Source organism: Vibrio sp. 070316B (assembly GCF_013114115.1).
Taxonomy (GTDB): Bacteria; Pseudomonadota; Gammaproteobacteria; order Enterobacterales; family Vibrionaceae; genus Vibrio; species Vibrio chagasii_B.
In genome coordinates this window covers 1-95,848 of sequence record NZ_VTYC01000018.1, presented here as the reverse complement: position 1 = coordinate 95,848, position 95,848 = coordinate 1, and the positions used below count along the sequence as shown (strand labels likewise).

The window sequence follows — 95,848 nt, the reverse complement described above, 5'->3', positions numbered from 1 at the left end:
CCTTTCTCAAGCTTCAAGCTCGATTCTTGCTCAAGCGAAGCAAGCGCCGAACTCGGCACTTAGCCTACTAGGTTAATCGATTAAAAAGCCACGTTGACTATAAGTGTTGTTGAGACAAAGTGTTAACGTAAGGCCTCCACAAATTAGCTCGTGGTGAGAGATGAGCGCTAAACAAACCCAGCTTCGGCTGGGTTTTTTATTGCCTGCTATTTATCAAAGACACATTGGGGAAAGATAAGTGTGTAAACAGAAGGAAAAGCGAGATTCCCTATCACGTTCGTGCCTCACTGTAGGGAATGACGGGGATTGGACGATAATGATCTTATTGCTTTGTCAAATGAGTACGATTTGTTTGAGCAAGTAATGGCTCAGTTAGAACAGAGTAGCTAATCGTCATTCCACAACCGAGTAGCTATTTGTAAGAAGAGCGAGCTCCGTCGTCATCCCAGAATCGAGTAGAACGAGATATCAGGGATCTATATTCGTGAAAGGATGCTGCAAAAGAGGGGGGGGGATTTCGCTGTTGGAGAGGGATAGAGTAATTAGTCGCCTGACATGTAAATATAACAGGCACAAAAAACGCCACCCTTAGGTAGCGTTTTAATTAAAGCAGATAAGTAATCGAGATTACTTAGTTACTTTAAGAACTGGAGTTTCACCAACAGTTACAGAACCAGAAAGCTTGTTCAGCTCTTTGATTTCGTCCATGTTAGAGATAACAACTGGAGTAAGCGTAGATTTCGCTTTCTCTTCTAGAAGCGCTAGGTCGAAAGTGATGATAGTGTCACCAGCTTTAACAGATTGACCTTCTTCAGCTACACGAGTGAAGCCTTCGCCTTTAAGTTCAACAGTATCGATACCGAAGTGAACGAAAAGCTCAACACCGTCGTCAGACTCGATAGAGAATGCGTGGTTAGTTTCGAAGATCTTACCGATAGTACCGTTAACTGGAGCTACCATTTTGTCGCCAGCTGGTTTGATCGCGATGCCGTCACCAACGATTTTCTCAGCGAAAACTACATCTGGCACATCTTCGATGTTTACGATTTCACCAGAAAGAGGTGCGATGATTTCGATTGCACCAGCATCAGCGCTGTCATCAGATACAAGCTTTTTCAGTTTGTCAAACAGACCCATTGTGTCATGCTCCTAACGTTTAGTTTTATTCTGTAGAATATACTATACCAATCTAACAAATTAGACGACTATTTTTAGCCGTCTAACTTTATTAAGAATTTGGCGATTACTGAGATTTCTCAGCGATGAATTTTTCTACGCAAGCTTCAATTTCAGCAGCTGTAGGTAGAGATAGCGCTTCGTCAGCCATAGCTTTAACTTCAGCGAAGTTAGAGTTACGGATTACTTTCTTAACTTTAGGGATAGAGATGCCGCTCATAGAGAACTCATCTAGGCCCATACCAAGAAGAAGAAGTGTTGCACGCTCATCACCAGCAAGCTCACCACACATACCAGTCCACTTACCTTCAGCGTGTGATGCGTCGATCACTTGCTTGATTACTGTAAGAACAGCAGGAGATAGTGGGTTGTATAGGTGAGAAATCATTTCGTTACCACGGTCTACCGCAAGAGTGTATTGCGTTAGGTCGTTAGTACCGATAGAGAAGAAAGATACTTCTTTCGCTAGGTGGTGTGCGATTGCAGCAGCTGCTGGAGTCTCAACCATTACGCCGATTTCGATATCTTCATCGAAAGCTAGGCCTTCAGCGCGAAGTTCAGCTTTGTACTCTTCGATTGCTTTCTTCAGTTCACGGATCTCTTCGACAGAAATGATCATTGGGAACATGATGCGTAGTTTACCGTGTGCAGATGCACGTAGGATACCACGTAGTTGGTCACGTAGGATTTCACGACGATCCAAGCTGATACGTACTGCACGCCAGCCTAGGAACGGGTTCATCTCTTGTGGAAGATCCATGTATGGTAGATCTTTATCGCCACCGATATCCATAGTACGGATGATCACTGACTCACCGTTCATTGCTTCAGCTACTTCTTTGTAAGCAACGTATTGCTCTTCTTCAGTAGGAAGCGCGTCACGGTCCATAAATAGGAATTCAGTACGGTACAGACCAACGCCTTCACCGCCATTACGCAGGATACCGTCACAGTCTTTTACTGTACCGATGTTGCCGCAAACTTCTACACGGTGACCGTCTAGAGTTTCAGCATGCAAATCTTTTAGTTTTGCTAGTTCAGCCGCTTCTGCTTCGAAATCTTCTTTGATTTTCTTAGCTTCTGCTAGTTCAGCTTCAGAAGGGTTGATGATGATCTTGTTGTTCATCGCGTCTAGCACAAGCATGTCGCCGTTCTTAACTTGCTTAGTGATATCGTTAGTACCAACGATAGCTGGAAGCTCAAGAGAACGTGCCATGATTGAAGTATGAGATGTACGACCGCCGATGTCACAAGCGAAACCAAGAACGTAGTCTAGGTTGATTTGTGCAGTTTCAGATGGCGTTAGGTCGTAAGCTACTAGGATAACTTCTTCACTGATGTCTGATAGAGACACAATGTTGATGCCTAGAGCATTTTTAACGAAACGAGTACCGATATCGCGGATATCAGTTGCACGTTCTTTTAGGTACTCATCATCAAGAGATTCAAGCGCACAAGCTTGCTCTTCGATCACAGTGTGGATCGCGTTGTCTGCGTGCATTTTTTCTTTCTTGATGAGTGCTAAAATCTCTTCTTCTAGCTCTTCATCTTCAAGCAGCATGATGTGGCCTTCAAAGATTGCTTCTTTTTCTTCGCCAAAAGTTTCAAGTGCTTTTTGCTTAACAACTTCAAGTTGTTGAGAAGATTTGTTACGAGCGTCAAAGAAACGCTGTACTTCTGCTTCAACTTGGTCGTCAGAGATAGATTGAGTGTTTAGGACAATTTCATCTTCTTGAAGTAGTAGTGCTTTACCGAAAGCAATACCAGGAGATGCTAGGATGCCTGAAATCATAGCCTTACCTTAGTTGTTCAACTGTAAACGGGAGAGTGTGTGACTTTAAGTCGTCGACTAATGTCGCGCTTATTCCTATCTATTTCGAACAAAGCCACTTTGCTATGCAAAATGGCTTTGAAAGAAGGAGACCGTATTAGTGTAGTTGATCCATAAGAGCAACTAGGTGGTCAACTGCTTGCTGAGCTTGAGGACCTTCAGCTGAAATAGTTACGTTAGTACCTTTTACTAGGCCTAAAGTTTGTAGTTTGAACAGGCTTTTCGCGCTAGCGCTTTTGCCGTTAGAAGTCACTGTGATGTCAGCGTCGAAAGATTTTGCTTCTTTAACGAACTGTGCAGCTGGACGAGTGTGAAGACCGTTTTCTGCTGTGATTTCTACTTGCTTCTCGTACATTTTATATACCCCAATTAATTTATTTTTTGTAAGTTTGTAACCAGTTTAGCTTAACTGCTTTAGCTCAAATGCGCTAGAGGCTAGTACGCCATGTTCGTGTTAGAACTTAGACTGGTTATAAATTTTTATCCAGCCATGGTCATCTTTTGTTGAGGACTCACGACCTTCAGAATCTGTTTATTGCTTCTTTTATTTTGAAGCGAAAAATAAAACAGACCCGATATTACCAAAGGTGGGGCAGGGATCAACAAAAAAGCCCCTAAACGGGGCTTTTTTGGACGAAAAATTGATTTGACCACATATTATTGTTGGTTCTCTTTTTCCGTAAAGATACCTGCAAATAGCGCTGTACTTAGGTAACGCTCACCAGAGCTTGGAAGTACAGTGACAATGGTTTTTCCTGCAAATTCAGGTAGTTCAGCGATTCTGTTTGCCGCTACTACTGCTGCACCTGAAGAGATACCTGCAAGGATACCTTCTTCTTTCATTAGTCGTTGAGCCATTTCAATTGCTTCTTCAGAAGTTACTGACTCTACGCGGTCGATAAGTTCTAAATCTAAGTTTCCAGGGATGAAACCGGCACCGATACCTTGGATTTTGTGCGGAGCTGGTTTGATTTCTTCACCTGCAAGTGCCTGTGCGATTACTGGAGATTCTGCTGGCTCTACCGCGACAGAAGTGATGGCTTTGCCTTTTTCACCTTTAATGTAACGACTTGTACCAGTGATAGTACCGCCTGTACCTACGCCAGCTACAAACACGTCAATCTCGCCGTCTGTTGCTTCCCAGATCTCAGGACCTGTTGTTTGTTCGTGAATCTGTGGGTTAGCTGGGTTGTTGAACTGTTGTAGTAGTAGGTATTTGTCTGGATCTGAAGCAACAATCTCTTCTGCTTTAGCAATCGCGCCATTCATGCCTTTTGGTGCTTCAGTCAGTACTAGGTTTGCGCCAAGCGCTTTAAGCAGCTTACGACGCTCTAAGCTCATTGACTCAGGCATAGTTAGTGTAAGTTTGTAACCACGCGCTGCAGCTACGAATGCGAGTGCAACACCTGTATTACCACTGGTTGGTTCAACAAGCTCGATGCCTGGCTTAAGGGTACCTGCTTTCTCTGCTTCCCAGATCATGTTCGAACCGATACGACACTTAACACTGAAGCTTGGGTTACGAGCTTCGATCTTAGCTAGGACGTTACCTTTGCTTACTTTGTTTAGGCGGACTAGAGGTGTATTACCAATCGTTAGGGTGTTGTCTTCGTAGATCTTGCTCATGCGATATTCCTTCATTTAATGACAGAACTAAACGTAGTATATCAATCACTTTACCGTCTAGTGTCTTTCGATGTTTGTTCAGCTTGAATTTAGATTAAACAAGTTGAAAAAAAGGTAAAAGGATTAAAAAGTTATATCATATAGATATGTAGCAGAATTGACGCCTATCTTTATTGAAATCAGAACTTCAAAAAGATAGGCGAAACTAGGAAGTGCAGGCAGAGAGTTAGATACGAGAACTATAGACGAGAGCGTAGAGCTTGGTCTTTAAACTCAGCAACCCACATCGCGGTTGCACCACATACGGCTACGGGCATTACAATCAGGTTCAAAATTGGAATAGTAGTGAACACGGAAACAAGCGCGCCGAAGCTATAGCTCTTACCTTGTTTTTGTTTCAAACTATTTCTCATGTCATCAAATTTGATTTTATGGTTATCGAATGGGTAGTCGGCGTATTGAATCGCTAATATCCACGCGGTGAAGATGAACCATAAAAACGGTGCAACGGTTTGTCCTAGTGCTGGAATTAACAAAAGTAGGAATAAACCGATCGCTTTTGGCAGAACGTAGACAAGCTTGCGCCATTCTCTTGCTAAAATACGCGGTGTGTCTTTAAGAACATCAAGCAGGCCATCATCATTGACTTTCTTGCCGCTAAGTAGCTCTTCGACTTTTTCAGAGAGCAAACCGTTAAAAGGAGCTGCAATGAAATTGGCAAGGGTGCTAAAGAAATATGAAAACGTTGCTAAGACAGTTAACACCAATAGTGGCCATAAGATATAGGACAACCATGACAAGAAGCTTGGTAAACCTTCCATCCAGCCTTCAATCCAAGTGTTTAAGTTAGAGAAGATATAAAACAACGCACCACCAACCAGCAGGACGTTAGCGATAAGAGGAAGTAGCACAAATTTACGAATGCTCGGTGACAACGCGATTTTTATTCCGAAAACAAAATAGCCAAAGCCGGAGCGGGGAACAGATTCAATAGTCATATTTAATTAAGGTCACATGTGAATTTGGTTAAATAGCAAACACGTCTAGTGTACTCGACCGAAATTAAGAAAAAAAGCGTGGTGAAAATCACACCATCTAAGGAACTAATTGTATTAAGTTGTTCTAAAACAGTGGCTACTTTTGATAGAGTAGTGAGATTGGTCAAATTAACCCAACTTAGTGACAGCGTTTTGCCGCTAGTTGACTAAGAAAGCTGAGAGCGAAAAATGCAGGAATTGCGATTTGTACTCATTATTGTTGGCGCACTAGCTATCGCCGCATTATTGTTCCACGGTTTGTGGACGAGTAAAAAAGAAGGGAAAGCAAAGTTTGGAGATAAGCCACTTGGCAAGCTAGATAATGATAGCTTAGACGATGCTGAAACCATCCCAAACCGTCCATTCGCCCCAGAAGATGATTTTGAAATAATCCGAAAAGAGCGTAAAGAGCCGGATTTTGCGGTATCGCCATCTGCGGCTGATCCGCTGATCGATTCAGATCCGCTTACAGCACCACAATCAAAAGAAGAGCAACAAGACGATATCGAGTTGAATGATTTGCCTTCTTTCAGTGTTGAAGACCCTATCAAGGTTGATAGCGAACCGGAAGGTGCTGAACAAGCGGTAGAACCAGAGGTTCCTAGCTTCGAACTCACCGACGAGCAAAAAGAGAGCCATGCAGGTTTTAAAGAGCAGTACGGTTCTTTTGAAGAAGTTGCAGCTGAACAAGTTGAAGAGCCTGTAGTCGCAAGTGAGCCAATGGCTTCACAACAAACTTTTACTGCAAGTGAACCATTCGCAGCAAAAGAGAGTGCTGCTCCACAAGCAGCAGCTCCTGTTGAAGAAACAAAGCAAGATGAAGAGTTAGGCTTAGAGGTGATTGTCCTTAATGTTCACTGTGCTGGAGAGATCCCATTTGTTGGTACTGAACTTTTCCGCAGCATGGAGAACAATGGCTTAACCTACGGTGAGATGTCTATTTACCACTGTTTTGCACAATCAGCTGATGAGCCTAAAGTTATCTTCAGTGTCGCGAACATGATGCAGCCAGGAACTTTAGAGCATGATGATCCAGCTGACTTTACGACTAAGGGTATTTCGTTCTTCATGACGTTGCCATGCTATGGTCAAGCTGATCAAAACTTCAATGTGATGTTGAGTGCAGCACAGAAGATTGCTGATGATATGGGTGGAAACGTCTTGGATGAATCGCGTAACTTGATGACACCAAACCGTTTATCAGACTATCGCAAACAGATTAGAGACTTCATGTCGGCAGCGAATGCTTAGCCATATTGTTTAGCCTAGTAAATAATCTATATTTATAGAAAAGGGCTCCTAAGGGAGCCCTTTTTGATATTTCAATCACGACAGAGAATGATATGAAAGAATCGATTCAAGTGACCTTAGAGCAGTTAAGAGAAACTCTGCACTATCATGCCGTTCGTTATTACGTAGAAGATAGCCCAGAGATCCCTGATGTTGAGTACGATCGATTAATGCAACAGTTGCTAAAGATCGAAGAAGAGAACCCAGAGCTCGTAACGGTTGACTCACCGAGCCAACGTGTTGGTGGTCAGCCACTAGATGGCTTCACACAAGTGACTCACGAGATCCCAATGCTTTCTCTGGATAATGCATTCTCTGATGAAGACTTAGATGCGTTCAATAAGCGTATGTCCGATAGGGCGCCAACCGCTAACCTTAAGACTTTCTGTTGCGAGCCTAAACTCGATGGCCTCGCTGTGAGTTTGCTTTACGTGAACGGGACATTAGTTCAAGCGGCGACTCGTGGTGATGGCGCAACGGGTGAAAACATCACTGAAAACGTACGTACGATTAGCTCGATTCCACTTAAGCTACAAGGCGAAGGTTGGCCTGAACGTATCGAAGTGCGTGGTGAAGTGTTCATGCCAAAAGCCGGCTTCGATAAACTGAACGAAATGGCGTTGAAGAAAGGCGAGAAAGTCTTTGTTAACCCACGTAATGCAGCAGCAGGTAGTTTGCGTCAACTGGATTCTCGTATTACCGCAAAACGCCCATTAGCTTTCTATGCTTACAGCGTGGGTGTGGTTGAAGGTGCAGAGCTCTCAACTAGCCACTACCAACGCTTTTTGCAGCTGAAAGGTTGGGGTTTACCTATGTGTCCTGAGACGAAGCAGCTTAGCTCTCTTGAGGATGTAAAAGCGTATTACCAAGATATCATGACGCGTCGCGATGCTCTGGCTTATGAGATCGATGGCGTGGTGATCAAAGTCGATGATATCGCGGCACAAGAAGTGCTTGGCTTTGTTGCTAGAGCCCCTCGTTGGGCGATTGCTTACAAGTTCCCGGCTCAAGAAGAGATTACCCTGCTTAACGATGTTGAGTTTCAGGTAGGCCGTACCGGCGCTATTACGCCTGTAGCTAAACTGGAGCCTATCTTTGTGGGTGGTGTGACGGTGAGTAATGCAACGCTACACAACGCTGATGAGATTGCTCGTCTAGGTGTGAAGGTAGGTGATAGCGTTATTATCCGCCGTGCTGGTGATGTGATTCCACAGATTGTCGCGGTTGTACAAGACCGTCGCCCTGAGACGGCTAAAGACATCGTTTTCCCTGATGCATGCCCTGTATGTAGCTCTGCGGTTGAGCGCGTAGAGGGGGAAGCTGTAGCGCGTTGTACTGGCGGTTTGGTGTGTCAGGCTCAGCGTAAAGAAGCGCTTAAGCACTTTGTATCTCGAAAGGCGCTTGATGTTGATGGTCTGGGCGTGAAAGTAATAGAGCAGCTTGTTGATCGTGAAATGGTCGAAACACCAGCTGATCTGTTTAAACTTAGCGCTGGCGTGATTACGGTGCTTGACCGTATGGGGCCGAAATCGGCACAGAACGTGGTGAGTGCGCTGAACAAAGCGAAAGATACGACGTTAGCGCGTTTCCTTTATTCACTGGGTATTCGTGAAGTCGGTGAAGCGACTGCGATGAACTTAGCACAGCATTTTAAGACATTAGAGCTCGTTCAATCGGCAACTCATGAACAGCTTGTTGAGGTGTCCGATATTGGCGACATCGTTGCTAGTCATATTACGGCTTTCTTCTCACAAGAGAAAAACCGAGCGGTCGTTGAACAGCTTATCGAACTAGGCGTGAACTGGCCTGTGATTGAAGATGCGCCAGATGACCAAGAATTGCCTCTAGAAGGCAAAGTGGTTGTGCTAACAGGTTCATTGTCTCAATTGGGCCGAAGCGAAGCGAAAGCTGCACTTCAAGCGTTAGGTGCTAAAGTAACGGGTAGCGTATCTAAGAAAACCGATATCCTATTTGCCGGAGAAGCAGCAGGTTCTAAATTAACCAAAGCACAAGATTTAGGTATCGAAATAAGAACCGAAGAAGATCTAATTGCTCTTCTTTCGTAAGTAAATTCAGGTAAAAAAAGCTCAAAGGCACTCCTTTCAAGAGAGTGCCTTTTTTGTGTCTGTTATAAAAATGGTGGCTTTTTAATTGTTGAGAATTTTGTTCTTATACGAACTACAAAATCAGGACAGTGACGGCGCTCAACATTAATGAAATAGCGTTCTAGTTGTATCAGAAATGCGAGTCATATCTATTTTTATAAAAGGCGATCTTTCTTAAGTTGCTGTTTTATATGGTTTTAGGTGTTATTGTGTGTGACCTTTCAAATTTATCGATCTGGATCACTAAGTACATGGTAAATTTGCACCAACTCATATTTTTTTAGATGAAAATTAAGTTCTCATTGATCTTTTTGAGGGCGAAGTTAGTCTTAATGCCATGGATGCACGATGTGTATACCCAGAAAGGAAATAGAGAATTCAGCGTTAAGGATTCTCAAACAAGAAAAGGTATTTCTCTCTACGGCGGCCAACTTTAGGTGGGGAATATTCAAACAGCTATATCCATTTTTAGGAGTTTTATTCCATGGAAAACAAATTTTTCAAACGTACTCTACTAGGTGCATCCGTTGCACTTTTATCGACAGGCGTAATGGCGAAAGAAGTTGGTATCAACTCTGACTTCAACGTTGACGTATACGGTGTTGCAGCTATCTCTCTAGTTAACTACAACACAACTGATAACAACGACTCTAGTACTGGTTACGCTGTAGAGAACGAATCTCGTATCGGCTTCCGTGCTCATAAAGATATGTTTGATGATGTATTAATCACAATGCAGATCGAATCTGGTTACGTAGATAGCACAGACTGGTCTCACGGTGGTGTTTCAGGTGGTGTTCTAGGTTTCCGTGATACTTTCATTGGTGCTTCTGGCTCTTGGGGTAACCTACGTGTTGGTCGTGTTCTGACTCCACTATACGAAATCGTCGACTGGCCATTCTCTAACCCTGGTCTAGGTTCTGTATTCGATTGGGGCGGTATCAATGGTCACTACGATCGTCAATCTAACCAAGTTCGTTACGATTCAGCTAAATTTGGCGGTTTCTCTTTTGCAGCTTCTGTTGGTCGTGATGATAACGACAATGGTGGTGGTGCAGCGACTCGTGATGCAAACTTCGTTGGCGCAAGTGCTAAATACAGCTTTGAGAAAATCACATTCATGGGTGCGGTTGAATCTGGTACTCGTGTAGTTGCGGCTTCTGGTGGTGAGTATGTTGTAGCTCAAGAAGATATTAAAGATGCAAACGGCACCGTAACTACGCCTAAAGGTGAAATTTACCTAACTGATACTGTAGCTGGTTACGATGACGACACATTCGCATACATCGTTGGTTTTGAAGCTAGCCTACCAGCAGGTTTCGGTTTCGCTGCAGCATATAAAGGCGAAGAGCTAGACAACGGCATCCGTAAAGTGACTCAAGATTCTTACTCTATCATCGGTCAATACTGGAATGGTCCAATCGGTTTCAAACTAGGTTACGCAGCTAACCTTGAGTCTGAAACAAATGGTTCTAAAGATGCTAACTCAGACAGCAACACTATCTCAGGTCAGCTAATGGCTGTTCATAACGGTTTCGTACCTTACCTACGTGTAGCGGGTCGTACTGTTGGTGACGCTGATACAGATATCGTAACTCGCGTTGGTCTTGAATACGGTTTCTAAGCTAGAATCTTTAGCTTAAACAGTTAGATAAAAATCAAAACGCTGGTAAATTTTGTTTGCCAGCGTTTTTCCATAGTGAACATAAGGAATTAGTCATAATGAATAAAGTTAGTGTAGTTGTATTATCATTATTTTTGGGAGCTTGTAGTTCACTCGATTCACAAAGTAATTTTGCAGACTCAGTTGCTGATGTTCAGCCTAAAGGTGGTTACATTAAAGTAACCGGTCAATCTTACGTAGCAGAAAATAGAGCAAATGTAGGCGCAGACATTCTCAAGTCGTCGCTTTATTTTACATACAATAAAGAAGTAACACCGAATACTGCCCCAGAATCTTCAATTACTATGGACGTAAGTTACTTCCAAAGTTACAAAGAGTACGAAACGGTTAGTTTTTTTGGCAAGACGATAGAACTAGAAGATAGACAAGTACCAAGAGAAAGCTGCAGCGAGCACTGTACTAAGACTCAATATATTAAATTTCCACTAAGTGACGCTGATATCCAGCAAGCAAGAGAAAAGAATTTAGAATTTACGCTTGAAGGCCAAAACTCAGTAATGAGTACGACTTTTATCGTGCCGAAAGCGTACATCGACACAATTTATAACGGTGCAAATAATCATACAGCTATCGCGGTTGCTCCAGTTGCGGCTGTTCCAGTAGCAGCAGTAGCTGCTGAAGAGCCAAAAGCCTCACAAGCACAAGAGATGGTGAATTACTGGTATGGTGAAGCAACCAAAGAAGAGCAATCTGCAGTGACAGATTGGGCATTCAAGAATCGTAAGAACGCGAACCCAGCACCACTAGAAGGCTCAAAAGAGATCGAAATGGTTTCTTACTGGTTCAATAAATTAGACAACGAAGAAAAATCTCAGACGATGATTTGGTTGTTGGAGCAAGAGTAAGCCTTTAACCTAAGCCTCAAACTATGTTTTTCAACCGCAGTATTGTATAACAGCAGTACTGCGGTTTTTCATTTTAAGCTTACAGGTAACATTGTGAATATTGGTGAAGTAGCGAAACGTGTTGGTACAACAGCGAAATCCATTCGTTTTTACGAAAGTAAAGGCATGATGAGTCCGCCACATCGTTCAGAAAATGGCTACAGGCAATATGGCGAGATTCATATCGAGCAGCTAGAATTTGTGCTCAGAGCAAAGATGGTTGGCTTCACACTGGATGAGTGTAAATCCTTGGTTGAGCTAGCTATGAACCCTAATAGGCAAAGTTTCGAAGTAAAACAGAAAGCGACTCAGAAGTTAGACGAAATAGAATTGAAGCTCGCGGAGCTCAATAAAATGAAGGCTCAATTGCAATCTTGGGTACACGACTGCCCAGGTGACGCTTCTACGGATTGTCCTATCTTAAACAATTTATCTGGCCGTCCTTAGACCATTTCAGTAATAAATATCAGTCAGGCTGTAAATGATGTTACTAGCCTGACTTAACCACTTATCACAGCACTTTTCCGCCGTAATGTTTACAGATCAGTAGTGGTACATGAGTGACCGCGTTACCATCTGAACACTTAACAATAGGTCCCATATTACCGTTACCTGGTGATTGACTGCTCGCTAGAGCGCTTCCGAATGACAAGCTAAAAATAGCCGTAACAATGATTAGAAAATGTCTCATACAAACTCCGTTAGTTTTATCTCCGATTGAGATAAGTGAAAGTATGGACAAGGTGAAGAAAATTTCAAAAATTGGACGGACTTAACATTTTTAATAATTATAATTAAGCGATAGTGAGACGAACTATTCATATGTATTTTGGCTAACAAACTTGGCTTTCTTATGCCTTTTGGATTCATTCAAATTTTTTAGCTTTATGAAATAAGAACTTATTTTGTTATCAATTAAATCTATCGTAATGATATTTAAAATATTATTGATGAATAAAAACTAAAAAAGCCTGCATTTATTGAAAATGCAGGCTTTATATATTAATAAACTATAAAGGTTCTATTATTAGAACTATTCCGTCTAAAGCAACAATCTTTATTTCTGTGCCAGATGGAATATCTTGGCTAGCCTTTGCAGACCAAGAAGAGTCACCGAACTTAATACGACAGCTACCTTTTTTGACGTCTTCACTTAGAACGAGGGTTTGACCTACCAGCTGCTTTTCTCTTTGGTTGAGTTCTCTATTTGAATCTGACCGCTTATCACTAGATAGTTGCCTTCTCCACCACAACCAAGTGGTGATAAGGGAGAAGCTAGCAAAGGATAGCCATTGCATCTGCCAACCAATTGGTAGAGCACCCAAAAGAGCACCGACCAACATGGCTGAGATGCCTATCCACAAAAAGTAACCAGCGGTTCCAACCAGTTCAAGTGCAAGCAACGCTAGACCAAACGCCAGCCAGTGCCAGTGGTTTACTTGTTCTAGTAATTCGACCATAAGTTAGTCCTTACTATTTGTATCATTCTTGTGTGTGAACATTTCTGCGATACCAGCAACAGAGCCCATTAGGCCAGTCGCTTCAAGTGGTAGCATGATGATCTTACCGTTTTCTGCTTGTCCAATTGACTTCAATGCCTCGGTATAGCCTTGTGCAATAAAGTAGTTCACGGCTTGCATGTCACCCTGTGCAATTGCGGTTGATACCATTTCTGTTGCTTTCGCTTCTGCTTCTGCCGCACGTTCACGTGCTTCTGCTTGAAGTATTGCGGCTTGCTTTTCACCTTCAGCTTTTAGGATCTCTGATTGTTTGTGACCTTCAGCCTTAAGGATCTCAGCTTGTCTTACACCTTCTGCTTCTAAGATATCGGCACGCTTGTTACGTTCCGCTTTCATCTGAGCATTCATCGCAGCCGTCAGGTCTGCTGGTGGCTGTACGTCTTTAATTTCGATACGGGTAACCTTTACGCCCCACGGGTTGGTGGCTTCATCCACGATGTTAAGAAGCTTGGTGTTGATCATGTCACGTTGACTTAGCATCTCATCAAGTTCCATTGAACCCAGTACCGTACGAATGTTAGTCAAAGTTAGGTTACGAATCGCGTGCTCGAGGTCATTGACTTCATACGCTGCTCGCGGTGCATCAATCACTTGTACGAAACAGACCGCATCAATAACCACATTGGCATTGTCTTTAGAGATAACTTCTTGCGCGGGGATATCAAGAACTCGCTCCATCATATTGATTCGTTGACCGATCTTATCAATGAACGGAATGATTAAGTTAAGGCCTGGTTTTAGTGTGTGTGTGTAGCGGCCGAAGCGCTCTACCGTCCAGTTATTACCCTGTGGTACGGTTTTTACACCAGCGAAAATAAAGAGCAGTGCGACGACAGTAAAGACGCCAATAGTAATCAAAGTATCGATAGGCATACAAAGTCCTTTGCAAGTTTAAGTTTCAAATTATTTATTACTCATACTGGCGCATATTTAAAGTGGGAGCAAATTTATAAATGAGAAATGGGCCATAAAACATTGATTTTATGGCCCATTGCGAGTTTTTCATTCAAAAAGCTTATGAGTTGCTTTGTCGATTTTGTATTTGACTACTTACTGTTTAGGAATCAAGGAGCCTAATTAGTAAAGCAGAGAGTAAAGCTGACGGCGGTACTTACTAGCAACAGGATTGCCTTGCCCAAGTGCACTTAGGATATCCATGAACTCTTTTTTCATGTCTCCATCAAGAGCATTGAGGTCTTTGACTAGGAAAGACCACAGTAGGTCCATTGCTTCTTCACTACGGTTTACTTGATGGTATTGCAGTGCCAATTCTGACGCGGTTTTCGCATCGCTTGAGTTTTGCTGCAGCGCCGCTTCTAATGCTTGGATCTCTGGACTATCGGCAGCTTGCTTATGAAGTTCAAGCTTGGCGACTAAGCCTTTGTAGTAGTTGTCTTGGTACTCGAGTGGAATTGTTGCCAGCTGAGCCTCAGCAAGGTCAAATTGTTGGGTTTCTAGTAAACACTCTGCAATTGCCAGTTTAACTTCACCTTTGCTCGTTAGTTCTGCTGGAAGCTGCTGCATAGCCGCTAAAGCTTGAGTGTGCTCACCGGCTTGCATCTGCTCAAGTGCTTGGCGTAGTGCCAATTCATCTTGGCTTGGAAGGTGTTTGCCAAGCATTTCCACAATTGCTTCTATACGTTGCGGGCCACCTAGGCCATCGACAGGTTGACCGTTAACAAACAGTGCAATAGTCGGCAGTGCTTGAACACCAAATTGGCTAGCAATGGCTTGCTCTTGTTCGCAATTTAATAGCGCGAGCGTGAATGCACCATTGTATTGCTGAGTTAAGGTTTGTAGTTCAGGAATGACTTGAGCACTCTCTTGGCTCATTGGTGCCCAAAAATGGATGAGGACAGGGGTCTGCATCGAACCTTCTAGTACTTGACGAAAGTTCTGCTCATTAAGTTCAACAATATGCGGAGATTGCATTTACGTTCCTTGAGATTTGTTTTGGGATACGTTGCAAATATGGGGGGATAAGCGGGTAACTTCAAGATCTAACTGGGTAATCTCGTATAAAAAGAGGCAAAAATAGAAAAACGCTATGCTTCAATGTTGATAGAGTTGTTAACTCAACATGGAAGACACAGCGTTCTCAGTGAGGTGGTCAGTGAGGTATTACGTAAGATACTCAAAACAGAATAAACAACGTAATTGCCAGACTCAGACCTACCAAATTAAGGCGGTTTAAAGTCATGAAGTATCCAAAGGGTTAGTCCATCAATTGGGGATAACTGATGAGATAGGCTAAATCATGACATCTTATTGTTACGAATAAATTACATCGTTACATTAAAGTTTGCGACTGTTCATTCAAAGTTAGTAATTTATGCGGCTTTTCTGAGAATAGGGTCTAGCAAACGGCTCGGCAGTAATCTTTTCAATACAGCGAACACTTTAGTAGGAGTGGTTACTCTGTACCTTAGCTTGGGTTTATCGGCGGTGAGCGCGTGATAAACAGGTTCGATACAACTTTCGGCAGGCAAAACAAACGCATTATTCGATGATTCTTTTTCAAGTCGATCTTTTTGTTGTTGGTAAGCATGCTGATGAACACTACCTTCTATGTTAATCCACTTATTGAAAGCTTTTAAGGCGTTGGTTCGAAATTGGGTTTCGATTGGGCCGGGTTGGAGCAATGAAATGTGTATGCCACAGCCATGAAGCTCTAAACGCAGAGTGTCTGTCCAACCTTCAATTGCGAACTTTGATGCGTTATACGCACCACGATATTTCATCGCAGCAAAGCCGAGTACCGAACTGTTTTGGACAATACGCCCTTCGCCACGCTCTCGCATATGAGGCAGGATCTGGCAAACGAGGTGGTGCCAACCAAAGAAGTTGGTTTCGAACTGTTCTCTTAGCCCTTGCGTCGGTAGATCTTCTAAAGCACCTGCCTGACCATATGCACCATTATTGAACAGGCCATACAATCCATTTGGTGCTAGCTCGATGGCTTGTTTAGCTCCGTTCTCAATACTGTCCTTGTTGGCAAGATCCAACTGAATACAGGTGAGACCTTCTTCTTGAAGGCGTTGAACGTCTTGTGGGTCGCGGCAAGATGCGATGACATGAAAGCCGCGTTTGTGAAGTGCGTGAGCACAGGTGTAGCCAATGCCAGTTGAGCAACCAGTGATGAGAATCGACTTGTTCACACTTAATCCTTTATCAGAGCTTCTTTGCTCTTAGAGTAAAGAATTAGTCTTGATGTTGTAACAAGTTTTTTAATGCAGGCTCGATTCTTGAGTAACTAAATATAAAGCCCATTTCAGTTAACTTCTTAGGCTTGGAACGAATGCTGTCGAACAGCAAGCAGGACGACTCGCCCATAAGTAGCGACATCGCCCACTTTGGGGTGAACAAGAAGTGAGGGCGACGCAATTGTTTTGCGAGAGTGCTACTGAATTGCTTGTTAGTCACAGGGTGAGGAGCACACATGTTGAATTCACCTTGAGCGTGTGGGATTGACAACAAGTGATTGATGGCTCTGACCATGTCGAGCATGTGAATCCAGGGCATGTACTGTTTACCTGACCCTAATGGACCACCAACACCAAGCTTGTAAGGCATCAGCATCTTTTTGAGTGCGCCACCGTTTTCACCCAAAACAATCCCTGTTCTTAATAGGATAACGCGAGTGTTCTCTGATTCGGCTCGTTTAGCTATCTCTTCCCAGTGAGCACAAACTTTATGAGGGAAGCTCTCGTCTTCGACTTGCAGTGATTCATCAAATGGGTGTTGTTGCTGGTCGCCATAGTAGCCGACGGCAGATCCGCTGATAAAGACTTCAGGTGGTGTTGTGCTTGCTTGAATGAGCTCGACGATCTTCTCTGTGATCAGCCAGCGGCTGCTACAGATTCTCTCTTTTTGCTCATCACTCCAGCGTTTGTCTGCAATCGGTTCACCAGCGAGGTTTATCACTGCATCGAAATCGTTGACGTCATTCAGCTCATCAAGGGATTGGATGTAATGAAGGTTGTTTTGGTTCAGGTGGCTTAGGCATTGTCTCGCTTTTTCAGTGTTTCGCGTGAGCAATGTGACGTCGTCAGTGTTCAAGCTCTTGATCAATTCAGAGCCAATAAATCCAGTACCACCAGTTAACAATATCTTCATACCAATCTCCTTATTAAACATAATTATAGACATGGCTTGTTTTTAGTCGCCAACCAATACGAAAAAATCACTATAACGATCAGTTGGTTTCAATCGTGTGATACCTAAATAGCCGCACCAACAATTGGTTAAACAGTGAAATTTAATTCATTAGTTTAGATATGTGTATCGTTATCACAGTTAAGAGATTTTACTCGCATATGTTACCAACTGCGTAATGTTTATCACATTAGAAATAATAAGGATTTGCCATGATTACTACGGATAGATAATCAAACGTAATTATTGGCTATAGGGAGTTGCGATGACGGCAGTGCTAGCTTTGTTTCGAGCTATGTTGGGTAGCCTTCGTGATTTATTGCCTATTGTTGCGGTGATCGCGTTCTTCCAGCTTGTTGTTTTACAAGAGCCGCTTCCGCATCTGCTGTCTATTTTGGCGGGTTTAGTGCTGGTGGTCTTTGGGCTCACATTCTTTATCTTCGGGCTTGAAATGGGGCTGTTCCCGATTGGCGAATCTATGGCTCAAGCTTTTGCCCGCAAAGGAAGTGTGTTCTGGTTACTGACTTTTGCTTTTTGCCTGGGCTTTGGAACAACCATAGCGGAGCCTGCGTTGACGGCGGTAGCAGCCGAAGCGGCAGAAGTGGCGGCCGAGGGCGGTGTAATACCTAATTCTAATGATGAAATGGAAGAATACGCCGACGGCCTGCGTTTCACCGTCGCATTGTCGGTAGGTATCGCAATATTACTTGGGGTACTTCGGATCCTAAAAGGTTGGCCAATTCAATACATGATCATCGGTGGCTATATTGGTGTGGTGGTGCTCACTGCTTTTGCCCCCGAAAATATCATTGGCATAGCGTATGATTCTGGCGGCGTCACCACATCAACCATCACCGTTCCGTTGGTGACGGCATTAGGCGTGGGCTTGGCTTCAGCCATTAAAGGGCGTAATCCGATGATCGACGGTTTTGGATTGATCGCATTCGCTTCACTGCTGCCGATGATGTTTGTCATGGTCTATGGAATGGTAGTGACATGATCAGTGTTCAACAGTTTATCGATACCTTTCTTGGCACCGTGATGGATGTGATTCCGATTGCGGTGATCATATTTGGTTTTCAATTGGCGGTGCTACGCAGGCCAGTCAACAACCTGCCCAAAGTATTGATAGGGTTCTTTTACGTCATTCTTGGCTTGTCTCTTTTCTTGATGGGGCTAGAACTGGCCTTATTTCCTTTAGGAGAGACGATGGCGATGCAGTTAACGGAGCCGTCTTTTCTTACTGAATTTAAAATCAGTTCTGGCTTAGCCCTAACATGGTTTGATTATTACTGGGTCTATCTTTTTGCGTTCTGTATCGGATTCAGTACCACGATCGCCGAGCCTTCATTGATAGCGGTTGCGATTAAAGCGAATCAAGTTTCCGGTGGCAGTATTAGCGTCAATGGGCTCCGGATTGCCGTTGCACTCGGTGTTGCAATCGGTATTTCGCTGGGCAGCTATCGGATCGTGGCTGGTGATCCTATTCATTACTACATCATTGTTGGTTACGTGGTTGTGGTGATCCAAACGTTTTACGCGCCCAAACTTATAGTGCCTTTGGCCTATGACTCGGGCGGTGTAACCACATCGACGGTGACAGTGCCATTGGTGACAGCATTGGGGCTTGGACTTGCCTCTACCGTACCTGGGAGAAACCCGGTGATCGATGGTTTTGGGTTAATCGCCTTTGCTAGCTTGTTTCCGATTATTTCAGTAATGGGCTATGCCCAAATAACGCAATGGTTAAACCGTTTACACACCTCTAAGGAGAGCAAAGATGCGCTTTAAATTGATCTTAGCGTTTGTGGAAGAGAGCAAGACTGACATCGTACTCGACGCGGCGCGTGATGCGGGCGCGACGGGGGCCACCGTTATCAACAATGCCAGAGGGCAGGGGCTAAACCAAAAACGTACCTTCTTCGGTTTGACGCTTGAGGTACAAAAAGATGTGCTGCTGTTCGTCGTTGAAGAGCACTTAGCACGACACATTTTAGAGACCATCGGCAAAGTTGGCGAGTTCGACCAAGAATCAGGGCAAGGAATAGCAGTACAAATCGATGTTGAAGATGCGGTTGGGGTTGCGCATCAAGTCGAGACATTAACTAAAGTTGTGGAGGATGAGCTATGAGTACCAGTGACAAAATCCGGGTTGGCGATGTAATGGCTAATACCTATGTGATTATTGATGGCTTAACCACAGTGTTAGCGGCGATAGAAATGGCGAAAAAGCATAAGGTAAAGGCAATCATTGTGGATAAGCGTCATCAAGATGATGAGTACGGGATTGTGTTGATGAACGACATTGCCAAAAAAGTCTTAGCCAAAAATCGCTCTCCCGAACGCACCAATATTTATGAAATCATGACTAAGCCCGCGTTAAGCGTGTCTGCCGAGATGAATGTTAAGTACTGTGCGCGCCTATTTGAACGCTTTGGTATTAGCCGCGCTCCTGTGGTCCGTGATAATAAGATTGTCGGTATGGTTAGTTACAATAATATTGTTATCAACGGTATGGTGAGAGATGACGTATAGCCGATAGGTACGTACAATAGGCCCATAAATTTTATGGAGAAGTACGTGTGAAATTATTTTTTGCTTCAGACCTACACGGTTCGCTACCAGCAACAGAAAAGGTATTAGAGCTATACCAAGCTTCGGGTGCCCAATATTTAATCCTACTGGGAGACATTCTGAATCATGGCCCTAGAAATCCGATTCCAGAGGGTTACAACCCGCCTGCTGTTGCAGACAAGCTGAACGAGTTCTCCCAAGAGATCATTGCTGTCCGTGGTAACTGCGACAGCGAAGTCGATCAGATGCTGCTCTCTTTCCCAATGATGATGGATTACTCATGGGTGTTACTAGAGTCAGGCCAACGTATCTTCTTAACTCACGGTCACCTGTATAACACAACGAAACGACCAGCACTGAAAGCGGGTGATATCATTGCTCATGGCCATACCCATATCCCAGTTGCTGAGTACCAAGATGACATCTTCATTTTTAACCCTAGCTCGGTGACGTTCCCACGAGAAGGGCATGCAGCAAGCTATGGTATCTACGAGAATGGTACCTTCAAAGTGATCAGCCTTGACGGCGATGTACTGGTTAGCGGCCAGCTTTAAATCATAGAACTGGCCGTCATGGGTTTATTTTGAATCCACGTGGCCGAGGTCTCTGTCTGGAGCAATGATGTTTCTCACTCTTTGCTTCAGAACTTTCGCTTCAGGAAAGCCGCCGTCCGCTTTTCTTTCCCATATCTGTATCCCATTGCAAAAGATCTCAAATCGTCCACCGGTATCTGGGTTTAAACTGACTTGTTCAATCTCTTCGCTGAAGGTATGAAGCAGCTCCTGACACAACCAACTTGAGCGAAGCATCCAATTACATTGACGGCAGTAGTGTATCGCTATTGTTGCTTTTGCCACGGTAGGGTTGTTTTGATCTAACTCTGTATTCATAGATAACCTTGAAAATTCTAAAGCAATAGTTTGATGCCGACGGCAAACGTCAATATTTCGAAAGCCGTTTTGACGAGTTGATTACTCGAGCGGTTTGCCAGAACAGCGCCTAAGCTCCCACCAATGAATGAACTCAGCAGTAATATGGGTAACCATACCCAGTATATTGGTGCACCCGCTTGAACAATGGCAATACCACCGATGCCATTCCAGAACAAACCGACACATATCATGGTTAATGCGACGGCTTGTTTATAAGTAAAACCAAACCAACGAACTAGAAATAGGGTAACTAAAAGACCAGATCCGGCAGTGAGTGAACCGTTGATGATGCCAATGAGTGCAAGTCCAACCCCACCAATTATCCAACCTTTTATGTCTCGGTTTTTAAGCTGCTCTTCTTGACCCAATTGTTTCTTTAGTCGTGAGTAAACGCCCAGTGCTAAGATCATTGCGCCAAGCAGTTTCTGTGCAATGGCATCTGGGATCATGAGTACGATATTCGCGCCAACGACCACTCCAATGCTGCCGACGATAATTAGGTAGATACAAATTTTCCAACTTAACATGCCACTCTTGATATGGGTATATGCAGCACCTAAGCCGAGAGCGACGCTAGCGACTTTGTGGGTAGCCAGTGCAACTGAAAAGGGCAGTCCTAGAAAGATGAGAAGAGGGAACTGTAGAAGCCCAGCACCGCCACCTGATAAAGAGGCAAGCGTGTTGGCGACTAATGAGCCAAAGAATAAGGCGAGTGAGTTTATCCAATCCATAGAGTTTTATCTTTGAGTTTAAGATAACAAAAAGGGGCTTCATGCCCCTTCTTTAGGTTTATCGTGAATGGTATTCATCCATCGATATGTCGTAAATAGCTATCCAATGTTAGTTTGAAAACAACACGGTAGAACCGTGATTTAAGCTAGTCAGTAGCAGTGCTTTCGGGTTAACAATATCGATGCGACGACTTTGCTCTGCATCCATCTTGATTACTTGAGTAATAAGCTCTAGTTGCTCTTGAGAGAAGTCTTGGCGCTGAGCCGATGTCACATCTTTAAACTCAGTTGGCGAAACCAGTAGGTAGTTGTCGTTGATATCCCACTGACCCGTCTCTGAAATGTTGATTACGTTAGCTGGTGCGGTTTGTGTGCCGTATAACCTAACCACCGACATTCTCAGATATGTGCCGTTTGGTAGATACTTAGCATTTGATGACAGCTCAACTTTACGCAGTGGGCCGATTGAATCCGCTTGCTTGGTATCACTGATCAGCGTCACCATTTTTGATTGCCACTCATGTGAGGTAAGTAGGCGCTCTACTTTTGCGTCACTACCCCAATACAACCAACCACTTAGAAAAGCAGAAAGAACCAGTAAGATAATAGATACTTTTAATTTCATGTTACTGGCCACCTTTACAAATGTCGTCTACGTCCGACTGGTTTGCATAAATTCTTAGAGTAATGTTTTCGCTAGAGTATTCTTGCGGGTGAATGTAGTTGAGGGCTAAGTTGTTAGTTTGCCCACCTGTCGCAATCACTTCAGTTGGTTTCAGCATACCAGTGTGATTGGTGTTGTAACGTAATACACACTTCTCAATAGCAGGCAGCCAGCTGGTAAGGTCTGGATGATTAATTGGTGACTGAACTTTTACACCATCGACTTCTGCTAATGTACGGAATTCAGATTCCGCTGGATTGGTAAAGGTGAGCACCATAATTGGCATCATGACAGCGGCAAACAGCAAACCAAGGATTAACCACTTGTTACTGTTCTTCGTGTCTGTAGCTGGTGGTACTTGCTGCGGCTCAACGGAAACCGTGGTTTCTTGAACTTTAGATACAGGCTCTGGCAGGCGAGTCTCAGAAACAACGTCTTCCGCCACAGATGCCGTTGCAAACGTTAAGCTTGGTTCTACGTCATTTTCGGCAATTTCAACTGCAGCAGGTTGGTCGTTTGATGAAAGTGGCGCTGAGCGTTCAACGGTTGCGATAAATTGATAACCGCGTTTAGGCACAGTCTTAACGAACTCTGGAGATTTCGTTGAATCTTTCAGCATTTTACGTAGTGTTGAAACGGCTTGAGTTAGGCTTGAGTCATCAACCTCAAAACCTTGATCACGCCAAACATATTCATGTAATTCATTACGAGTGATAACTTCATTGGGTCTTTCCGACAGCATTAGGAGAATGCGGCTTTCATTACTGCCAAGGCGTACGACTTCGCCGTCGCTCATTTGGTCAACAAGTGAGTTGCTGTTTGGATCGAATACGAACCGCTGCGCGAGAATAAACTTTGTGCCGATATTGCTCATTGAATTCTTCTACTTTGGGTTATTTTGAGTGCGAAATAGACAAATCTGAGGTGAAATTTATTCAAATCTTCACCAAATCATGACTTCTTTTATGTTCTTTTATATTTATGAGACTCAAGGATAATAAAAACAGATCAAAAAAACAGTGTTTTTATGATTTTTGACCTTGAATTTACAATTGTCATCCTCATGTTAATGAACATCAGAGCGGCATTACGTATCCCGCCCCTGTAGTTTTCAACATAAAGTATAGATGTTTTGGAGTAAAAATGAGCGAAACAGCAACGCAAAATAAAGAGACTCGTGGCTTTCAATCTGAAGTAAAACAACTACTTCATCTAATGATTCACTCACTGTATTCAAATAAAGAAATCTTTCTACGTGAGCTGATCTCTAACGCATCTGACGCGGCTGACAAGCTTCGTTTTCAAGCACTATCAAACGGCGAACTTTATCAAGGCGACGCAGACCTCGGTGTAAAACTGTCATTTAACGCTGAGGCAAATACGTTAACGATTTCTGATAACGGTATCGGCATGAGCCGTGACAACGTTATTGAACATTTAGGTACCATTGCTAAATCAGGTACAGCAGACTTTTTCTCAAAGCTATCTGAAGACCAAAGCAAAGACTCTCAATTGATTGGTCAATTTGGTGTTGGTTTCTACTCAGCATTCATCGTTGCTGATGCGGTAACGGTTCGCACACGTGCCGCAGGCCTTGCAAGCAATGAAGCCGTGCAATGGCACTCTGCAGGTGAAGGCGATTACACAATCGAAGACATCACTAAAGAGTCTCGTGGTACTGACATCATTCTTCATATGCGTGAAGACGGTAAAGAGTTCTTAAATGAATGGCGTCTGCGCGAAGTGATTGGTAAATATTCTGATCACATTGGTATCCCTGTTTCTATCTTAACTGCGGTTAAAGATGACGAAGGTAAAGACACCGAAGAGAAACATTGGGAACAGATTAACAAAGCTCAAGCGCTTTGGACTCGTAACAAGTCAGACATTGAGAAAGAAGAGTACCAAGAGTTTTACAAGCATGTATCTCACGACTTTGCTGATCCACTAACGTGGAGCCACAACAAGGTTGAAGGTAAGAACGATTACACAAGCCTGCTTTATATCCCAGCTAAAGCACCTTGGGATATGATGAACCGTGACCACAAGAGCGGCTTGAAACTTTATGTACAGCGTGTATTCATCATGGATGACGCAGAGCAGTTCATGCCATCTTATATGCGTTTCGTGCGCGGCCTGATTGACTCAAACGATCTACCACTGAACGTATCGCGTGAAATCCTTCAAGATAACAAGGTGACTCAGTCTCTTCGTGGTGCATGTACTAAGCGTGTACTTACAATGCTTGAGCGCATGGCGAAAAATGACAACGAGAAGTACCTAGAATTCTGGAAAGAGTTTGGCCTTGTAATGAAAGAAGGCCCAGCGGAAGACATGGCAAACAAAGAGAAGATCGCAGGTCTTCTTCGTTTCGCATCTACAGAAGTTGATTCTGCAGACCAGACAATCAGCCTAGCATCTTACGTTGAGCGTATGAAAGAAGGCCAAGATAAGATTTACTACCTGACAGCAGATAGCTACGCAGCAGCTAAAAACAGCCCACACTTGGAGCAGTTTAAAGCAAAAGGTATTGAAGTGGTGCTGATGTACGATCGCATCGATGAGTACGTAATGAACTACTTAACCGATTTCGACGGCAAGCAGTTCCAATCGATCACAAAAGCTGGCTTAGATCTAAGCAAGTTTGAAGGCGAAGAAGAGAAAGAGAAGCAAAAAGAGACTGAAGAAGAGTTTAAGTCTGTTGTTGAGCGCACTCAATCTTACCTAGGTGATCGTGTTAAAGAAGTCCGTACTACGTTCAAACTCGCAACCACACCTGCTGTTGTTGTCACTGACGATTTCGAAATGGGTACGCAAATGGCGAAGCTTCTTGAAGCGGCAGGCCAAGCTGCACCTGAAGTTAAGTACATCTTTGAAATTAACCCAGAGCACGCACTTGTGAAACAAATGGCTGATGAAGCCGATGAGCAAGCGTTCGGTCGTTGGGTTGAGCTACTACTTGGTCAAGCGATGCTGGCTGAAAAAGGCTCTATGGAAGATCCGTCACAATTCTTGGGTGCAATCAACGAGCTACTAACAAAGCGTTAGTCTTTCGACTTTGGGCTAAACCACGAATTGTAATTAAAAGCCCGCAAATGCGGGCTTTTTTAATGAACGTCGTTGAAAATGTGTTAAACGTGGTCGACGTCACCGTTATCGTCACAACAAAATGAGGCGATGCATTCTTTAGTCGTAAATTCAGCCAAATTGAATATTAATGTGATAGAATGCTCGACCTAATCAGCTGGATTAGGATCCAATTCATTCCAGTTGTATGATTTTTAAACGTTATACCGAAACTTACCGTTTTGCTTCTATTTGCAGTTTTGCTTAACCTCAACGGTTACTTAACGCTTTCTGTTTATCTAACCGATGAACTAGGAAGGTTGGATAGTGAGCTTCGGTATAAATCATAATTTTATAAGAGGATTAAACATGCGCATCATTCTTCTAGGTGCTCCTGGCGCGGGTAAAGGCACTCAAGCTAACTTCATCATGAACAAATTTGGTATCCCTCAAATTTCAACTGGTGACATGCTACGTGCTGCTATCAAAGCGGGTACTGAGCTTGGTAAGCAAGCAAAATCAGTAATCGACGCTGGTCAGCTAGTTTCTGATGAAATTATCCTTGGTCTTATCAAAGAGCGTATCGCTCAAGATGACTGTGAGAAAGGTTTCCTACTAGACGGTTTCCCACGCACAATCCCACAAGCTGATGGCCTAAAAGAAATGGGTATCGCTGTAGATTACGTTGTTGAATTCGACGTAGCTGACGATGTGATTGTTGAGCGTATGGCTGGTCGTCGTGCTCACCTTCCTTCAGGTCGTACATACCACACTGTGTACAACCCACCAAAAGAAGAAGGTAAAGATGACGTAACTGGTGAAGAGCTAGTTGTACGTGATGACGACAAAGAAGAAACAGTTCGTGCTCGTCTAGGCGTGTACCACGAGCAAACAGCGCCGCTAATCTCTTACTACGGTAAAGAAGCTGAAGCAGGTAACACTAAGTACCTTAAGTTTGACGGTACTAAGCAAGTTGCTGAAGTTAGTGCAGAACTTGAGAAAGCACTAGCATAATTGGCTAACAGCCAGTTTTAGAATTTGATATATTGGAAGCGACCTTAAAGGTCGCTTTTTTTTGTCTCAATTTTTAGTACGATACCAATCTAAGGCAATGATGAGTCCTCTACCCAAGGCAGTAAGTCTTGAAAAGAGTATCCATCATCTAAAGTTGACGTTGTGAAACCTCACGCTCAAATGATTATTTAGACATTTAGCGACAAGCAATGATCTTAAACTTAAGCAGATTAGTATATTACTCTCTACAAAATCACATATTGGTCTCAGGTATCTATGGAAAATAATAAAAAGCAGGGTGTTTTACTGGTGAATTTAGGTACGCCAGATTCTGCGACCCCGGCTGGCGTTCGTCGATTTTTGAGTGAATTCTTGCACGACAAGCGAGTTGTTAACCTAACGCGCTGGCTGTGGTGCCCAATCTTGCACGGGGTGATTTTACCGATTCGCTCACCTAAAGTAGCCAAGCTTTATCAATCTGTTTGGATGGAAGACGGTTCACCACTGCTTGTGTACTCTCAAAGACAAGCTGAAAAGTTACAGAAGAAGTTAGAGATGCCTGTCGCCTTAGGTATGACTTATGGCAACCCAAGTCTAAAAGCGGGCGTTGAGCAGCTGATGGAGCAGGGCGTTGAGGAGATCATCGTACTGCCTCTGTATCCTCAGTATTCAGGCACCACCACTGCTGCGGTTTCTGATGGTTTAACCAAAGCCTTTAAACAGATGCCTGTTATTCCAAGCTACCGTTTTATCCGTGACTACTACGCACACCCGAGCTACACCAAAGCACTGGCTGAGAGTGTTCGTAGTCATTGGGAGAAAAATGGCCGAGCGGATCATTTGGTTTGCTCTTTCCACGGCATTCCGAAGCGATTGGCAGATGAAGGGGATATCTACCCTCAACATTGTGAAGCGACAACTAAGCTACTCGCTGAGGAGCTTGGTTTATCTGCAGACGATATCACCATGACTTACCAGTCTCGATTTGGTCGAGAAGAGTGGTTAAAGCCATATACCGATGAGACGCTTGAATCATTGCCAAGCAAAGGCATCAAGAAGATTGATATCATGGCTCCAGCTTTCTCGGTGGACTGTTTAGAAACGCTGGAAGAGATTTCAGATCAGTGCAAGGAAACTTTCATTGACGCTGGTGGTTCTGACTTTAGCTATATCATGTGTCTTAACGACAGAGATTCGCATATCGACATGATGGCTGAACTGGTAGAGATTCACCGTTAATATCGGCTAAATAAATACTAAAAGGGCTGCTCAATGAGCAGCCCTTTTTTGAATGTGTTCTAGCGTCTATTAGACACTGAACGATATGAGATATTAAGCAACAGAAGTTTCTGCAGTGCGCTCTTCTTTTGGTTCAGGCTCTAGCGTCATGTTGCTCTCTACGCCGTGCATCCAAGATACAAGCTTACCAGCACAAAGAAGTAGTAAGATGCCGCTGATCGTTGCTGTAATTGCAATACCACTGAAGATTGCCATCGCGCCTAGTTCACCTACATGAGAGCCCACAAGGCCAGCTACGTAGTTTGCAATAGCGTTGAAACCAAACCATGCACCCATCATTAGTGATGCTAAACGTAGCGGTGCCAGCTTAGTCACTAACGATAGGCCGATAGGAGATAGGCAAAGCTCACCAAGTGTATGGAAGAAGAATGCACCTACTAACCACAGCATCGAAGTTTTAACTGTAAGGTCACCACCTTGCTCCATTACCGCGCCCATCATGCAAACGAAGCCTAGCGCCAAGAAGAACAGAGCCATCGCAAATTTAACCGGTGAGTTTGGTTCACGCTTACCTAACTTCACCCAGAATGCAGCAATGATTGGTGCAAGTGTAATGATGAAGAATGGGTTTAGAGATTGGAACCACGCAGCCGGAACTTCAAAATCACCAATCATACGGTCTGTATATTGTTGAGTGTAGATGTTCATTAGGCCGCCAGCTTGTTCAAAGCCTGCCCAGAAAATAATCACGAACAGACCCATGATCAGAATAACTTTTAGTCGATCGAACTCTTCTTTAGTTAGCGGTGCTTTCTCTTTCGATTTACTCAGAGCTTTTGCGCGTGCAGCTGCTGGCACAGAACCGATATTACCCAGCCATGATTGAGCCATCGTCATTTGCATGATTAAGCTAATAACCATACCGATACCAGCCGCTAGGAAACCTGCTTTCCAGCCGTATGACTCAGCCGCAGCACCAGAGATAAGACCACCTAATAGTGCACCTAAGTTGATGCCCATGTAGAAAATTGTAAATGCGCCATCACGACGGTTATCACCTTCTTGGTAAAGGTCACCAACCATAGTTGAGATGTTTGGCTTAAACATACCGTTACCACTGATAAGCAGCCCTAAACCTAAGTAAAGTGCACTTACTTGGTCTAAGCCCATAAAGCCAGTAGGTAGGGCCAGCGTAAATTGACCAAGTGCCATAAGCACGCCACCGATTAGAATCGATTTACGTTGCCCTAGGTAGTTGTCGGCAATCCAACCACCGATTAATGGTGTGATGTAGACCAGGCCAGTGTAGATACCATAAAGATCGAGTGCGTCTTTTGTTGACCAACCCAGCCCGCCGTTGATTGTTGTATCTGTTAAGAATAAAACAAGAATCGCACGCATAGCGTAGTAGGAGAAACGTTCCCATAGCTCTGTGCTGAAAAGTAGAAATAGGCCTCTAGGGTGGCCAAAGATGTTGTGATTGCTTGGCATAAGTTTTACTAATTTTAGTTATTAAAAGATTTTATAGTTACTTATGTATACAGAGTGGGATAAACATCTGCAATAGAGGTATTTTATGGTAACGATAACCTGCATTTTGTAAGTGTATGAAAATTATATGCTTTGTTGGTAATGTCGCCCTTAAAATGCGTGCTGCAAACTAATTTTCCAGATTTGAGCTGGTTGTTAAATGATCTTATTGAAAAAATTCTTGAATATTAAAGGCGTGAGTTATCAATTTTATGTATCCTATCTCCGATAAAGGGAACGGTGTGTTTTATTTTTTGACTGTATATGCTGCCATAGAAGCGCACCTTTTGATTGGCAATAGAACTCTGTACAATGCTTAATCACTTTTATATCTATAATTTTTTGTTGATAAATTGGTTTGCTACGCATAATTTTGTGGCTATTAAGATTCATTTAGTTAATAGCAATTAAACCGTTTTAGGCTTGTGGTAAAATGTCCCCAAAATAGAAAATGGCTAGTTAAATGAAACGTTGGTATTTACTCTACTGTAAGCGTGGCGATCAAAAACGCGCTCAGCAGCACTTAGAGAATCAAGGGGTAGAGTGCTTTTACCCACAAATAGAAGTCGAAAAAGTAGTTAGAGGGAAAGAAAAGGTAGTCAAAGAACCGCTGTTCCCTTCATACGTTTTTGTTCGATTTGATTATGAACAAGGACCAAGCTTTACGACCGTTCGTTCCACACGCGGCGTAGTGGACTTCATTAAGTTTGGAGCGCTACCACATGAAGTACAAGGCGACTTGGTTTTTGAGCTTAAAGAACTTGAGAAGAATTGCACCAATGATGTCGAAGAGTGCTGTGCTGAGTTCGAATCTGGTCAGGTTGTGAAAATTACGAGTGGTCAGTTTGCAGGCATAGAAGCAATATTCCACCAGAAAGATGGCGAGGCTCGCTCTATCATGTTAGTGAAGATGATCAGCCAGGTGGTGCCTATCAGCATTGAGAATGAAGCACTGCAAGCTCAAGCGTAACTCTACATTAAAAAGTGATACACCTAGGCTTAAAATAAAAAGGCGCATAATGCGCCTTTTTTAGTATCTCAAATTTGCCTGAGAGCTTACGCGTTGTAAGCGTCGTTGTGAACCGCTTGAACCGCACGACCTGATGGGTCTACACAGTTTTGGAAAGACTCATCCCACTCAATGGCTTTAGCTGATGAACAAGCGACAGATGGACCACCAGGTACACATTCTGCTGCAGATTCTAGCGGGAACAACTCTTCAAAGATTTCACGGTAAGCGTAGCCTTCTTTAGTCGTTGGCGTGTTGTATGGGAAGCGGAACTGCGCAGTTTCCATTTGCTTGTCCGTTACTTTCGCTTCAGCGGTAGCTTTCAATGTATCGATCCAGTCGTAGCCAACCCCATCAGAGAACTGCTCTTTTTGACGCCATGCAATTGAGTCTGGTAGATAATCTTCGAAACACTCACGTAGGATGTGTTTCTCCATCTTACCGTTGCCACACATTTTGTCTTCTGGGTTTAAGCGCATTGCTACATCGATGAACTCTTTGTCCAAGAATGGTACGCGGCCTTCTACGCCCCATGCTGCTAGTGATTTGTTCGCACGAGCACAGTCAAACATGTTTAGAGCCAGCAACTTACGTACTGTTTCTTCATGGAACTCTTTTGCGTTTGGCGCTTTGTGGAAGTACAAGTAACCGCCAAAGATCTCATCAGCACCTTCACCAGACAGTACCATTTTGATACCCATTGCTTTGATCTTACGAGCAAGTAGGTACATTGGCGTAGACGCGCGAATTGTCGTTACGTCGTAGGTCTCGATGTGGTAGATAACATCACGGATTGCATCCAGACCTTCTTGAATGGTGTATGTCATCTCGTGGTGTACGGTACCAATCTTGTCTGCCACTTCACGAGCAGCGATAAGATCAGGAGCACCTTCTAGGCCAACCGCAAATGAGTGCAGTTGTGGCCACCAAGCTTCAGACTGTTCGTCATCTTCAATGCGCATTGCCGCAAAGCGTTTAGCGACTGCTGAAGTGATAGATGAATCTAAACCACCAGAAAGAAGTACACCGTAAGGTACGTCAGTCATTAGTTGACGCTTCACCGCTGCTTCTAGTGCTTCCGTTAGATCTTCTTTGCTTGTGCTGTTGCCTTGTACTGCAGCGTATTCGTTCCAATCACGAATATAGTAACGTTGTGGCTCTGCATCTTTCGAAGAGTAGAAGCTACCTGGAGGGAACTCGCTGATGGTCTTACATACAGGAACCAGAGCTTTCATTTCAGAAGCAACATAGTAGTTACCGTGTTCATCGTAGCCTTGGTAAAGCGGGATGATACCGATGTGGTCGCGGCCTACTAGGTATTCGTCTTTTTCTTCATCGTATAAAACGAATGCGAAGATACCGTTTAGTTCTTCTAGCAGGTCTGCGCCCATTTCTTGGTATAGCGCTAGGATAACTTCACAGTCAGAGTCGGTCTGGAACTGGTACTTATCTTCATAGCGAGCACGAAGTTCTTTGTGGTTATAGATTTCGCCGTTTACCGCAAGAATGTGTTTCTTGTCTTGGCTGTATAGCGGTTGAGCACCACTATTTAGACCAACGATAGCTAAACGCTCGTGAGCAAGGATTGCTTTGTCACTTGCATAGATACCAGACCAATCTGGTCCACGGTGACGAAGCTTTTTAGACATTTCTAAAGCGATAGGGCGAAGTGCTGCGGCATCACTTTTTATGTCGAGAATGCCAAATACTGAACACATAGAACTTCCTTTTAAATAATTTCTAAATCAACTGTATTCAATTTGCCATTCTGGCTAAAAAAAGCAACCGGATGTGAGCAAAAAAATAATATAAAGGGTGTTATGTTAGAAATTATTTAATTATTTTGTCGTTTTGGTGTTTGGTATCTAAATGCGGTTGCTTTTTTATACAAAAACCTCTCAAAAGTGCGAAAATTCACAGCCTTGAGAGGTTTTTCTGAGAGGGATTTAGGCTAGATTTTGTTGATGTTTGGGTTTAATTGCTCACAAACATGGCGAGCAAAACCACTACCGGCTTCGCTGTAGATATTGAATGCGGCATCAACACCATTCTCTTTCAAGGTTTCGAGTTGATCAGGGTATTCTGCGATAGCTGCGATCTGTCCTTTAAAGTTACGTGACTTTAGTTGATCTAAAGCGGTCTGGTTACCTTGGTGATGTGGCATGGCTAAGATAACCAGCTTTACATTCGCTGTATCTAAGATGCGCTCCCAGAAGTCTGGGTCAGTCGCGTCGCCAGAAATCACGTTTCTACCGTGGCTTCTGTGGTTATGTGCTGCTTCTTCACGAACTTCGACACCTAAACTTACCTTGCCATAGCGAGAGCGTAATTCGTCATAAGCACCAGTACCAATTCGGCCCATACCAAGAATAAGCACTTGGGCACGACCAGGGTCAATTCGCTTATCGCGTCGGTGAAGCTTTTCTGAGGCATGCTCTTTTAGCCATTTACCTGACTGCTGATAAAGCTTGTGACCAGCTCGATTTAAAGGTGCAGCGATTAAGAAAGACAGTGAAACCGCAATCGCGACGGCAACTAGGATATCGCCAGACATCCAACCCATCTTGAAGGCTAGGCCACCAACGATGAGGCCAAATTCGCTGTAGTTAAACAGTGATAAAGAGGCAAGTAGAGACGTTCGAACACGGAACTTGAAGCGGTTAAGCACCAAGAAGTAGAGAACACCTTTCACTGGCAGCATCAGCAAGAACAAGATTGCAAGCATAACGCCTTGAATGGTTGGTTGCTCTGACAAACCAATGTTCAAGAAGAAACAGACAAGGAAAAGCTCTTTAAGGTTAAACAGCGATTTTGATAACTCTGAGGCTTTTGGATGACCAGCAAGCAGCATACCTAGAACAAGAGCGCCTAGGTCTGGCTTAACACCAACCAAATGGAATAAACCAGCACCGACGACTAATGCGAAGAAGATGCCGGAAAGAACCAACATTTCGCCGTGTCCAACCCAATCAAGTATTTTGTAGAACAGTGGGCGTAATAAAGGTAGGGCAAATAGCGCAATTGCATACCACTCTGGTATTTTACCTGTCGAGGCCGTTAGGAATACCACCGCGAAAATATCTTGCATGACCAAGATACCAATCGCCAATGTACCGTAGGTCGCATTCATTTCGCCTTTCTCTTGAAGAGTCTTTACCGCAAATACGGTACTCGAGAATGATAGGGCGAAGCCGAGTAGAACAATCTGCTCGACTGACATAGCTGCCAGTGACGAAATGCCAAGGAACTTAAAACCAAATAGGGCGACGGCAAAAAACAGAGTGGATAAAAGGTTATGTATTGTCGCGCCAGCCCAGATCTCTTTAGAGAGTAGGGTTTTGATATCTAGCTTCAAGCCGATGGTGAATAGGAGCAGGGTGACACCGAGGTCAGCCAAGGTAATGATGGTGTCATTCGTTTCGAAACCAAAGGCAAAAAGCCCAAATCCCGCAACCAAAAAACCAACCAGTGGCGGAAGATGACATTTTAAAGCAATAAATCCTGCGATAAACGCAGTGGATATTAATATAAGTTCCATAACTTGTTGTTGTAGTTCCCTAGCTTAAAAAAACGGGCCGTGTTTTTACAAACACGGCCCGCGGAAAATCAGAATTGTTGTTCTTTAATCTTCAAGTAACTTCTGCAGTAACACACCGTTGAGCATGGCGCGCTTGATCATAGCAAAAGCTCCCATCGTAGGATGTTTATCGATCTGTGATGCTACAATAGGCAGGCCGCTATGGAAAGTCGTTAGCGACTGATTCTCTACATTACGCTTAATTGCAGGGAAAACAATCTCTTGTGCCTTAGTAATATCACCAGCAATGATCACTTTTTGAGGGTTAAATAGGTTGATCGTCATGGCGATCGCTTTACCTAACTGGTTTCCTACTCGAACCAAGCTCTGCTTAGCTAATTCGTCACCATTCATTGCATGGTCGCAAACGTCTTGAATAGTAATACGCTCAAGTTCGGTTAAAGAGGACTCATAACCTTGTTTAATCAGCTTTTGCACGCGCTCTACGATTGCTGGGTTCGCCGCTACCGTTTCAAGACAACCAAAGTTACCACATTGGCACTGTTCACCAAGTGGATCGATTTGGATATGACCGATTTCACCGACGTTACGGTTATGGCCTAAGAAAACCTGGCCGTTAACGATAATCCCCGCACCAGTACCGCGGTGAACACTTACTAAGATAGAGTCTTGGCTGTCTTGGCTCGCGCCAAAGTAGTGCTCCGCTAGTGCCATTCCGCGAACATCGTTGCCAACAAAACAAGCGACATGGAATGTGTCGCGAATAATGTCGCTCAATGCAAGGTTATCGATGTCTGTATTTGGCATGTACTCAACGACACCCGTCGTCGGGTTAACTAAGCCTGGAAGAGTTACGCCAATCGCAATCAGCTGATCGATTTTCGGTTGGTGCTCAGCAATGAAAGCCTTAAGCGTGTTGACCAATCCCTGGGTTAGGTCTGATTGGTCTGAATAATTCAGGTCTTGCTGCTGGAAAGCCAATTCACGACCACCAAGGTCATGAAGGCTAACTTGAATATAGTCTCGACCTAAGCGCACAGCGATAGAGTGGAAAGGCTCTACTTCTGTGGTTAGAGAGATAGCGCGTCTACCGCCAGTAGACGCTTGCTGTGCGACCTCTTTGATTAGGCCGCGCTCTAATAATTGGCGGGTAATTTTTGTAACACTTGCCGGTGCGAGTTGGCTTACATCAGCCACTTGTATACGACTGATAGGCCCTTGTTGGTCTATTAGTCGGTATACCGCCGCACTGTTTAGTTGTTTAACTAAGTCTACGTTACCTATTTGTCCGCCATTCATACTTAATTGTGCTCGTATTGTCCATTAACAACAGTCGCTTTAACGTTAAAGTCTCGGTCAAATACAGCTAGGTTTGCAACCATGCCTTTTTTGATTCGACCTAGCTTGCTTTCTACACCGATAGCCGTAGCTGGGTATAGCGTAGCCATGCGAAGAGCTTCGTCTAAAGCGATACCAGCGTGCTCAACTGTATTCTGAACTGCTTCAATCATAGTCAGAGCTGAGCCGCCCAGTGTGCCGTTTTCATCAACACACTTACCATCTCGGTAATATACTTTCTTACCGACAAAAATAAAGTATTCCATGTCAGCACCTGCAGGAGCTGTGGCATCCGTCACTAATACCAACTTTTCTCCCTTGATTTTGTGCGCAATTCTGATGTTTGCGTAATCAACGTGGAAGCCGTCGGCGATGATGCCTGCGTATACTTCTGGCGTATCGTAAATTGCGCCAACCACACCTGGTTCACGACCAACCATAGGCGTCATTGCATTGAATAGGTGCGTTGCGAATGTGATACCAGATTCGAAACCTTGGCGTGCTTCTGCATAAGTTGCGTTGGTGTGACCGATAGAAACAACAACACCAGCTTTGTGCAGACGCTCGATATGCTCTGGGTCGTTCAGCTCAGGAGCCAGTGTTACTTTCGCAACAAGGTCGCTGTTCTCACAGATAAGCTCAATCATCTCGCTGTCAGACTTACGAATATGATCAACGCTGTGAATGCCTTTTTTTGCAACGTTTAGGTATGGACCTTCAAGGTGAAGACCTAAAGATTGGTTCTGGTATTGGTTGTGGTACTCACGAGCAGCTGTGATAACAGCGCGCATGTCTTCGTCTGAAGAAGTGATCAGAGTCGGTAAGAAGCTCGTACAGCCTGATTTGAGGTTGGCTTTGTGCATGATCTGCATTGTTTCTGCAGTGATCTCATCGTTCAGCATTACACCGCCACAACCATTCAGTTGTAGGTCAATGAAACCTGGGCTTAGGTTTGCTCCGTCTAGGTCGCGAACCTCGATACCTTCCGGTAATTCAGAGATAGGGCAGACTTTTTTGATCAGTTCGTTTTCGATTACTACAGCATGATCGGTTAGAACATCACTACCAGTGTAAATTTTACAGTTACTTAGCGCGTACATAGTCAGCTAATCCTTATTTCGTCAGATCTTTTAAATTCGTTCGTTACCTAAATGTGGACTTAGTTTGCGAGCATCATTTACGTAACGATTTATCTTTTATGGGCAAACGGCTTCAAAAAGGGAAGCGATTTTAAGTGTTTGAAAAATATGTGAACAATTCATTGTTTTTATGATTATGGGTTAAGAAATATCAGTAAGTTAGCTGGCTTTTAAAGCTGAACATAACCCACTCTTGACCCAATAGTTAGATTTGGATTTTATCTATAAATGTTCATTTTTTGAATGATAAAATAAGTTTTATGATCTCGCTAGCAAAAACCTCTGGATTTGGTAAAAACTGGTGATTACGATCACAAATGGTAAGGTTTTAATTTGCGGAGCAAAATTAATTGAATACACTGAATAGGACTAAATTGAGCGACTAAAATAAGTTTCTCAAACGAATTCTAAAAAATCCTATAGGGGGAAACAACTGGTGAATATTCTAGGATATGCACAGAAGCTAGGTAAGGCGTTAATGCTACCTATCGCAACGCTTCCGATTGCGGCGCTTCTATTACGTTTAGGTCAAGGCGATCTACTTGATATTCCATTCATGGCGCAAGCTGGTGGTGCTATCTTCGGTAACCTACCATTGCTATTTGGTCTAGGTATCGCGATTGGTCTTTCTAAAGACGGTAACGGCGCAGCGGGTCTAGCTGGTGCAGTTGCTTACTTCGTTCTAACAGCGACAGCGACAACGATTAACGCTGACGTTAACATGTCTTTCTTCGGCGGTATCTTCGCAGGTATCATCGCGGGTCACTCTTACAACGCTTTCCATGCTACACGCCTTCCTGAGTGGCTGGCATTCTTCGCAGGTAAACGTTTAGTACCAATCATGGCTGGTCTATTTGCACTTGTTGCAGGTGCTGTGTCTGGTGTGGTTTGGCCTGGTGTTCAATCTGGTCTAGACGCACTGGCTCACGCAGTATCAACGTCTGGCGCTATCGGTCAATTCGTTTACGGTACTCTTAACCGTGCACTTATCCCTGTAGGTCTACACCACGTATTGAACTCGTACTTCTGGTTCGGTATGGGTACATGTCAAGAAATCATCGTTGCTGGTCAAGGCGCATTCGCTAACATCACTCAACTTTGTGTTGACCCATCTCTAGCTAAAACTCTAGTTGTTGGCCAAGAGCACACATTCACATTCGCTAACTCTGTAACTCCAGAAATCACTACTGTTGTTAAAGAAGTGACTGACACTGTTAAGTCTGGCGACCTACACCGTTTCTTCGGTGGCGATAAAGGTGCAGGCGTATTCATGAACGGTTTCTTCCCAGTAATGATGTTCGGTCTACCAGGTGCTGCACTTGCAATGTACCTAGCAGCTCCTGCTGAAAAACGTAGCCAAGTTGGTGGTGCACTATTCTCAGTAGCATTCTGTTCATTCCTAACTGGTATCACAGAGCCGCTAGAATTCATGTTCGTATTCCTAGCTCCTGCTCTATACGCAATGCACGCTGTATTCACTGGTCTGTCTCTAGTTGTCGCTAACATGTTTGGTACTCTGCACGGTTTCGGTTTCTCTGCTGGTCTTATCGACTTCGTATTGAACTGGGGTCTAGCAACTAAACCTCTAGTACTTCTAGCAATCGGCCTTGGCTTCGGTGCTCTATACTTCTTCACTTTCTCTTTCGCAATCCGCGCTTTCAACCTGAAATCGCCAGGTCGTGAAGATGACGAAGAAGCTGCAGCTCCAGCTGGTGACGCTCCAAAAGGCGACCTTGCACGTCAATACCTGAAAGCTCTAGGTGGTCACGACAACCTAACTTCAATCGACGCTTGTATCACACGTCTACGTCTAACTCTTAAAGACCGCTCTGTTGCTGACGAAGCAGTTCTTAAGAAGCTAGGTGCTAAAGGTGTTGTGAAGCTAGGTGAAAACAACCTACAAGTTATCCTAGGCCCACTTGCTGAAATCGTAGCTGGCGAAATGAAAGCTATCGGCGCAGGTGAAGACCTATCTGATGTAAAACTTCCATAGTAAGGAAGTACTTAACTGAGCAGTCATTAATACTCTCAAATAAGTGTCAAATTGAAAGCCTCCCATAAGGGAGGCTTTTTTGTATCTGCAGTTTAAGGCTTTGGGATACGGTTCGTTCTATTCTTCATCGAATAGCAGAAATAATCGTAATTAACGGACGGTTCTTATTGTGCAAAGGCGAAGAATTGTGGATGATTAGCAACAATGATCTTTCTATCTAGAGCTGACGCTAAAAGTGGCGCTTGGCTAGGAGATAAAAGATAACTTTCTCTGACAATACTAAATACATAGAGGTGCTATAGATGAGTGAAGCTGAGGCTCGTCCATCGAATTTCATTCGCCAAATTATTGATAAAGATTTAGCGGATGGTACACACAGTAGCGTGCATACTCGTTTCCCGCCGGAACCAAATGGTTACCTGCACATCGGTCACGCTAAATCTATTTGCTTGAATTTTGGTATTGCTCAGGACTACCAGGGACAATGTAATCTTCGTTTCGATGATACAAACCCTGAAAAAGAAGACGTTGAATACGTTGAGTCAATTAAGAATGATGTAAGCTGGTTAGGCTTCGAATGGTCTGGTGACATTTGTTACTCATCAAACTACTTCGATACGCTTTACGCTTATGCTGTGGAATTAATTAATAAAGGCTTAGCGTACGTTGACGAGCTAAGTCCTGAGCAGATCCGCGAATACCGTGGCACGCTAAAAGAGCCAGGTAAAGCAAGCCCATACCGCGACCGCAGCCCTGAAGAGAACCTAGCGTTATTTGAAAAAATGCGTGACGGTGGCTTTGAAGAAGGTAAAGCGTGTCTGCGTGCCAAGATCGACATGAGCTCGTCATTCATGGTAATGCGTGATCCTGTTATCTACCGTGTTCGTTTTGCTCACCACCATCAGACAGGTGACAAATGGTGCATTTACCCAATGTACGATTTCACTCACTGTATCTCTGATGCGCTGGAAGGTATTACGCACTCTATCTGTACTCTTGAATTCCAAGATAACCGTCGTTTGTACGACTGGGTTCTAGATAACATTACGATCGATTGCCAACCTCGTCAGTACGAGTTTAGCCGTCTGAATCTTGAATACACGGTGATGTCTAAGCGTAAACTAAACCAACTTGTGGTTGAAAACCTAGTTCAAGGTTGGGATGACCCACGTATGCCGACTATCTCTGGTTTACGTCGTCGTGGTTTCACTTCTGCGTCTATTCGTGAGTTCTGTAAGCGTATCGGTGTGACTAAACAAGAGAACATGATTGAGTTCGGTTCACTTGAGTCTTGTATCCGTGATGACTTGAACGAAAATGCACCACGTGCAATGGCTGTTCTAGACCCGGTTAAGATCGTGATTGAAAACTACGATGCAGACAAGGTAGAAACACTAACAGTTGCTAATCACCCGAATAAACCTGAAATGGGTACTCGTGAAGTACCGTTTACTCGTGAAGTTTGGATCGAGCGTGATGACTTCCGTGAAGAAGCAAACAAGAAGTACAAGCGTTTGGTTCTAGGTAAAGAAGTTCGTTTACGTGGTGCTTATGTAATTAAAGCAGAGCGTATCGAGAAAGATGCAGAAGGCAACATTACAACTATCTTCTGTTCTTACGATGACGAAACGCTAGGTAAGAACCCGGCAGATGGCCGCAAAGTGAAGGGTGTTATCCACTGGGTATCTGCTGATAAAGCACTGCCAGCTGAGATTCGTCTATACGATCGTCTATTCACTGTTGCAAACCCAGCTGCTGCGGATGATTTCGCTGCAACGATCAACCCAGAGTCTCTGGTTAAGTTGAACGGTTTTGTTGAGCCTAGCCTAGCGGAGGCTGCTGCTGAGCAAGGTTTCCAATTTGAGCGTACAGGCTACTTCTGTGTCGATTCAAAAGACTCTAAAGCAGATGCGCTAGTATTCAACCGCACGGTTGGCCTACGTGATACTTGGGGTAAAGCTGAAGCATAATTGCTAACGCTAACAAGTTGTCTAATAAAAAACCGGCTTAGTGCCGGTTTTTTTGTATCTGAATAATGCGTGGATCTAAAGAACAATCTAGCGGACTTTCAGCCCTATATAAAAAACGCTGACCGAAGTCAGCGTTTGTTTAATTTTTCGGTTTGTGCGCGTCTGGGTTGCCTTTGCAATCACCCGTCATGCTTTTACCGTAAAGGTATAAACTGTGGTTCGTTAGCTGAACGTTATAGCGCTTCGCTATCTCTTTTTGTCTCTCTTCGATGATGTCATCAGAGAACTCGATAACTTCGCCACAATCTAGACATACTAGATGATCGTGGTGGTGCTGTGTTGAAAGTTCAAATACAGACTTACCGCCTTCGAAGTGGTGGCGAGTTACAATGCCAGCATCATCGAATTGGTTTAATACTCGATAAACGGTCGCAAGCCCGATCTCTTCACCTAAGTCGATCAGTTTTTTATATAAATCTTCAGCACTAATATGTTGGCAGTCTGGTTGTTGTAATACTTCTAAAATTTTGAGCCTTGGGAGGGTCACTTTAAGACCAGCATCTTTTAGCGCTTGATTATTGTCTGACATATACTTTCCTGTTGATGATCTGCAGCAATTAACAGAATTCAATATTAATACCATTATAGTTTAGTCAGGCATAACAATAAACCACGAACTTCAAAGGGTTACTAATCAACATCACAATCTGTTTTGTAAATTGGAAGTATCTCACTTATAGTGGAGGTACGACCAGTCAGGGTGGCGGTAATTCTAATATGAACACGGAATGTTGTTATGAATAAGCAACTTGCAAAAATATACAAACCAAACATCGTAAAATTCGCTCTTAATATTTGGCCTCCATTTTGGGGAGCAGGGATAAAGATAGCCCATATTAGTTCAGATTTTAGGGTAGTAAAAACAGTGCTTAAGTTGCGCTGGTGGAACAAAAATGCCAATCGTACTCAGTATGGCGGTAGCATATTTTCCCTCACGGATCCTGTTTACTCATTGATGTTAATGGGAATTTTAGGTGAAAGGTATTATGTGTGGGACAAAGAGGCGAGCATTAACTTCATCAAACCTGGTCAGTCAGATCTGTATGCAGACTTTGAAATAAGCCAAGGTCAGCTTGATGAGATTTACCGTCAGACTCAACTTGGTGAGAAGTGTTTTCCTGAATTTATTATCTATGTCAAAGATAAGCAGGGTAATGTGGTCTCAGAAATTCAGCGTACGCTTTATGTCAGAAAGAAGCCACAATTCAGAGATGATGACGAAGCACTAGAAGCAGAGTGCTAATTTAGACAAACAGATCTTATATAGACAAATAGAAAAAAACCTCCAATTAGGAGGTTTTTTCATATCTAGAGAGTTGTCACTAATTGTAACAATGGACAACTGCCAGAGAATTAGTCTTCAAGCTCTGCTAGACACATCTCTTCGTGGATTTGTTTAACCCAGTTAGATACACGCTCATCAGTTAGCTCTGGTTGACGGTCTTCGTCGATACATAGACCAACGAATTGGCTGTCATCGCCTTCAACTAGACCTTTAGATGCTTCGAACTCGTAGCCTTCAGTAGAAGTGTAACCTAGGATAGTACCGCCTTTCGCTTCAACGATGTCACGGATAGTACCCATAGCATCACAGAAGTATTCTGCGTAATCTTCTTGGTCACCACAACCAAAGATAGCAACAAGCTTAGTTGAGAAATCAATAGCTTCTAGCTCTGGGAAGAAATCATCCCAATCACATTGTGCTTCGCCGTAGTACCACGTAGGGATACCAAGCAGCAGTAGATCGAAGTTATCGATATCTTCTTTGCTGCTTTTTGCAATGTCTTGAACGTGAACGAGCTGTTTGCTCAATTGCTTTTGAATCATCTTAGCAACAGCTTCAGTGTTACCTGTATCGCTACCAAAGAAGAGACCTACACTTGCCATAGAATCATTACCTTTCATTTTGTCTGTTGTCGGTGTAATAAAGTTCGGAGGGGAATCGTTAGATCCCAGTTCCTTCCCAGCTTAGTTGGATTATCCCTTTGGCGATAAAACCTGCACAGCCAAGGAAAAGTACTAACCACACAATGCGACGACCAAATGGAGGAACATTTCCTTGCTTGAGAACGTCCTTAATTGCCATGCCGATCAAAAAGAAAATCGCGGCAAATAGGAGATCTAAACCAACAGATTCAATGATGTTCATGTAGTCGTAAAGCATGGGAACCTTATATACCAATTTTGCTTGGGCGCACTATATCACTGTTGCGAGATAAAGTTAATGTGCAGTGATTACTCAACTCTCATTTATCTGCATGAAAAAGCGCACTTAAGCGATGAATTTTCGAATTGCTCTCAGCACTTCAGTTGGTTTTTCTGCGTGCAGCCAGTGGCCGGTATTCGCGATGACATGCGCCTTTACATTAGAAAATTGCTGTTGGACCGCAGTTTGGTGCTCAGCCGTGAGGTAGTCAGAATCCCCACCTTTTATTAGTAAGGTTTTGACTGAGGTTTTGTCGATCGGTTCCCAACCAATAATGTGTGGGTAGTTGCTCAGTAACGAAGCGACGTTAAAGCGCCACTCCATAATGCCTTCTTCTGACTTGAACAGTGATTTTGTTAAGAATTGGCGAACACCGTCTATTTCGATATGTTTGGCGAGCACTTTAAGTGCTTCGGCACGAGATCCTGGCTTTTCTTCAATGACCGCTTGAAGGCCTGCGAATACGTTGTCGTGACGGCTTTGGGTGTAAGCGACTGGTGCCATGTCCAATACAATAAGTTTGTGCAGTTCTAGGTGTTGAGTTAGCGCCATGGCGACTTTACCACCCATTGAGTGACCAATGACAGTGACGTCATTCAGCTCAAGATCTTTCAACAGTTGAGCGACATCTTGTGCCATCGCTTGGTAATTATGGGTATCACTGTGGAAGGATTGTCCATGGTTACGAAGATCGATACTCAGTACCTGATGATCGGTTTTTAGATCCCTGGCTAGCAAGCCTAGGTTGTCCAGATTACCGAATAATCCATGGATCAAAACTATGGTGTGACCCTCACCTTCGATTTTATAGTTGAGCTGTACTGACATTTTTATCTTATTCATGGTGGGTTTGACGTAGAGTATCCGCGCGGATCTCGCTATAATCCCCCTGAGTTTAAACATTGAGATTGTGAAAAGCGAATGAAAACAATTGAGGTTGATGAGGACCTATACCGTTTTATTGCGGGTCAGACAGAACGTATTGGCGAAAGCGCTTCAGATATTCTGCGCCGCTTGTTACAGGTTGATAGCCAAGGCATGGCTCCGATCGAAGAGATCGTAGAGCCGAAAGGTATCGTTGTTAGCAAAGAGGTAGGCTTTACTCCAGAGAAGTTCGATGGCGTTAAAGAAATGCGCTCACTACTAATATCAGATGAGTTTGCATCATTAAAGAAAGCCATTGATCGTTTCATGCTAGTGTTATCAACACTGCATAAAATCGACCCTTTAAGCTTTTCAGAAGCAACTCAAGTAAAAGGCCGCAAGCGTGTTTACTTTGCAGACAACGAAGCGACGTTACTAGCAAACGGTAACACGACGAAGCCTAAAGCCATTCCACAAAGTCCTTTTTGGGTTATTACAAATAATAATACTAGCCGTAAAAGACAGATGGTTGAGCAGCTTATGAGCCGCATGAATTTCCAAGCAGAATTGATTGAAAAAGTAACAGGTTCAATTTAACGAAATCTGATTTAAACCTCATAATATCCATGGATAAGAAGATATTATGAGGTTTTTTTGTTTTTAAATTTTATATATATAAGGATGTCGAAAAATGGCTATGCACCCTCGTGCTGGGCAAAAAGCTCAGCAGGAAGATCTTCATAATATTCCGGCTTTAGTGGCTAACTATTTCTTACAGCAACCGGATGCGACTAACCCAGATCACAAGGTACTATTCGGTACTTCAGGTCACCGCGGTACAGCAGACAAATCAACATTTAACGAAAACCACATTTTAGCGATTGCACAAGCAGTGGCTGAGGTGCGTGCTGAGCAGGGTACAACAGGCCCGCTTTTCTTAGGTAAAGATACGCACGCGCTATCTGAACCTGCATTTTCTACGGTAATCGAAGTACTTGTAGCGAACGGTGTTGAAGTTATTATTCAAGAAAACAACGGCTTTACTCCAACACCTGGTATCTCGCATGCGATTCTTACGCACAACCTAGTGAATGACAAAAAAGCCGACGGCATCGTTATCACACCTTCACACAACCCACCTCAAGATGGCGGTATCAAATACAACCCGACACACGGTGGTCCTGCTGAAGCTGAATTGACTCAAGCGATTGAAGACCGTGCGAACGTGATCATTGCTGAGCAAATGCAAGGTGTTAAACGCACTCCTATCGCACAGGCTAAACAGTCTGAGTTAGTGAAAGAAGTTGACCTAGTGGCGCCATACGTTGCTGATTTGGTTAACGTGGTTGATATGGAAGCTATCCAGAAAGCGAACATCAAAATTGGTGTTGATCCACTGGGCGGCAGCGGTATCGATTACTGGCGTCAAATTGGTAAAGCGTACAACCTAGATCTTACTTTGGTAAGTGAAGCGGTTGACCCTTCATTCCAATTCATGTCTCTAGATAAAGATGGCGTGGTTCGTATGGACTGTTCTTCGCCATACGCAATGGCAGGCTTACTTGCGCTTAAAGATGAGTACGCGCTAGCGTTTGGTAACGACCCAGATTACGATCGCCACGGCATCGTTACGCCTAAAGGCCTAATGAACCCTAACCACTTCCTAGCGGTTTGTATCGATTACCTATACCGTAACCGTGAAGGTTGGGGTAAAGAGGTTGCGGTTGGTAAAACTTTGGTATCAAGCGCATTGATCGACCGTGTGGTAGCTGACTTAGGTCGTGAACTTTGTGAAGTACCTGTTGGTTTCAAATGGTTCGTTGATGGCCTTTACAACGGTCAGTTTGGTTTCGGTGGTGAAGAGAGTGCAGGTGCATCTTTCTTACGTAAAGACGGTACGCCTTGGTCAACAGATAAAGATGGCCTAATTCTTTGCCTACTTGCGGCTGAGATCACAGCCGTTACAGGTAAGAACCCACAAGAGTACTACGAAGAGCTAGCTGCTAAGCACGGTGAATCTAAGTACAACCGTATTCAAGCGGTAGCAAATGGCGCGCAAAAAGATGTGCTGAAGAAGCTATCTCCAGAGATGGTCTCTGCTGAAACGCTTGCTGGCGATGCGATTACTGCTCGTTTAACGCATGCTCCTGGTAATGGCGCTGCGATTGGTGGCCTTAAAGTGACCACTGAGAACGGTTGGTTCGCTGCTCGTCCATCAGGCACTGAAGACATCTACAAGATCTACTGTGAAAGCTTTAAAGGTGAAGAGCACCTAAAAGCAATCGAAGCAGAAGCTCAAGAGATTGTTAACCAAGTATTTGCCGCTGCAGGTCTATAATCGAATACGATTCATAGAGTTATAAAGCAAATAATGGAAGGGTTGATGTGAAAGCATCAGCCCTTTTTTATTTTCCTGTGAGTAAGTGGCTAGACTAAGTCAGTTCAATGACGAATGGATTAGCCGTGTGGCCAAGTTTGTGGCATCACAAACCAGAATTGACCAGACTTAGTTTGCCCGTGAACAAAGTGGTCACCAAATTCGGTGATAGGTTCACCGCTGAAATCATCCGTTCCTGCGGCCCATTGCTCTTTGTTTAGAGGATAGAGTGTTTCGGTGATCAAGTGAGCCTGATTTTGATAACACCAAAATCCATTTACTTGGCTTGGGTTCATGCTGTAGCCCAAACATTCTGTAGGTATATTTTGTTCTAGAAATGGGTTGGTATAGAGGCGACCTTGCATCAGAAGATGTTTTGAGTCGACATCGATCTCCGGATACTGCTCAACAAAGGCGTTTGAAGAGGACATACCAAGTTGATGGCAGAGCATCCTATCGAGCTTCTTGTCCAATTGGTCGTGAGAATTGGGACCAAACCATGTTTGCTCATGAAGTAGGTAAAATTTAATTGCCACTTCCCAGTGTTCTAATTTTTGGCTGCTTGTGTCTTCCAAGATAAAGTCGATTGCGCCAAGTGTTCGTCCCTCAACATTAATCTGAATCTCATCGTGCTTGATTGAATAATTATCCGAAGTCATGATGACTTGTTCACATAAGTGTTGGTAGAGAAAGCCTAATCTAGGGTTTCCATCATAAGTATGTGTATCGTCGAGCTTTTGGTGGTTTGAGAACACAGTGAGATCAGAAATGGGCGGCTTGATTTCTAGTAGCGGTGGTGAGCTAATCACCCATTGATAAAAGCGTTGCAGTTCGGTCATCGGTTCCTCGTAAACTTCAGTCATCTGTTCTCTAGAAACAGAGTGGAAGGGCTTTCGACATTCTACCCGTAAATTGATATAACGACGTTATTATAAAGGTAAGCTGGAAATAAAAATGAATAACTTACAATTAGAAAAGCTACTTAACGAAAAACTGCAGCCACAGCAGATTAAAGATTACTGTCCGAATGGCCTTCAAGTCGAAGGTGCTTCTGAAGTCAAGCGTATTGTTACTGGTGTTACGGCTTCGCAAGCTTTGATTAATAAAGCGGTTGAGCTAGAGGCTGACGCTTTGTTGGTTCATCACGGTTTCTTTTGGAAAGGTGAGTCAGAGGCAATTCGTGGCATGAAGGGCAAACGCATTCGCACTCTGATTAAGAATGACATTAACCTTTTGGGTTATCACTTACCTCTCGATATCCATCCTGAACTTGGTAACAACGCCAAACTCGCTGAACTGCTTGATATTGAAGTAGAAGGTGGCTTGGAAGGGCACCCACAATCGGTTGCTATGTTTGGTAGATTAAAGACACCGATGACCGGTGCTGAGTTTGCGGCAAAAATTGATCAAGTACTGAATCGTAAGCCGCTACATATCGCTCCTGAAAACGCAGATAAGATGATTGAAACGGTAGGTTGGTGTACTGGCGGCGGTCAAGATTACATTGAACTTGCAGCCTCTCAAGGTATCGACGCATTTATCTCTGGTGAAATTTCTGAGCGCACAACTTACTCGGCTCGCGAGCAAGACATCCATTATTTTGCTGCAGGTCACCATGCGACAGAACGCTACGGCGTGAAGGCACTAGGTGAGTGGTTAGCAAAAGAGCACGGCTTGGATGTTGAGTTTATCGATATCGATAATCCGGTATAAGAGCAGATGCGAGATGAGGGATACGAGTAAATAGTGTTCGTCATTCCCCAGACTGACGAAGGAGGGAGTAGAGAATTTTTTTGGGCTATCTACTCGTTGAATGAGATCCCCAACTCACTCGTCCCTCGTTCTTGGGGATGACGGCATAGTTTGCTCCTATAGTCATTCCCTAGACTGACGAAGGAAAGAGTATGGAATCTTTTTGGGCTATCTATTCGTTGAATGAGATCCCCAACTCACTCGACCCTCACTCTTAGGTATAACGAGCAACTATAAATTTGTATCTGTCGATGTGATGCGCGAGTCAGAACGTTAAAGGGGGATATCCCGAATCCGTCATTCCCTAGACTGACGAAGGAGGGAGTAGGGAATCTCTTTGGGCTATCTACTCGTTGAATGAGCTCCCCAACTCGCTCATTCCTCGCTCTTAGGTATAACGAGCACCTATAAATTTGTATCCGTCTATGCGACGCGCCAGTCCGAACGCTAAAGGGGGATATCCGAATCCGTCATTCGCTAGACTGACGAAGGAAGGAGTAGGGAATCTCTTTGGGTTATCTATTCGTTGAATGAGATCCCCAACTCACTCGTCCCTCACTCTTAGGTATACGAGCAACTATAAATTTGTATCTGTCGATGTGATGCGCGAGTCAGAACGTTAAAGGGTCATATCCGAATCCGTCATTCCCTAGACTGACGAAGGAGGGAGTAGGGAATCTCTTTGGGCCATCTACTCGTTGAATAAGATCCCCAACTCACTCGTTCCTCGCTCTTGAGGATGACAGTGTTGCGAGCATATAAAAGAAAAGGGTTGATGCGAAAGCATCAACCCTTTTTCACAATCATACTTTAATCGCAATTATTCACGTTCGTGAAGTGCTTTAAAGTCACGTTGCTCTTCACCAGTGTATAGCTGACGAGGACGACCGATACGGTTTGTCGGATCGCTGTGCATTTCGTTCCAGTGTGCAATCCAACCGATAGTACGAGACATCGCGAAGATTACTGTAAACATAGACACTGGAATACCGATCGCTTTCAGAATGATACCTGAGTAGAAGTCTACGTTCGGGTATAGCTTCTTAGACACAAAGTATTCATCAGAAAGAGCGATACGCTCAAGTTCCATTGCTACGTCAAGTAGTGGATCTTGGATGTTTAGCTCTTTAAGTACTTCGTGACACGCTTCGCGCATTACTGTTGCACGTGGATCGTAGTTCTTGTAAACGCGGTGACCGAAGCCCATCAAACGGAATGGGTCATCTTTGTCTTTCGCTTTTGCAACATACTCTTCGATGTTATCTACGCTACCGATCTCTTCAAGCATACGTAGACACGCTTCGTTTGCACCGCCATGAGCTGGGCCCCAAAGTGACGCGATACCAGCTGCGATACACGCAAACGGGTTAGCACCAGATGAACCAGATAGACGTACTGTCGATGTAGAAGCGTTTTGTTCGTGATCAGCGTGTAGAGTGAAAATCTTATCCATTGCGCGAGCAACAATAGGGTTCACTTCGTACTCTTCACATGGGTTTGCGAACATCATGTGTAAGAAGTTTTCTGCGTAGCCTAGGTCGTTACGTGGGTAGATAAACGGCTGACCGATTGAATATTTGTAACACATTGCTGCCAGTGTTGGCATTTTTGAAATTAGGCGGTAAGCCGCAATTTCACGGTGTGTATCGTTGTTGATATCAAGTGAGTCGTGGTAGAACGCTGCTAAAGCGCCTACAACACCACACATTACAGCCATTGGGTGAGCATCACGACGGAAGCCGTGGAAGAAACTAGCAATTTGCTCGTGAACCATAGTGTGACGTGTCACGGTAGTCTTGAACTTTTCGTATTCAGCTCGAGATGGAGCTTCACCGTAAAGAAGTATGTAACATACTTCTAAGTAATCAGCGTTATTGGCAAGTTGGTCAATTGGATAACCACGGTGTAAAAGGATACCTTTACCACCGTCAATAAAAGTGATTTGAGACTCACAAGATGCAGTGGCAAGAAAACCAGGGTCAAAAGTGAAAAAACCATTAGAACCTAGTGTACGAACATCGATCACTGGAGTACCTAGTACACCTTCTGTAATCGGCAGCTCGATTGGCGCTTGACCTTCAATGTGAAGGGTAGCTTTCTTATCCGCCATAACAATCTCCTTTGTTTATTATTTAATCCGTCCAGGATGTTTATGTGCCATTTTTTTACTGGTCTTACGTGGGAAAGTCAATTTTTCTGCAGCTTTGTGTGCACTTGTTAGTGTTTTTTACATTAAATTCGTTAAAAATCTGGTCTGTGTAGCATTATTTGTTACATCAATTGTATTAGAATGTTGCCGACCGTATAGTGGCGATGAAAAATTTGGTTAAAACCTTATAAATGCAAGGCTAAGAAGAAATGTGAGGTGTCTATCTTAATCTTGTTGTTAACAATTATTTTACAATTATCTAAGGCTCAACTTCAGTTATTTGTTAAGTTAATGTTAAATTTTGAAGGTTTGCGATCAAATTTTGTCCATAACAATATCATAAGGTTATTTAATGACCATAATGCTCAATGGAGCTGAGTGAGCAAGCCCGTGAAAGAAAGAAAGACAAGACCTGTTAATTTAGATTTACAGACCATCCACTTTCCGATCACTGCAATAGCTTCCATCCTACACCGTGTGTCTGGGGTGATTACTTTTGTTGCGATTGGAATTTTGCTTTGGTTACTATCCATTTCCCTCTCATCCCCAGTAGGCTTTATGGAAGCTAGCGACATTGTCGACGGTTTCTTCGTGAAGTTTATTCTGTGGGGCATTTTAACCGCTTTGGCTTACCACATTGCTGGTGGTATTCGTCACCTTCTTATGGACTTAGGTCACTTTGAAGAGCTGGAATCTGGCGCGAAGAGCGCTAAGGTTGCATTCGCAGCGACAGCGGTATTGTCTCTACTAGCGGGGATCTTAGTATGGTAAACAACGTTTCGACATTTGGCCGTAATGGCGTTCACGATTTCTTATTGATTCGTGCAACTGCAATCATTATGACGCTATATACAATTTATTTGGTGAGCTTTTGTGCCTTCACCGATATCTCTTACGTATCATGGACTCAGTTCTTTGGTGGAACTTTCACTAAAGTATTTACCATGTTAGCGCTTACTTCGGTTCTTGTTCACGCTTGGATCGGCCTATGGCAAGTGCTAACCGACTACATCAAGTGCGCTAAACTGCGTGTTGGCCTTCAAGTAGGTGTAGTTGCGGTTCTTCTTGGATATTTCTTCTCTGGTCTGTTTATTTTGTGGGGTGCGTAAGTGACTATTCCTGTTCGTGAGTTTGATGCCGTAGTTATCGGCGCTGGTGGTGCAGGTATGCGTGCCGCACTGCAAATTTCAGAGCAAGGCCTATCATGTGCATTGCTTTCTAAAGTTTTCCCAACTCGTTCTCATACCGTATCTGCTCAAGGTGGTATTACGGTTGCGCTAGGTAATGCGCACGAAGATCACTGGGAACAACATATGTATGACACAGTAAAAGGTTCTGATTACATCGGTGACCAAGATGCTATCGAATACATGTGTAAAAATGGCCCAGAATCAGTTATCGAACTAGAAAAGATGGGTCTTCCATTTTCTCGTTTCGACAACGGCACCATTTACCAACGTCCTTTTGGTGGCCAATCGAAAAACTTTGGTGGTGAGCAAGCGGCTCGTACCGCTGCAGCAGCTGACCGTACTGGTCACGCACTGCTACACACGCTTTACCAACAAAATATCAAGCACAAAACAACCGTGTTCTCTGAGTGGTACGCGCTTGATCTTGTGAAGAATGAAGACGGTGCCATTCTTGGTACAACAGCACTTTGCATGGAAACAGGCGAAGTATGCTACTTCAAAGCGAAAGCAACGATCCTAGCGACCGGTGGTGCTGGCCGTATCTACGCATCGACAACTAACGCACACATCAATACTGGTGACGGTGTTGGTATGGCGATTCGTGCTGGCGTTCCAATGCAAGATATCGAAATGTGGCAGTTCCACCCAACGGGTATTGCTGGCGCAGGTGTTCTTGTAACAGAAGGCTGTCGTGGTGAAGGTGGTTACCTTCTAAATAAAGACGGCGAACGTTTCATGGAACGTTACGCTCCAAATGCGAAGGACTTAGCGGGTCGTGACGTTGTTGCTCGTTCAATGATGGTCGAAATCCGTGAAGGTCGTGGTTGTGACGGTCCTTGGGGTCCACATATCAAGCTGAAACTGGACCACCTAGGTAAAGAGACACTTGAATCTCGTCTACCAGGTGTATGTGAACTGTCTCGTACATTCGCACACGTTGATCCAGTAAAAGAGCCAATCCCAGTAATCCCAACGTGTCACTACATGATGGGTGGTGTACCGACACAAGTTTCTGGCCAAGCGATTAAGCAGGGTACAGATGGTAGCGATGTAGAAGTACAAGGTCTATTCGCTTGTGGTGAGATTGCTTCAGTATCCGTACACGGTGCTAACCGTCTAGGTGGTAACTCACTGCTTGATTTGGTTGTATTCGGTCGTGCTACAGGTCTACACCTAGGTGAGACTCTGAAGAAGCAAGCTGATGCTAAACCTGCAACGGAAGAAGATATCGCTCGTTCTCTAGAGCGCTACAACCGTTGGGAAAACAGCACAGACGGCGAAGATCCAGCGCAGATCCGTAAAGATCTACAGCAATGTATGCAGAACAACTTCTCTGTATTCCGCGAAGGTCAAGCAATGGCTGACGGCCTAGAAGAGCTTAAAGCAATTCGCGAGCGTCTGAAGAATGCACACCTTTCAGACAAGTCTACTGAGTTCAACACGCAGCGTATTGAGTGTCTAGAGCTTGAAAACCTAATGGAAACAGCTTACGCGACGGCTGTAGCGGCAAACTACCGCACAGAGAGTCGTGGTGCACATGCTCGTTTTGACTTCCCTGATCGTGATGATGAGCAATGGCTATGCCACACGCTTTACAATCCTGAGTCAGAAAGCATGACTAAGCGTAACGTAAACATGGAACCTATCCATCGTGAAGCGTTCCCGCCAAAAGCACGTACGTACTAAGGAGACATGACCATGAAACTGAATTTCTCTTTATACCGTTACAATCCAGATGTCGACCAAAAGCCTTACATGAAGGAATACACCTTAGAGGTGGATGAAGGTTCAGACATGATGCTTCTGGATGCGCTTATTCTACTGAAAGAACAAGATCCAACAATCGCATTCCGCCGCTCATGCCGTGAGGGTGTATGTGGTTCGGATGGTCTGAACATGAACGGTAAAAACGGTCTAGCGTGTATCACGCCTCTATCTGCGCTGAAAGGCGATAAGATCGTGATTCGCCCGCTGCCAGGTTTACCTGTTGTTCGTGACCTGATTGTTGATATGACTCAGTTCTACGATAACTACGAAAAAGTAAAACCATTCCTAGTGTCTGATGGCAATGTACCACCGGCACGTGAAAACTTACAAAGCCCTGATGAGCGTGCTCATTTAGATGGACTGTACGAATGTATCATGTGTGCATGTTGTACAACGTCATGCCCATCGTTCTGGTGGAACCCTGACAAGTTCATCGGACCAGCAGGCCTACTTGCCGCGTACCGTTGGCTAATTGATAGCCGAGATACAGCGACAGATGAACGTTTGTCTGATCTTGATGATGCATTTAGCGTTTTTCGTTGCCATGGCATCATGAATTGTGTAAGTGTTTGTCCTAAGGGATTAAATCCGACGAAAGCGATTGGTCACATCAAGACCATGTTAGTGAATCGTTCGGTTTAAGTTATAAAAAAATTGCCGCCCTAGAAGTTTTGGGGCGGCCTTTTAATAGCTCGGCATAGACCGCAGCAAACGTGAAAACTACTGGTTAAGGGAAAATATGCACAACGGCGTGATGAAGGCATGGCTCGAGTCTTCACACTTGGCTGGCGCCAATGCAACGTACGTAGAAGAACTCTATGAACTGTATCTAAGTGACCCCGATTCGGTAAGTGACGAATGGAGAAGTGTTTTTGAAGAATTGCCTGTGCAAGCTTCAGAAGCGGTGGAACAACCACATTCTCGTGTTCGTGAATACTTCCGTCGACTCGCTCAAGAAACAAAGCATTACAGTGTCCAAGTTAGTGATCCAGATGTCGATGCGAAACAAGTAAAAGTTCTGCAACTGATTAATGCTTATCGATTCCGAGGGCATCAAGCAGCAAATCTAGACCCCCTAGGTTTATGGAAGAGAGCGACAGTTGATGAACTGGACCCTTCTTTCCACACTCTTACCGAAGAAGACCTCAATGAGACGTTTAACGTCGGCTCTTACGCGATTGGCCAAGAGACGATGGTGCTTAAAGATTTACACAAATCTCTAAAGCAAACCTATTGTGGTTCAATTGGTGCTGAATACATGCACATGACTAATACAGAGCAAAAACGTTGGATTCAACAACGTTTAGAGTCTGTGTCTGGTCAACCCTCTTTCAACAAAGAAGAAAAGCAAGCTTTCCTAGAAGAGCTAACCGCTGCTGAAGGTCTTGAGCGCTATCTTGGTGCGAAATTCCCAGGCGCGAAACGTTTCTCGTTGGAAGGTGGTGATGCACTTATCCCAATGACGAAAGAGATCATTCGTCATGCTGGTGGACAAGGCATGCGTGAAGTCGTTGTTGGTATGGCTCACCGTGGTCGTCTAAACATGTTGGTTAACGTGCTTGGTAAAAAACCGCAAGACCTGTTTGACGAGTTCGCGGGTAAGCACGACGAAACGTGGGGTACTGGTGATGTTAAATACCACCAAGGTTTCTCTGCGGATTTCGCGACACCAGGTGGCAACGTTCACTTAGCACTAGCATTTAACCCATCACACTTAGAAATCGTAAACCCAGTGGTTATCGGTTCAGTACGTGCACGTCAAGATCGCCTAGGTGATACTGATGGTAGCCGTGTACTGCCAATCACTATTCACGGTGACTCAGCAATCGCTGGTCAGGGTGTTGTGCAAGAGACGTTTAACATGTCTCAAGCTCGTGGTTTCTGTGTAGGTGGTACGGTTCGTATCGTTGTAAATAACCAAGTTGGTTTTACAACGTCTAACCCTCGCGACACACGCTCTACGATGTACTGTACCGATATCGCTAAGATGGTACAGGCTCCGATTTTCCACGTTAATGCTGATGATCCAGAAGCGGTTGCTTTTGTTGTTCGCTTAGCACTGGATTACCGTAATACTTTCAAACGTGATGTTGTTATCGACCTAGTTTGTTACCGTCGCCACGGTCACAACGAAGCCGATGAGCCGAACGCAACTCAGCCTTTGATGTACCAAAAAATCAAGAAGCACCCAACACCACGTAAGCTTTACGCTGACGTGCTAATGGAGCGCGGTGAGTTTGGTATTGATACGGCAACTCAGCTGGTTAACGAATATCGTGACGCACTTGATCACGGTGAAGTTGTGGTTAAAGAGTGGCGCCCAATGGCACTTCACTCTGTAGACTGGTCTCCTTACCTAGGTCACGACTGGAATATTGATTGGGACAACAAAGTTGATATTGAGCGTCTAAAAGACCTTGGTACTAAGATTTGCCAATACCCAGAGAGCCACAAACTGCAAAGCCGAGTAAATAAACTGTACAACGATCGTACTGCCATGGTGAATGGTGAGAAACAAGTCGATTGGGGTATGGCTGAAACTCTGGCGTACGCAACACTTGTTGACGATGGCAAGCGTATTCGTATCTCTGGCCAAGATTCAGGCCGTGGTACCTTCTTCCACCGTCACTCAGTACTGCACAACCAATCAGATGCAAGCACGTATGTTCCTCTTGCGAACATTCATGATAAGCAGGGTCCATTCCAAGTATTTGACTCGGTATTGTCTGAAGAAGCAGTGTTAGCGTTCGAGTATGGTTACGCAACAGCAGAGCCAAGCGGTCTAACCCTTTGGGAAGCACAATTTGGTGATTTCGCAAACGGTGCGCAAGTGGTTATCGACCAATTTATTTCGTCAGGTGAGCAAAAGTGGGCACGTCTATGTGGCTTGACTATGCTGCTTCCTCACGGCTATGAAGGCCAAGGCCCAGAGCACTCTTCTGCGCGTCTTGAGCGTTACCTTCAATTGTGTGCTGAACAAAACATGCAGGTTGTTGTTCCTTCAACACCAGCTCAGGTTTACCACATGATTCGTCGTCAGGTAGTTCGACCAATGCGTCGTCCTCTGATTGTAATGTCACCTAAGTCATTGCTTCGTCACCCGCTGTGTACGTCTTCTCTAGAAGACCTAGCAGAAGGTACGTTCCAACCAGCTATCGCAGAGATTGACGATATCGCTCCTGAGAACGTAAAACGCGTCGTATTCTGTTCAGGTAAGGTTTACTTCGACCTACTTGACCAAAGACGTAAGAACGAGCAAGACGACGTTGCTATTGTTCGTATTGAGCAGCTATACCCATTCCCTTACGAGGATGTTCGCGCTGCAATTGCACAATACACAAATGTCGTTGATTACGTTTGGTGTCAAGAAGAGCCTCAGAACCAAGGTGCTTGGTACAGCAGCCAACACAACTTCCGAGCTGCTATCCCAGTAGGCGCTGATATTCAATACGCAGGTCGTCCTGCATCAGCATCACCAGCTGTAGGCTATATGTCGGTACACTTGAAACAACAAAAAGCGTTAGTAGATGACGCTCTGACCCTACCAAAGAACTAGAAGTAAAAGGAAAATACAGACATGACAATTGAAATTCTGGTTCCAGATTTACCTGAATCTGTGGCTGATGCAACAGTTGCGACTTGGCACAAAAAACCAGGCGAAGCGGTTGCACGTGATGAAGTCATTGTAGATATCGAAACAGACAAAGTAGTTCTAGAAGTACCTGCGCCTGAAGCGGGTGTTCTGGAAGCTATCATCGAAGACGAGGGTGCTACGGTACTTTCTAAGCAGCTTATCGCTAAGTTGAAGCCTGGCGCGGTTGCAGGTGAACCAACAACAGATACCACTGAAGACACAGAAGCATCTCCTGACAAACGCCATAAAGCAGCGCTTACAGAAGAGAGCAACGACGCACTGAGCCCAGCTGTTCGTCGTCTTCTAGCTGAACACAACCTACAACCAGCTGACGTGAAAGGCACTGGTGTTGGTGGTCGTATTACTCGTGAAGACATCGACGCACACCTAGCGGCAGCGAAAGCGGCGCCGGCAGCAGCTGCACCAGCGGTTGAAGCGCCAGCGGCAGCTCGTAGCCAGAAGCGCGTACCTATGACTCGCCTACGTAAGACAGTAGCTAACCGACTTCTAGAAGCGAAGAACAGCACAGCAATGCTAACGACTTTCAACGAAGTAAACATGAAGCCAATCATGGACCTTCGTAAGCAGTACAAAGACCAATTCGAGAAGCGTCACGATACGCGTCTTGGCTTCATGTCTTTCTACGTGAAAGCGGTAACTGAAGCGCTTAAGCGTTACCCAGAAGTAAACGCATCTATCGATGGTGATGATATCGTTTACCACAACTACTTCGACATCAGCATGGCGGTATCTACGCCACGTGGTCTAGTGACTCCAGTACTGAAAGACTGTGACACGCTAGGTTTCGCTGACATCGAAAAAGGCATCAAAGAGTTAGCGATCAAAGGCCGTGACGGCAAGCTAACTGTTGATGAGCTAATGGGTGGTAACTTCACTATCACAAACGGTGGTGTATTCGGCTCTCTAATGTCTACGCCAATTATCAACCCACCACAAGCGGCTATCTTGGGTATGCACAAAATCCAAGAACGTCCAATGGCAGTTGATGGCAAAGTAGAAATTCTACCAATGATGTACCTAGCGCTTTCTTACGACCACCGTCTAATCGATGGCCGTGAATCAGTTGGCTTCCTAGTGACCATCAAAGAGCTACTAGAAGATCCTGCACGTCTGCTATTAGACGTTTAGTATCGCTAAAACGTCTAGTTAGCCCTGTTAGCTAGACGTAAAAAGTTTCAAAGGCTAGGCTGCTCAACGTCTGGCCTTCACTTGAACTGCCAAGCCATTACAAAATGGACAGCAGTTGATTTGAGAAGACCCTACAGACGTAACACAGGAAACTGTGTCGTTATGGAAATAATAATCCCTTAAGGGAAAATAAACGGAATATCAAAATGAATTTGCATGAATACCAAGCCAAACAGCTGTTTGCAGAATTCGGTTTGCCTGTACCAGAAGGTTTCGCATGTGATACTGCACAAGAAGCTTTCGAAGCTGCTGGCCGTATCTCAACTGAGAAAAAAGTCGTTAAGTGTCAAGTACACGCTGGTGGCCGCGGTAAAGCGGGTGGCGTAGAGCTACACGACACAAAAGAAGGCGTTAAAGAGTTTGCACAAAAGTGGCTAGGTAAAAACCTAGTGACTTACCAAACAGACGCTAATGGTCAGCCTGTAACTAAGATCCTAGTTGAAGAAGCGTCAAACATCGCTAACGAACTTTACCTAGGTGCTGTTGTTGACCGCGCAACTCGTAAAATTGTATTCATGGCGTCAACTGAAGGCGGTGTGGACATCGAGAAAATCGCTGAAGAAACTCCAGAGTTGATTCACCAATCTGCGATCGATCCTCTAGTAGGCCCTCAAGCTTACCAAGGCCGTGAACTAGCATTCAAACTTGGTCTAGTTGGCGACCAAATCAAACAGTTCGTTAAGATCTTCATGGGTCTTGGTGAAATGTTCGCTCAGTACGATCTAGCTCTACTGGAAATTAACCCACTTGTTATCACTGGTGAAGGCAACCTTCTTTGTCTAGACGGCAAGATCAACATCGACTCAAACGCGATGTACCGTCAACCTAAACTGCGTGAAATGCACGATCCATCTCAAGAAGATGAGCGCGAAGCACACGCAGCACAGTGGGAACTAAACTACGTAGCACTAGATGGTAACGTTGGCTGTATGGTTAACGGTGCAGGCCTTGCGATGGGTACGATGGATATCGTTAACCTACACGGCGGCAAACCAGCAAACTTCCTTGATGTAGGCGGCGGCGCAACTAAAGAGCGTGTAGCTGAAGCATTCAAGATCATCCTTTCTGATGACAATGTTAGCGCAGTACTAGTAAACATCTTCGGTGGCATCGTACGTTGTGACATGATCGCTGAAGGTATTATCGGTGCGGTTAAAGAAGTAGGCGTAACAGTACCTGTTGTTGTTCGTCTAGAAGGTACAAACGCAGACCTAGGTCGCGAAGTACTTGCTAATTCTGACGTTGATATCATTGCAGCTGAATCTCTAACAGATGCTGCTCAGAAAGTTGTTGCTGCTGCGGAGGCGAAATAATGTCTGTATTAATTAACAAAGACACTAAAGTAATCTGTCAGGGTTTCACTGGCGGTCAAGGTACATTCCACTCAGAGCAAGCTATCGCATACGGTACGCAAATGGTTGGTGGTGTATCTCCTGGTAAAGGTGGTCAAACTCACCTTGGTCTTCCAGTATTCAACACTGTACGCGAAGCAGTAGAAGTAACAGGCGCAACAGCAACGGTTATCTACGTACCAGCACCTTTCTGTAAAGACGCAATCCTAGAAGCGATTGATGCAGGTATCGAACTGATCGTAACGATCACTGAAGGTATCCCAACAACAGACATGATCGACGTTAAAGTGAAGCTAGAAGAAACTGGCGTTCGCATGATCGGTCCTAACTGTCCAGGTCTTATCACTCCAGACGAGTGTAAGATTGGTATCATGCCTGGTCACATCCACAAGAAAGGTAAAGTAGGTATCGTATCTCGTTCAGGTACTCTTACTTACGAAGCAGTTAAACAAACAACAGATGAAGGCTTCGGTCAGTCTACATGTGTTGGTATCGGTGGTGACCCAATCCCTGGTTCAAACTTCATTGATATCCTAAAACTGTTCCAAGAAGACCCTGAGACTGAAGCAATCGTAATGATTGGTGAGATCGGTGGTACTGCGGAAGAAGAAGCGGCAGCGTTCATTAAAGCGAACGTAACTAAGCCAGTTGTTTCTTACATTGCAGGTGTTACAGCTCCTCCAGGTAAACGTATGGGCCACGCTGGCGCAATCATCTCTGGCGGTAAAGGTACTGCTGAAGACAAATTCGCAGCACTAGAAGCAGCAGGCGTTAAGACAGTTAAGTCTCTTGCTGACATCGGTAAAGGTTTACGTGAGATTACTGGTTGGTAATCAGCGCGTTAAGCGATGAATAATAGAAAGGCTTGGTCGATGACCAAGCCTTTTTTGTATGCTTTCAATGATACGAGATACGAGATACGAGATACGAGATACGAGATACGAACCGTATGACTACGCTCGGGTTTTCACCATCTGAGATAACATAAACATTGCAGCAGCACTGATCACAACAGATGGGCCTGCTGGTGTGTCGTAGAACCAAGATAGGCTCAACCCACCACATACTGCGATAGAGCCAATAATCGAAGCGAGCAACGTCATTTGTTCAGGTGTACTTGAGAACTTTCTTGCTGTTGCAGCAGGGATAATCAGCAGTGATGTCATGATCAACGCCCCAACAAACTTCATACCAACCGCAATCACGATGCCGACCAGTAGCATTAGAATCAGGCGCATTAAATCAATGTTGATGCCATCAACCGCCGCAAGATCTTCGTTCACTGTTGTTGATAGCAGTGGCCGCCAGAAGATAGCCAACACTAAACCAATAACACTAGCGCCTGCATAGATGAACACTAAATCAGTGGGAGAAACGGCAAGCAGGTCACCGAATAGGTAACTCATTAGATCAACACGAACGTTATCTAAGAAGCTAACAGCAACCAAGCCGAGCGAGAGTGCACTGTGGGCTAATATGCCGAGCAACGTATCGGTCGCGACCAGCTTTTGCTTTTGTAAGGTCACGAGTAATACAGCCAACATTAAGCAGCAAATCAGCAGCGCGAAGTACAAGTTAATATTGAACAGGAAACCAAGCGCTAAACCCATTAAAGAGGCGTGAGCCAATGTGTCGCCAAAGTACGCCATCTTACGCCACACTACGAACGACCCCAGTGGACCAGCAATAAGCGCGATGCCTAAGCCTGCGAGGATAGAAGGTAAAAGAAACTCAAGCATTAGTGGTGATGTCCGTGTTTATGGTTAGAACAGTCGTGCACATCTCCAGATACAGGTTGGCCTGCTAAGTCATGGTGATGATGGTCATGTTGGTGATGATAGAACGCCAAACTTTCTTGAACCGCAGTACCAAATAGAGCGATATAAGAAGGATGATGCTTAATATCAGCGGGTGCACCAGAGCAGCAGATGTGGTGGTGTAAACAGATCACGTCGTCTGTTTTTGCCATCACTAAATGTAAGTCGTGTGAAACCATAAAGACTGCACAGCCAAAGCGGTGACGAATAGAATCAATCAGTTCGTAGAGATCGATTTGACCTTGTACATCTACGCCTTGTGCAGGTTCATCAAGAACCAATAGGTCTGGCCTTCTCAAGAGAGAACGAGCAATTAGTACGCGTTGGTTTTCACCACCTGATAGCTGATGCATGTTGCTTTTCATCAGATGCTCAGCGCCAACGAGTTTTAGAGCTTCCAAGATCTCTTGTTTACTGAATCTACCGGTGAGCTTAAGGAAACGCTCTACATTGAGAGGCAGAGAATCATTCAGCTTTAGCTTTTGAGGAACATAACCAATTTTTAGTTTTTTTGATTTGGTAATCTTTCCAGAGTATTTGTGTTGGAGCCCAAGTAGTACTTTTACTAGGGTTGATTTTCCCGCACCGTTTGGCCCAATTAGGGTAGTGATTCTGCCACGCTCTAAATTTAGAGAGATATTGTCTAGGACTTTTCGACCGTCAAACTCGACGCTCACAGAATCTAGTTGGATTAAGTTATCCATGAATAGAACTCATTTGCAATTCGCTAATGTTATAATGTAACATTTACCTCAAGCCTAAGCTACTTTTCTATTATCGAGGAATTATGTCACGTTCATCTTATATACTTGCTACTTTGCTTTTAGCGCCAAGTGTTGCAAGTGCTAATACCATTCTAACAAGCTTCAAACCAATTCAAATGATTGTGACAGAATTAACGCAAGGCGTTAGTGAACCGGATGTGTTGATGAACAGCAATGCTTCGCCGCACGATTATGCGCTTAAACCGTCTGATGTCAAAAAAGTTCACGGTGCAGACATGGTTGTTTGGTTTGGTCCTGATTTAGAAGCGTTTCTGACTAAGGTGATTGAATCGAATGATAACGTTATCGAAATCGGTAAAATCCCTGGTATCAACTTACGAGAGTTCGGCCACGATGAGCATGACCATGACGCGCATGAAGGTCACCACCACGGCAGCCACGACCCGCATTTTTGGTTGGGGATCGATCAGGTTGCAGTTGCTGCGAAATACATTTCAGACAAGCTCATTGAAACTGACCCAGACAATGCAATGGCATATCAAGAAAATCTCGATTCATTCCTGATTGCATTGAAAGAGAAGCAGCAGTCTATTCGTGAGCAACTTGCTCCGGTGAAAGACAAAGGCTACTACGTTTTCCACGATGCATATGGTTACTATGAAGAAGAATTTGGCCTAAATAACTTGGGTCATTTCACCGTGAGCCCAGAGCGTAAACCGGGTGCAAAAAGCTTGATTGCGATTAAGAAAACGATAGTACGTGAAAACGTTCAATGTGTATTTTCTGAGCCTCAATTTACACCGGCTGTAATTGAATCAGTGACTCGTGGAAGTAATGCGAAACAAGGTCAATTGGACCCAATAGGTTCTACAGTTGAAGTAAAGAGTGGAAGTTATTTCGATTTTCTTCAGCAACTTACCGATAGTTACACAAGCTGCCTAAACGCAAAGTAATCAATAGTGAGTAACCTTTACTCCACTTTGCTCTCGATATGATTATAAATAATGCCGCTTTTTGCGGCATTTTCGTGACCGCTAAGATAAAACCTTTCAACAAACAATAAACCTTCTTTCTCCTTCGTAGATTTCCGCTAAAATGGAAAGATAATAATAATCACAAAAAAACTCAGTTTCTGGTCGAGCAGGTTAAGACATTGCGGTAGCCGAAACTTCATACGTTGTTGCTGTTCAGGATTAGAAGTTGTATCGAATTGTCTTCCGAATGTTCATGCTAATGAGCATTTCATTTAGCGCTCTTGCGTTAAATACATCACCGTCTGTCTTTTATCCTTTGCCTGTTCAAGCGCAAGGGAATTTTCTCGCGGCTAAAAATCTTTATCTAGGCGCTGGTGGTGGGCTTTGGATCCATGATGTGCATGGAAAAGTCCTGTTTTACGATGGTCGAGCTTTGCTACCACGAAAAGGCAGTCTGCTACAGTTCTCATCGGAACGCGTTGCTTTCCTGAACGATGAGTTTTGGACGTTTTTTGATAATGAGGTATATCGACATACTCCTGGGCTTGGTAACGAGCTCGCATTTAGCCTTAGCCCTGGTTCAGAGATAACCAATATTGGTGCGTCTGACAATTACATCTGGGTGACCGACGGCAATAACTTCTACACCTATAACACTCAGTCGTTAGAATTTAATACCTATTCACTTCTCAAATTGTACCGATACAACAACAGCAGCGACATTACGATTAATGATGCTGAGTGGGTATTATCAAAATGGGTACTGGCAACCAGTTCCGGCACTTACCTATCAGAAAATCAAGAATTTACCCATGTTGCTGCCTCTGATAAACACTACATCGAGACCGTATACTTTTCGAATGCGCGACGTGAATTACTGATTGGTACATTAAATGGTGTTGTGATTGTTGATTTGGCTAATTCTGAGAAAGAGACCAAGATCAGTGGCTCGCATGTGCTCTCTGTTGCTGAAACCACGAATCAATATTGGATTGGTACTGAGCACGGCTTGATTAGCTACAACTTTATTACTGGCGAAATCACTCGTTTTGAACAAGCTGCTAACCAAGACTTTTCGTTACCGGGAGAGAAGATTTACTCATTAATTAACGATCATGCTGGTGGGATGTGGGTCGCGACCAACAACGGTATTCGGTATTTTTCTTTGTTTAGTAAGACATTCTCAAGAACGCCACTCACCGGAATGGGCATGCACTCCAGCAGTATGGTGATCAATAAAGTTGAGCCAATCGGTGAGCATCTATCTTGGGTGGCATCTTCGATGGGCCTCTACCTCGTTGATTCTGAAACTGAAGAGAGGCCTAGGCGCGTATATCAAAAACCAGTACAGGACTTTCAGATTTTTGGTACGTCAATTTGGTTGGCGACCGAAGAAGGGATTATAAGCTTCAATACCGAGACGTTGGAGTTTGAAGCGCTGAATTTGCCAAGAGCCATTGAAGGCGTCCACATCGAGAATTTTGCCCTTCAAGGTGATAACACCCTTTGGATGACCTCTGGTCAAAGTCTCTATTCATTATCGATCGACCATATGGAGCTTACGGGCTACGGAATGGATTGGTTGGTGGATAAGTTCCTGCCAGCAAAAATTACAGATCTAAATATTGGTTTACAAGGTCGCGTCTACATCGGCACCGACCATGGCTTCTATTCCTTTGTTGATAAACGGATCAGCTTTAGTCGTTCCAGCGAACGATTTGGCAAAGTGGTTGATATAGAAAAAGCCAATGATGGCTCTCAGTGGTTTGCGGGTAGTTATGGCGTTTATCGGATCCCTTACGATGGTTCGATGATAGAAGAGATCGCCTTAGTTGAAGAGAATATCAGTCCGAGTTGTCTGATTAGCGATGAGAATGGTGTGTGGTTGGGGTCTTCAAAAGGACTTAGCTATTATGGACTGGATGGTCAGCTGCACAAGCACATAGGTTCACCATTTGGTTTGATCACCAATGAATTGGCGGCCGGTGCATGTGAACTCTTTTATAGTGAGGAGAATCAATCCTCACGGTTAGTTTTAGGTTCCAAGTATGGTGTGGTGAGTGCATTGTCTAATGAGTTGTTGGTATCTACCACGCCTCATAGCCGAGCATTGCTGAGTAAGATAAGTGTTAACCAAAAGACCGTATCATTGGGTGGGAAGAGCGCGGATTTAGCCGAGATCCCTTATGGTTCATCGATTGGCTTTAAGCTAGGCATTTTGCCTGCTACATTTGCCCCTGCGATGGAGTATCGACTCAATGATGATGAACCTTGGAGTGAGTTTGAAGGTGGCTTATTAACACTCGACCACTTGCTTCCGGGGGATTATACGCTCGAAGTGAAGCCGGTAAAGGATTCACACTATCGTTTTGTCTCAACCAATCAAAGCTTCTCTATAGCGGAACCTTGGTATCTCAGTAATTGGGCTGCTGCGAGCTCTCTTATCTTACTGATTTGTGTGGTCACCATTTTGGTTTTTTGGCGTTCGCGTTACGTCACTTTTGCCAACAGACATCTTAAAGCACAAGTAGCTTTGAAAACTGATCAGTTGAGGCACCAAAGTAGGATACTACTGACGACTAATCAGCAACTTAAGAAGCAGTTATCGGTTAAGAATGCGCTTGTGTCTCATACAGCCGACGAACTCTCTTCAGAGGTTAACCAAGTTGCAGCCATGCTCCCTAATTGGAGTGATGAACAAGGTAAATCGCCGATTCTTGCGTTAAAGAATGGTTTGGCTCAATTGAGCAATAGCCGTCAAGGTGGTGGCGCCGTTGGTTACGATATGATCTTAATCTTGGAGTCGGTGCTTAAGGCGTGGCAGGAAGACTTAGCCAAGGCTGGCATTGAGCTAGAAATAAAGGTAGATACTAAGCACAGACATGTCTCTTTACTGTATTTTAATCTCGATATTATCTTCAATAGCCTGATCGCGAGCATCATCAAGCGTAACTTTAAGTCGCAGAGTATGGTGGTCATGGTGGAGGAGCTGAAAGAACACCTAGTCGTTACCATTTTAGATCATGGCATGCCTTTCCCTAAGTTAACTTCCAGTATTAGTGACAACAGTGGTAAGTCGACCGACTTAAACATAGAAAAGTTGCCGTTGCTGATGAATCAGAGCGGTGGTGAAATCAATGCCTTTGTGTCGGATTCTCAAAATAAGGTTCAGCTTACTTGGCCAATCGACTATCAGGTATTAGATAATCTCGAAACCAATACAATAGAGCAGATTGAGACTATTAAGCTCGCTAATACCTCACCTGAGCAGTTAAAGCTTAGTGCAGAGCAAGAGTGGAAGAACCGAGTGTCTCAGCTTGTTAGTGAGCACTACGCTGATGCTGAGTTTGGTACTGCTACTGCTGCTAAGTATCTATTTATGTCTGAGAGAAGCTTACAAAGGCGCTTTAAGATGGCTTATAACAAGACCTTTAAAGAACATTTGAATGAGGTTCGCTTGGAGCATGCGTGTGAGCGGTTGCTCGCGGGAGAGAAGATATCAGACGTTGCTTTTGACTCTGGCTTTAATGACCCGTCTTATTTCAGCCAAAGGTTCAAACATCACTTTGGTATGTCTCCATCTAAGTTTGCAGAAAACAGTGAAGACTAGAGCGAACAATATTAACCAGCCAGCCTTACGTTAACGACAGATAGTTTTATTGAAGCCTCGACATTCGTGTTGGGGCTTTTTTTATGCTTCTACGAGATACGAGATACGAGATACGAGATACGAGATACGAGATACGAGATACGAGATACGAGATACGAGATACGAGATACGAGATACGAGATACGAGATAATTGGGGTATTTACGATTGAGTTGTTTGAGTATGGTTTTGTTGAGGGAGATAAGAAAAAAAAATATCGTGGTATAGCCGGGGGGACTATACCACGGGTGCCAATGACACCTTCGCTTGCTGCCGGAGTGATATGGCAAGCCACATCACCTCTGGAATTAAATTAAAGAGAAGGAGTTTCTCTTCGATGGAGTAACTATACGATTAGTGACTTATTTTACTTATAAAATTAACGACAGAAGGCTATGAGAAAAGCGACATTTTTATAAGTTATTGATATCTAATGAGTTGTTGGGTTTTTGATTGTGATGTACTAGTGAGGTAGTTCTCACTAGTTGTTGAAAGTAACGGTTTTGACGTAAACGTTTTTAACGAAATTTACGAGTATGTATTTTCGAAAACATTGATTTCACACAATAGAATTGTGGTCATGTATGTGTATCATGGTGTTAATAACAATCTTTCTCATTATCAGTCACGAAGTTGGGTATATATGAAACTCTCACAACTAGAGCAAGGAAAAGCGGCTTCTATAGTTGCGCTAACTGGTCTAACACCAGACGTTAGAAAAAAACTCATGGTCATGGGTATGTTGCCAAAAACAGAGGTAACACTAATCCGCCGCGCACCGATGGGTGACCCGCTTCAAGTTGAGGTGAGAGGTGTCTCTATCGCCATTCGTGAAAGCATCGCAGAACAAATCGAGGTTATCTAAATGGATTATCAAGTTCTTACCGTTGGTAACCCGAATAGTGGCAAAACAACGTTATTCAATGCACTAACAGGTGCGAAGCAGCATGTTGGTAACTGGGTAGGCGTAACCGTTGAAAAGAAAACGGGTGTCTATTCACATGCGGGTGACCAATTTCAGCTAACTGACTTGCCTGGTATCTACGCACTAGATAGTGGTAATGATGCAAATAGTATTGATGAATCTATCGCGTCGCGAGCTGTTCTGACTCACCCTGCTGACGTGATCATTAATGTTGTTGATGCAAGTTGTTTAGAACGAAGCTTATACATGACATTGCAATTGCGAGAGTTGGGTCGCCCAATGATCGTGGTATTGAATAAAATGGATGTATTAAAGCGTGAGCGTCAGGTGATTAACCTGAAAGCGCTGGAGAAAGAGCTAGGTTGTCCGGTTCTTAGTTTGTCTGCGAACGATAAAGGCCAAGTGGCTCGCTTCAAAGAGCGCCTGCATAAGCTTCTTGTCCAAGGTGTTAGCCTTGATCCTATCTCTATTAACTATGACGACGCATTAGAAGCACTTATTCCTTCTGTTGAATCACACTTTGATGATGCTGATGTTTCTCACCGAGCGCTTGCGATTCGTGCGCTAGAAAATGATTACTTGGTGCTAAACGGATTAGCTCCGCAAACACGTACTCAAATTGATAATGTCCGTCTTGGCGCCGAGTTTGATATCGACCTTGCGGTAGCCGACGCGAAATACACCTTCTTACACGACTTGTGCAAGCGTGTGCGTCGCAGCGAAGGTAAGCTAAGCCGTAACTTCACAGAGAAAGCTGACCAATTCATTCTGAACAAATGGGTCGGTATCCCTTTCTTCTTTGTCATTATGTACCTAATGTTCATGTTCTCTATCAATATTGGTAGTGCGTTCATCGACTTCTTTGATATTGGTGTTGGTGCAATATTGGTTGATGGTGGGCACCATTTATTAGACGGACACCTACCAGTTTGGCTGGTTACTATTCTTGCAGATGGTATCGGTGGTGGTATTCAAACTGTTGCAACCTTTATTCCTGTTATCGCGGCGCTTTACTTGTTCTTAGCGGTACTTGAAAGTTCAGGCTACATGGCGCGTGCTGCGTTTGTACTTGATAAAGTGATGCAAAAGATTGGTCTTCCGGGCAAAGCATTTGTACCGTTAGTTCTTGGTTTTGGCTGTAACGTACCGTCAATCATGGCAACTCGTACGCTTGACCAAGAGCGTGAGCGTAAGCTAGCTGCATCGATGGCACCATTTATGTCATGTGGTGCTCGTCTACCGGTATACGCACTGTTTGCAGCGGCGTTCTTCCCTGGTGCGGGCCAAAACGTAGTATTTGCTTTGTACATCATGGGTATTCTAGCGTCTGTATTTACTGGCTTGTTCCTTAAAAACACGATCTACCCAGGTAGCAGCGATAGCTTGGTGATGGAGATGCCAGACTACGAGTTGCCAACCGTACAAAACGTGATGCTGAAAACATGGCAGAAACTGAAGCGCTTCGTGCTTGGTGCCGGTAAAACGATTGTGGTTGTGGTGGCAATCTTAAGCTTCTTGAACTCTCTAGGTATGGATGGCAGTTTCGGTAACGAAGACAGCGAAAATTCAGTACTTTCTAAGGCAGCTCAAGTTGTGACTCCTGTATTCCAACCAATTGGTATTACAGAAGAAAACTGGCCAGCAACGGTAGGTATCATTACTGGTATCTTCGCGAAAGAAGCGGTAGTGGGTACCTTGAACAGCCTTTACACAACGCCTTCTGATGAAGAAGCTGCTGAGTTTGATTTGGCGGCGAGCTTACAAGAAGCGGTGATGACGATCCCTGAAAACCTATCAGGCTTGAGCTACTCGGATCCTCTAGGTATTGAAGTTGGTGACCTAAGCGATTCAGGCGCTGTTGCTGAAGAGCAAGAGGTTGACTCGTCTATCTTTGGTAACCTGAAAGACAAATTTGTTTCTGGTCACGCTGCGTTTGCTTATTTAATCCTTATCTTGCTTTACACACCTTGTGTGGCAGCAATGGGTGCTTATGTTCGTGAATTTGGTCAAATGTTTGCACGCTTTATTGCGGTTTGGACAATGGCGCTTGGCTACTTTGGTGCAACTTTCTACTACCAAGCGGCAAACTTTGCAGCGCACCCTGTGACAAGTGCAGTGTGGATGGTCGCGATTGCTGGTGGCTTTGTGATCACCTACCGTGTATTCAAGAAGGTTGGCAGCAAGCAAAAAGCATTAGAGGTGCAAGTGGTATGATTTTAACTGAACTTCATCAGTACATAGATAGCCAAGGTTTCGCAGCTCGTAAAGAGATTGCAGCGAAATTTGGTATGAGTGAAGATGGCGTGGATGCGATGTTGAGCGTGTGGGTCAAGAAGGGCAAAGTATCTCGTTTGGTCGACACTAACAAACATGGTCATACGACGCGTGTTCGCTACACCATCTGCAAACAAGATGGTCTGTCGCTGAATGTGATGATGTAGTTCGGTCAATATCTAATAAAAAACCGCAGCCTATGAGCTGCGGTTTTTTTGTTTGTGTTTAACAACTTAAGACTCTTTGGTTTCACCTAATCCAAGAACTTTAAGGCCGATACTCAGTAACAATATGGATACTGGAAGAACCAATATGTCCCACCCAATGCTGTCGAAGTTGACGAGCACAAGCTCCAAAAATTTCACGAAGAGAATGATGATAATCACTTCAGCCAAAATGTTTTTCAGGTGGCCAATGTTGGGTGTTTTTATCCAGCTAAGTACTTTGCTTTTATTGACTTGTTGGTCACTTTTCGCGGCATGGCTTTTATCCGAGATGAATAAAGTGAACACACCGTGAGAAAAGATGAAGAGTACAAAAGCAATCAAAAACGTATCCAGAGACTTAATCAAGTAAGAGATCGCGATATCTGTTGTGTCTAAATGCGCGAGCGATTCTGGCGGTACCTGATTGAGCATGAAGATCGCAAAAGCAGAGTAAGTCTTGGTTGCTCCCATAAAGAATAAGAGTAGGGAAGCAAGCATAGAACAGATGATGGCGATCCAGCTGATATGACGAAATAGGTTGAAGGTTTGTTTCATGATGCTCTCTCTATATTGTGTGCAAGAGAGTATACGTGGGAGCCTGTGTTGTGATAATGGGGTATTTTTGTGAATTATTATTACACATTGGTAATAATGGTGATGCCTAGCTAAGAGGCATCACCTGTGCCACAAGGTTAAGCTTTCTTAAAGATAGAGCTTAGTGACAGCACATTTTGAATACGAGTTAGGATGGCTGCTTGCTCTTCTTCACTGCGTTGTTCGCCTGCGGTGTTGCCCCACACCGGGCCAGGCCATGCCACATCATCTTTGAAACGTGCGATATGGTGGATGTGCAGTTGTGGCACCATGTTACCTAGTGCGCCTAGGTTGAGCTTATCCGGTTGGAACGTAGCTTCTAGTGCTTGGCTCACTGCTTGAGATTCATGTAAGAACTGCTGTTGCTCTTTCATTGGTAAGTGATGCAGCTCTTTGAGGTTGGAACGTTTTGGTACCAGAATAACCCAAGGCACAGCGTTGTCTTTGTGCAGTAGCGCAAGGCTAAGTGGGAATTCGCCAATAACGGTGGTGTCTTTTGCCAATTGAGGATGAAGTTCGAAGCTCATGATCTTTCCAATTAATTGTTTTAGTGAGTATAAGGTTGGAATAGGAATGTGGCTAGCGCTTACGATCTCAATCAGCAGATTCCCTATCACGCTCTCTCATCAATGAAGGGGATGGGGGGGAACGCGCCATTGATCCTGTCTCGGACTTACGGCACTCATTGCCGTCATCTCCTAGAGCGACGAAGGAGCGTAGTAGGAGATCTCTTGCAACGGAAGTTTGCGGATAGTTAAGTAAATATAACCTCCAAATAAAACAAAAGGTTGACGCTTTCACGTCAACCTTTCTAATTATCTCGAATCTCGAATCTCGAATCTCGAATCTCGAATCTCGAATCTCGAATCTCGAATCTCGAATCGCTTACATGCGTTCTAGAGTCTCGATGCCTAGAAGCGACAGACCTTGTTTGATTGTCTTCGCTGTTAGGGCAGCAAGCTTCAGACGGCTCTGTTTAACCGCTTCGTCTTCTGCTACTAGGATAGGGCATGCTTCGTAGAAGCTAGAGAACTGACCTGCTAGTTCGAATAGGTAGCTACACATAATGTGTGGTTGACCTTCACGAGCAACAGATTGAACTGCTTCTTCAAACTGCAGAAGTTTCGCGATAAGTGCTTTTTCTTTCTCTTCAGTGATTTTGATTTCACCTTCAAGAGAGTCCATAGAAACGCCAGCTTTCGCAAATACAGAAGCAACACGAGTGTATGCGTATTGCATGTAAGGTGCTGTGTTACCTTCGAACGCAAGCATGTTGTCCCAATCGAACACGTAGTCAGTAGTACGGTGCTTAGAAAGGTCTGCGTACTTAACCGCTGCCATTGCAACTGTGTTAGCGATCGCTTTCTTCTCGTCTTCTGCTAGTTCTGGGTTCTTAGATTCGATCAGCTGTGCAGCTCGAACTTCTGCTTCATCAAGAAGATCAGCTAGACGAACTGTACCGCCTGCACGAGTCTTGAATGGCTTACCGTCTTTACCTAGCATCATGCCGAACGCGTGGTGCTCAAGAGAAACAGATTCAGGGATGTAACCTGCTTTACGAACGATAGTCCAAGCTTGCATTAGGTGTTGGTGCTGACGAGAGTCGATGAAGTAAAGAACGCGGTCTGCGCCTAGCTCTTCAAAACGGTATTTTGCACAGGCAATATCAGTTGTTGTGTAAAGGAAACCGCCGTCGCGCTTCTGGATGATAACGCCCATTGGGTCACCATCTTTGTTTTTGTATTCGTCTAGGAATACAACTTGCGCGCCGTCATCTTCTTTAGCAAGACCTTGCTCTTTAAGATCAGCAACGATACCTGGAAGCATGTGGTTGTACATGCTTTCGCCCATTACGTCATCACGTGTTAGTGAAACGTTTAGACGATCGTAGTTGCGTTGGTTTTGAATCATTGTTACGTCAACAAGCTTCTTCCACATCTCTGCGCAGAACTCGTCGCCGCTTTGTAGTTTCACTACGTAGCCACGTGCTTTAACTGCGAACTCTTCGTCTTCGTCGTAAAGCTTTTTAGATTCACGGTAGAAGCCTTCAAGATCAGCAAGCTCCATTGAAACTTCACCTGATTCAGCCTGAACACGCTCAAGGTTTGCGATAAGCATACCGAATTGAGTACCCCAGTCGCCGATGTGGTTAGCACGGATAACTTTGTGGCCTAGGAATTCCAGTGTACGAACAACGGCATCACCGATGATCGTTGAACGTAGGTGACCAACGTGCATTTCTTTTGCAACGTTTGGCGCTGAGTAGTCAGCAACAATGGTTTGTGCTTCAGCTGCCGCAACACCAAGGCGAGAGTCAGCAAGTGCTGCGTCTGCTTGTTTTGCTAGGAAAGCTTCATCTAGGAAGATGTTAAGGAAACCTGGACCTGCGATCTCAACTTTAGAAGCGATACCGTCTAGGTTTAGAACGTCCAATACTTTCTGAGCAAATTCTCGCGGGTTAGTGCCTAGTCGCTTAGCAACGCCCATTACGCCGTTTGCTTGGTAGTCACCAAATTGTGGTTTTGCAGATTGGCGAACAGCAGCAGGAGAGCCTGCAGGTGCGCCAGCGGCTTCTAGAGCCTGAGATACTTTGTCATTAATAAGTGCTTGGATATTCACACGCGTTTCCTTCAATTCAAGGATGATAAGAGTGGCCGTTATTTCGAGGTCATCAAACTTGGTTAATTATGCGTCTAGTTAACGATTTAATGCCGAAATGAACAACAGACACTGTTTAAGTTCACAAAAATGGCAGTAATCATACCAATTTTGTGCGGTTTCTTATAGGTCGAATTGATAGAAAATTAACATTTCCTGAGGGGTTTTTGACAATCAATTTTCGCCATTCAGCGTTTGTGTATTTAGGAATGTGAGCCAACGTGCTTATCGGCTGTCTTTTTGTATACGCGGCGCTTGTTGAACAAAGCAAAACTGATACCATGCAGCCAATATTTGGAGAACACAGACAATGACGATGAGCCTCAAGCAAGCTGAATTAGAACCGCAACAAATGATCACCCGCCTTGATACGTTTATGGCGAAAATTGAGAACCTAGGTAACGTACTGGGTTTGGATCTGAGTTTTGCTCAAGCGGATCATATCGCGCTAAGAATCAATGAAACGGAATTAGCGAAAGCGGCGCATCAAGCATGGTCTGAATTCGGCTCTACGATTTCACAAGCGATGATCAATGGTCGTCCAATTGTTGTTATTGCTTTTGATGAACCTTTGCAAAGCCGTGGCTGGAGCATTGAGTGTTTAGAGTTACCATACCCCGCAGAAGGCAAGATTTACCCGAGCCAAGATTGGGAACACGTTGAGTTCGTGATTCCGTCTCATGCTCAAACGGCTGACGAGTACTTAGCGGATCTGAAAGACACTTACCCGCAGTTCGCTGCTAACTTTGAAACGCTGGCTGAGCAAGGTGTTAAGATCAAGCTGTCTAGCCCGAAAGGTGAGGGTGAGCGTTTGAACAACCCAACCGTTGCATTTAAGCATCAAGGGATTTGTATCAAGCTGCACCCACATTCGTTGAAGAAGATTGTAGAATCAGAGCAAGCTTAGTTTTAGTCGATAGTTTAAAGGGGCGAGATTCCTGATCTCGCTTAGGCTCGTCGGAATGACGGATTTAGTCGGTTAGTTGCTGTGTGGGTCTGCTAACTATCGAGAGCGCTTTTAAAATATAAAAGTATCTAGATAGAGAGCCGATGATTGAACACCGTCATTCCCGATAGCGACGAAGGAGCGTAGTCGGGAATCTCTAACAACGGACTCGATAACCAGATACAAAAAACGCGTAATGGGGCGATCCTATTACGCGTTTTTTATTGGGTTCTAATAGGTGTCGAACCTACAGAATGACAGTCTTGTTGCCGTAAACAAACACGTGATCATTGATCACCTTGTTTAGCGCCTTACTTAGAACATTCTTCTCTACGTCACGACCCGCTTGCGCCATGTCTTTCGCACTGAAGTTGTGATCGACAGGGATAACGTCTTGCTTAATGATTGGGCCTTCATCTAAATCGTTTGTCACGAAGTGCGCCGTTGCACCAATGATCTTTACGCCACGCTCATAGGCTTGTTGGTAGGGTTTCGCACCGATGAATGCAGGCAAGAAGCTGTGGTGAATATTGATGATCTTGTGGTTGTACTTTTCAACAAATCCCGGAGTAAGCACTCGCATGTACTTAGCCAAAACAAGGTAATCAGCCTCGTATTGGTCAATCACTTCCAGCATTTTTTGCTCATGCTCTTCACGGTTCAGACCTTCGTGTGAAACATGATGATAAGGGATATCAAAACGCTCGGTTAGGCTTTGTAGAATATCGTAGTTACCGACAACCGCTGCGATTTCAACGTCTAAGCTACCATCGAAGTTCTTCATGAGAATGTCGCCAAGGCAGTGTGCTTCTTTCGTCACGAGAATAACCACACGTTTGCGAGAAGAGCCAACGAGCTTACGTTTCGCGTTTTCTGGCAGGGCTTGGTCTAGGTCTGCTAGAAAGGTTTCATCATTGAAATACCCTTCAAGCTCTGTGCGCATAAAGAAGTGACCACTGGTGTTATCTACGAACTCGTTATTGTGAACAATATTGAGTTGGTGCTTGTAACAAATGTTGGTGATCTTTGAGATGAGGCCTGGGGCATCAGTACAATGTGTTAGTAATGTTTTTCTTTCCATTTGCATCTTACTTCCATGAAATATTTTTTATTCTTCAAATTAAATACAGGCCGTCGAACGGTGAACTGAGCCGCAATATCACCGTTATAATTAATCTATTATCAATTTGGTTTCAACAAATTCTGCTGCTCATTTATCGCTTTGATAAATTGTTTGATGTCGAAATATCAGTTTTCAGATAGAAAAACAGGCAGAAGCTTCATTTTTAAAGTTTTGACCGTAGTACGCATTTGAACTTCAACCGAGGCATTTTAGCCTTGGCCAAAAATAGAGGTGATACTTATGGATAAAGAGTTACTAGCAAAAAAACTGTACTGCAAACGCGTGAGTTCACTGGCTGGCAGCACAGAGCTAGATGGAAATGTTCTCGATGAAATGTGGGAAAGCAAAACCCCGCCAAGCGATGCAGTAAAAGCCATACAGCCAAATGATAATGAATTTGAGGGTGCTCCTTGGCTATCTCGTTATCTCAATCGAAAATAAGCAATTAACCTTTAAGCTAAAATAGCAATCTCGATTTTCATTTCTGTTCTCTAAATCATTTGAAACAACCCAGACACCTCCGGTGCGAAGTCATTCTTGATTCGCGCCGGCTCACTAAACCTGCCATAATTCGCCTTCACTTTTTCTAAACTTCGTACTCTATGATATCTAAAACGTTTTCTGCTGATGGCGCACTGGGTAAAGCAATCCCAGGCTTTCAACCAAGACAAGCTCAGTTAGACATGGCTGAAGCAGTTTCACAGGCCATTCAGCAACAGAGCCAATTGGTGGTAGAAGCAGGGACGGGTACCGGTAAGACATTTGCTTATCTTGTACCGGCACTGCTTAGTGGTAAGAAAACCATTATTAGTACGGGGTCTAAAAACCTTCAAGAACAGCTGTTCCACCGTGATCTGCCTTTGATGACCGATGCCCTTGGCTTTCATGGTCAAGTTGCTTTGCTCAAGGGCCGTTCAAACTATTTGTGTTTGGATAGGCTGAGCCGCCAAATGATCGAAAGTCATGGTACTCATACGGATCCAACGCTGCTCGCTCAGTTAGTCAAAGTTCGTAGCTGGTCGTCATCCACGCAAACCGGTGATTTGGGTGATTGTGATGATATTGCGGAAGATAGCCCTGTAATCCCAACGATTACCTCGACCAACGACAATTGCTTGGGCAAAGAGTGTCCAAGTTATACCGATTGCTTCGTACTGAAAGCGCGTAAAAAAGCGATGGATTCTGATGTGGTGGTCGTAAACCACCACTTGTTCTTAGCGGATTTGGCGATCAAAGAAACCGGATTCGGTGAGCTTATCCCTGAGGCAGATGTGTTTATCTTCGATGAAGCGCATCAACTTCCCGACATTGCGAGCCAATATTTTGGTCAGTCTGTATCGAGTCGACAAATTCACGAGCTCGCCAAAGACATTGAGATTGGCTATCGTACCGAAGCGAAAGACATGCGCCAATTGCAAAAGGTCGGTGATAGGCTGGTTCAGTCCTCATCTGATTTAAGAATCGTGCTGGGTGATACGGGGTTTCGTGGTAACTGGCGCGAGGCGCTAAAATCAGAGTCGATCGCCAGAGAGTTAGTTCGCCTGCAAGATGCACTGCAGCTGGCCGTCGATGTATTGAAATTAGCACTCGGACGAAGCCAACTATTGGATACCGCTTTTGAGCGTGCAAACATGATTAAGTCACGCATTGAGCGTGTATGTGATGTCTCGATTACCGGTTATTCGTATTGGTATGACACCACACCGCGCCACTTTGCTTTGCACATTACGCCGCTTTCAGTTGCTGACAAATTTCACGAGCAGATTGAGCTGAAGCCGGGCGCTTGGGTGTTTACCTCAGCAACCTTGGCGGTATCGGACGATTTTGATCACTTTACCTCGCGCTTGGGACTAAAACCGTCGGCTCAGTTTTCACTGCCGAGCCCATTCGATTATCCGAATCAAGCGCGTTTATGTGTGCCTCGTTACCTTCCAGAACCGAATAGCCCGGGCTTAGCCGATAAACTGGTTCGTATGCTGACACCGGTAATTGAGCAAAACCAAGGCCGCTGTTTCTTTCTGTGCACCTCACACAGCATGATGAAAGAGTTGGGCGAGCGATTCCGAGAAACCCTGACGGTTCCAGTTCTATTACAAGGTGAGACAAGTAAGCAAAAAACCTTAGCCGAGTTCATGGAATTGGGTAATGCCTTGCTGGTGGCGACAGGCGCTTTCTGGGAAGGGATAGATGTTAGGGGCGATGCATTAAGCTGTGTTATCATCGATAAATTGCCCTTTACGGCTCCTGATGACCCTTTACTTAAGGCTCGCATTGAGGACTGTAAGTTAAAAGGGGGTGATCCTTTTGCACAAGTACAGTTGCCAGACGCTGTGATTACCTTGAAACAAGGTGTCGGCCGATTGATACGTGATAAGCGTGATAATGGTGCTTTGATTATTTGCGATAACCGATTGGTGACTCGCGATTACGGTGGCATCTTTTTGGCGAGTTTACCGCCTATCCCTCGTACACGTGACTTAGGGGTCATTAAAGAATTCTTAGCTAAAGACCATTCAACCGCTGCCGAGTAACTGGCATTGTTGAGCTTAGCCATTATTTTTAGATTAGATAACGAATATTTGAGACACAAATGAGCGCGAAAATTCTTGCAGTAGATACCGCAACTGAAAACTGTTCAGTTGCATTAGTAATTGGTGACCAGGTGTTCGCTCGTAGCGAAGAGGCACCTCGAGACCATACGAAAAAAATTCTACCTATGGTTGATGAAGTACTGAAAGAAGCGAATATCGCTTTAACCGATATTGATGCTATCGCGTTTGGTCAAGGTCCAGGAAGTTTCACGGGCGTACGTATTGGTATTGGTATTGCTCAAGGCTTGGCTTTTGGTGCAGATTTACCAATGATCGGTGTCTCTACATTGGCCGCGATGGCGCAAGGCAGCTACCGTAAATTTGGTGAAACTCAGGTAGCAACCGCTATTGATGCGCGTATGAGTGAAGTTTATTGGGCTCGTTACAGCCGTGAACAAGACGGTCGTTGGACTGCGGTTGATGCTGAGTGTGTTACACCGCCAAGTGAATTGGCTGCGCAGCTTGAAGCTGACTCTGAAACATGGGCAAAAGTGGGTACTGGTTGGGAAGCTTACGCCGAGCATATGGATACACTAGCGATTAACACCAAAGCGTGTGAAGTGCTATTCCCAGAAGCTCAAGATATGGCGTTCCTAGCTCAATTCGCTTACGCAGAGGGTAAAGCGGTTGCTGCGGAAGAGTCTGAGCCAGTTTATCTGCGTGATAAAGTGACGTGGAAGAAGCTGCCAGGTCGCGAGTAATTTTTTACAAGGTTCTGATGCAAATTTGATCTAAATGCGTATTATTTAGATTTGAGAGGGCAGATATTTAGTCATGGTATCAATTAATAACTTACCTCCTTCTTCGATAGGCAATACGTCTAAGCCAAATCGAGTTAAAAAGAAGGAGCAGGCAAAAAAATCTGATGCTAGCACGGCGGTTGGGCAGCCAACCAAAGTGGCCAATGCTGTCTCTCATTCTATTCGTCAAGTTAAAGAGTCTGAGTTACACAAGGCTCAAATCCAGTATGATCTTCCAGAAGGCCGAGGACGTAAGGCTATGGAAGAATACATGGATGTAATGAACCAGGCGAAAAAAGAAGAACTTGCAAAGCTTATCGGTGTCGATATCTATATCTAAAGCGATTTATTAATGCCTGTTTAAGGACCAGAACCATGCCTAATTACTTATCTAAAATACGCTTAATTGCCCTTTCTATTGGTATCTTGGTGCTTGCAGGGTGTTCATCACTTCCTAGCGAGCTTGAAGCAAAATCAGAGCCTGTTATCAGCGACTACCAGCAATGGGTTGACCAATTACCAGACGCTAAAAGTGTTCGGTTAGGTGGCGTGATTTCAAAAGTGACCAACTTAAAAGACAGAACTCGAATTGAAGTTGCTAACATGCCAATTTCAAGCAATGGTAAGCCAGATCTCGATGCCGAACCGAGTGGGCGCTTTGTCGGTTATATTGAAGGATACGTTGAGCCGTTAAGCTTTGCTGAAGGCCGTTTGATTACGCTAGTTGGTCAATCAGACGGTAGTGAAGATGGCAAAATCGGCGAGTACCCTTACACCTTCCCAGTGATGAAGGTAGATAACCAACGACTGTGGAACATTACGGAACGTGTTGTTGTTAACGATTTCGCACCAACCTACTATTCGTGCAGAAGCCTACATTGCCGTAGCTTCCAAACGATGCCAAGGCACGGTCGAGTTATACAGGACGTAGAGTAGCTCACTTTGCTAGGCCTAGATTGTACAGTCAGATGGAATGAGATGTTTGATGATTGAAAAGTCATACTCCCTTGCGAGCGGGACGCTTGCCACACAGCAGATGGGCAATCCAGAAACGACCGTTACGACGGTCGTTTTTATTCATGGGTGGTTAGATAATTCTGCGAGTTTTTCTTCTGTTATTGCCAACCTACAAACCAGATTACCCGATTGTCATCTGATTGCGATTGACCTCTTTGGTCATGGTCTTTCGTCGCATAAGTCGGGAAGTTACTACCCATTTCATGACTATATCGATGATTTACATCAGCTTGTGACTAAATTATCGCCAAACAGACTGGTGCTAGTAGGACATTCACTTGGTGCATTGATAGCAAGTTGCTATAGTGCCGCCTTTCCTGAAAAGGTGTCAGGATTAATTCAAATTGAAGGTCACGGACCTCTTTCTGAAGCTCCCCAAGAAACGGTCTCTCGTCTAAGAGATGGGGTACTCAGTCGTCTTCGACAGCGGAGAAAGCCTTCACGTCCTTTATCAAGTCTAGAGGATGCTATTAAGCTGAGAGCACACGCCAACCAAATCAATGCCGAACTTATAGCTCCTATTGTAGAGCGAGGTATTGCCGAGTTAGACGACTCCTGGCAATGGCGATGCGACCCTAACCTAAAATGTGACTCTTTATATCGAATGTCACAGGCGCATGCTGAAGCGATTATGGCGGCTATTGAATGCCCTCAATTAATAATATTAGGCAATGATGGATTTAGACATTTGCAGCATAATCGCTACAAATCAGCCCATAGTCCTCTAATTATAGAGACTGTTCCCGGCGGACATCATTGTCATTTAGAGAGCCCAGAGCTAGTTTCAGAGCTAATTCTTGGTTTAGTTAACAAAATTTAAACAAGTGTTTGAGCCTTTTAGTGCTCATGCACTAAAGCTGTGCTGTAATACCGCAATGATAAAAAGCGGCGAAGCAGTCGTCAGCTGATAAACGAGGAGTAACATAGTGGATAAACCTTGGCTTTCACGTTATCCAAGTGACGTACCAGAGACGATCAACCCAGATCAGTACCCATCTCTTGTTGAAATGTTTGAACAGTCGGTACAGAAGTACGCAGACCAACCAGCATTTGAGAACATGGGCTCAGTAATGACATTCCGTAAGCTTGAAGAGCGCAGTCGTGCTTTTGCTGCTTACCTGCAGAATGATTTGAAGCTGAAGAAGGGCGATCGCGTTGCACTGATGATGCCAAACTTGCTGCAATACCCAATTGCACTCTTTGGTGTATTGCGCGCTGGTATGATCGCAGTGAACGTCAACCCACTGTACACACCTCGTGAGTTAGAGCATCAGTTGAACGATTCTGGTGCAAAGGCGATCGTTATTGTTTCAAACTTTGCTAGCACGCTAGAAAAAGTGGTCGACAACACTCCAGTTAAACACGTTGTACTTACTAGCCTAGGTCAAATGCTCCCTCGTGCAAAAGGTACTATTGTCGACTTCGTTGTGAAATACGTGAAAGGCATGGTTCCTAAATACGATCTACCGGGTGCTATCTCATTCAGAAAAGCGCTGCACAAAGGCCGTCGTCTTCAATATGTGAAGCCGTTTATGGCAGGTGATGACATTGCCTTCCTGCAGTACACTGGTGGTACAACAGGTGTTGCGAAGGGGGCAATCCTAACGCACCGCAATATGATCGCGAACGTACTTCAAGCGAAAGGGGCGTATGGTCCTGTTCTGCAAGAAGGCCGAGAGTTGGTGGTCACAGCACTGCCGCTTTATCACGTGTTTGCACTGACAGTGAACTGCTTGCTGTTTGTGGAGATGGGTGGTCGTAACCTCCTTATCACTAACCCTCGTGATATTCCTGGCTTCATTAAAGAACTGCAAAAGGTTCCGTTTACTGCAATTACCGGTGTAAACACACTGTTTAATGCATTAGTAAACAACGAAGACTTCCATGAATTAGACTTCAGTAATCTGCGTCTCTCTGTTGGTGGTGGTATGGCGGTTCAACGCGCTGTCGCTGAGCAATGGAAGAAAGCGACAGGCATTCACTTGTTAGAAGGCTATGGCTTAACCGAGTGTTCACCACTGGTAACAGGTAACCCATACGACCTAAAAGACTACACTGGTGCAATCGGCTTGCCAGTTCCGTCTACGGATGTACGTATCATTGACGACGAAGGTAACGTGGTTGCTAATGACCAAGTAGGTGAGCTGCAAGTTCGTGGCCCTCAAGTGATGCAAGGTTACTGGCAACGTCCAGAAGCGACCAAAGAAGTGATTGACCAAGACGGTTGGTTATCGACGGGTGACATTGTTAAGTTTGATGACGAAGGTTTGCTGCACATTGTTGACCGTAAGAAAGACATGATTCTTGTGTCTGGCTTTAACGTTTACCCGAATGAGATTGAAGACGTAGTGGCGCTACACGGCCAAGTGCTTGAAGTAGCGGCTATCGGTCAACCTCATGAAGTATCTGGTGAACTGGTGAAGATCTACGTTGTGAAGCGCGACCCTAGCCTGACTAAAGAAGACATTATTGCGCACTGTCGTGAACACCTAACGGGTTACAAAGTGCCTAAACTGGTTGAGTTTAGAGAAGACCTTCCAAAGACCAATGTAGGCAAGATCTTACGTCGTGTACTACGTGAAGAGAACGATGCTGAGCTTGCTAAACGCGCGAGTGAGTAACGAACACAGGTCCTCCTGAAACCATTGAAACGCTTAATCTAAGCGAGCGTGATAAAATGGTGTTAGAATGCCGACAGTTAATGTCGGCATTTTTGTATCCGGCGATCAAATAGAAACCAGTGAGAGTTTTTGTGGATTATCAAATCATTACTCAATTGAAAGATCTTGAGCGAGTTTGCCAACAAGCACGTGAAGCCGATGTCGTTATGCTTGATACGGAGTTTGTTCGTACAAGAACCTATTACCCTCAATTAGGCTTGATTCAGTTATTTGACGGCGAAACGCTGTCTCTGATTGACCCTATTGCTCTTGATGAAATGACACCGTTCGTTGGGCTATTGAAAGACGCTTCAGTACTGAAAGTGTTACACGCATGCGGTGAAGATTTAGAAGTATTCCAGAACGCATTTGATTGTACACCAACCCCAATGGTCGATACTCAAATCATGGCTGCGTTCTTAGGGCATGGCTTATCAACAGGCTTTGCTGCTTTGGTTTCAGAGTTTGTTGGTGTGGATTTAGATAAGAGTGAATCTCGTACCGATTGGCTGGCGCGTCCGCTTTCTCAAAAGCAACTCGACTACGCGGCAGCAGACGTTCATTACCTAATGCCTATGTACAATAAGCTTCTTGAGAAAGTGATGGAAGCGGGCTGGTGGGAAGCGGCGCAACAAGAGTCTGACTTACAAGTAGCTAAGCGTATCCGCAAAGTAAACCCAGACACGGCTTACCTTGATATCAAAGGCGCATGGCAACTGAAGCCACAGCAACTTGCTATCTTAAGACCACTTGCAACGTGGCGTTTGAAAGAAGCGATTAAGCGCGATCTCGCATTGAACTTTATCTTTAAAGAACAAGATCTTTGGGCTGTCGCGCGTTTTGCGATTAAGAATCCGAAGCGTATGGAAGAAGAAGGTTTTGATTTCCGCTCTGTACGTCGTCATGGCGCGAAGATCAGCTCAATCGTTAAGTTAGCGGAACACACGCCAGAAGAAGAGTACCCAGCACCAGTTGAACGCTTGATGGACTACCCGGGCTATAAGCAAGTCTTTAAAGTGTTGAAAGATGAAGTGAAAACCGCTTCGCAACACAGTGGCCTAGCGACTGAATTTTTGGCATCGAAGAAGCAACTAAACCAAATGTTGAGTTGGGTTTGGAAGCACGATCGTAATCCAGAAAAACTGCCGGATGTGATGCAAGGTTGGCGTTTAGATCTGGTTGGCGAGAGGCTGAATAAAGCAATCAAATAGCCAAACTGTTTAAGAACAAAACGCAGACACAAAAAAGAGAGCCTAGGCTCTCTTTTTTAATCAATCTGCTGACGAGATAGTGATGATTACTTATCGTCTTCAGGCAGTTTAACGTTCAGCTCTAATACTGAGATATCGTCATCTTTGTGTTCGAACGTAAGGTCAACCATTGATGGATCCACTTCTACGTACTTAGCAATACACTTCAAGATGTCTTCTTTTAGTTGCGGCAGGTAAGACGGCGCTGGGTCGTCATGGCTGCGTCGTTCTGCAACAATGATTTGCAAACGCTCTTTGGCTAGGTTTGCAGTGGTCTTCTTCTGTGGTCTGAAAAACTCTAGTAATGACATTGCGTATTAGCCCCCGAACAGTCGTTTGAAGATGCCTTTCTTCTGTTCCGTTAAGAAGCGGAAGTCAACTTGGCTACCTAGTAGTCGCTCTACAGTATCATTGTAAGCCATACCTGCGTCGGTTGCTTCGTCAAAGATCACTGGAACACCTTTGTTCGATGCGTTCAGTACCGCTTGGCTCTCAGGGATTACGCCCAGTAGAGAAATGTGTAGGATCTCTTCAACATCTTCAACACTCAGCATCTCGCCTTGATTTACGCGAGCTGGGTTGTAGCGAGTCAGTAGAAGGTGAGTTTTCACAGGCTCCAAGCCGTCCTCTGAACGACGAGATTTAGAGTCAAGAATACCTAGAATACGGTCTGAGTCGCGTACAGAAGAGACTTCAGGGTTGGTCGTTACAATTGCTTCATCAGCAAAGTACAACGCCATTAGAGCGCCTTGCTCGATACCCGCTGGAGAATCACAGATGATGAAATCAAAGCCCATCTCATCCAGTTCATCAAATACGCGACGAACACCGTCTTTGGTTAGTGCATCTTTATCACGAGTTTGAGAAGCAGGGAGAATGAATAGGTTTTCTGTGCGCTTATCTTTGATCATCGCTTGGTTAAGCGTTGCTTCACCATTGATAACGTTAACGAAGTCGTAAACAACACGACGCTCACAACCCATGATTAAATCCAGGTTACGCAGACCGATATCAAAGTCGATAACTGCGGTTTTCTTTCCTTTTAGAGCCAGACCAGAGGCAATAGCTGCACTAGAGGTCGTTTTGCCTACCCCGCCTTTACCTGACGTTACAACGATAATGCGTGCCATTATTTTTTCCTTTTATTTCTCTTATATTGCGAGGACGTCAACGTGTAATACATCGTTTGCCATACTGAACATGGTTTTCTTCTGCCAGTACTCGCTTTCAATTTGATCGCTGAGCCAGTAATTTCCTGCAATAGAAACCAACTCGGCTTGTAAATCATTACAAATTATTTTTGCTTCAGTTTGACCACTTGCGCCCGCAATCGCGCGGCCGCGTAACGTGCCATGAATATGGATGCTGCCATCGGCAATCACTTCTGCACCTGCACTTACGTGGCTTAGGATTAATAGGTCGCCATCTTTTGCGTATACCTGCTGACCAGAACGAATTGGGGTTCGAACCACTTTAATTGGTGCCATCTTAGCAGGCGCTTGCGATGGAGACTTACTTGCTGTCATTACTGCAAAGCCAGCTTCCCTCGCGAGGTTTTGCATACGTTTGTCAGAACAGCCAGCGACGCCAACCGGAATCATACCCGCTTGAGAGATACCATCTTTGAGTTTTACGAAGTCGATATCGCCAGCCACTTTACTGATGTTGATAACCACAGGTGCGGCAGCAAAAAAAGTGGGCGCTTGGTCTACCTTCTCTTGAAGAAAAGAGACTGCATTTTCGACTTGATCATCGGATAAGTGCAAAACAGATAGCGTAAAGCTGCTACCTTTTAGATCTGGATTACTAGACATCGAAAAACTACAGGACCTCAATAGCGAATTGGTACAATTTCTTTATGAATAAAATAAAGGGCATTGCCTGAAACTAGGTTTATCATGTTATATTCCCAAACCAAGCACAGCAAGTAATCTTGTTGTCAAATGGACGTTTTGTTCCCAATATTTCCCTAACATAAACTATTGATCTCGCATGTGAGAGTTTTGTAGTCATAATCAATTAAAAAGGTTTGTCATGCTGTGTTCTATATATAAAAGCTCAAAGAAAGAAGGAACATACCTTTATATCCCGAAGAAGGATGATTTTTCACAAGTTCCTGACGCATTGATGCAAATGTTTGGTAAACCTAGTTTTGTAATGGTAATTAAAATGGACGGTCGCAAACTGGCTCAAGTGAACATCGATAAAGTGAGAGAATCACTGAACACCGATGGTTTCTTTTTGCAAGTTCCGCCTCCACCAGTAAACGAACTTGAGCTGTACAAAGAGCGCAAAGCTCAGCAAAACAATCAAGACGAAGAGTGATAACTATCTCAATTCAGGGAGGAGTGATCGTTGAGTAAATTTTCGAAAAGCATATTGGCGGTGTCGGCATTACTTTTAGGTAATAGCCTGACCATTGGCTCAGTACAGGCTCAAGAACTGAGCTTTGAGCAATATGTAGAAAAACTAAAGCAACAAGGCCGTGAAGAAGGCATTTCTGAAGCGATCATTGATGAAGCCTTTGATGGTGTAACGTTTAAGCCAAGAGCGGTCAAAGCGGATAAAAACCAACCTGAAAAGAAACTGACTCTGGATGAGTATATTCCACGAGCAGTGCCAGATTGGAAAGTGAAGCAAGCAAGATCACTGTATAAGAAGCATTACAAAGCGTTAAAGCGCATTGGTGATGAATATGGTGTTCAGCCGCGATTCATTGTCGCTTTATGGGGCGTTGAGAGTAACTTCGGTAAATTCACCGGTAATTACAGCGTTATCGATGCTTTAACAACTATGGCTTACGAAGGGCGCAGAGAAGCGTTTTTCCGCAGTGAAGCGATGGCGGCGTTAACTATTCTTGACCAAGGCCATATCACACCAAAAGAGATGAAAGGCTCTTGGGCTGGTGCTATGGGTCAACCTCAGTTTATGCCTAGCTCATTCTTAGCGTATGCCGCTGATGGCAATGGCGATGGTAAGAAAGATATCTGGGGTACGGAAGAAGATGTATTTGCCTCGGCGGCGAATTATCTGAGCCAATCCGGTTGGGACGACAAGTACACTTGGGGCCGTCAGGTTCACGTACCATCAACGGTGTCTATTGATTTGCAAGGTCGTTCTGAAGACAAAGCGAAATACCTAAAAGAGTGGTCTGAACTTGGTATTAAGCGTTATGACGATCGCCCATTACCTAGCCTTGATGAAGACATTAAAGCTTGGTTAATCATGCCAGATGACGAAGCGGGTCGTTCTTACCTCGTTTACAACAACTACAATGTGTTAATGAAGTGGAATCGTTCTTACTACTTTGCTTTGGCGGTTAGCCATCTAGCAGACAGAATCAAGTTTGATTAGTCGACCTAATTGTATTAATCGGTATGACTTGCTTTGATAGCATTTGGCCTACCATAGGCAGAACGAACTAAAGGACTCTTCGGAGTCCTTTTTGATTTTATATTTTAGAGTTTTAATAAGGTGGTCTTGTGCTAACAGATAGAGCTGCACAGATGGTGATATTCCATGCATTAATTAAGCATGATGGCTTTACCAGTGCTGCAAAAAGCTTGAACGTTTCGGTGTCTCATATCAGTAAGCAAGTTGCTTTGCTCGAAGACTCCATTGGAATCAAGCTAGTACAAAGAACCACACGTAGCCTAACGCTAACGGAAGCGGGGGAAGTATTCTATCAGCACTGTGAGCAACTGTTTAACACGGTAAAAGCGGCTCAAATGGATATGGACAGCCAGCGTGACGATATCTCAGGAATACTGCGTGTTGGGCTGTCGCAGTCATTTGGCACCTTACATATTATTCCTGCGATTGATGAGCTCAGACAGCTTTATCCTCAGTTGAGAATCGAAGTCCACCTGTTCGATTACAAAGTGGACATGATTGAAGAGCGTTTAGATCTTTGGATCACCAATAATGAAGACTTGCCAGAGGGGTACATTGCGCAGCGATTAGCTGATAGCCAGTTTGTGGTAGCAGCATCGCCCGATTACCTGATTAAAGCCGGGACACCACACGTACCGTCTGATTTGATTGACCACAACTGTCTTATCTATCGCAGCCGAGAGCGAGACTACACATCGTGGGCGTTTGATAACGGACAAGAGAACCTTAGTGTTAAAGTGGCCGGGGATTACTCGGTGGATTTAGCTGAGGCAGTTCGAGACGCAGCGGTATCCGGGTGGGGCGTGGCTTACTTGGCCACTTACTTAGTGAAGGAAGAGTTCAGAACGGGCAAATTAATCCAAGTCTTGCCGGAATGGAGAGCGAGTCAGCTGATGCCATTCTATGCTGTGTATCCGAGTCGAAAGAACATGCCGAAGAAGCTTTCTGCGGTGATTGAGTTCATAAAAGATCATATCGGATCGCCAACCTACTGGGATGAAAACCTAAAAACTTGCGTTGAACTGCATCGTTAACTGTTTCCAAATCTATAAATATAATTTCCATATGGAAAAAGTACGCTTTTTAATCAAAGTTAATTATTAAAATTCAATAACTTAATTAAAATCATTGCTCAAGAGTGATTACCCCAACATCACATTAACAACCGCCGCTTGCCGCAAACGATTTCCTCTATAGAATGCGTCGCCTTTCCTAACTACAACTTTTAGGTTGACGCACATGGCTTCGCTACTTGGAATTATTACTATTTTAGTTGCCGCTTGGTTACTATCTACGGACAGAAAAAATATTCCACTAAGAACAGTCTCTCTGGCTTTCTTACTACAAATCTCATTCGCGCTATTGGTTCTATATGTACCAATGGGTAAAGAAGCGTTGAATGCAGCCACTGGTGCGGTATCTAGCTTGATCAACTACGGTCAAGAAGGGATTAACTTCCTATTTGGTGGCCTTACGAACAACGGTTTCGTTTTCGCGATTAACGTTCTGGGCATTATTATCTTTTTCTCTGCGCTTATCTCTGGTTTGTACCACATAGGTTTTATGCCAAAAGTGATCAACCTTATCGGTGGCGCGCTGCAGAAGTTCTTGGGCACAGGCCGTGCAGAATCCCTGTCTGCGACAGCAAATATCTTCGTTGGCATGATTGAAGCACCGTTGGTGGTTAAGCCTTACTTGAAACACATGACGGATTCACAACTGTTCGCAGTGATGGTATGTGGTTTGGCATCTGTTGCTGGTGGTACGCTTGTTGGTTATGCGTCACTAGGTGTAGACCTAAACTATCTGATCGCAGCGGCATTCATGTCTGCACCGGCAGGTTTGTTGATGGCTAAAATCTTAGTACCAGGTAGTGCTGACGATGTTCAAGAAAACATTGAGTCTGATGTTGAAATTCCACGAGCAACAAACGTAGTTGAGGCAATGGCAGATGGGGCTATGTCTGGACTTCGTATTGCCGTTGCGGTGGGTGCGACACTTCTTGCCTTTATCAGTGTGATTGCAATGCTGAATGGCTTGCTAGGTATTGTTGGGGGCTGGTTTGGCGTAAACCTAAGCTTCGAGCTTATCCTAGGCTATGTGTTCGCACCCGTTGCATGGCTGATCGGTGTGCCGTGGTCTGAGGCTATCGTTGCAGGCTCACTGATAGGTAACAAGATCGTTGTGAACGAGTTTGTCGCTTTCATCCAGTTAATGGACGCGAAAGAGGTACTTAGCGAGCATTCTCAAGCGATCGTTACCTTCGCACTGTGTGGTTTTGCCAACATCTCTACCATGGCGATTCTTATCGGTGGCTTAGGTAGCTTGGTACCAGAGCGTCGCTCTTTCATCTCACAATACGGCTTTAAAGCGATTTGTGCAGGTGTGTTTGCTAACCTAATGAGTGCCGCGATTGCTGGCGTGGTACTTTCACTGTAAGTATCTAGTTTTATCATTAAGCACCGAGTGGATGAGTCAGTCACTTTATTTCCCCTATAGTAAAGTGACTGATTAATCACAATAATATTCGGTCAGCATGAAAAAGAGAGCCTATAGTTTAATGACGTAGGCTTTCTTGTTTTAGCAAATAGATTTGTATCACAGGGTGTGGCACAAATTATTTAGGGGCATAAATGGATTTGTCGATTACTTCTTCTTTGGCGCTAATTGGACTCTTGTCTTTAGCCTGTCAACTGCTTGGCTGGCGTTTGCGTCTTCCCGCTATTCTCCCTCTTCTCATTGTCGGCCTGCTATTGGGCCCCGGTTTAAATGTCCTTAACCCAGATGCCATTTTTGGCGAAGTGCTATTTCCGCTGATTTCATTAGGTGTTGCCATTATTCTGTTTGAAGGCGCATTGACGCTTAATTTCAAGGAGATCAGAGGCCATGGTCGCATGGTGACTCATCTAGTGAGTGTCGGCATGCTGATTACATGGGCGTGTATCGTGGTCGGTGCTTATTACTTTGTTAACTTTAGTTGGCCATTAGCAGCGCTATTTGGAGCCTTGGTAGTGGTGACGGGCCCGACAGTGATTGTGCCTATGCTGCGTAGTATTCAGCCCAAAGCTTCTCTTGGCAGCATTTTGCGCTGGGAAGGTATTGTGATTGACCCAATAGGCGCTCTGTTTGCGGTTCTGGTTTACGAATACATTGTCTCTTCAGCCGACCCTACCGGTCACGTGTTGTTTGCGCTTGGGCTGACTTTGGCTATTGGTTTAAGCTTAGGGATCATCGGTGGCCATTTGATTGCCAAGATGCTGCAAGGGCATTGGGTGCCACACTATTTGCGTAATGTGGCAGTGCTGACGTTAATGTTGGCGGCGTTCTCGTTTTCTAATGACTTGAGTGAAGAGTCGGGCTTGTTAACCGTGACCATCATGGGGATCTGGCTTGCCAATGTGAAAGGCTTGGATATCGAAGACATCATCGAATTCAAGGAAACTCTGACTGTGCTGCTCATTTCTGCGCTGTTTATTTTGTTAGCCAGTCGGCTCGATTCGGGCGCGTTCCTGTCGATAGGTTGGGGCGGTATAGGGTTGTTAGCGGTGGTTATGCTGGTGGCTCGCCCGTTAAGTGTGTGGATCAGCGGGATCGGCACGGATCTTAGTTCTGCAGATAAATGGTTTTTGAGCTGGATGGCGCCGCGCGGGATCGTGGCTGCAGCGGTTTCTTCTCTGTTTGCGATCAAACTTCAAGAGAAGCAATTGATTGATGGGGCAGATCTGCTAGTGCCCATGGTGTTCTTGGTCATTATCGGCACGGTTGTTATTCAGAGTTTAACCGCAAGTTGGTGGGCGAGAAGGCTAGGTGTCACTCAAGAGAAAGCGCAAGGGGTTATCTTCTTTGGTGCCACCCACTTCGCAAGACAGTTTGCCAAGGTGCTCGCGACTCATAACATCAATAGTGTGCTTGCGGATACCAACTGGGAGAGTATTCGCTTGGCGCGTATGGATAGCTTGAATGTCTACTTTGGTAACCCAGCTTCCAGTCACGCGGAAAACAATTTGGAACTGGATGGGATAGGGCGAGCGATGATTGTCTCACCTTATCGCCAAACTAACCCGTTAGTCAGCATGCATTATCAAGACGAGTTTGGTGCCAATAAGGTTTTTGAGCTTGAGTCACCAGAAAGCAAGCACGAGAGACACCAAGTGAGTCGAGATGGCAACCGAAGTCTATTTGAGGAAGGCGTGACCTACTCCAAGCTTAATTCGTTAATGGCTCAAGGCAGTCAAATTAAGAGTACAGGGCTGACAGAGGCATTTGATCTGAATGAGTTTAATGCTTTGTATCCTAAAGCGATTTTACTTGGAGTTATCAATGGCGGTGATTTCCGTTTAATTACTCAAGGGGCTGACTTGGAAAAGCTGATATCGACAGAGTGTGAGATCATCAGTTTACTGCCGCCTTCAGAGCCGGTTGAGAAACTCGAGGCTCCAGATAAGTAGTAAGTGTTCTTTATCAAAAAAGCCGCAACGTTTTTCACGTTGCGGCTTTCTCATTTAATTTATACTGCGTTACAGATTACTTCGAGTGAAACTGCTCGCAAGCGATCATCGTATTTTCGATTAAGCTCGCCACTGTCATTGGGCCAACACCACCCGGTACAGGTGTGATGAAGCTTGCGCTCTCTTTCGCGACATCGTATTCAACGTCACCGACTAGCTTGCCAGATTCTAAACGGTTGATACCAACATCGACCACAACTGCACCTTTCTTAATCCATGCACCAGGAATGAAGTTAGGCTTACCTACAGCAACCACAACAACGTCTGCTTGACGTACGTGGCCTTCAAGGTCTTTGGTAAAACGGTGGCATGTCGTCGTCGTACAACCCGCTAGAAGCAGTTCTAGAGTCATTGGGCGGCCTACGATGTTTGAAGCGCCAACAACAACCGCGTGCTTGCCACGTAAATCGATGTTGTAACGGTCAAGCAGCGTGATGATACCTTTTGGCGTACAAGAGCGAAGCTTAGGCATACGTTGAGCCAAACGGCCGACATTGTATGGGTGGAAGCCATCAACGTCTTTCTCTGGTGTGATGCGCTCAAGAACGTGAGTGCTATCGATACCAGCAGGTAGAGGCAGTTGAACCAGAATACCGTCGATCTCTGGGTCTTGGTTTAGTTGGTCTACTAGGTTTAACAGTTCATCTTCTGTTGCAGTGGCTGGCAAATCGTAAGATTTAGATACGAAGCCAACTTCTTCACACGCTTTACGCTTACTACCAACGTAAACCTGAGAAGCAGGGTCTTCACCCACTAAAACAACCGCTAGGCCCGGAGCGCGTAATCCAGCTTCAGTACGAGCTTTTACACGTGCAGCAACTTCGGAGCGAACCGTTTGAGAAATTAGCTTTCCATCAATATTTTGAGCAGTCATGAATTTCCTTAGTATTGATATTCAAGTTAGTGGCTGATGTTTTTGGCGCATTATTCCAGAAAATCTTTTTGATTACCATCAAGCAAACGATTGCTTTGCTCTATTTTCCAACACTTATATGTTTGTTGCCCTTTTTTTACTCACTTAGATCAGAATGTTACATAAAGCCGTTGCTTTCATGATTCGAATTCGTATAATTCCTTCCTGTAGCGCGCCCTTAGCTCAGCTGGATAGAGCACGTCCCTTCTAAGGATGTGGTCGAAGGTTCGAATCCTTCAGGGCGTGCCATTATTTAAAGAAACCCGATAGCTCTCTGAGTTGTCGGGTTTTTTGCATTTCATCCATCATAAAACACTTCTTTTAAAGCTCCAGTTATTTCCTTCTCTTATTCATTTCGTTCGGCTCATGTAATAGAAAGTTAAAATTGTTCCTTTTTTGGGGTTTACATCATTTGGTAATAAAGCCACTATGAATTCACGAAGAATAGACAAGTAAAGCTGTTCACCAGCGGGTTTAGGAATCAAACCTTCTGCTGATGGCTGATTTAGAGGAAGTAATGGCAGGAAACAGTATCGGACAACATTTCCGCGTGACCACGTTCGGAGAAAGTCACGGTATCGCACTAGGATGTATCGTAGATGGGTGCCCACCAGGATTAGAAATTACCGAAGCAGACCTTCAAAAAGATTTGGACCGTCGTCGCCCTGGTACTTCTCGCTATACAACGGCTCGCCGTGAAGCAGATGAAGTAAAGATTTTATCAGGTGTATTTGAAGGCCAAACTACGGGTACTTCTATTGGTCTATTGATTGAAAATACAGACCAACGCTCTAAAGACTATTCCGAAATTAAAGACAAATTCCGCCCAGGCCACGCTGATTACACGTACCATCAAAAGTACGGTGTGCGTGATTACCGTGGTGGTGGTCGTTCTTCAGCTCGTGAAACTGCAATGCGTGTTGCGGCTGGTGCGATTGCAAAGAAATACCTAAAACAAGAATTTGGTGTTGAAATCCAAGCTTACCTTTCTCAAATGGGCGATATCTCAATTGATAAAGTGGATTGGAACGAGATTGAAAACAACGCTTTCTTCTGCCCTGATGCAGATAAAGTACCTGAGTTTGACCAACTGATTCGTGACCTACTAAAAGAAGGCAACTCGATCGGTGCGAAGATTCAAGTGGTCGCGACTAAAGTGCCTGTAGGCCTTGGTGAGCCGATCTTTGATCGCTTAGATGCTGATATCGCGCACGCACTAATGAGCATTAACGCTGTGAAAGGCGTTGAGATTGGTGATGGCTTTGATGTGGTTAATCAACGCGGTAGCGAACACCGTGATCCATTAACGCCAGAAGGCTTCGCTAGCAACCATGCTGGCGGTATCTTAGGTGGTATCTCTACTGGCCAAGATATTGTGGCAAGCATTGCGCTTAAGCCAACATCAAGCATTACGGTACCGGGTGACACTATCACTAAAGATGGCGAAGCGACGCAGCTCATCACTAAAGGTCGTCACGATCCATGTGTTGGTATTCGTGCGGTGCCAATTGCAGAAGCGATGCTAGCGATTGTTCTACTTGATCATCTATTACGCCATCGTGGTCAGAACCATGGCGTAACGACGAATACTCCTCAAATCTAACGATTGAGTGAATGAAAAAAGGGTTGCTTCCTGTTGGAGCAACCCTTTTTGTTTTCTAGTGGTATTCGTTGTTAATGCACAGAGCTTTCAGGATCAAGCTGGAATGAAGGCAAGCGCCATTTGAATCTCACAGCTGCCATACGCAGCAAGTAACCCACCACAAGTGTCACAATCGTTGCAGTGACATCGTTAATGCCAAACTCGAGTAAGCCTAGGTATAAGCCTGAAGCAATCAATGCGATAGAGGCGTAAAGCTCTTCATGCAGCACCAGCGGTGTTTGACGACAGATAAGATCACGCAGCAAACCACCAAATACACCAGTAACCAGTGCTGATACCATACAGATCATTGGGTGAAGGCCCATGTTCATCGCCACTTTAGTGCCTATGATACTGAATACAATCAGACCTAGCGCATCTAAGCGAATGAACAAACCTTTAAGTTTAATAACCCAATTAGCTAGGCCTGTTGTGACAACGCCTGCCACACAAGTAATCGCAAGAAATTCAGGGTTCTCAACCCAACCTAACGGGTAGTGACCAAGCAAGATGTCTCGCACTGTACCACCGCCAATCGCCGTTGCGCTGGCAACCAACATTACACCAAACCAATCCATTTTTTGTTTACCAGCACTGAGAGCACCGGTCATGGCTTCTGCCGTGATGCCAATGATATACAAAACACTTAGTAGCATTGCTGTAGCTCTATTATTTAGGTCTATAAATTGGAGTCTTATAGGCCTTGGAGATATAAAAATGAAGCGCGAGTGTAGTAGTAAAACAGGTGATTGACGAATGAATATTTGTACCGTGAATGAGCATTTCAGATTAGCTAAACTAATCATTCACCTAAAAGTGGTGTAATCTGGATGCTGCAATCGATTGTCCACCTCTAGGACAACGATATTGCGAATGTCATTACCCCTAATAGGGCTTTACCGTGCGCGCAAAAAAACGCAAAATGCGCCTGTTCTTTTTACTTTAATTTGATTCTATGACGCACCAATATCCAGATATCATCAATATTTTCAACCAAACCTTTTTCGATAGCTTCAATACTAAACTCGAACTGGGTGAAGATGAGCCTATTTATCTACCAGCCGATGAGCAGGTTCCTCACCATCGTATCGTGTTTGCTCGCGGGTTTTATGCCTCTGCACTGCACGAGATCGCGCACTGGTGTGTAGCGGGTCCTGAGCGTCGTTTATTGGAAGATTTTGGTTATTGGTATGAGCCAGATGGTCGAACAGAAGCGGTTCAAGCTGAGTTTGAAAAGGTAGAAATCCGCCCGCAAGCGTATGAATGGATCATTGCAACCAGTGCAGGCTTTCCTTTTAATGTTAGCTGTGACAATCTACACGGCGATTTTGAGCCAGATCGTTTGGCCTTTATGAATAAAGTACACAACGAAGTCATGGGTATCCTAGAAGTTGGTCTTCCACCAAGAGTCAAAATGCTTTCTGAAGCGTTGCGCGACTTCTACGATGTAGAACCTCTGTGTGCTAGCCAGTTTATTGTGAAATAAGAGAATATTATGATTATCGAATTTGAAGAAAAACTACTTGAAGTAATTGATGCTCGCATTGAAAACGCATCAGATGACGAACTGTTTGCGGGTGGTTACTTACGTGGTCATATTTCTCTTTCAGTGGCTTCATGTGAAGAAGAAGGCATTGAAGATTTAGCAGAAGTGAAAGCGCGCATTGAGAAGAGCCTAGATGATGCTCGCTCTGAACTCACACCTGCAGATCGCACCATTGTGAATGACCTTTGGGTTGAGCTGCAAAACCAAGCTTAATCGCGGGTTATTTATCATCGTCTGCTCAGTCCCTTCCTTTCCATTTTGCTGAGCAGTGAATATTTTGAGACTCATTCGAAATTTTTGAATGAGTCTGTTCAATCCTTGTGATGGTGCCATTTTCTGACTACGTTATTCTAATCCCACTTAACGAGATTACAGAAAGGGTTATATCATGAAAGTTATCGCATTCGGCGCAAGCACAAGCTCTACTTCTATCAACAAAGCACTAGCAACTTACGCAGCTAACTTGATTGAAGGTGCTGACGTAAAAGTTCTCAACATCACTGATTATAACGTTCCTATGTTCAGTGAAGACACTGAAAAAGAGATCGGCCAAGCAGAAGGCGCGCAAGCATTTTTGCGTGACCTAGCAGAAGCGGACGCATTTGTTATCTCTTTCGCAGAACACAACGGACATTACCCAGCAGCGTATAAAAACCTATTTGATTGGGCGACACGCATTGAGCGTTCAGTATTTGGCGAAAAGCCTGCGGTTTACCTAGCGACTTCTCCTGGCCCTGGTGGGGCACAAACAGTACTGGGCGCGGCGACAGGCTCGGCACCTTACTTTGGCGGCAACGTAAAGGCCTCTGTTTCTGTACCAAGCTTCTACGATAACTTCGACTTTGAATCTGGTTCTATCAGCAACGAAGAGATCGCACAACAAATTAAAGACGCTATCGCTAAGCTGTAATTTTATTCAATGCTTAAGTGTGTTGATTGAGTTCCGCGGACTTAATACCACAGAGAAAAAAGCCCGAGAGATACCTATCACTGAAGTGACCCCGTAAAGTTGGACATTTCTGTTAAGCGGCTTTCAAGGCCTGAGTTCGATATTCTATCGGAGTCAGGCCTTTTAGTTTCACTTTTATACGTT

At 44.4% G+C, this 95,848-nt stretch carries 89 protein-coding genes and 1 tRNA gene; 52 read left to right on the top strand and 38 right to left on the bottom strand.

The window, feature by feature from the left end; translation table 11 throughout:
- Positions 1–627 precede the first annotated feature (627 nt).
- From crr to cysZ, 5 genes are all read right to left on the bottom strand, one after another.
- Positions 628–1,137 (bottom strand): PTS glucose transporter subunit IIA, encoded by a 510-nt coding sequence (crr, locus tag F0251_RS14850; protein WP_004737851.1) that lies wholly within the window; start codon positions 1,135–1,137, stop codon positions 628–630.
- A gap of 106 nt (positions 1,138–1,243) precedes the next feature.
- Positions 1,244–2,968: a phosphoenolpyruvate-protein phosphotransferase PtsI gene (gene ptsI / locus F0251_RS14845; RefSeq protein ID WP_061034186.1), complete on the bottom strand. Its 1,725-nt coding sequence runs from the start codon at positions 2,966–2,968 to the stop codon at positions 1,244–1,246.
- A gap of 136 nt (positions 2,969–3,104) precedes the next feature.
- On the bottom strand, positions 3,105–3,362 hold the full coding sequence (locus tag F0251_RS14840) for an HPr family phosphocarrier protein (RefSeq protein ID WP_004734263.1): 258 nt from the start codon (positions 3,360–3,362) through the stop codon (positions 3,105–3,107).
- 302 nt (positions 3,363–3,664) lie between these two features.
- Positions 3,665–4,633, bottom strand: a complete 969-nt coding sequence (cysK, locus tag F0251_RS14835) for a cysteine synthase A (protein ID WP_008224684.1) — start codon at positions 4,631–4,633, stop codon at positions 3,665–3,667.
- A 239-nt stretch (positions 4,634–4,872) separates the two neighbouring features.
- Positions 4,873–5,631: a sulfate transporter CysZ gene (gene cysZ / locus F0251_RS14830; protein WP_171731253.1), complete on the bottom strand. Its 759-nt coding sequence runs from the start codon at positions 5,629–5,631 to the stop codon at positions 4,873–4,875.
- A gap of 228 nt (positions 5,632–5,859) precedes the next feature.
- Here cysZ and zipA point away from each other — a divergent pair, with 228 nt between their 5' ends.
- The 5 genes from zipA (at position 5,860) to cueR (ending at position 12,080) form a co-directional block, all read left to right on the top strand.
- Positions 5,860–6,921: a cell division protein ZipA gene (gene zipA / locus F0251_RS14825; protein WP_171731252.1), complete on the top strand. Its 1,062-nt coding sequence runs from the start codon at positions 5,860–5,862 to the stop codon at positions 6,919–6,921.
- Between the two features lie 92 nt (positions 6,922–7,013).
- Positions 7,014–9,026, top strand: coding sequence for an NAD-dependent DNA ligase LigA (gene ligA / locus F0251_RS14820; protein WP_171731251.1), 2,013 nt, complete (start codon positions 7,014–7,016; stop codon positions 9,024–9,026).
- A gap of 523 nt (positions 9,027–9,549) precedes the next feature.
- Positions 9,550–10,689, top strand: coding sequence for a porin (locus F0251_RS14815; RefSeq protein ID WP_061034181.1), 1,140 nt, complete (start codon positions 9,550–9,552; stop codon positions 10,687–10,689).
- Between the two features lie 98 nt (positions 10,690–10,787).
- On the top strand, positions 10,788–11,594 hold the full coding sequence (locus F0251_RS14810; RefSeq protein ID WP_061034180.1) for a DUF2057 family protein: 807 nt from the start codon (positions 10,788–10,790) through the stop codon (positions 11,592–11,594).
- A gap of 93 nt (positions 11,595–11,687) precedes the next feature.
- Positions 11,688–12,080, top strand: coding sequence for a Cu(I)-responsive transcriptional regulator (cueR, locus tag F0251_RS14805; protein WP_105057473.1), 393 nt, complete (start codon positions 11,688–11,690; stop codon positions 12,078–12,080).
- 64 nt (positions 12,081–12,144) lie between these two features.
- Here cueR and F0251_RS14800 read toward each other — a convergent pair whose 3' ends face one another.
- From F0251_RS14800 to F0251_RS14775, 6 genes are all read right to left on the bottom strand, one after another.
- Complete coding sequence (locus F0251_RS14800) at positions 12,145–12,324, bottom strand: hypothetical protein (protein WP_004737863.1); 180 nt, start codon at positions 12,322–12,324, stop codon at positions 12,145–12,147.
- Between the two features lie 319 nt (positions 12,325–12,643).
- Positions 12,644–13,093, bottom strand: a complete 450-nt coding sequence (locus tag F0251_RS14795) for an NfeD family protein (RefSeq protein ID WP_105057472.1) — start codon at positions 13,091–13,093, stop codon at positions 12,644–12,646.
- A 3-nt stretch (positions 13,094–13,096) separates the two neighbouring features.
- Positions 13,097–14,026, bottom strand: coding sequence for an SPFH domain-containing protein (locus F0251_RS14790; RefSeq protein ID WP_008224544.1), 930 nt, complete (start codon positions 14,024–14,026; stop codon positions 13,097–13,099).
- Positions 14,027–14,230: 204 nt separating this feature from the next.
- Positions 14,231–15,085 (bottom strand): co-chaperone YbbN, encoded by an 855-nt coding sequence (locus F0251_RS14785; RefSeq protein ID WP_171731250.1) that lies wholly within the window; start codon positions 15,083–15,085, stop codon positions 14,231–14,233.
- A 398-nt stretch (positions 15,086–15,483) separates the two neighbouring features.
- Positions 15,484–16,311, bottom strand: coding sequence for an SDR family oxidoreductase (locus F0251_RS14780; protein WP_171731249.1), 828 nt, complete (start codon positions 16,309–16,311; stop codon positions 15,484–15,486).
- A gap of 43 nt (positions 16,312–16,354) precedes the next feature.
- Positions 16,355–17,269: a TIGR01777 family oxidoreductase gene (locus tag F0251_RS14775; protein ID WP_171731248.1), complete on the bottom strand. Its 915-nt coding sequence runs from the start codon at positions 17,267–17,269 to the stop codon at positions 16,355–16,357.
- A gap of 304 nt (positions 17,270–17,573) precedes the next feature.
- On the opposite strand from F0251_RS14775, the gene F0251_RS14770 reads away from it, so the two are divergent.
- The 5 genes from F0251_RS14770 to yfcE are packed head-to-tail and all read left to right on the top strand — an operon-like array spanning position 17,574 to position 20,436.
- Positions 17,574–18,308 carry a DUF1538 domain-containing protein gene (locus F0251_RS14770; protein ID WP_171731247.1) on the top strand — a complete coding sequence of 245 codons (735 nt, stop codon included), beginning with the start codon at positions 17,574–17,576 and terminating at the stop codon, positions 18,306–18,308.
- Entirely contained in the window at positions 18,305–19,099 is a 795-nt protein-coding gene (locus F0251_RS14765; RefSeq protein WP_004737872.1) for a DUF1538 domain-containing protein, read from the top strand. The genes F0251_RS14770 and F0251_RS14765 overlap by 4 nt, the downstream gene beginning before the upstream one ends.
- Positions 19,089–19,439, top strand: coding sequence for a P-II family nitrogen regulator (locus F0251_RS14760; RefSeq protein ID WP_004737873.1), 351 nt, complete (start codon positions 19,089–19,091; stop codon positions 19,437–19,439). The genes F0251_RS14765 and F0251_RS14760 overlap by 11 nt, the downstream gene beginning before the upstream one ends.
- Positions 19,436–19,843, top strand: coding sequence for a CBS domain-containing protein (locus F0251_RS14755; RefSeq protein WP_116871761.1), 408 nt, complete (start codon positions 19,436–19,438; stop codon positions 19,841–19,843). Before F0251_RS14760 ends, F0251_RS14755 begins: the two co-directional genes overlap by 4 nt.
- Before the next feature lie 47 nt (positions 19,844–19,890).
- On the top strand, positions 19,891–20,436 hold the full coding sequence (gene yfcE / locus F0251_RS14750) for a phosphodiesterase (protein ID WP_102424341.1): 546 nt from the start codon (positions 19,891–19,893) through the stop codon (positions 20,434–20,436).
- A gap of 24 nt (positions 20,437–20,460) precedes the next feature.
- On the opposite strand, the gene F0251_RS14745 is transcribed toward yfcE, so the two are convergent.
- The 4 genes from F0251_RS14745 to F0251_RS14730 form a co-directional block, all read right to left on the bottom strand.
- Complete coding sequence (locus tag F0251_RS14745) at positions 20,461–20,772, bottom strand: SelT/SelW/SelH family protein (RefSeq protein WP_162884335.1); 312 nt, start codon at positions 20,770–20,772, stop codon at positions 20,461–20,463.
- A gap of 17 nt (positions 20,773–20,789) precedes the next feature.
- Positions 20,790–21,545 (bottom strand): sulfite exporter TauE/SafE family protein, encoded by a 756-nt coding sequence (locus tag F0251_RS14740; RefSeq protein WP_171731246.1) that lies wholly within the window; start codon positions 21,543–21,545, stop codon positions 20,790–20,792.
- Positions 21,546–21,654: 109 nt separating this feature from the next.
- The gene (locus F0251_RS14735) at positions 21,655–22,170 is read right to left on the bottom strand and encodes a regulatory protein ToxS (protein ID WP_008223800.1); all 516 of its coding nucleotides are present in this window, start codon (positions 22,168–22,170) and stop codon (positions 21,655–21,657) included.
- Position 22,171: 1 nt separating this feature from the next.
- Complete coding sequence (locus tag F0251_RS14730; RefSeq protein WP_061034170.1) at positions 22,172–23,083, bottom strand: transcriptional regulator; 912 nt, start codon at positions 23,081–23,083, stop codon at positions 22,172–22,174.
- A gap of 269 nt (positions 23,084–23,352) precedes the next feature.
- Between F0251_RS14730 and htpG the strand changes: the two genes are divergently transcribed.
- From htpG to hemH, 3 genes are all read left to right on the top strand, one after another.
- On the top strand, positions 23,353–25,257 hold the full coding sequence (gene htpG, locus F0251_RS14725) for a molecular chaperone HtpG (protein ID WP_116871763.1): 1,905 nt from the start codon (positions 23,353–23,355) through the stop codon (positions 25,255–25,257).
- 387 nt (positions 25,258–25,644) lie between these two features.
- A complete protein-coding gene (adk, locus tag F0251_RS14720) occupies positions 25,645–26,289 on the top strand; it encodes an adenylate kinase (RefSeq protein ID WP_061034168.1) in 645 nt (214 codons plus the stop codon).
- Positions 26,290–26,565: 276 nt separating this feature from the next.
- Entirely contained in the window at positions 26,566–27,528 is a 963-nt protein-coding gene (hemH, locus tag F0251_RS14715; RefSeq protein WP_116871764.1) for a ferrochelatase, read from the top strand.
- A gap of 93 nt (positions 27,529–27,621) precedes the next feature.
- On the opposite strand, the gene F0251_RS14710 is transcribed toward hemH, so the two are convergent.
- Entirely contained in the window at positions 27,622–29,019 is a 1,398-nt protein-coding gene (locus F0251_RS14710; protein ID WP_171731245.1) for a peptide MFS transporter, read from the bottom strand.
- A gap of 502 nt (positions 29,020–29,521) precedes the next feature.
- Here F0251_RS14710 and rfaH point away from each other — a divergent pair.
- Entirely contained in the window at positions 29,522–30,028 is a 507-nt protein-coding gene (gene rfaH / locus F0251_RS14705) for a transcription/translation regulatory transformer protein RfaH (RefSeq protein WP_171731244.1), read from the top strand.
- A gap of 86 nt (positions 30,029–30,114) precedes the next feature.
- On the opposite strand, the gene asnB is transcribed toward rfaH, so the two are convergent.
- From asnB to nagA, 4 genes are all read right to left on the bottom strand, one after another.
- Complete coding sequence (asnB, locus tag F0251_RS14700; RefSeq protein ID WP_061034164.1) at positions 30,115–31,785, bottom strand: asparagine synthase B; 1,671 nt, start codon at positions 31,783–31,785, stop codon at positions 30,115–30,117.
- 233 nt (positions 31,786–32,018) lie between these two features.
- Positions 32,019–33,605: a cation:proton antiporter family protein gene (locus tag F0251_RS14695; RefSeq protein WP_171731243.1), complete on the bottom strand. Its 1,587-nt coding sequence runs from the start codon at positions 33,603–33,605 to the stop codon at positions 32,019–32,021.
- 84 nt (positions 33,606–33,689) lie between these two features.
- Positions 33,690–34,904: an ROK family protein gene (locus F0251_RS14690; protein WP_061034162.1), complete on the bottom strand. Its 1,215-nt coding sequence runs from the start codon at positions 34,902–34,904 to the stop codon at positions 33,690–33,692.
- A 2-nt stretch (positions 34,905–34,906) separates the two neighbouring features.
- Positions 34,907–36,043 carry an N-acetylglucosamine-6-phosphate deacetylase gene (gene nagA, locus F0251_RS14685; RefSeq protein WP_008223817.1) on the bottom strand — a complete coding sequence of 379 codons (1,137 nt, stop codon included), beginning with the start codon at positions 36,041–36,043 and terminating at the stop codon, positions 34,907–34,909.
- Between the two features lie 475 nt (positions 36,044–36,518).
- On the opposite strand from nagA, the gene nagE reads away from it, so the two are divergent.
- Together nagE and glnS are read left to right on the top strand one after the other, a co-directional pair.
- Positions 36,519–38,075 carry an N-acetylglucosamine-specific PTS transporter subunit IIBC gene (nagE, locus tag F0251_RS14680; RefSeq protein WP_032498767.1) on the top strand — a complete coding sequence of 519 codons (1,557 nt, stop codon included), beginning with the start codon at positions 36,519–36,521 and terminating at the stop codon, positions 38,073–38,075.
- A 302-nt stretch (positions 38,076–38,377) separates the two neighbouring features.
- Positions 38,378–40,045: a glutamine--tRNA ligase gene (glnS, locus tag F0251_RS14675; protein WP_061034161.1), complete on the top strand. Its 1,668-nt coding sequence runs from the start codon at positions 38,378–38,380 to the stop codon at positions 40,043–40,045.
- 139 nt (positions 40,046–40,184) lie between these two features.
- On the opposite strand, the gene fcrX is transcribed toward glnS, so the two are convergent.
- Positions 40,185–40,634 (bottom strand): ferric iron uptake transcriptional regulator FcrX, encoded by a 450-nt coding sequence (gene fcrX / locus F0251_RS14670; protein ID WP_004737897.1) that lies wholly within the window; start codon positions 40,632–40,634, stop codon positions 40,185–40,187.
- A 207-nt stretch (positions 40,635–40,841) separates the two neighbouring features.
- Between fcrX and F0251_RS14665 the strand changes: the two genes are divergently transcribed.
- Entirely contained in the window at positions 40,842–41,348 is a 507-nt protein-coding gene (locus tag F0251_RS14665; RefSeq protein WP_004737898.1) for a DUF4442 domain-containing protein, read from the top strand.
- Positions 41,349–41,458: 110 nt separating this feature from the next.
- On the opposite strand, the gene fldA is transcribed toward F0251_RS14665, so the two are convergent.
- The 3 genes from fldA to F0251_RS14650 form a co-directional block, all read right to left on the bottom strand.
- On the bottom strand, positions 41,459–41,992 hold the full coding sequence (gene fldA, locus F0251_RS14660; protein WP_004737899.1) for a flavodoxin FldA: 534 nt from the start codon (positions 41,990–41,992) through the stop codon (positions 41,459–41,461).
- A 58-nt stretch (positions 41,993–42,050) separates the two neighbouring features.
- Positions 42,051–42,269, bottom strand: coding sequence for a DUF2788 domain-containing protein (locus F0251_RS14655; RefSeq protein WP_004737900.1), 219 nt, complete (start codon positions 42,267–42,269; stop codon positions 42,051–42,053).
- A gap of 108 nt (positions 42,270–42,377) precedes the next feature.
- Entirely contained in the window at positions 42,378–43,139 is a 762-nt protein-coding gene (locus F0251_RS14650; RefSeq protein WP_061034160.1) for an alpha/beta fold hydrolase, read from the bottom strand.
- 93 nt (positions 43,140–43,232) lie between these two features.
- Here F0251_RS14650 and seqA point away from each other — a divergent pair, with 93 nt between their 5' ends.
- Entirely contained in the window at positions 43,233–43,772 is a 540-nt protein-coding gene (seqA, locus tag F0251_RS14645; RefSeq protein WP_017061953.1) for a replication initiation negative regulator SeqA, read from the top strand.
- A 94-nt stretch (positions 43,773–43,866) separates the two neighbouring features.
- Positions 43,867–45,513, top strand: a complete 1,647-nt coding sequence (pgm, locus tag F0251_RS14640; RefSeq protein WP_061034159.1) for a phosphoglucomutase (alpha-D-glucose-1,6-bisphosphate-dependent) — start codon at positions 43,867–43,869, stop codon at positions 45,511–45,513.
- A gap of 119 nt (positions 45,514–45,632) precedes the next feature.
- On the opposite strand, the gene F0251_RS14635 is transcribed toward pgm, so the two are convergent.
- The gene (locus tag F0251_RS14635; RefSeq protein WP_171731255.1) at positions 45,633–46,391 is read right to left on the bottom strand and encodes a DUF1853 family protein; all 759 of its coding nucleotides are present in this window, start codon (positions 46,389–46,391) and stop codon (positions 45,633–45,635) included.
- A gap of 115 nt (positions 46,392–46,506) precedes the next feature.
- Here F0251_RS14635 and F0251_RS14630 point away from each other — a divergent pair, with 115 nt between their 5' ends.
- Positions 46,507–47,265, top strand: a complete 759-nt coding sequence (locus tag F0251_RS14630) for a Nif3-like dinuclear metal center hexameric protein (protein ID WP_061034158.1) — start codon at positions 46,507–46,509, stop codon at positions 47,263–47,265.
- An 859-nt stretch (positions 47,266–48,124) separates the two neighbouring features.
- On the opposite strand, the gene F0251_RS14625 is transcribed toward F0251_RS14630, so the two are convergent.
- The gene (locus F0251_RS14625) at positions 48,125–49,414 is read right to left on the bottom strand and encodes a citrate synthase (RefSeq protein ID WP_061034157.1); all 1,290 of its coding nucleotides are present in this window, start codon (positions 49,412–49,414) and stop codon (positions 48,125–48,127) included.
- Between the two features lie 417 nt (positions 49,415–49,831).
- On the opposite strand from F0251_RS14625, the gene sdhC reads away from it, so the two are divergent.
- The 8 genes from sdhC (at position 49,832) to sucD (ending at position 59,438) form a co-directional block, all read left to right on the top strand.
- Positions 49,832–50,224 (top strand): succinate dehydrogenase cytochrome b556 subunit, encoded by a 393-nt coding sequence (gene sdhC, locus F0251_RS14620; RefSeq protein WP_019820486.1) that lies wholly within the window; start codon positions 49,832–49,834, stop codon positions 50,222–50,224.
- Entirely contained in the window at positions 50,218–50,562 is a 345-nt protein-coding gene (sdhD, locus tag F0251_RS14615) for a succinate dehydrogenase, hydrophobic membrane anchor protein (protein WP_004737911.1), read from the top strand. Before sdhC ends, sdhD begins: the two co-directional genes overlap by 7 nt.
- Positions 50,563–52,329, top strand: a complete 1,767-nt coding sequence (gene sdhA, locus F0251_RS14610; RefSeq protein ID WP_008221172.1) for a succinate dehydrogenase flavoprotein subunit — start codon at positions 50,563–50,565, stop codon at positions 52,327–52,329.
- A gap of 12 nt (positions 52,330–52,341) precedes the next feature.
- Positions 52,342–53,052, top strand: coding sequence for a succinate dehydrogenase iron-sulfur subunit (locus F0251_RS14605; RefSeq protein WP_008221173.1), 711 nt, complete (start codon positions 52,342–52,344; stop codon positions 53,050–53,052).
- Between the two features lie 97 nt (positions 53,053–53,149).
- On the top strand, positions 53,150–55,966 hold the full coding sequence (gene sucA, locus F0251_RS14600; RefSeq protein WP_171731242.1) for a 2-oxoglutarate dehydrogenase E1 component: 2,817 nt from the start codon (positions 53,150–53,152) through the stop codon (positions 55,964–55,966).
- Between the two features lie 21 nt (positions 55,967–55,987).
- Positions 55,988–57,193 (top strand): 2-oxoglutarate dehydrogenase complex dihydrolipoyllysine-residue succinyltransferase, encoded by a 1,206-nt coding sequence (gene odhB / locus F0251_RS14595; protein WP_061034156.1) that lies wholly within the window; start codon positions 55,988–55,990, stop codon positions 57,191–57,193.
- Positions 57,194–57,399: 206 nt separating this feature from the next.
- On the top strand, positions 57,400–58,566 hold the full coding sequence (gene sucC, locus F0251_RS14590; RefSeq protein ID WP_004737918.1) for an ADP-forming succinate--CoA ligase subunit beta: 1,167 nt from the start codon (positions 57,400–57,402) through the stop codon (positions 58,564–58,566).
- Positions 58,566–59,438 carry a succinate--CoA ligase subunit alpha gene (gene sucD, locus F0251_RS14585; RefSeq protein ID WP_061034155.1) on the top strand — a complete coding sequence of 291 codons (873 nt, stop codon included), beginning with the start codon at positions 58,566–58,568 and terminating at the stop codon, positions 59,436–59,438. The genes sucC and sucD overlap by 1 nt, the downstream gene beginning before the upstream one ends.
- Positions 59,439–59,558: 120 nt before the next feature.
- Here sucD and znuB read toward each other — a convergent pair whose 3' ends face one another.
- Both znuB and znuC read right to left on the bottom strand, forming a co-directional pair.
- Positions 59,559–60,344 (bottom strand): zinc ABC transporter permease subunit ZnuB, encoded by a 786-nt coding sequence (znuB, locus tag F0251_RS14580; protein WP_171731241.1) that lies wholly within the window; start codon positions 60,342–60,344, stop codon positions 59,559–59,561.
- Positions 60,344–61,126 (bottom strand): zinc ABC transporter ATP-binding protein ZnuC, encoded by a 783-nt coding sequence (gene znuC, locus F0251_RS14575; RefSeq protein ID WP_061034153.1) that lies wholly within the window; start codon positions 61,124–61,126, stop codon positions 60,344–60,346. The genes znuB and znuC overlap by 1 nt, the downstream gene beginning before the upstream one ends.
- Before the next feature lie 83 nt (positions 61,127–61,209).
- Here znuC and znuA point away from each other — a divergent pair, with 83 nt between their 5' ends.
- The 5 genes from znuA (at position 61,210) to F0251_RS14555 (ending at position 69,135) form a co-directional block, all read left to right on the top strand.
- Positions 61,210–62,100: a zinc ABC transporter substrate-binding protein ZnuA gene (gene znuA / locus F0251_RS14570; protein ID WP_171731240.1), complete on the top strand. Its 891-nt coding sequence runs from the start codon at positions 61,210–61,212 to the stop codon at positions 62,098–62,100.
- 268 nt (positions 62,101–62,368) lie between these two features.
- Complete coding sequence (locus tag F0251_RS14565; protein ID WP_171731254.1) at positions 62,369–65,731, top strand: helix-turn-helix domain-containing protein; 3,363 nt, start codon at positions 62,369–62,371, stop codon at positions 65,729–65,731.
- 681 nt (positions 65,732–66,412) lie between these two features.
- On the top strand, positions 66,413–66,634 hold the full coding sequence (locus F0251_RS24395; RefSeq protein WP_004734203.1) for a FeoA family protein: 222 nt from the start codon (positions 66,413–66,415) through the stop codon (positions 66,632–66,634).
- A complete protein-coding gene (feoB, locus tag F0251_RS14560) occupies positions 66,635–68,908 on the top strand; it encodes a Fe(2+) transporter permease subunit FeoB (RefSeq protein WP_216610946.1) in 2,274 nt (757 codons plus the stop codon).
- Positions 68,905–69,135 (top strand): FeoC-like transcriptional regulator, encoded by a 231-nt coding sequence (locus F0251_RS14555; RefSeq protein ID WP_105057455.1) that lies wholly within the window; start codon positions 68,905–68,907, stop codon positions 69,133–69,135. Before feoB ends, F0251_RS14555 begins: the two co-directional genes overlap by 4 nt.
- A 66-nt stretch (positions 69,136–69,201) precedes the next feature.
- Here F0251_RS14555 and F0251_RS14550 read toward each other — a convergent pair whose 3' ends face one another.
- The 3 genes from F0251_RS14550 to argS all read right to left on the bottom strand — a co-directional run bounded on the left by F0251_RS14550 (position 69,202) and on the right by argS (position 72,387).
- Entirely contained in the window at positions 69,202–69,729 is a 528-nt protein-coding gene (locus F0251_RS14550; protein WP_008221198.1) for a YqhA family protein, read from the bottom strand.
- A gap of 137 nt (positions 69,730–69,866) precedes the next feature.
- Positions 69,867–70,295, bottom strand: coding sequence for an HIT domain-containing protein (locus F0251_RS14545; protein ID WP_171731239.1), 429 nt, complete (start codon positions 70,293–70,295; stop codon positions 69,867–69,869).
- Positions 70,296–70,653: 358 nt separating this feature from the next.
- A complete protein-coding gene (gene argS / locus F0251_RS14540; RefSeq protein WP_116871769.1) occupies positions 70,654–72,387 on the bottom strand; it encodes an arginine--tRNA ligase in 1,734 nt (577 codons plus the stop codon).
- 349 nt (positions 72,388–72,736) lie between these two features.
- On the opposite strand from argS, the gene F0251_RS14535 reads away from it, so the two are divergent.
- A complete protein-coding gene (locus tag F0251_RS14535; RefSeq protein WP_061033711.1) occupies positions 72,737–73,333 on the top strand; it encodes a VOC family protein in 597 nt (198 codons plus the stop codon).
- Positions 73,334–73,619: 286 nt separating this feature from the next.
- On the opposite strand, the gene purU is transcribed toward F0251_RS14535, so the two are convergent.
- Positions 73,620–74,453, bottom strand: coding sequence for a formyltetrahydrofolate deformylase (purU, locus tag F0251_RS14530; protein WP_008221206.1), 834 nt, complete (start codon positions 74,451–74,453; stop codon positions 73,620–73,622).
- A gap of 282 nt (positions 74,454–74,735) precedes the next feature.
- On the opposite strand from purU, the gene F0251_RS14525 reads away from it, so the two are divergent.
- The 8 genes from F0251_RS14525 to rnd all read left to right on the top strand — a co-directional run bounded on the left by F0251_RS14525 (position 74,736) and on the right by rnd (position 82,714).
- On the top strand, positions 74,736–74,936 hold the full coding sequence (locus tag F0251_RS14525; protein ID WP_061033712.1) for a hypothetical protein: 201 nt from the start codon (positions 74,736–74,738) through the stop codon (positions 74,934–74,936).
- Between the two features lie 161 nt (positions 74,937–75,097).
- Complete coding sequence (locus F0251_RS14520) at positions 75,098–77,026, top strand: ATP-dependent DNA helicase (protein ID WP_008221210.1); 1,929 nt, start codon at positions 75,098–75,100, stop codon at positions 77,024–77,026.
- Between the two features lie 59 nt (positions 77,027–77,085).
- A complete protein-coding gene (gene tsaB, locus F0251_RS14515; protein WP_171731238.1) occupies positions 77,086–77,787 on the top strand; it encodes a tRNA (adenosine(37)-N6)-threonylcarbamoyltransferase complex dimerization subunit type 1 TsaB in 702 nt (233 codons plus the stop codon).
- 73 nt (positions 77,788–77,860) lie between these two features.
- A complete protein-coding gene (locus tag F0251_RS14510) occupies positions 77,861–78,166 on the top strand; it encodes a hypothetical protein (protein WP_004737940.1) in 306 nt (101 codons plus the stop codon).
- Positions 78,167–78,201: 35 nt separating this feature from the next.
- Positions 78,202–78,762: a Slp family lipoprotein gene (locus F0251_RS14505; protein WP_061033716.1), complete on the top strand. Its 561-nt coding sequence runs from the start codon at positions 78,202–78,204 to the stop codon at positions 78,760–78,762.
- 49 nt (positions 78,763–78,811) lie between these two features.
- On the top strand, positions 78,812–79,663 hold the full coding sequence (locus F0251_RS14500) for an alpha/beta fold hydrolase (protein WP_171731237.1): 852 nt from the start codon (positions 78,812–78,814) through the stop codon (positions 79,661–79,663).
- 106 nt (positions 79,664–79,769) lie between these two features.
- Positions 79,770–81,464: a long-chain-fatty-acid--CoA ligase FadD gene (gene fadD, locus F0251_RS14495; RefSeq protein WP_116871775.1), complete on the top strand. Its 1,695-nt coding sequence runs from the start codon at positions 79,770–79,772 to the stop codon at positions 81,462–81,464.
- 131 nt (positions 81,465–81,595) lie between these two features.
- A complete protein-coding gene (gene rnd / locus F0251_RS14490) occupies positions 81,596–82,714 on the top strand; it encodes a ribonuclease D (protein ID WP_061033719.1) in 1,119 nt (372 codons plus the stop codon).
- 86 nt (positions 82,715–82,800) lie between these two features.
- Here rnd and minE read toward each other — a convergent pair whose 3' ends face one another.
- The 3 genes from minE to minC are packed head-to-tail and all read right to left on the bottom strand — an operon-like array spanning position 82,801 to position 84,567.
- Positions 82,801–83,064, bottom strand: coding sequence for a cell division topological specificity factor MinE (gene minE, locus F0251_RS14485; protein WP_004737949.1), 264 nt, complete (start codon positions 83,062–83,064; stop codon positions 82,801–82,803).
- 6 nt (positions 83,065–83,070) lie between these two features.
- Positions 83,071–83,883 (bottom strand): septum site-determining protein MinD, encoded by an 813-nt coding sequence (minD, locus tag F0251_RS14480; protein WP_008221225.1) that lies wholly within the window; start codon positions 83,881–83,883, stop codon positions 83,071–83,073.
- A 21-nt stretch (positions 83,884–83,904) separates the two neighbouring features.
- Positions 83,905–84,567: a septum site-determining protein MinC gene (minC, locus tag F0251_RS14475; RefSeq protein WP_061033720.1), complete on the bottom strand. Its 663-nt coding sequence runs from the start codon at positions 84,565–84,567 to the stop codon at positions 83,905–83,907.
- A 220-nt stretch (positions 84,568–84,787) separates the two neighbouring features.
- On the opposite strand from minC, the gene F0251_RS14470 reads away from it, so the two are divergent.
- The 5 genes from F0251_RS14470 to F0251_RS14450 all read left to right on the top strand — a co-directional run bounded on the left by F0251_RS14470 (position 84,788) and on the right by F0251_RS14450 (position 90,594).
- Entirely contained in the window at positions 84,788–85,078 is a 291-nt protein-coding gene (locus F0251_RS14470; protein WP_004737952.1) for a YcgL domain-containing protein, read from the top strand.
- A 30-nt stretch (positions 85,079–85,108) separates the two neighbouring features.
- Positions 85,109–86,107 carry a lytic transglycosylase domain-containing protein gene (locus tag F0251_RS14465; RefSeq protein WP_116871776.1) on the top strand — a complete coding sequence of 333 codons (999 nt, stop codon included), beginning with the start codon at positions 85,109–85,111 and terminating at the stop codon, positions 86,105–86,107.
- Between the two features lie 152 nt (positions 86,108–86,259).
- Positions 86,260–87,180 (top strand): LysR family transcriptional regulator, encoded by a 921-nt coding sequence (locus tag F0251_RS14460; protein WP_080566522.1) that lies wholly within the window; start codon positions 86,260–86,262, stop codon positions 87,178–87,180.
- Positions 87,181–87,385: 205 nt separating this feature from the next.
- Complete coding sequence (locus F0251_RS14455) at positions 87,386–88,585, top strand: NupC/NupG family nucleoside CNT transporter (RefSeq protein ID WP_008221236.1); 1,200 nt, start codon at positions 87,386–87,388, stop codon at positions 88,583–88,585.
- Between the two features lie 194 nt (positions 88,586–88,779).
- A complete protein-coding gene (locus F0251_RS14450) occupies positions 88,780–90,594 on the top strand; it encodes a sodium:proton antiporter (protein ID WP_171731236.1) in 1,815 nt (604 codons plus the stop codon).
- A gap of 76 nt (positions 90,595–90,670) precedes the next feature.
- Here the strand turns inward: F0251_RS14450 and folD are convergent, their stop codons facing one another.
- Positions 90,671–91,528, bottom strand: coding sequence for a bifunctional methylenetetrahydrofolate dehydrogenase/methenyltetrahydrofolate cyclohydrolase FolD (gene folD / locus F0251_RS14445; protein WP_008221243.1), 858 nt, complete (start codon positions 91,526–91,528; stop codon positions 90,671–90,673).
- Between the two features lie 211 nt (positions 91,529–91,739).
- On the opposite strand from folD, the gene F0251_RS14440 reads away from it, so the two are divergent.
- A tRNA-Arg gene (locus F0251_RS14440) sits at positions 91,740–91,816 on the top strand.
- Between the two features lie 268 nt (positions 91,817–92,084).
- Positions 92,085–93,170 carry a chorismate synthase gene (gene aroC / locus F0251_RS14435; RefSeq protein WP_116872061.1) on the top strand — a complete coding sequence of 362 codons (1,086 nt, stop codon included), beginning with the start codon at positions 92,085–92,087 and terminating at the stop codon, positions 93,168–93,170.
- A gap of 71 nt (positions 93,171–93,241) precedes the next feature.
- On the opposite strand, the gene F0251_RS14430 is transcribed toward aroC, so the two are convergent.
- Entirely contained in the window at positions 93,242–93,865 is a 624-nt protein-coding gene (locus tag F0251_RS14430; protein WP_171731235.1) for a trimeric intracellular cation channel family protein, read from the bottom strand.
- 299 nt (positions 93,866–94,164) lie between these two features.
- Here F0251_RS14430 and F0251_RS14425 point away from each other — a divergent pair, with 299 nt between their 5' ends.
- The 3 genes from F0251_RS14425 to F0251_RS14415 all read left to right on the top strand — a co-directional run bounded on the left by F0251_RS14425 (position 94,165) and on the right by F0251_RS14415 (position 95,665).
- Positions 94,165–94,695, top strand: coding sequence for an elongation factor P hydroxylase (locus F0251_RS14425; protein WP_061033725.1), 531 nt, complete (start codon positions 94,165–94,167; stop codon positions 94,693–94,695).
- 9 nt (positions 94,696–94,704) lie between these two features.
- Positions 94,705–94,968: a YfcL family protein gene (locus F0251_RS14420; RefSeq protein ID WP_004737967.1), complete on the top strand. Its 264-nt coding sequence runs from the start codon at positions 94,705–94,707 to the stop codon at positions 94,966–94,968.
- Positions 94,969–95,143: 175 nt separating this feature from the next.
- A complete protein-coding gene (locus F0251_RS14415; RefSeq protein WP_171731234.1) occupies positions 95,144–95,665 on the top strand; it encodes an NADPH-dependent FMN reductase in 522 nt (173 codons plus the stop codon).
- A gap of 112 nt (positions 95,666–95,777) precedes the next feature.
- On the opposite strand, the gene F0251_RS24670 is transcribed toward F0251_RS14415, so the two are convergent.
- A partial coding sequence (locus F0251_RS24670; RefSeq protein WP_367613550.1) for an IS3 family transposase occupies positions 95,778–95,848 on the bottom strand: 71 nt, incomplete at its 5' end.

Excerpts from the sequence above, each read along its gene's own strand:
- asnB (WP_061034164.1), bottom strand. The coding sequence starts at position 31,785 with ATGTGTTCAGTATTTGGCATTCTCGACATAAAAAGTGATGCCGCAGCA.
- F0251_RS14625 (WP_061034157.1), bottom strand. The coding sequence starts at position 49,414 with ATGGCGGATAAGAAAGCTACCCTTCACATTGAAGGTCAAGCGCCAATC.
- F0251_RS14650 (WP_061034160.1), bottom strand. The coding sequence starts at position 43,139 with ATGTCAGTACAGCTCAACTATAAAATCGAAGGTGAGGGTCACACCATA.
- F0251_RS14605 (WP_008221173.1), top strand. The coding sequence starts at position 52,342 with ATGAAACTGAATTTCTCTTTATACCGTTACAATCCAGATGTCGACCAA.
- F0251_RS14635 (WP_171731255.1), bottom strand. The coding sequence starts at position 46,391 with ATGACCGAACTGCAACGCTTTTATCAATGGGTGATTAGCTCACCACCG.
- cysK (WP_008224684.1), bottom strand. The coding sequence starts at position 4,633 with ATGAGCAAGATCTACGAAGACAACACCCTAACGATTGGTAATACACCT.
- ptsI (WP_061034186.1), bottom strand. The coding sequence starts at position 2,968 with ATGATTTCAGGCATCCTAGCATCTCCTGGTATTGCTTTCGGTAAAGCA.
- pgm (WP_061034159.1), top strand. The coding sequence starts at position 43,867 with ATGGCTATGCACCCTCGTGCTGGGCAAAAAGCTCAGCAGGAAGATCTT.
- crr (WP_004737851.1), bottom strand. The coding sequence starts at position 1,137 with ATGGGTCTGTTTGACAAACTGAAAAAGCTTGTATCTGATGACAGCGCT.
- zipA (WP_171731252.1), top strand. The coding sequence starts at position 5,860 with ATGCAGGAATTGCGATTTGTACTCATTATTGTTGGCGCACTAGCTATC.
- F0251_RS14710 (WP_171731245.1), bottom strand. The coding sequence starts at position 29,019 with ATGCCAAGCAATCACAACATCTTTGGCCACCCTAGAGGCCTATTTCTA.
- htpG (WP_116871763.1), top strand. The coding sequence starts at position 23,353 with ATGAGCGAAACAGCAACGCAAAATAAAGAGACTCGTGGCTTTCAATCT.
- F0251_RS14425 (WP_061033725.1), top strand. The coding sequence starts at position 94,165 with ATGACGCACCAATATCCAGATATCATCAATATTTTCAACCAAACCTTT.
- rfaH (WP_171731244.1), top strand. The coding sequence starts at position 29,522 with ATGAAACGTTGGTATTTACTCTACTGTAAGCGTGGCGATCAAAAACGC.
- folD (WP_008221243.1), bottom strand. The coding sequence starts at position 91,528 with ATGACTGCTCAAAATATTGATGGAAAGCTAATTTCTCAAACGGTTCGC.
- glnS (WP_061034161.1), top strand. The coding sequence starts at position 38,378 with ATGAGTGAAGCTGAGGCTCGTCCATCGAATTTCATTCGCCAAATTATT.
- F0251_RS14470 (WP_004737952.1), top strand. The coding sequence starts at position 84,788 with ATGCTGTGTTCTATATATAAAAGCTCAAAGAAAGAAGGAACATACCTT.
- F0251_RS14785 (WP_171731250.1), bottom strand. The coding sequence starts at position 15,085 with ATGCAATCTCCGCATATTGTTGAACTTAATGAGCAGAACTTTCGTCAA.
- F0251_RS14510 (WP_004737940.1), top strand. The coding sequence starts at position 77,861 with ATGGTATCAATTAATAACTTACCTCCTTCTTCGATAGGCAATACGTCT.
- hemH (WP_116871764.1), top strand. The coding sequence starts at position 26,566 with ATGGAAAATAATAAAAAGCAGGGTGTTTTACTGGTGAATTTAGGTACG.
- F0251_RS14565 (WP_171731254.1), top strand. The coding sequence starts at position 62,369 with ATGTTCATGCTAATGAGCATTTCATTTAGCGCTCTTGCGTTAAATACA.
- F0251_RS14800 (WP_004737863.1), bottom strand. The coding sequence starts at position 12,324 with ATGAGACATTTTCTAATCATTGTTACGGCTATTTTTAGCTTGTCATTC.
- sucC (WP_004737918.1), top strand. The coding sequence starts at position 57,400 with ATGAATTTGCATGAATACCAAGCCAAACAGCTGTTTGCAGAATTCGGT.
- F0251_RS14460 (WP_080566522.1), top strand. The coding sequence starts at position 86,260 with ATGGTGATATTCCATGCATTAATTAAGCATGATGGCTTTACCAGTGCT.
- fcrX (WP_004737897.1), bottom strand. The coding sequence starts at position 40,634 with ATGTCAGACAATAATCAAGCGCTAAAAGATGCTGGTCTTAAAGTGACC.
- seqA (WP_017061953.1), top strand. The coding sequence starts at position 43,233 with ATGAAAACAATTGAGGTTGATGAGGACCTATACCGTTTTATTGCGGGT.
- F0251_RS14735 (WP_008223800.1), bottom strand. The coding sequence starts at position 22,170 with ATGAAATTAAAAGTATCTATTATCTTACTGGTTCTTTCTGCTTTTCTA.
- minD (WP_008221225.1), bottom strand. The coding sequence starts at position 83,883 with ATGGCACGCATTATCGTTGTAACGTCAGGTAAAGGCGGGGTAGGCAAA.
- F0251_RS14765 (WP_004737872.1), top strand. The coding sequence starts at position 18,305 with ATGATCAGTGTTCAACAGTTTATCGATACCTTTCTTGGCACCGTGATG.
- F0251_RS14790 (WP_008224544.1), bottom strand. The coding sequence starts at position 14,026 with ATGCCTATCGATACTTTGATTACTATTGGCGTCTTTACTGTCGTCGCA.
- fldA (WP_004737899.1), bottom strand. The coding sequence starts at position 41,992 with ATGGCAAGTGTAGGTCTCTTCTTTGGTAGCGATACAGGTAACACTGAA.
- F0251_RS14415 (WP_171731234.1), top strand. The coding sequence starts at position 95,144 with ATGAAAGTTATCGCATTCGGCGCAAGCACAAGCTCTACTTCTATCAAC.
- F0251_RS14430 (WP_171731235.1), bottom strand. The coding sequence starts at position 93,865 with ATGCTACTAAGTGTTTTGTATATCATTGGCATCACGGCAGAAGCCATG.
- adk (WP_061034168.1), top strand. The coding sequence starts at position 25,645 with ATGCGCATCATTCTTCTAGGTGCTCCTGGCGCGGGTAAAGGCACTCAA.
- F0251_RS14500 (WP_171731237.1), top strand. The coding sequence starts at position 78,812 with ATGATTGAAAAGTCATACTCCCTTGCGAGCGGGACGCTTGCCACACAG.
- F0251_RS14740 (WP_171731246.1), bottom strand. The coding sequence starts at position 21,545 with ATGGATTGGATAAACTCACTCGCCTTATTCTTTGGCTCATTAGTCGCC.
- nagA (WP_008223817.1), bottom strand. The coding sequence starts at position 36,043 with ATGTACGCGCTAAGTAACTGTAAAATTTACACTGGTAGTGATGTTCTA.
- znuA (WP_171731240.1), top strand. The coding sequence starts at position 61,210 with ATGTCACGTTCATCTTATATACTTGCTACTTTGCTTTTAGCGCCAAGT.
- F0251_RS14745 (WP_162884335.1), bottom strand. The coding sequence starts at position 20,772 with ATGAATACAGAGTTAGATCAAAACAACCCTACCGTGGCAAAAGCAACA.
- minC (WP_061033720.1), bottom strand. The coding sequence starts at position 84,567 with ATGTCTAGTAATCCAGATCTAAAAGGTAGCAGCTTTACGCTATCTGTT.
- znuB (WP_171731241.1), bottom strand. The coding sequence starts at position 60,344 with ATGCTTGAGTTTCTTTTACCTTCTATCCTCGCAGGCTTAGGCATCGCG.
- F0251_RS14730 (WP_061034170.1), bottom strand. The coding sequence starts at position 23,083 with ATGAGCAATATCGGCACAAAGTTTATTCTCGCGCAGCGGTTCGTATTC.
- F0251_RS14545 (WP_171731239.1), bottom strand. The coding sequence starts at position 70,295 with ATGAGCTTCGAACTTCATCCTCAATTGGCAAAAGACACCACCGTTATT.
- F0251_RS24395 (WP_004734203.1), top strand. The coding sequence starts at position 66,413 with ATGAAACTCTCACAACTAGAGCAAGGAAAAGCGGCTTCTATAGTTGCG.
- F0251_RS14840 (WP_004734263.1), bottom strand. The coding sequence starts at position 3,362 with ATGTACGAGAAGCAAGTAGAAATCACAGCAGAAAACGGTCTTCACACT.
- ligA (WP_171731251.1), top strand. The coding sequence starts at position 7,014 with ATGAAAGAATCGATTCAAGTGACCTTAGAGCAGTTAAGAGAAACTCTG.
- purU (WP_008221206.1), bottom strand. The coding sequence starts at position 74,453 with ATGGAAAGAAAAACATTACTAACACATTGTACTGATGCCCCAGGCCTC.
- aroC (WP_116872061.1), top strand. The coding sequence starts at position 92,085 with ATGGCAGGAAACAGTATCGGACAACATTTCCGCGTGACCACGTTCGGA.
- sdhD (WP_004737911.1), top strand. The coding sequence starts at position 50,218 with ATGGTAAACAACGTTTCGACATTTGGCCGTAATGGCGTTCACGATTTC.
- F0251_RS14535 (WP_061033711.1), top strand. The coding sequence starts at position 72,737 with ATGACGATGAGCCTCAAGCAAGCTGAATTAGAACCGCAACAAATGATC.
- F0251_RS14505 (WP_061033716.1), top strand. The coding sequence starts at position 78,202 with ATGCCTAATTACTTATCTAAAATACGCTTAATTGCCCTTTCTATTGGT.
- cysZ (WP_171731253.1), bottom strand. The coding sequence starts at position 5,631 with ATGACTATTGAATCTGTTCCCCGCTCCGGCTTTGGCTATTTTGTTTTC.
- odhB (WP_061034156.1), top strand. The coding sequence starts at position 55,988 with ATGACAATTGAAATTCTGGTTCCAGATTTACCTGAATCTGTGGCTGAT.
- F0251_RS14770 (WP_171731247.1), top strand. The coding sequence starts at position 17,574 with ATGACGGCAGTGCTAGCTTTGTTTCGAGCTATGTTGGGTAGCCTTCGT.
- F0251_RS14690 (WP_061034162.1), bottom strand. The coding sequence starts at position 34,904 with ATGAATGGCGGACAAATAGGTAACGTAGACTTAGTTAAACAACTAAAC.
- F0251_RS14815 (WP_061034181.1), top strand. The coding sequence starts at position 9,550 with ATGGAAAACAAATTTTTCAAACGTACTCTACTAGGTGCATCCGTTGCA.
- sucA (WP_171731242.1), top strand. The coding sequence starts at position 53,150 with ATGCACAACGGCGTGATGAAGGCATGGCTCGAGTCTTCACACTTGGCT.
- minE (WP_004737949.1), bottom strand. The coding sequence starts at position 83,064 with ATGTCATTACTAGAGTTTTTCAGACCACAGAAGAAGACCACTGCAAAC.
- F0251_RS14525 (WP_061033712.1), top strand. The coding sequence starts at position 74,736 with ATGGATAAAGAGTTACTAGCAAAAAAACTGTACTGCAAACGCGTGAGT.
- F0251_RS14810 (WP_061034180.1), top strand. The coding sequence starts at position 10,788 with ATGAATAAAGTTAGTGTAGTTGTATTATCATTATTTTTGGGAGCTTGT.
- F0251_RS14550 (WP_008221198.1), bottom strand. The coding sequence starts at position 69,729 with ATGAAACAAACCTTCAACCTATTTCGTCATATCAGCTGGATCGCCATC.
- F0251_RS14795 (WP_105057472.1), bottom strand. The coding sequence starts at position 13,093 with ATGGTCGAATTACTAGAACAAGTAAACCACTGGCACTGGCTGGCGTTT.
- feoB (WP_216610946.1), top strand. The coding sequence starts at position 66,635 with ATGGATTATCAAGTTCTTACCGTTGGTAACCCGAATAGTGGCAAAACA.
- F0251_RS14760 (WP_004737873.1), top strand. The coding sequence starts at position 19,089 with ATGCGCTTTAAATTGATCTTAGCGTTTGTGGAAGAGAGCAAGACTGAC.
- F0251_RS14665 (WP_004737898.1), top strand. The coding sequence starts at position 40,842 with ATGAATAAGCAACTTGCAAAAATATACAAACCAAACATCGTAAAATTC.
- F0251_RS14450 (WP_171731236.1), top strand. The coding sequence starts at position 88,780 with ATGGATTTGTCGATTACTTCTTCTTTGGCGCTAATTGGACTCTTGTCT.
- F0251_RS14520 (WP_008221210.1), top strand. The coding sequence starts at position 75,098 with ATGATATCTAAAACGTTTTCTGCTGATGGCGCACTGGGTAAAGCAATC.
- F0251_RS14455 (WP_008221236.1), top strand. The coding sequence starts at position 87,386 with ATGGCTTCGCTACTTGGAATTATTACTATTTTAGTTGCCGCTTGGTTA.
- F0251_RS14630 (WP_061034158.1), top strand. The coding sequence starts at position 46,507 with ATGAATAACTTACAATTAGAAAAGCTACTTAACGAAAAACTGCAGCCA.
- tsaB (WP_171731238.1), top strand. The coding sequence starts at position 77,086 with ATGAGCGCGAAAATTCTTGCAGTAGATACCGCAACTGAAAACTGTTCA.
- znuC (WP_061034153.1), bottom strand. The coding sequence starts at position 61,126 with ATGGATAACTTAATCCAACTAGATTCTGTGAGCGTCGAGTTTGACGGT.
- F0251_RS14655 (WP_004737900.1), bottom strand. The coding sequence starts at position 42,269 with ATGCTTTACGACTACATGAACATCATTGAATCTGTTGGTTTAGATCTC.
- F0251_RS14420 (WP_004737967.1), top strand. The coding sequence starts at position 94,705 with ATGATTATCGAATTTGAAGAAAAACTACTTGAAGTAATTGATGCTCGC.
- F0251_RS14775 (WP_171731248.1), bottom strand. The coding sequence starts at position 17,269 with ATGAAGATATTGTTAACTGGTGGTACTGGATTTATTGGCTCTGAATTG.
- sucD (WP_061034155.1), top strand. The coding sequence starts at position 58,566 with ATGTCTGTATTAATTAACAAAGACACTAAAGTAATCTGTCAGGGTTTC.
- F0251_RS14755 (WP_116871761.1), top strand. The coding sequence starts at position 19,436 with ATGAGTACCAGTGACAAAATCCGGGTTGGCGATGTAATGGCTAATACC.
- F0251_RS14695 (WP_171731243.1), bottom strand. The coding sequence starts at position 33,605 with ATGGAACTTATATTAATATCCACTGCGTTTATCGCAGGATTTATTGCT.
- F0251_RS14555 (WP_105057455.1), top strand. The coding sequence starts at position 68,905 with ATGATTTTAACTGAACTTCATCAGTACATAGATAGCCAAGGTTTCGCA.